Consider the following 114,422-nt stretch of genomic DNA (forward strand, 5'->3'; position numbering starts at 1 on the left):
GTCATTCTGATGCAACGCTGGTTCGTGCGCGGCCTTATCTCCACCGAGAAATAAAGGATACTCTCTTGGCACCGATCTCCATTCGCGGCGTAAAGAAGAGCTACGGCAAAAACGCAGTCGTTCACGGCGTCGACCTCGAAATCAAATCCGGAGAATTCATCGTTATTCTCGGGCCGTCAGGGTGCGGAAAATCCACGCTTCTGCGCATGGTCGCCGGGCTGGAAGAAATTACCGGCGGTGAAATCGCGATTGACGGCACGGTCGTCAATCAGATGGAGCCCCGCGCACGCGGTTGCGCCATGGTTTTTCAGAACTACGCCCTCTACCCCCACATGACCGTGGCGCAGAACATCGGCTATGCGCTCAAGGTTTCCGGTGTTTCAAAGGCCGAGCGCAATCAGCGTATCGCCGATGTGGCAAAGACCCTTGGACTGGAAGCCTTTCTGGACCGGCGGCCTGCCGCTTTGTCAGGCGGACAACGCCAGCGTGTTGCCATGGGCCGCGCCATGATCCGCGAACCCAAGGTCTTCCTGTTCGACGAACCGCTCTCCAATCTTGACGCGAAACTGCGTATCGCGATGCGTTCCGAAATTCGCAGGCTGCACCGGAAGCTCGGTGCGACGTCGATTTTCGTGACACATGATCAGCATGAAGCCATGACGCTTGCCGACAGGATCATCGTCATGAATGCCGGCAAGGTAGAACAGGTGGGCACGCCTGCCGAGGTCTATCATCGGCCAGCAAGTCGCTTTGTGGCCAATTTCGTCGGCACGCCGTCAATGAATCTGCTGGAAGGCAAAGTTGGCGAGAACGGCGTACTCGTTCTCAATGGCGGACAGTCGGTTGCCGTACCACCTGCGAAAGTGAATATGCTGGCAGGACAACGCGTGGTGCTTGGAATTCGTGCCGAATCGACACGCCTCGTCTCGCCCGAAAAACCGGGTGCATTGATAGCCACCACCGACTTTGTCGAAGAACTGGGTGCGAGCCGCGTGGTCCATGCCGATCTCGACGGGACGCTCTTTGCCATCGCACTGACCGAAGCAGCCGATCTCAAAACCGGTGAACGGGTGGGTATCGAGATTGATCCGCAGGCGATCCACCTCTATTCGGCTGAAACCGGCGCAATGATCGACACCGCCGCCAACAGCTCTGCCGTAGCCAAGACCACCACATTTGCGTGAGAACAGCGATGAACCATCAATCTCCATTCACGGAACCGCTTTTTCCGACCCGCGCGGGCGATAATCGGTCCATCGTGACACAACCCGTTGAAGCGCTTGAGGTGCCGACATCCTCCTTTTGGGACGATGCGCGACAGGCAGCGCCGACGATGGAAGAACATGACCGGCTGATCGCTCAGCTTCCCTCATTGTCATCCGTTGAGATCCGCCTGCATGACGCCACAGCGCCAACAGACAAGACCGCCTCGCTCTCCATCGCGGCATGGAATGCCGAGCGCCTCAAATACCACACCGGTTCCGTTGCACTTCTTGCCGCGCACCAGCCCGATATCGTGTTGCTAACGGAAGCCGATATCGGCATGGCCCGTTCCGGCAACCGTCATACGGTGGCCGATCTCGCCCGTGATCTTGGCATGTCCTACGCCTATGGCGTCGAGTTTGTGGAAATGGGCCTCGGCGATCCGCGCGAACGCGTGTGGCACAAACACGAGACGAACTCCATCGGCTTTCACGGCAATGCGGTGCTGAGCCGCCTGCCTTTGCTCGACGCCGCACTCATTCGTCTGGACGATGGTGGGGTCTGGTGGACCGATGAAACCGACGGCCAGGGTCGCTTCGGCAGCCGTATGGCTATTGCCACGCGTATACAGACCGCGAACGGACCAATTATTGCCGTCGCGGCGCATCTCGAAAGCAAGAGCGACGCGGAAGACCGTGCACGTCAGACTATCCGTCTGCTTGATGCGATCGACACGCTGGCGGGAGATCTGCCGGTCGTAATCGGCGGCGATTTCAACACCAATGCCCTGCCGGACGGAACCCGCGACCCGGGCCGGTTCGAACCGTTGTTCGATGCGCTCGCGCAAAAGGGATATGACTGGGAAGCGGCCAACGATTTTGCGCAGACGCAGCGCATCCGCCCGGATGGAACGCCACAACCGCCTTTCGCCCGGCTGGACTGGATTTTCACGCGTGGTTTCACGGCACAAGAACCGCAAACCATCGCGGCCATCGACAAGGACGGCGCAGCGATTTCCGATCATGAACTGATCGTCACGACGCTCAACGCCTGAATAGCTGATAAAGCGCCGCCTTCTGGCGGCGTTTACCCCTTGGAAAGCGCAATCACCGGATCGAGCTGTGAAGCGTTTCGCGCCGGGAGATAGCCGAACACGACACCGATCAGCGTCGAACACAGGAAGGCCGCGACAATCGACGTAGTCGAATAGATCAGGCTGAAATTCGAGCTGATCAGGCTGAACAGCAAACCGAAGCCAAGCGCAGTCAGAATACCCAGAACACCGCCGATCAGGCAGACGAGCACGGCCTCGATCAGAAACTGCTGCAAAATATCGCTCTGTCGACCGCCGACCGCCATGCGCACTCCGATTTCCGAAACACGCTCGGAGACGGTGACGAGCATAATATTCATCACCCCGATGCCGCCGACAATCAGCGAGATAATGGCAATTGCCGCCACCAGAAGCGTCAGTGTCTGGGTCGTGCTGGTGATCGTCTTGCGAATGTCGTCTGTGTTCAGGATATAGAAATCCTTGGTTCCATGACGCTGTAGCAGAAACTCGGTAACCGACTGTTCGGCCAGTGCCGTATCAATCCCGTCCTTGACCTGCAAGGTGATGCTGCGCAGTGAATTACTGCCCAGAAACCGTGCCTGAACGGTCGTATATGGCAGATAAAGCGACAGGTTCTGGTTCGAGCCAAACCCGCCCTGCTGCGGCTCCATCACGCCGACAATGCGTGCCGGAACATTGCCGATCAGCAGCACCTGCCCGACCGGATTGATATCGGCAAACAGAGCGTTCTTGGTGTTCTGGTCGATCACAACATCCGGTGCCGTGGTCCGCACGCTCTCGCGGTCGAAGAATTGCCCATCGGCAATCTTGCTGCCCTTGGCGACAAAATACTGCTCGCTGACGCCGTTTACCAGCGCATTGGACTCCTGCGAGCCGAAACGCACAGTGCTGCTCGTCGAGACGGTTGGCGTTGCGGCGGCAACATAGGGTTGTTTGGATAGTTCTATCGCGTCGGAAACCACCAGCGTGGTGATTTTACCTGATCGCACATCACCGAAATCCTTACCCGCGAAAATCTCCAGCGTGTTGGTGCCAAGACTGGAAATATTGGCCAGCACTCGCTCCTGCGAGCCGCGCCCAAGCGCCACCACGCTGACGACCGAAGCGATGCCGATGATGATGCCAAGCATGGTCAGGAAAGTGCGCAGCTTGTGCGCCCGCATTGAAAGCAAGGCCATCAGAAAGGCTTCGCGGATAGACCCCATCAACCCGTAGAGTGACAATGTACGCTTGCGGGCTGACACTGCGTCGTCGGTATTGACGGTGCTTTCGACAATCTCTGTCTTTTCTACCGGACGGTCGGCGATGATCTCGCCATCGCTGATCTCGATGATGCGCTCTGCCTTGCTGGCAATCGACATATCGTGGGTGACGATGATGACCGTGCGCCCCTCGGCATGCAACTCGCCCAGAATGCGCAGCACCTCTTCACCGCTGTGCTTGTCGAGAGCGCCTGTCGGCTCATCGGCCAGAATGAGGTTGGCATCGTTCATCAGCGCCCGCGCAATCGATACACGCTGCTGCTGCCCGCCGGAAAGCTGGCCCGGACGGTGATGCAGCCGGTCGCCCATGCCAAGTCGCGTGAGCAAGGATGCAGCGCGCTTGTAACGCGTCGACGGATCAATCCCGGCATAGATTGCCGGAATCTCGACATTGCCGACTGCCGTCAACTCGGGCAGCAGATGATAACGCTGGAAAATGAAGCCGAAATGCTCGCGCCTCAACGCGGCCAGCTCATCCACATCCATGGATGAGGTTTCCCGCCCGTTGATTTCGTAGCTGCCGGAAGTGGGACGGTCCAGACAGCCGAGAATATTCATCAGCGTGGACTTGCCCGACCCCGACGCACCGACAATCGCCACCATCTCGCCAGCTTCGATGGTGAGGTCGATGTCTTTGAGGACCGCGATAGAGCTGTCACCCGACGGATATTCCCGCCGGACTTTTCTGAGACGGATCAACGGTTCCGTCATGTTCAGAAACCCATCGGCGGGCCGCGACGACCGCCCGAACCGGAGCCCGCTGCGGAACCTGCCGCCAATTCGCCACTGATGACGCGATCACCTTCATCTAGACCGGATTTCACCTGAACCATCACCTTGTTGTTCAAGCCGATCTCAATCTTTTTGCGTGTAATCTCGCCCTTGTCATCCACCACCCGCACCGTGTAGCGGCCATCCGCATCGGGCGCGCCCAACGCAGATGATGGAATGGTCAGGGCGTTCTTTTCCTGACCAAGAACGATATGGACTTCCGCCGTCATATAGGTGCGCAGATGCCCGTCGTCATTCGGAACAGTGAAAAGGCCGTTGTAATAGATCGCTTCCGACGAGGTGCTGCCCGATGATGAAGACGACGTCGAGCTTGAAGAACTGAAACTGCTGTCGCTCTTGATCGATTCCGGCGCCGGTTCCACCGATTCCAGCTTCGCCTCATAGCGACGATCCTGATCGCCAAGCACCGTGAAATAAAGCGGCAGGCCCGGCTTGACCCGGACGATATCGGCTTCGGAAATTTCCGTATAAACCGTCATGCGGTCGAGCTGGCCGAGAATGACGATGGTCGGCGCGGATTGTGTTGCGTTGACCGTCTGGCCTTCCTGGCTGACGATGGAAAGAACGGTTCCCTCAATCGGCGCGGTGATCTGCGTATAGCCGAGATTGGCTCTGGCAGTCTCGACTGCGACTTCGGCTTCCTTGATCTGGGCCTTGATCGATTCAATCTGCGCCTGTGTGACATTCAGATCGGCGGCAGCTGTATCGTAATCGGCCTGCGATACGGCATGTTTGGCCAGCATGGATTTCTGGCGTGTCAGAGTCTGCTGGTTCAATACCAGCGTCGCCTGCTTTTCCTTGAGCTGTGCCTGCATGTTGGCAAGCGACGCCTCGGACGTCCGCAGATCATTTTTCTGCGTCGTGGAGTCGATCTCGGCAATGAGATCATTCGTCTTGACGGTCTGTCCGAGCTTGACTTTCACCGACGTGATGCGACCCGATGCCTGCGCACCGACAGCAACCAGACGGACCGGCTTGACGGTTCCCGTGGCCAGCACCGTGACCTCAATGTCGCTACGCGCCGCAGCAACCGTCATGATCGACTGCGATTGTGATCCTGATTGGCTGCGCCAGTAAAAATATCCGCATACGGCCACAGCGATAATGGCTGCGATCGTGACGACGAGACGTTTAAAGCGCATTCAGGGAACCTTGCATCTGCTCGTGGATTGAACGTGACCTCAAAAACCGGCCAGAGAGGCCCGTATGATCAAGCGTCGGATTCGAAAAATCCACTAAAAATCTGTAATTGCCAGCAATCTTTTCAACTCCGGCATCTGCTTAGGCTCAGTTGTGAGGCTGAAAGCAGATGCCGGAATAAGATCGCCAATCCGGGTGAAGGGGCCGGATGACCGGATTTACGTTTAGTTGTTGGCGGCTGCTGCCACCGCTTTTCTCTTCGGAAGACGCGGACCCGTATTCACATCCACTACTTCCGGTTTGGAGACTTCGATAGCACCGCTCCAGCCGCCGCCAAGCGCCTTATTGAGCGCGATATAATCGGTCGTGATCAGAACCTGGCTGGCAATCAGCGAATCCTCTGCCGAATAGAGCGAACGCTGCGCTTCCAGAAGATCGAGGAAGCTCTGCGTTCCCGACTGATAGAGTGAACGTCCCAGCGACGCCGCTTCGCGATAATGGCCAGCAGAGGTTGCAAGCTTTGAAGACTTGATGCGCTCCTGCGCCAGCGACACGATGGCGTTTTCGACTTCTTCCAGCCCGGTCAGGATCGAAGAGCGGTAGGCGATGAAATACTGGTCGCGCTGCGCTTCCGCCAGCTCCACGGCTGCCTTCAGCTGACCGCCATTGAAGATCGGCACCGAGAGGGTTGGGCCGAATGACCAGCTGATCGACGAGCTTTTTCCGAGATCGCCGATCTTGGTGGCCGATGTTGCAATGTCACCGGTGAGGCTGAGGCCCGGATAACGGGCAGCTTCCGCCTGACCGACCTTGGCTGTGTATTGAGCGTATTGACGTTCGGCCAACCGCACATCCGGGCGGGACAGCAGAATATCTGCCGGAATGCCGGTGGGCATGGGCAGCTTCGGCTTGGGGATCGCCTTGACCTTCTTCATGCGTTCGGCAAGCGCCGCGGGCGCACGACCGGTCAGCACGGACAGGCGATGCACGGAAGCTGCATAGGCGGCTTCAAGATCGGGAATATTCGCTTCCGTCGACGCGGCCTGACCCGACGCATTGGAGAGATCGACCGCCGACGAAGCGCCCGCCTCAAACTTGTTGCGCGTCAGCGTTGCCGTCTCACGCTGCGAGGCGGCGGTGCGCCGGGCCAACGCAATACGGGCCTGATAGCCGCGTGCTTCGACATAGTTCGTCGTTACATCGCCGATCAGCGTAACGAGCGTGTTGCGCAGGTCTTCCTCGGAGGCGTCCATGCCGTATTTGGCGGCCTCCACCGACCGGTGGTTGGCGCCGAACAGATCGATTTCCCAGCTTGCATCCAACCCGCCCTGGAACTGGTTGCTGGTGCTGGCAGTGCCGCTCACGGACGAGCCGGTCCGGCTGCGGGTCGCCGAAGCAGAACCGTCGAGCGATGGCAGCAATGTACCGACCGACTGGCGATAGGTTGCACGCGCTTCACGCACACGCGCCTTGGCCGTCGCAACGTCCAGATTGCCCGCAACCGCTTCTTCCACAAAAGCATCAAGCAATGGATCGTTGAGCCGCTTCCACCATTCGGCCAGCTCCGCCGGTTTTGCCGGCTTTTGCTGTTTCTTGTTGCCCCAGCTGGAAGGCATGTTGATCAAGGGCGACTGATAATCCGGCCCGACCACACAACCACTGACGGTGGCGACGAGGCACAAGGTTCCCAATACCTTCAGATAGCGGCGGACACGCTGATCCTGTCTGGTGCAGGGCTTATGGTCAAAAGTCGCTGCAACGCGGGTAAGATCACTTGTCGACATGGTTTGTTTCCGTCTGCGTCTGCGGCGACACCGATTGAGTTTGACTGGATTTGCCCTTGAACACGCGTCGAACGGTCACGAAGAGCAGCGGAACAAGGAAGACACCTATCACGGTTGCAGCGATCATCCCACCCATAACGCCGATACCAATTGCGTTCTGCGCACCGGACCCGGCGCCACTTGCAATGGCCAGTGGCGTGACCCCCAGAATGAAGGCGAAGGATGTCATCAGGATTGGTCGCAGGCGCTGTTTTGAGGCTTCCAATGTCGCCTCAACCAGCCCCATACCGGCCGCTTGCCGCTCTATCGCAAATTCAACGATCAGAATGGCGTTTTTGGCGGCAAGCCCGATGGTCGTCAGAAGGCCGACCTTGAAATAAACGTCGTTGCTTTGGCCGAATAGCGTCGCCCCAAGCAAAGCGCCGAAGATGCCGATTGGCACTGACAGCATGACCGCAAACGGGATCGACCAGCTTTCATAGAGCGCCACGAGGCACAGGAAGACCACCAGAACCGAGATTGCATAGAGCGAGGCGGCCTGATTGCCGGACAACTGTTCCTGATAGGAAAGCCCGGTCCATTCATGCGCAAAGCCTGAAGGCAATTGCTTCATCAGATTGTCGATTTCATCCATGGCGACGCCAGAGCTGACACCTTCAGCGGCAGCACCCTGAATTTCCACAGCGGACGAACCGTTATAGCGCTCCAGTCGGGGCGAACCGTATTTCCAGTAACCAGTCGCGAAGGCCGAGAACGGCACCATGGTTCCAGCCGAATTGCGAACCTGCCACTTGGCCAGATCTTCCGGCTGCATGCGGAACGCGCTGTCACCCTGGATATAGACCGGCTTGATGCGTCCCCGGTCGATGAAATCGTTGACATAGGCGCTACCCCAGGCGGTGGAGAGCGTGCTGTTGATATCGGCCAGCGAAACACCGAGCGCACTCGCTTTTTCCTGATCGATATTGATGCCGAATTCCGGTGAATCTTCCTGCCCGTTCGGTCGGGTGCCAGACAGTAGACTGCTCTTGCCGGCAAGCCCCAGCAACTGATTGCGTGCCTCGATCAGCTTGGCATGGCCTGCGCCATTGACGTCCTGAAGGAAGAAATCGAAACCGCTCGAATTGCCCATACCCTGGATGGCTGGTGGCGCAAGCGCAAAGACCTTGCCGTCGCGGATTGTCGAGAAGTATTTCATGGCGCGTGCGGCAACGGCGCTTGCCGAGAGATCGGCGGTCTTGCGCGTTTCGAAATCTTTCAGGCGCACAAAGGCAAGACCGACATTCTGTCCCTGCCCGCCATAGCCGAAGCCGATGACGCTCATGACGCCTTCGACGGCATCCTTCTCCTGATTGAGATAGAAATCCGTCACCTGCTTCATGACGCGCTCGGTACGGTCCTGTGTCGCGCCCACGGGGAGCTGAACGCTGGTCATGAGCGTGCCCTGATCTTCTTCCGGCAGGAACGAGCTTGGCAACCGGTTGAACAGCCAGCCCATAGCGATGACGATCAAAACGAAGATCACCAGGAAGCGCGCCGAACGTGAGAGAATGCCACTGACGCCGCTGCGATAGGCGTTCGTCGTGCGGTCGAAACCACGATTGAACCAGCCCGAAATTCCGCGCTGTTTCGCATGACCATGAACCGGCTTCAAAAGCGTGGCGCATAGTGCCGGTGTCAGGATCAGCGCGACCACCACCGACAGGATCATCGCCGATACGATGGTTACCGAAAACTGGCGATAGATTACGCCGACCGAGCCTCCGAAGAAGGCCATCGGGATAAACACGGCAGAGAGAACCGTCGCGATACCGATCAGTGCGCCGGTGATCTCGCCCATGGATTTGATCGTGGCTTCTCTTGGTGGAAGCCCCTCCTCCTCCATCACGCGCTCGACGTTTTCCACAACGACAATCGCGTCATCCACCAGAAGGCCGATGGCCAGCACCATGGCGAACATGGTCAGCGTATTGACGGAATAGCCGAAGATCGCCAGCACCCCGAAAGTGCCAAGCAGAACCACCGGAACGGCCAGTGTCGGGATAAGCGTCGCGCGGATGTTCTGGAGGAACACCAGCATCACGACGAAGACGAGAACAATTGCTTCAACGAGCGTCTTGATCACTTCCTCGATGGACAGACGCACGAATGGCGTCGTGTCATAAGGATAAACGACCTCCACACCCGCCGGGAGCGTCTCTTGCAGATTGCCGATGGCCGCCTGCACACCTTCGGCGGTGCTGATCGCATTGGCGCCGGTGGCAAGATAAATGCCGATGGCGCCCGAAGGCATGCCGTTATAGCTGGATTTACTCGTATAGCTTTCCGAACCCAGTTCCACGCGGGCCACATCGTTCAGCCGCACCAGAGAGCCATCGGTGGTGCTCTTCAGAATGATATTGCGGAACTGTTCCGGCGTCTGAAGGCGGCTCTGGGCTGTCACAGTCGCATTAAGCTGCTGGCCTTGTTGAGCGGGTATCGCACCGAGCTGACCTGCCGAAACCTGCGTGTTCTGCGCTTCGATGGCTGCGGTAACATCACTCGGCATGAGCGCGTATTTCGTGAGCTTGTCGGGATCCAACCAGATACGCATGGCGTAACCGGCACCGAAAATGCGGGTATCGCCAACGCCTTCAACGCGCTTCAGCGTATCGTTGAGCGTGCTGTCAATATAATCAGCGAGATCGTTCGCCGTCAGCTTCTCATCGGTCGAAACAAAGCCGATGACCATCAAAAAGCTATCGGACGACTTGCTGACCGTGATCCCGGTGCTCTGCACGATTTCCGGCAGCTGTGACTGGACGAGCTGCAGCTTGTTCTGAACCTGCATCTGCGCCACGTCGGGATCGGCGGCGCTGGTGAAGGTCAGCGTGATTGTTGCCGAGCCGGTCGAGGTCGAGTTGGCCGTCATATAGTCCAGATTATCGATGCCGGTCATGCCTTGCTCGATCACCTTGGTGACCGAATTTTCGACCGTTTCGGCATCCGCACCCGCATAGGTGGCGCTGATGCGCACCGTCGTCGGCGCAATCTGCGGATATTGCGAGATGGACAGGGAATTGAGGGCCAGCAAACCGCCAAGCATGATGACGATCGCGATAACCCAAGCGAAATTGGGCCGGTTGATGAAGAAATTCGACATGGTCTATTCCTTCACCGACGCGTTGCTTGCCTGACCCTGAGCAAGCTGGGTGGCGGAATCTTCCGTCGCCTGAGCCTGCTTGCGCTCGCGCACTTCGCCCGTCGTATCGTCGACGGTCACATCCACCGGCTCGACATCCTGACCGGCGCGAACGAGCTGCGAGCCTTCGACAATAACCCGGTCGCCAGCGGCAACGCCGCTGATGACCAGCCAATTGTTGCCGACGCTCTGGCTGACTTCCAGAACACGTTCCTCAACCTTGTTTTCCGCATTGACGAACAGACCGGTCGGCTCGCCCTTGGCGTTGCGAGACACCCCGCGCTGCGGCACGAGGAAACTGTCGGGCGCGACGCCTTCTTCAACCAGTGCACGAACAAACATGCCCGGCAACAGCAGGCGATCAGGATTGGGGAATGTTGCGCGCAGTGTGAAGGTGCCCGTCGTTTCACTCACGGCGGATTCAGCAAATTCCAGCTTGCCCGACAGCGGATAGATCGCGCCGGTTTCGAGTTTCAGGCGAACAGAAACATTTTCGCCGCTGATCTTGATGCGACCGTCCTGAATGGCCTGACGCAGATTGAGAAGATTGGTGCTTGATTGCGTCACATCGACATTGATCGGATCGAGCGTGCGGATCGTGGTCAGCGCCGTGTCCTGGCTGGCTGTCACCAGCGCGCCCGGCGTCAGGGTCGACCGGTCGATGCGTCCCCCGATGGGCGCCTTGATCGACGTATAATCAAGATTGATCCGCGCTGTATCGAGCGCCGCCTTGGCAGCCGCGACATCCGCATTGGCTTGCGCGAGCGACGCGATCGCATTGTCGAGATCCTGCTTGCTGACGGCGTTCTGCTTGATCAAGCCCTGATAGCGCGTCACCATGGATTGTGCGCTTGGCACGGTGGCTTCCGCTTTCTGGAGAGCAGCCGCAGCACTGTCATAGGCAGCCTGATAGCTGGCGGGATCGATCTGATAGAGCGCGTCGCCCTCCTTGACCTCGCCACCTTCCGTAAACAGTCTTTTCTGAATGATGCCGCCAACCTGCGGCCTGACTTCCGCCACCAGCGAGGCCGTCGTACGTCCCGGCATTTCCGCATTGATTGATACCGATTGCGGCTGCAGGGTTACAACACTGACCTGCGGCTTGGGTGCCGCGCCGGCGGCGGTATTCTGGGATTGCTCTTGCGAACAGGCCGACACCAGCAGAAGCGAGGCGGCTGCCAGCGCCATTCCGAAAGACCGCACACCTGGGAGGGGGCGTCGGGACTTGGGATGGGAATTCAGCGGCTGAACCATACTATAGACCTTGTTTATAGAGCGATTTGTTTGCCATCGGTAACGTCACCGTTTGTGTGATACCGTTCGGCGTTTTGTTGGCGATATCGATGCACCCTCCCATGCGCTCGATAATCTCCTTTGCGATAGCCAGTCCAAGCCCGGCCCCGGGATGCATTTTACGGCGTCCCGCATCCACCCGGAAAAACGGCTCGAAGATGCGTCCCATCATCTCCTCGGGAATGCCCGGACCGTTGTCTTCTATAAAAACGATTGCCTTGCCGTTCTTCTCAAAACTCGACACAACCGCGTGATGACCATGGGTTGCAGCATTGATCATCAGGTTGCGTAGCGCCCGTGTCAGCGCAATCGGGTTCGCCTGCACCATGAGCGGCTGCGTGTTCTTTGCTGTCTGCAACTCTGCCGAATAGCCAATAGCGCGCAGTTCCTTGACCAGCTCGCTCACGAGGCGATCCAGCTGCAAAATCTCCGTCGCGCCATTGCTGTCCACTTCTTCGCGCACGAGGCGGATCGCGCTATCAGCAATGGAATCGAGTTCTTCCAGATCGGCCAGCCATTTTTGGCGTTCGGTCTCATCCGTGACGAACTCGGCGCGAAGCCGCATGCGCGTCATCGGTGTCCGCAGATCGTGACCGGCGGCGGCCACCAGCCGCATACGGCTTTCCATCGCGGCTTTAAGCCTTGTCGAAAGCTGGTTGATGGCCTTTGCGGTGGCTCGCACCTCGCCCGATCCCGTCTCGGGGATCAGCGGCAGCACACCATCCGGCCCGATACGCGTGACCGCGCCTTCCAGCAGGCGCAGGGGTTTGGTAATCTTGTCGGCGGCAAATAATGAAATGGCCGCGCTGCCCAGAACGATCAGACAGATCCACAGTGCCAGCACCCGGGCCGCTCCATCCGGTGGGCCCATTTGCGGGATTTGCAGGATCAACCATTGCTCTTCACCAAGCTTGACAGAAACATTCTCCGTTCTCGGTGTATCTGCGTGACTGACGATTATCGGCCAGTTTTTACCATTCGCCGCCAATGCGCGTGAAATGAAACTTGTGCCTCTTTCATCGACGTCATTATCGACCGGCTGCTTTTGAAGCCTGAAACCGAGCTTCTCCGCCTCCTCGGGGTTCTTATCGAACAACGAAACGAGCAGGATGATCTGGCGCGCCAGCGGATCAGATGTCAGTTCGCGCGACGGCGGGCTGAGCACACGGTCTGCCGCAAAAGTCGCAAGCCCCACAACGGCGACAATGGCGCAGATCAACAACAACGCGATGCGATTACGCAATGTGTTCATCGTGTCACGACCGATGTCTTGACCGGGATCGTCAGCTGATAGCCGCCATTGCGAACAGTTTTGAACACATCTCCGGCCTGACTGTCATCCAGTTTACGGCGCAACCGGCTCATAAGCACGTCAATCGAGCGATCCAGCGGCCCGCGACCGCGCCCCTGGGTAAAATCGAGCAATTGATCGCGTGACAGCAAACGACCCGGTCGTTCCACGAACACTTTCAGCAGGTCGAACTCGGCCGCCGTCAGTTCAAGCTGGACGCCGTCTTCCCTGGTGACGGCACGCAATTGGGGATCGAGCGTGAAAACACCGAAATGGAAGATCGTCACATCATCGTTCGGGGATAGCACCACATGCTGGCTACGGCGCAATACGGCCTTGATACGCGCCGTCAGCTCGCGCGGATTGAACGGCTTGCCGAGATAATCATCCGCGCCGATTTCCAGACCGATGATGCGGTCCACATCTTCCTTCAAAGCAGTCAGCAGAATGACCGGAATGCTGGGCTCCCGATCCCGCAGCCGCCTGCAAATGTCGAGGCCGGAACCATCCGGCAACATGACATCGAGAACGATCAGGTTGGGGTTCGTCTCCGCAAGACGCTTTTCACATTCGCGTCTATCACCGGCCACCGAAACACGAAACCCCTGCTCGCTGATATAGCGAGACAGAAGAGATCGAATTTCCGGGTCATCATCGACAATCAGTATATGCGGAGGAACACTCATTCAGACTCGTGTCGTTTAACAGTCAGCTATTATTGGCAGACAATATAACTGTTTCACGACGAGTATTTCCTGTTTTTTTGTAACCGAATATTTCCACACAAAAGTCAGCAACATTCAGCAACAAATCAGCCGGAAAAAGCCTCCGCAGCAACACTGCGGCGGGAAGGAACCACAACACGTCAACGTGAACCAAAGCCACAGACCGTCGCGCGACGTCCGATAGTAATCAGGCTCTTTCGCTGATCACACGCCGCAAAAGAGTGTTGGCCGTATCGATATCCGTACTCTCAAATTCCCTGAACAATTTCTGATGCACGCCATCAAGGAGCTTTTGCATGATGGAAACGACACGGCGCCCCTCTTCAGTCAACCTGATCCGGTTCGCCCGCCTGTTGTTTTCATCCACCTCGCGACGCGCGAGCTGAAGCGCCTCGAGTGAATCGATCATCCGCACCAGCGATGCCGCCGTGAGTCCCATTTCTGTTGCGATATCAATCTGCTTGGCGCCGTCCCCAACATGCGCGATCCAGAACAGGCAAGCCGCGATCCCCGAATCAAGCCCCAGATCCAGCAAGGCCTCGTTTGCGAGTGACCGCCATATTTTTGCGGAAACAAGTATATTTGCCATCAAATCCCGCAACAAAGTCAATTTTTCTGCGTCAATTGTCATTGATAATACTTCTTTTCTAAACACTAGCCCCTCAAGGCACGATTAAAACCTCTCATTCTGAAATGAATGATTATACCATCAGTCAAACTCTAAAAATCGCAACTTTTTGAAAAATAATGAGAATTTTATAATTAGCCTACCAATTATTATCTGGATGAAATTTTCTGAAGCAAATACGGTTGATATAACAATAAAGTATAAATTATTATACATTATATAAATTGGTATCTTTACTGCAACATTATAGCAATTAGTTTCTGTATTACTTTTGAATTTGTTGAGAATGAGAAGTTGCCGCTGTATAAATGGCCTCACAAAATTCACGCTGAATCGAGGCAACTCTTATGAAAATGAAGACCGTTCTGATCTCTACGGCTGCGACGATGATCTCCTTTTCATCCTATGCTGCCGACGCAATCATCTCGCCAGAGCCGGAAGGCGTTGAGTATGTGCGTGTTTGCGATGCCTATGGCGCGGGCTATTTCTATATCCCAGGCACCGAAACGTGCCTGCGCATCCACGGTTATGTCCGTTATGACATTATGGGCGGTGACGATGTCTACTCTGGCATTGATCGCGAAGGCTGGGACAAAACTGCCCGTTTTGCGCTTCGCACTTCGACCGGTTCGGAAACCGAATTCGGCACCTTGAAGACTTTTACTGAAACCCGCTTCAACTATTGGGCAAACAGTTCCGGCATCAGCGATGTATATGGTGATGCGGATTCGGATGTTGTCCTGCGATATGCCTTTATCGAACTCGGCGGACTGAGGGTCGGTATCGACGACTCGGAATTCCACACCTTCACCGGCTATCTCGGCGATATCATCAATGATGACGTGGTTTCACCCGGCGCTTATCGCACCGGCAAGATCTCATACACATTTGGAGGCAGCAGCGGCTTTTCCGCAGTCATTGCCCTCGAACAGGGTGGCGACAATGATGGCGGCTATATCAACCCTGACGGTCACGATTATACCATTGACGGCTATGTGCCGCATGTCGTCGGCGGATTGAAATATGCGGGCGGCTGGGGGACAATCGCTGGTGTTGTGGCCTATGACTCAGTCATTGAAGCGTGGGCTGCCAAGGTCCGCGGCGACGTCAATCTGACCGACCGTTTCTCGCTCTGGCTGCAGGGCGCATATTCTTCGGAAGACGATCCGGATCAGATGTATGGCCAGTGGGGCGGCGACTGGGCTGTGTGGGGCGGCTTGAAATTCAGGGCTACCGATAAGGTGGCATTCAATCTGCAAGGCGCACATGATGATTGGGGCAAGACGGCCGCTGCGGCCAACATCGCCTATCAGATCGTTCCCGGTTTCACCATCACGCCGGAAATCAACTACACCAAATTCGGCGGCGAGTGGAAACGCTACGAAGCCGATGTGCGAGACAATACGGTTAACGATGCATGGGGCGGCACAGTTCGCTTTCAGCGGTCGTTTTAATGATCAATACTTGAAACAGGTCGAGCATAATCCGACATCCATTGTGATGATCTGACCTCCAGTCGAGATAACATCACAAAAGGGCAGCGACAGACTCCTGTCTGTCGCTGCTTTCCATATAGCAAGCAATGATCAGTTTTTTGCTTTACGCTGACAGCCTTCCATAGCTGGCCAGCACTTCGCGCAGCTTATCGTGATCGATAGCCTGAACCCGCAGGCGATCATAGGAAGTCCCGCCCATGTCTTCTGCGGTCAGCATCGCATTGACCACCGCTTCCTCCACGCTGTCGACCGCAGCGAGATAGAAAGGATCGAGCGGTTCGTCATTGACGACTTCCATCTGGAGGAAAGGCTCGGAGCGATGCTGCATCGGGCGCTGATTGGCCGTCGAGAAGGCCAGGAAAATATCGCCTGAATTATTGCCGCCCGGTGTACCGTTGCGACCGATACCAAGCGCTGCGCGGCGCGCCAGCCGCTGCAGTTGATGCGGCATCAGCGGCAAGTCGGTTGCCAACACCACGATGATGGAACCGCGCTCCTGCAACTGGCTTTGCGGGGTGCCGTCGCGCATGTGCTGGCCAACCGGAACACCGGCAATCGTCAGCCAGTCGCGCTGACCATGATTGGCCTGCACCAGCGCACCAATGGTGAAGCTGCGACCGCCGAACTCCACGACGCGCGAGGCCGTGCCCGTACCGCCCTTGAAGCCATAGGTGATCATGCCCGTACCGCCGCCGCAATTGCCTTCCTGCACCGGGCCGGGGGCAACGCTGTCGAGCGCCTTGCGCACGTCGGCTTCCGTCACCGGGAAGCAGTTAATGTCGTTCAGCACGCCGTCATAGGTCTCGGCAATAACTGGCATGATCCAGAGAAAATCATCGGTCTGGTAGGTCGAGGCATAGCGGTCGACCATCCAGCGCGTGGTGGCGTGATGAGCCATGCCGATGCCGTGCGTATTGGTGATGACGACGGGGCCAAGGAAGTAACCGCCATCTGCGATCCAGTGCGTGCCGGTCATTTCGCCATTGCCATTGAAGCGATGAACACCGGCATAGACAGGAACCGGCGTTTCAGACTGCATATGCGGCAGAATGGCGGTCACGCCGGTGCGCACCGGACGCTTGCGGCCCGGGCGTGGCTCGTTCTCAATGATCGTCTGGAAGCCGACGCCGATGCCATCGACATCGGTGATTGCATTATTTGGGCCGGTGCGCCCGTTGAAAGGAATGCCGAGATCGCGGCCACGCGGTTTACGGATAGGTGTCTGTGAAGTCATATTATTTCTGCCGAGAACGAAGATAGAGACCGAGCGAAGCCACGACGAATGAGAAGGTCAGCATCATGACGGCGATCGCGTTGATTTCCGGTTTGATGCCGCGCCGCAGCATGGCGAAGATAAACATCGGCAGGGTCGTAACATCAACACCAGCGATGAAATAGGTGATGACGAGGTCATCCATGGAAATAATGAAGGCAAGCAGCGCGCCGCCGAGAATGCCGGGCATGAGTTGAGGCATCACGACCTTGCGGAACGTCGTCCATTCATTGGCGCCGAGATCAGCCGATGCATGTTCCAGCGTACGGTCCATACCGGCCAGCCGGGCCGAAACCACAATGAACACATAAGAGATCAGAAACGTGCATTGTCCGATGACGATCGTGGTCAAGCCCAGATGAATACCTGCATTGACGAAGAAGATCAGCAGCGCAATGCCCAGCACGATATCCGGCATCAACATCGGCATGAAAAGCGTCACCTGATAGAAGCGCTTTCCCAGAAAATTGTAGCGATGCATAGCCAGCGCCAGCGCTGTTCCGAGAACGGTCGAGATGAGCGTCGTTGAAATCGCAATTTTCAGACTGTTGAACACGGCCGCCACAAGCTGGTCGGTCGATTCAATATAGAGCGCGCTTTCGGAAACCCCTGTCTTGAAACCAAGCACCTGTGCATACCAGTCGGTGGTAAAGCCGCTCCACACCATCATGTTCACCGGATTCGCGTTGAACGAATAGACGATGATGAGCGCAAGCGGGATATAGATGAAGGCGAAGAACAGGGCGACGTAGAGCAGCAATCCGCCATTGAAGAGAGTACGGGCGATTTTCATGAATATCTCCCCTTACCGCGACAGCGCTTCGGCGGCATTACGCCGGTTGGTCAAAAGCACATAGAACAAGAGCAGCACCAGCATGACGGCCATCACCATCATGGCGAGCGCCGATCCGAACGGCCAATTGCGCGCCGACAGGAACTGCCCTTCAATGAGATTGCCCAGCATCATCACCTTGGCACCACCAAGCACGGCAGGCACGACGAAATTTCCAAGCGACGGAATGAAGACAATCACCGAACCGGCGGCAATACCGGGTGCGGTCAGCGGCAGCACAATGCGGAAAAATGTCCGCACCGGACCCGCACCCAGATCAAGCGACGCCTGCACCAGACGCCAGTCCAGCTTTTCAATGCTGGCATAGACCGGCATGAACATGAATGGCAGAAACACATAGACCATACCCAGCACGATGGCCCCGTCGGTATAGATCATGTCGAGCGGGCGCGAAATGATACCGAGCGACATCAGCGTTTCATTGATGAGGCCTGTCGGGCGCAGGATCATCACCCAGACGAACAACCGCACGATCAAGCTGGCGAAGAACGGCAGGGTAATGAGGAAAATGCAGAAATTCTTCCAACGGTCGGGAAGCCTGCTGATGTAGAACGCGGCAGGATAAGCGACCAGCAAGGCGGCGATGACCGTCACGATTGCGATCCGGACCGAGCGAAAGAAAATCGACAGATAGATAGGGTCGTATTCCTCGAATGCCGGGTCGGCAAAACCCAGAATGCGCCCGAAATTATGCGGGTAGAACTCCCATTCGACACCGCCATAAAGGCCGGGTGCGAGGAAGCTCGTCACCACCATAATCCCGAGTGGAATGGCGAAGAAGACCATCAGGAACAATGTGGCCGGTCCAAGAAGAACCGACAGTTGCAAGCGCCGCAGGGCAGCGAGATTCATTGCGCGCCCTCCCCTTCACAAAGAAGGTGGACCGTAGCCGGATCGTAATACCAGCGCGCAGCCTGCCCCGGCTGCAGATCATTGACCGTGTTTCTGTCCACAGCCGGAATCTGCGCCATCAGCCTGCGCCCGGAAGCGAGCCGCCCAAGCAGTTCGAATGACGAGCCGACAAAGACAATCTGGTCGAGCGTGACATCAAGCGCGCCATGTCTTTCATTGCGCGCGACAAGCGAAAAATTTTCAGGCCGCAGAAGTGCGGTGCCCTTGCCCTTGGCTTTGCCGTCACCGTCGTGATGCAACACCGTCCCATCCCCCAATACAAAACCGTTGGCGTCGGCTTGTCCTTCCAGCAGATTGCTGGCCCCAACGAAATTGGCGACGAAGGCATTGACCGGGCGGTCATACACAATCCGCGGCGCATCCAATTGCTGGATGCGCCCGTTGGAAAGTACCGCCACGCGATCCGACATGGTCAGCGCTTCCTGCTGGTCGTGGGTGACGAAGATGAAGGTAATACCCAATTCGTGCTGCAAGGTTTTTAGTTCGAGCTGCATCGCCTCGCGTAGATTCTTGTCGAGCGCAGATAGCGGCTCATCCAGCAGCAGGACCTTTGGCCGCGCCACAATGGCCCGGGCCAAAGCAACGCGCTGCTGCTGGCCGCCTGAGAGCTGTCGCGGCAAGCGTGCTTCCATACCGGCCAGTCCCACCATCTGCAAAACAGCCCTGACGCGCTCCGTGCGCTCGACCTTCCCGACACCCGCGACTTCGAGAGCATATCCGGCGTTCTGCCCGACGCTCATATGCGGAAACAGCGCATAGTTCTGAAAGACCGTATTGACCGGGCGGCGATAAGGTGGACGGTCCGTCATGTCGACGCCGTCGATCTCGATCCGCCCGCTATCCAGTGCGGCAAATCCGCTGATTGCCTGTAGCAACGTCGTTTTGCCGCAACCCGACGGGCCCAGCAATGTGATGAATTCATTCCGACCGATATCCAGATCGATACCGTCCAGTGCCCTAACCTCGCCGCCCTCCGGACTGGCAAAGGTCTTGGCGGCTGACACCAGCCGCACAATCGCATCGCGCATTTTTCGTTCCCCGAAATGTTATTGAACTAACTCTTGCGTGATTTGGTTATGTTGATACCATATTCCGGTACAAGTCAACGCCTCGAAGACCCATCCTTTCCGTCACCAGCGTTAGGCCGGAAATGCTGGGACCTTTGAGAAAAATGTGACAAACGACAAGGGGAACTACTATGATGACCTTCAAGGGTGCCGTTCAGCGCCTTGGGCTGATTGCGCTTACGGTTATGGGCATGTCTACCGGCAAGAGCTTGGCGGACGAGCTGAACATCTATAACTGGGGCGAATATATCAATCCCGCTGTTCTTCAGAAGTTCGAGGAAGAGACCAAGATCAAGGTCAACCTTTCCACCTATTCCTCCAATGAAGAAATGCTGGCCAAGATTCAGGGCGGCGCCAGCGGCTACGACATCGTGTTTCCGTCCGTGCATATGCAGGACATTATGGCCAAGCTCGATCTGCTGGCAAAGACCGATATCAATACCTATGAGGGCTTCAAGAACATTGATCCGAAGTTCCTTCGCGCCAAGAGCGATCCGAAGGGTGAATATTGCCTGCCCTATGCCTTTGGAACGGTCGGCATTCTCTATAACCGGCGCGTCCTCGGCAAAGACGTCACCGGCTGGAAAGACCTGCTGGCGACGGTCAAGGAAAAGGGGCTCAAGATCACCCTTCTCGACGATATGCGCGAAGTGCTGAGTGTTGGCCTCATCCTCAACGGCAATTCCGTGAATTCGACCGACCCGGCGCAACTCCAGAAAGCCGCCGATACCGTGATCGAGATGAAGCCTTATGTGGCCGCTTTCACTTATGACTCCCGACCGATGGTTGGCGCGGGCGATGTTGCCGCCGCACATTTCTTCGTCGGCAGCATGATAGACGTCTTCGGCAATCCGAAGGACTTGGGTTACGTGATCCCTGAAGAGGGTGGCACCATGTATCAGGAAGATATGTGTGTTCTCAAAACGCCGCCAAACAAGGACAATGCCGTCAAGTTCATGCAGTTCTATACACGGCCTGAAATTGCGGCACTCAATGTTGCACAGCAGACCAACGGCACCCCCAATGTGCCAGCCCGCCAGCTGACGCCAGACAACATTAAAAACAGCAAGGAAATCAACCCGACCGACGATACGATGAAGCGACTTCAGATTTTCGAGGATCTGGGCTCCGGCGTCCGCCAGCTCGACCGGGTATGGACAAAGGTGAAAACGGCACAATAAGCTGTTGCATCGCCTCCAGTCGCCATCGGCGCGACTGGAGAACATCCCGAAAATTGTGAGACAGTTTCTGGACAAGATACGCTCAAAAACAAATAGATAGAGCGGCTCTGGCGATTCAGTTCCAGAGGAAACCGCTCTGGAGTTTACGGGAGGGGGTAAGGTTTGGCTAAAGACATTCTCGTACGCCTGCAAAGCGCAGAGCTACGCAAATCCAAGGCCGACAAGCTGATTGCCAGCTATATCGAGCGCAACATCGCCGACCTTCCATTCGAGACGGCCAAGTCCATTGCCGAACGGCTTGGTATTTCCCAGATGACGGTGGGTCGCTACCTGCGGCGGCTGGGCTTCGACGGCCTGGAGGAAATGAAAACCGCACTCAGGCGCGGGCGTTCCAATCCGGCATGGCAGGTGAAAGGGCCAGTCGCCCGGCTTCAGCAGGATTTTCGCGAAGGCAAATTGCTAGCAGGTCTGGTGCAACAGCAGATCGAGAACCTCGGCACAGTCTACGAATTGACCACTCGGCCGGAATGGCAGCAGACCATCGATGCTCTGATCGAAGCACGCGAAGTCTATGTTGCCGCCTATCAAAATGTGCGCGGCATCGCGCAATATTTTTCGTCGCAACTTTCCTATTCGCGCCCCGGCGTCTCCTTCATGGACGGACTGAACGGCACCTATGCGGAACTTCTGGATGGGTCCGTCGCAAACCGTGTGCTGTTTCTGCACGATGTGCGCCGTTTCGCCTCCAAGGCGCGCCCGCTGGCGGTCGAAGCGCGCCGCGTCGGCGTGAAGGTCATCCTGTTGACCGACGAATTCTGCCCATGGGCAAGCGAAGTTGCCGACATTGCGCTCATCGTCCCCGGTTCTCACGGTCCGCTGTGGGACGGCGCGGCGACGATGACGGCAATCATGGATCTTATGTTATCGCATATCATCATTCTGCTCGGCAGTGCAGTCGATGAACGGGTGCAGCAACTGACCCGCTTGCAGGATATTTTCGGCGACTTCGAGAGCTAGGTTTTCACCTGCTCCACGAATTCGGCTATGGATACGGTTCTGTTTTCAGCCCCTGCTGTCTGTATGGCCAGCACGGTTGCGAGTGTCATCATGCCATCGCGTGCAGACACCAGCGGCTCCACCTCACGACGGATAACCGATAAAAAATGGTCGAGCTGATTGACATAGGCACGCGACCCATCCAGCGAAACATGCTGGCGCAGAAGCGGGTCCTGCCAGTTGCCATCCGGGTTTTCGTGACGCCACAAATCCATGCCAGGCGCAGTCAGGCAACCTTTCGTACCGCCGAAATAATAGGTGTTCTCCGGCTGATGCGGGAAGTAAAGCGCTTGCCCCGCAGCCGTATCCCAGTTGAAAGGCGAGACCACCGTATCGCTCATCAGGAAACTGCCGAGCGCACCGTTTTCAAACCGGAGTGCGATACTGGCCGTGTCTTCCACTTCAAACGCACGGACGGCATTGGATGTGAATGCCTGTACGGAATGGATATCGCCGCAAATATATCGCAGGCAATCAATGTCGTGGATCAGATTGATCAATAGCGGTCCGCCACCTGCCCGGCGACGCCAATCCACGTTGAAATAGTGCTCCGGCTTGTCGGTAAGCCACATGCCGTGCACGGCAACCAGTCGACCGATTGTTCCTTCGGCAAGCAATTGCCTGCTTTTCTGAATATCGGGGCTGTGCCGGCGCTGATGCCCAACCAGCACCGGCACGCCCGAACTTTCGCTGGCCTGCACCAGTGCAATGGCGGATTCGAGCGTATCGGAAATCGGCTTTTCAACGAGACAGGCAATATTGCGCTCAACGCAGGCAAGCGCCGCCTTAACATGCAATGCATTTGGCGATGCGATGATAACACCATCGGGTTTCACATCGTCCAGCATCGCTTCGAAATCAAGAAAATGACGAATGCCAATGGCAGAAGCATAATGCACGCTTTCGTCCGACACATCGGAGATCGCAACCAGTTCCGCATTCGGATTTGCCGCTATCAACGTGACATGTTCACGGCCAATCAAGCCTGCGCCAATCAGCGCGATACGATGCGGCGCCATCAGCACACGTCCTTTCGGCCAGGCAGAAGTGTGATCTTCAAAGCGCGCAATTTATCAAATGATCTGTCCGTCATTTTTCCTCCCCAGAATATCTTCAGCAGCTCCCACGATCAGGGACGATCAACAGATCATCCGAGAAAGTCTCAAACCTTGCCGCAAGACAGGATATCACATTGTAACCGGAACGCGAGACATGTATGATAAAGTGTCAAATATCTGAGATATCCTCTAATGCGTTACGAATCCTCCAATGAGTCCATTGCTGAAAGCTGCTATCGCCGCATTCGGACCGATATTATCTTCGGGCGTCTGGCGCCCGCGCAACGGTTGCGGCTGGAAAGCCTGAAGGATTCCTACGACACCAGCGTCAGCACGCTGCGTGAAATTCTCAACAGGCTGTCGTCGGAAGGCTTTGTCGTCGCAGAGGGGCAGCGCGGCTTTGAAGTCGCCCCCATGTCGGATGCCGATCTCAAGGAAATCGCAGCCCTGCGCCTGTTGCTGGAAACCCATGCGCTCGAACAATCCTTCGCTTTCGGCGGCATGGACTGGGAAGCGCAACTGGTCTCCTCGCACTATAAGCTGGCGCGGATGGAACAGATCATGGCGTCAGGTGACGCCAGCCGGGCAGAAGAATGGAAGCGCTATGACTGGGAGTTTCATCAGGCATTGATCTCGGCCTGCGGTTCCCGGTTGCTGATGGAAACCCATGCCACCGTCTTCGACAAATATCTGCGCTATCAGATGGTTGCACTGTCCTATCGCGGCGACGTCGCCGAAAAGGAACACAAGCAGTTGCTGGACGCTGCGCTGGCGCGCAATGCGACTGAAGCAAAAGCCATTCTTATCAAACATATAGATGGCGGCGTCCAACATGCGCTGGCCGGGGGCACGCTGCCCTGATCGGCTGCCCTTCCCGCTATCGTTATTGAACGTGACCGCCACGCAAAAGGAAACACCATGCTGCGGGAAGACAGTACATCCACCGAAACCGTCAGCGATGTGGTTTTCCGGCAGATCCGCAAGGACATCATCTCGGGAACGTTACCGCCACGAGCCAAGATCAAGCTTGAACAGGCGAAAGAGCGCTATTCGATCAGCGTTTCGTCGCTGCGCGAAATCCTCAACCGGCTGACCACGGAAAATCTCGTAGTGGCCGAGGGGCAGCGCGGCTTTGAAGTCAGCCCCGCCTCCCGTAAGGAACTGGAGGAACTGGCCGATCTGCGCGGAGTTCTCGAAACCCATGCCATCGCGCTTTCCTTTGCAGCTGGTGACCTTGAATGGGAAGGCCGTATCGTTGCGGCCCACCACAAGCTCGCGGCGGCCGAAAGAGTTCTGCTTGCAGGCGATGCATCGCGCACCATCGACTGGGTTCGTTACGACTGGGAATTTCATCAAGCCATCGTGTCGGCATGCGATTCAGAAACGCTGCTGACGGCACTATCCTCGGTGTTTGACCGCTTTCTGCGCTATCACATGCTGGCGCAGACATTCCGCGGACGCCCTGTCGTGGACGACCACAAATTGCTGTTTGAACTGGCTGTTGCACGCGATGTCGAAGGTGCGCAAGCGGTTATACGCCGCCATATACAAAGCGGCGTAGACCACATCCTCAAAAGCGGACGTATCGCCTGATCCACCATCCGCCCAATCACACCGGGTGTGGCGCCGATCAGGAAAAATCGTTTTATGTAAAATTCAAAATCTCATATGATTTCGATAAACTCGGTTGATTTGCCAAGCATCATCTGCCAAACATATAATCATACGGCCATCTGATCCACGGGAGAGGATCGATAGAGCGCCAGTTTTTGGGAGGAGGAACAAATGTTTAAGTCCATGCTGACACGTCGTCACATGATGCTGGGCGCGGCAGCGCTGGTTGCAGCCGTTGGGCTCGCCAAGCCTGCATCAGCCATTACGCCAGAAGAAATCAAGGCGCGCGGCAAGCTCATCGTTGGCATTCAGGGCGACAATCCGCCATGGGGTTTTGTGACGAGCGCAGGCCAGCAGGATGGCCTCGACGCCGATATCGCCACTTTGTTCGGCAAGGAACTCGGCGTTCCGGTCGAATTCGTTCCGCTTGAAGTCAACAACCGCATTCCCGCCCTGACCACCGGCCGCGTTGACGTGCTGTTCGCAACCATGGCCATGCTGCCGGAACGCGCCAAGGCTGTGCAGTTCAGCAAGCCCTATGTGGCCAATGCCATTGTGCTGATCGGCCCGAAATCCATGTCGATCAAGACCAATGACGACATGGCCAATCTCACCATTGGCGTTGCCAAAGGCGCTGCACAGGACACGCAGGTTACCAAAAACGCGCCATCCAGCGCCACCATCCGTCGTTATGACGGCGATGCGCCAAGCGTACAGGCTCTGGCGTCCGGTCAGGTGCAGGCGCTTGGCGGAAACATCTTCTATATGGATCGCGTCGAAAAGGCTCGTCCGGGTGAGTTCGAAAACAAGCTGGAATTCCAGAAGCTCTATAACGGCGCTTGCACGCGTCTGGGCGAAAAGGAACTCAACGCTTCGATCAACACCTTCATCGACAAGATCAAGGACAATGGCGAGCTGAAGAAAATCTACGACAAGTGGATGAAAGTGCCTGTTCCGGAATTCCCGGAAAAGCTTGAAGGCGTTTCCTTCACGGCGAACTGATAATTCAGCGCTCCTGATTGCAGACGCTGGCTGACAGCATTTTCGGCAAAAGCGCGAAGCCGCTTTGCGTTAAAATGCATAAAAACGAGAATTGGTGAGGCTCCGGGGGGGCGCTTCTCCGATTAACAAACGCCAGCGTCTGCAACCGTTTCCTCATGTCGTAAGACGGCCTGCCCGCCGTTTCGGGAAGCACCATGTCCAGAACCATCTTTATCTTGAACGGCCCCAATCTCAATCTGCTCGGTGAGCGCGAGCCGACAGTCTATGGCACCACGACTCTTGCCGATATTCGCGACCGCGCAACACAAGTGGCCGAGGCGCTTGGTTATACGGTCGATTTTCGCCAGACCAATTTTGAGGGCGAGCTGGTGGAAAGCGTGCATCAGGCCCGGAAGGAAGCTTGCGGCATCATCGTCAATCCGGCGGGATATACATTCACATCGGTCGCCTTGCTTGACGCCTTGAAGATGTTCGACGGCCCGAAGATCGAGCTGCATATTTCGAACGTCCATGCCCGTGAGAGCATCTACCACAATTCCCTCATTTCACGGGTCGCGACCGGCATCCTGATCGGGTTCGGCGCAAACGGTTACGAGCTGGCCGTGCAAGCCATGGCAAAGATGGTCGACAAAGACTGACCGACAGACATCTGGCCGCACCGGCCAATTGGAGCAAAGAGAACAACGGCGACCAGAAAGACGACCCGTCGCCCAAGGCTCAGGGCCTGTTGTTCAAAAGCAAACAGACAGAGCGAACGATGAATTATACTCTGGATTTCACGCCGGTCATCGATGGCCTCCCCAACCTGCTGCTCGCCTGTTTGGGAACCTTTACCATGGCTATATTCGGCATGTTGCTGGCAATCGTCATCGGCATTGGCGGCGTCCTGCTGCGCGGCTCACGCTACTGGTTTCTGCGCTGGCTGGTCATCGGCTTTGTCGAACTCATCCGCAACACGCCATTTCTCGTCCAGATCTTCTTCATCTATTTCGCATTGCCGCTTGCCGGTGTCCGGCTCGATCCGACGCCAACCGCCATCATCGCGCTAGGCATCAATGGCGGGGCCTATGCCATCGAGATCATTCGCGGCGGGGTTCAATCCATTCCAAAGGGCCAGATCGAGGCTGGTATCGCGCTTGGTCTGCACAAGGCGCAGGTTTTCCGGTTGATTGTGCTTAAACCGGCGTTGCGGGCGATTTTTCCGTCGCTGACAAGCCAGTTTATCCTGTTGACGCTGACAACCAGCATTGCCTCGGCAATCTCGGCCTATGAACTGACTTCCGTTGCCCAGCGCATCGAATCCGACAGCTTCCGCAGCTTCGAGGTCTATTTTACCGTCACGGCGTTCTATCTGGTGATTTCCTGGGTCATGATGCGCCTCTTCTCCTTCATCTCGGCGCGCTATTTCGCCTATCCGGTCAAGTAGGAGTTTCCCCATGGGTCACGATGAATTCGTCTTCCTGCTGATCGGATTGAAGTGGACCGTTGCGCTTTCGGCCGTTGGTTTTGTCTGCGGCTGCACGGCAGGTCTCGGCATTGCCTTGCTGCGTACTTCGGGCATTCCAGCACTGGAACGGATGACGGCAACCTATATCGCGGTGTTTCAGGGAACACCGCTTTTGATGCAGCTCTTTGTGGTCTATTACGGCCTTGCGCTCATCGGGCTGAAACTCGATGCATGGCTTGCCGTTGCCATCGGCCTGACGCTGCATGCCAGCGCCTATCTGGGCGAAATATGGCGCGGCTCCATTGAAGCGGTTCCCAGGGGCCAGACGGAAGCCGCGAAAGCGCTCAGCCTTCGCTATTTCTGGCGCATGAAGGACGTGATCCTGCCACAGGCGATCCGCATTTCGCTGCCTGCCACCATTGGCTTTCTGGTGCAGCTGATCAAGGGAACATCGCTTGCCTCCATCGTCGGCTTTACCGAGCTGACGCGGGCCGGAAACATTATTTCCAACCAGATTTTCGAACCGCTCACCGTCTTCGGCATTGTTGGCGCACTCTATTTCCTGATGTGCTGCCCGCTGACGATTTTCGGCGCGCATCTTGAACGCAAATTTGCCGCGTCGAGCCGCTGACCACCACGACACCGCCCGGAGTGACCCGATGATCCACCAGCCCTCTGCCGAGACTTCCGATGCGATGATCCGCTTGCAGAATGTCGAGAAATGGTACGGCAATTTTCAAGCCTTGCACGACATCAATCTGGCTGTGGGCAAGGGAGAAAAGATCGTTCTTTGCGGACCGTCCGGCAGCGGAAAATCGACGCTCATTCGCTGCATCAACCATCTGGAAACCTACCAGAAGGGCGAAATCCACGTCGGCGGTATTCTGCTTGGTCATGCGGGCAAATCCATTGATGCTGTACGCCGCGAGGTGGGCATGGTGTTCCAGCAGTTCAATCTCTTCCCGCATCTCACCGTGCTGCAAAACTGCATGCTGGCGCCGATGCGCTCGCTTAAGGCCAGCAAGGCAGATGCGGAAAAGAGCGCCAAGGCGCTTTTGAACCGCGTGAAAATTCTGGAGCAGGCCGACAAATTCCCGTCGCAACTTTCAGGCGGTCAGCAGCAGCGCGTCGCCATCGCCCGGGCGTTGTGCATGAAGCCGAAGGTCATGCTCTTCGACGAACCGACCTCCGCGCTCGACCCGGAGATGGTCAAGGAAGTGCTCGACACCATGGTCAGCCTTGCGGATGAAGGCATGACGATGATCTGCGTCACCCATGAAATGGGCTTTGCCCGGCAGGTGGCCGACCGCGTGATCTTCATGGCCGAAGGCGCAATTATCGAACAGGCTTCTCCGGACGAATTCTTCGCCAATCCGAAGCAGGAACGCACGCGCAAGTTTCTGGGCGAGCTATTGCATCACTGACCGTATCAAAGCGTCGTTCCGCCTGCGCCGGGCATGGCGCGAAATAGTGAAGCGCCGGAAACATCGCGCAATATCTGGATCAGCATTTGCAGCGATCCCGAACTGACCGTGTCCGTCCGCATTGTCAGGCCCACCGGGCCAACAGTTTCGCTGGTATCGATCGGCAACATGACCAGCTTGCCTTCTGCCACATCGCGCGCGACAACACCTTCGGAAATGATCCAGATCGCGTCGCTGTCGCGAACAAAAGCGCGCCCGAAAGCATCCGATACGGTTTCAACCTGAATGGGCAGCGCGCCGATGCCGTTGGCGATCAGCAGCCGTTCCACAAAGGGGCGGATGATCGAATTTTGCGTCGGCATCAGCACTGGATAATCCGCCAGATGATCGAAGACCGGTCGCCCGTCAGTGAGCGGATGCCCTGCCCGGACCAGAAACCGCACCTGCTCGGAATAAAGATGTTCGAAGGAAAAGCCGGTCATCTTTTCTGGCGCGGCCAGACGCCCGACAACAAGATCGAGATCGCCAACGCGCAATTGCTCCAGCAGAACCGCGTTCTCGCCCGTAACGATCTTCACACGACTGCCCGCCTTTTCCGCCAGAAACAGGCTCATGGCCTTGGGCATGATACGGGTGGAAACTGTCGGCAAGGCACCGATACGGATCGGCGGGCCGGAACCGTCCAGCTCATGCGAGACGGAATCGAGCCCCTGCCGCAAGGCCGTCAACGCCGTCCCTGCATGGCGCAAAAACACCTCGCCGAAGCGTGTGAGGCGGATACCACGACCGTCACGCTCCAGAACCGGAACACCCAGCACATCCTCCAGCTCGCGGATTGTCTTGGTGACGGCGGGCTGGCTGATATTCAAAATCTCAGACGCCTTGACCACGCTCTTCTGCCGCGCCACTTCAACGAAGGTGTGCAGATGGCGAAACTTGATCCTGTTCCCGATCACGTGATTAGATAACCTATAAGTTATGATTTCGACTGATAATATCATTTTACTTAACCAATTGGAAAGCGCAACAGTGCTGCTCAAGAGGAGAAAGCCGTGCAATTCGCCAATGTAAATGACGTCGTCCTTCACTATGCTTTGCAGTGGAGCGGGGATGAAAAGCCTGTTCTGGTTTTCATCAATTCGCTGGGAACCGACTTGCGCATCTGGGATGATGTTCGGGCAAGGCTCGGCAACGATATCCCGACGCTGGTTTACGACAAGCGCGGACACGGCCTTTCCGATACCGGTAGCACCCCTTACACAATCGCGCTTCTGGCGCAGGACCTGATCGCGCTTCTCGAAAAGCTGTCGATCCGCCGCGTGGTTCTGTGCGGCCTTTCGGTTGGCGGTCTGATTGCGCAGGGCGTTTATGCCGCCCGACCCGATCTCGTCGCGGGCATGATCCTGTCCAACACTGCCCACAAGATCGGCACTGCGGACATGTGGAACGCCCGCATCGACGCTATTTTGCAGAACGGTCTGGCTAGCATTCTGGACGGCACCATGCCGCGCTGGTTCACCGACGATTTCCGCAAGCCGGACAATGATGCCTTCCGCGCTTATTGCAACATGTTCGTCCGTCAGCCGCTTGATGGCTATGCGGCCACCTGCGCGGCCTTGCGTGATGCCGATTTCACGGAAGCGGCGAAGGCGATTTCCGTGCCTGTGCTTTGTGTCGTCGGCGATCAGGATGGCGCAACGCCGCCTGCACTCGTCAAGGAACTGGCAGGCCTCGTGCCCGGTGCGACTTTCGCTGAAATTGCGCAGAGTGGCCACATACCCTGCGTGGAACAACCGGACGCCTATGTCTCGCTGTTGCGCGATTTTCTTTCAACCCGCCTTTCAAATTAAGCTTCCAGGGAGAATAACCATGGGTGACACTGCCGAGCGCTCCGAGCGTTACAAGCTTGGAATGAGCGTCCGTCGCTCGGTTCTTGGCGATGCGCATGTGGACCGGGCATCGAATGGTGCGACGGGTCTTGATGCGCCGTTCCAGGAGCTTATTACCGAAACGGCATGGGGAACGGTCTGGTCGCGTCCGCAATGGACCAAGCGCGAACGTTCCATGGTAACGATTGCGCTTCTGGCCGCACTTGGCCAGGACGATGAAGTTGCAATGCATATCCGCGCCACGAAGAATACCGGCGCGACCAAGGAAGACATCTGCGAAGCTCTGCTGCATGTTGCGATTTATGCGGGCGTGCCTGCATCGAACCACGCGTTCAAGATCGCCAAACAGACCTACGCACAGATGGAAGCGGAGGAAGCTGAGAAATGAAAAACACACCGCCGGAAACGAGCCCCTTTTTCGCTCGCGATCTGACCATGCATCCACCGGCCTATACGCCGTGGTACAAGACATCCGTTCTGCGTTCGCCCACCCGCGCGCTGCTGTCGCTGGAAGGCACCAAGAGCGAGATCACCGGCCCGGTTTTCGGGCATGGGATGCTGAACGAACTCGATAACGACCTGATCCGCAATTATGCACGCCCCGGCGAAATGCCGGTCGGCCCGCGCATTCTGGTGCATGGTCGCGTGCTTGATGAAAGCAATCGCCCGGTGCCGGGTGCGCTGCTCGAATTCTGGCAGGCCAATGCCGGCGGTCGCTACCGCCACAAGAAAGAAACCTATCTCGCTGCAATCGATCCGAATTTCGGCGGTGTTGGCCGCACCATCACCGACGAGAACGGCTATTACTGGCTCAAGACGATCCAGCCCGGCGCCTATCCCTGGCCGAATGGTGTCAATGACTGGCGCCCGGCCCATATCCATTTCTCGATCTTCGGGCATGGCTTCGCACAGCGTCTGATTACCCAGATGTATTTCGAAGGCGACCCTCTGATCTGGCGCTGCCCGATCGTGAAGACGGTTCCCGACCGAGGCGCGGTTGAACGCCTCATCGCGCCGCTCGACATGAATGCGAGCCTGCCGATGGACATGCTGGCCTACAAATTTGACATTGTGTTGCGCGGACGCCGCTCGACCTTCTTTGAAAACCGTCCGGAGGGCAACTGATATGGTACAGCCACTGGGTTATCTCAAGGAAAGCGCATCGCAGACCGCAGGTCCTTACGTCCATATCGGACTGACGCCGAATTTCGTCGGGATCAATGGCGTCTTCGCGGAAGATCTCGGATCGACCCCGCTAACCAACGACAAGACGCTGGGCGAGCGTGTAACCATCAAAGGTCGCGTTCTGGACGGCATAGGCGCGCCGCTGCGCGATGCGCTGTTGGAAATCTGGCAGGCCGACGCCGCCGGGCTTTATAACAGCCCTTCGGAAACCGGCGGCAAAGCCGATCCCAATTTCCGGGGATGGGGCCGCTGTCCAACCCATATGGAAACCGGCGAATTCACCTTCGATACGATCAAGCCCGGTCGTGTTCCTTTCCGGGACGGACGCCTGATGGCTCCGCATATCACGTTCTGGATCGTCGCACGCGGCATCAATCTCGGCTTGCACACACGGATGTATTTCTCCGACGAAGCCGACGCCAATGCGGAAGATCCGGTCCTCGCACGGGTCGAGCACCGCCCACGCGTCCAGACCTTGATCGGCCAGCGTGAAGGTGACATCTATACTTTCGACATCCACTTGCAGGGCGAAAAAGAAACAGTCTTTTTCGATATTTGACGCATGAGCATTTCGGTATTCGAACATCCGTTTCTGGCGGGACTTTTTGGCGATGACGAAGAGATTTTAAGTCTCTTCACCGCGGCCGCGGATATTGCCGGAATGGTCCGCTTCGAAGTGGCCCTGTCGGATGCCCAGGCTTCGCTGGGGATCATCCCTGTCGAGGCCGCCAATGCGATCAGGCTTGCAGCCGAGACTTTTGAACCAGACCTGTCCGTTCTTGAAAGCGGAACCGCGCGGGATGGCGTGATCATCCCGGCACTCGTCAAGGAACTGCGTCAGGCGACCGGTCCGGAATTTGCCGCACAACTCCACTTCGGCGCGACCAGCCAGGACGTCATCGATACGAGCCTGATGCTTCGGCTACAGGAAGTAAACGCCATTTTACTCTGTCGGCTGCGACACCTGACCGCCCGTTTCCAGTGGCTTGACGAGACCTTCGGCAAGAATGGCCTCACCGCCTATACCCGCATGCAGGCTGCCATTCCGATCACGGTTTCCGACCGAATCGCAAGCTGGCAGGGTCCGCTGGGCGATTATGAGCAGAAGCTTGCCGCCCTCGCCCTCCCGCTGCAATTCGGGGGAGCTGCCGGAACGCTGGAAAAATTTGGCAACAAAGGCCCTGCGCTGCGCGCGCTTCTGGCGCAAAAGCTTGACCTGCATGACCGCCCGCAATGGCAAAGCCAGCGCGCATTCATTGCCGAGTTTGGCAGCCTTCTGTCGCTGATCACCGGGACGCTCGGCAAATTCGGGCAGGACATCGCGCTGATGGCAGAGCTTGGCACAGAGCTTTCCCTGTCGGGCGGCGGGGCCTCATCCGCCATGCCGCACAAGCAAAACCCGGTCGGGGCCGAAGTGCTGGTCGCCCTTGCCCGTTTCAACGCGGTGCAAATTTCCGGCCTCCACCAGTCCATGGTGCATGAGCAGGAACGCTCAGGCGCGGCATGGATGCTGGAATGGATGATCCTGCCGCAGATCGTGACTGCTACCGGCAGCGCGCTCAATCTGGCCTCTTCACTCGTGGACAAGATCGTTCGTATCGGCACCGCGTAAACCGCTCCCTTCATCGCATCAAATATTGGCCTGACCGCCGCCTGAATACGGAACCATTTGTGTTTTCAGGCGTTTAGATGCGTTGTTCCATACGGAGGGTTGCACATGAACATCTTGAAAAAGGCATGCGCGGGGACCTTGGCGCTGGTCTTTGGTATCACATCCATTGTTCCGAGCATGGCTGCGCCGATGAACCTCGAGCGTCCTGCTCTCAATCAGAATGTCGAACAGGTTCGCGATGATCGCCGTCCGCCGCGGGGTCATCATGCCCAGCGTCACAGACGTCCGCCGAGCAATGCGCACAGGCCAGGTCGCCCGCCGCATCACGCCAACAGGCCGGGCCGTCCGCCACACAGCAGTCACCGGCCTTCGAACCGTCCCGGCTACTGGCACGGTCATCATGGCTCGCGCTACTATCGTAATGGTTATCGCCGCCACAGCGACGGCTGGTGGTATCCTCTGGCAGCCTTCACCGCAGGTGCGATTGTCGGCGGTGCTCTGAACCAGCCCCGAGTTGTGCACAGCAACAACCACGTGCGGTGGTGCCAAAACCGTTATCGTACCTATCGCGTTTCGGATAACACCTTCCAGCCGAACAGCGGCCCACGCAGACAGTGCGTATCGCCCTATCGGTAAGCGAACGATCAACGAACAGAAAGCGCCCTGCGGGGCGCTTTTTTATTGCCTGTCGATATGCTGAAGGCGTTGTGGCAACAGTGATCGCAAAGCAACCTGTCGGCACATCTTTCTTCTGGACGCTGTGTTCAAACAGGAATAAGCAATCTCGACGTCCGTCCTGCCCACAATTGAGAATTTCTACAATTCGATTGCTTTGCGACATGACAGACGGTTTTGGAACATGCGTAGCAGAAAAAATGTGCTGAATTCGCTCTGCAACGCCGGTTCATCTTTCGCATGTCGGACCTCATCGCGTGCCCGCAGCATCCATCATGCAGGCGGCTTTAGGCGTTCGACACAAGACCGAGTTTGACCCCGAGTTTGACATGTCGCAGACGACCGCCCCAGAGAGCCCCGTAACGAGCCCAACCCCTTCCAACGCCCAATCCTTTGGTCAGCGCTGGGCCATGCCAATTCTGGTGGCGGGTGGTTTTGCCATCGCCAGCTCGCCGATTTTCGTTCGCCTCTCCGAAGTTGGGCCGCTTGCCACCGGATTCTGGCGCGTGGCGCTGGCGGTCATCCCGCTCATGCTGATGAGCGGACGTGAGCGCGGTGACATCAAGGATAATGCCCGCCTCACCCTCACGGACTGTCTGCTGCTTGCTGTGCCTGGCCTGTTCATCGCTGCCGATCTCGGCGCGTGGCATTTGTCGCTGCATTACACATCGGTCGCCAATGCGACGCTTCTCGCCAATATGGCCCCGATCTTCGTAACGCTTGCGGCATGGCTGCTCTATAAGGCACATGTCAGCCAGTCTTTCATCATCGGGCTGGTTGTTGCCGTCCTCGGTGTGGTCGTGCTGAAGGGCGGCCCCGGCGAACTTCTGCATTCGCAATCGTCCGGCGATGCGCTCGCGCTGCTCGCGGCTGTCTTCTATGCCGGATATATTCTGTCGGTCGGTCGCCTGCGCAACCGGTTTTCGACCATGCGCATCATGCTCTGGAGCAGCGCCATTGCAGCGATCGTGTCGCTGCCGGTCGCCTATTTTGCGGAAGGGCAGATCATGCCCACCACGCTCTATGGCTGGCTCGTTCTGGCGGGGCTTGCATGGCTCACCCATGCCGCTGGGCAAAGCATGATCGCCTATGCGCTGGCGTTTCTGCCCGCGTCCTTCTCGTCACTCACCTTGCTGCTACAGCCGGTTGTGGCGGCATTCCTCGCCTGGACCATACTGTCCGAGCCGCTCGGCATGATGCAGGGGCTTGGCGGCGCGATTGTCATTGCCGGTATTCTGATCGCCCGCAGGGGATAAAAAAAGCCCCGCATGAGCGGGGCTTTTCCATATCCAGGCTACCGATTTACTCGGCAAGCCATTCCTTGATGCGGTCCGGATGGTCGGCGATATATTTATCGACGGCCTTCTCGTAAGACGTCTGCTGTGCGTCGAACATTGCCGATTCAAGTTCGTTGATCGGAATGTCGATCTTGGTCAGCAGCGATGCGACCTTCGGGTTCTCTTCCTTGAAACCCTTGCGGACGATAGCGTCCACATGCTCTGCACCGCCCAGCGCGCCTTCAGGATCGGCGATATAGCGCAGCTTGTACTTGCCGAACATCCAGTGCGGGCTCCACGACGTTGCCACGAACCAGCCGTCCGAACGGGTTGCGCGATCAACCGTCGTCAACATGGCCGCTTCACTCGAAATGTTGAGCTTGTAATCGAGCCCGTATTTCTTGATCGCTTCCTGCGACAGACGTGTCAGACCGGCGCCCGGATCGATGCCCTGAATTTCGCCTTTCAGCTTTTCCTTCACCTCCGGCTTCTTCAGATCGGCAATAGAGCTGATCTCGCTTTCCGGGATGTAATCGGGAACGATCCAGCCAAGCTTTGCGCCTTCATAGAGCGGTCCGAGATTTTCGACCTTGCCCTCGATGCGCTTGTAATAATCAGCGTGGGTTTCCGGCAACCAGGCCATTAGCATGGCATCGATATCGCCACGGCTCACGCCCTGATAAAGCGGTGCAACATCGGTCTGCACCAGCTCGACCTTCTGGCCGAGATTGTCTTCGATCAGCTTCTTGGTCAGCTTGGTGACGAACTCGGCATCGGACCACGGGGCCCAGCCGATCTTTACCGTCTTACCGTCCTGCGCAAAGGCCGCGCCCATTGTCATGGTACCCGCCACCACTGCAGCCAGACCGAAACCTGCAAGTTTCTTCAACATGCCTACTCCTTTTCGATTGGATTCAGTTCCCGTTTTATTATTCTTTGGAGCGCATTTTTGCCCGAAAACCGGTTCCCACTTTTCGGAATGCGCTGCCGTTATTTTATTGTTCTGTTTCATGCTTCCTGCTTGCGAAAGGATGAGGCAGACTGTGTGTCTGCCGCCTTTCTCATTGATGCCAGCCTCTTGAAGAAGCCGGTGCCATTTCCCTTGCCGAAGCTCTGGGTGATGCGGTCGAGAATGACCGCCAGAATGACCACGGCCAGACCGCCTTCGAAACCAAGGCCCACATTGAGGCGCTGGATACCGGTCAGGACCGTATTGCCAAGACCACCTGCGCCGATCATCGACGCGATGACCACCATCGACAGGGACAGCATGATTGTCTGGTTCACACCGGCCATGATCGACGGCATGGCGTTCGGCAGCTGCACCTTGAACAGGAGCTGTCGCGACGTGCAGCCGAAGGCCAGACCCGCTTCAACAAATTCCGCGTGAACCTGACGAATGCCAAGATTGGTCAGGCGCACCACTGGCGGCATGGCAAAGATCACCGTTGCAATCGTGCCGGGCACGGCGCCAAGGCCGAAGAACATCGCCGCCGGGATAAGATAGACAAAGGCTGGCATCGTCTGCATCAGGTCGAGCACCGGGCGCACAATCGACGCCACCATGTCGCTGCGCGCCATAGCGATACCCAGCGGGATGCCGATGACCATCGCGATGACGGTCGATGCCAGCACCAGCGACAGGCTTTCCATTGTGCCACTCCACAATTCCATGTGGATGATGAGCGCCAATGCGAGAATAGTGAAGATCGCGAACTTCCAGCCGACGCGCCACAGCGCGAGCAAGGTGAGGATGGCCACACCGGCGACAGGTGGAATTGCGATGAGAGCGTTTTGAATACCATCGGTCACAAAACCAATGGCCGCTGCGATTATGTCGAGTGCAGGCGTGAAATGGTCGAGAATGTAATTGACCACCACATCAGCCGCACCACCAACACTGAAATTCAAATCCATGTTTTACCGTCCATTTCCGTATTTCTGGACTGGGTGAGAAGCATTTCCAGCAAAAGCGGGAACCGGTCTGACTGGAAATGCATCACACAAAGCGTGCGAGAAACGATTGGAGCGGGCAATCAGCCCGCACGACCCAAAGTTTCAAGCAATGCCGACTTGCTGATAGCGCCAACATACCGGTTCTGCCGGTCGGTGACGGGCATCGGCCAGGGGCTGGTTGCAACCTGCGTCAACAGACCCGACAATGGTGCTTCCGCCTCGATGGCGGCCACGTCGTCAAGTCGCGTTCCGGCTTCGGCGACAGCGCCTTTGGCGAGCGCATCTCGGCTGACAAGGCCACGATAGGTGCGGTCGGCATCAACCAGCACGCCAAACAGCTTGCCGCTGGCGTCAAAACGCTCCAGCGCAGTTGCTAGCTGGTCCGGTTCGAACACGATCAGTTCATCCTCGCGGGCGACGTCAGCGGCCTTGAAGACACGCGACACATCCACATTGCGGAAGAAGGACCGGACATAATCGTTGGCAGGCTCCGAGACGATCTCGTTCGGTGTGCCGACCTGTACGACCTTGCCGTGCTGCATGATGCAGATACGGTCGCCAATGCGCATCGCTTCATCAAGGTCATGGCTGACGAAGATGATGGTGCGGCTGTGCTGGGCCTGAAGACGCTTCAACTCGTCCTGCATTTCCGTGCGGATCAACGGATCGAGCGCAGAAAACGCTTCATCCATCAGCAGAATGGTCGGTTCGCTGGCCAAGGCCCGCGCCAGACCGACGCGCTGCTTCATGCCGCCGGAAAGCTGGTCCGGCATGCTGTTGGCATAAGGTTCAAGACCAACGGCTGCGAGCGCGCTCAGCGCCTTTGCGTGACGCTCGGCTTCGCCCATTCCGGCCACTTCAAGGCCGAAGGCGGCGTTGTTCAGCACCGAACGGTTGGGCAACAGCGCGAATGACTGGAAAACCATGCTCATGTCGCGGCGGCGAAGGTCGATCAGCTCGCGCTTCGTCATTTTGACGATATCGCGGCCTTCCACTTCGATGGAACCGGCGGTCGGTTCGATGAGACGATTGAGCAGGCGCAGGAGAGTCGACTTGCCCGAGCCGGACAGACCCATGATGACGAATACTTCGCCTTCATAAATATCGAAACTAGCATCGTCGACGCCGATAGTGGCCCCGAGATCGCTGTAAATCTGCGCTTTTGACTTGCCTGCGCGCAATGCTTCCATTGCACGCTCCGGGTCGTCGCCGAAGACTTTAAACACGCCATTCAAGCTTATCTTTGTCTTAGCCGGCGACTTCATACTTTCATCCTTGTATAAAATACCATGCATTAAGTTTAACCCCGCTGTGCTGGCGGACTTAATCTCCTTTTCAAGATTGATAAAACTTCATTCCAGCGCAAATTGCGCACACACGATCTGCGTTCCGCGAACGGAACGCATGGAATGATTAGCGAAAGATTGCCTGATTCTATATAGGTCATTTCCCGACATGTCCACCCACAGCCGTGAATTCATCCAAGCGCACCCATCCCCTTTAGTGATTTCTTGAAAGGTTGCGCGACGAAATATGCAGGCTGGCCGGGGCATTTTTTAAGTAGGTCGAAGTCGGCCAGCATGAGGACAATAGTAGTCCTCCGCCACTCAATTGCACGAACGGCGTGCGACAAATATGCCGTCAGCTGCGACATCAGCCCGATGACTATAGATTGAAGACGAAATAGCTATAATTAGAGAAAAACAGTGTGATTATACTTCTGATCGACATGTATTCGTCTATACATGAAAATGGGCGCAAACCTGCCTCTTTTGCGCCCAAAAACACCTGAATCCGCTATTTTTAGCGATATCTCATATACCCGACGAAGCCGGTAATTTTCCAACGCGCGCCATCGCGACGGCAGAAATAAAGCGTCTGCCAGTTGAGGCGATCAACCGAGCCATCTTTTTTCGCGATGGTGCCGTAAAATTTCTTCCGCGCAACTGCGACATCGCCCGTAGTGTCGATAACGCTGAGATCGGTCGCGCGGAAAATGCCGTCTGAGAGAGATTCGGCAAATTCCGTCGCAGCGCTTTCCGCCGCCTGCCGAAGCCACTCCTCTCGATAGGCCGCCAATGTCGGAAATCCGGCATTCCATTTATCGGGATCGGCTTCATGATGCGCGTGAATGCCGAGAAAGCGCATTTCATCGAAATCGTCGGCCACCAATGCCCAGTCCTGATTGACGAAAGCCTCGATGTCACGCCGCACCAGCATGTCCCAGATCTGTGCGCGATCCTGATCGCCTTCGAACGGATTGATCGTTCCCGTCATCTTCATCCCCTTGCTTGTCGCAACGCTCTCTATGCCGCGACTATGTGCATTACAATAATCTCAGTCGCCCAGCGGCAGACGCGGATCGTCGATTTTAAGCGTATTCAGGCTGTGTTTGATCCGGCGCAGGTTTTCCAGCACTTTCGGCCCGCGCGCCTCGGCCGTCGCTGTGGCGATCATGTCGAGAATGGCGAGCAGCGCAAAGCGTGACGAGGTCGGCTTGTAGATATTCCCGTCCTCATCCGCCTGAAACGGAATGATCCTGTCCGCCGCCCGCGCAAGATCGGAATCAGCCGCTGTAATGGCAATCGTCACCGCCCCATATTGCTTTGCCACCAGCACCGCCTCAACCACGGAGCGCGCAAAGCCCGAAACGGAAAAGGCGATCACCGTCGTTTCAGGCGTGGTGACCGCGGCATACATGGGCTGCAACTGGCCATCCACCTGTGCGCTGACCGGAATGCCAAGACGAAACAGCCGGTTCTGCATTTCAGTCGCCAGCATGGAGGAGATACCGCCCGATCCCAGACACAGAACAGGGCCGCCAACGGCCAATCGCTCGGCTGTTTTCATGACCACGGCCATATCCAGCCCATCGCTGGCGCGCTGGATCGCGGCAATCGCCGCATCCGTCACCGCTGTGGCGATGCGGTTCTCGCCTATCTCGCGAGCGGGAGGTTCGGCTGTCAGATACTGGCCGCCAATGGCCAGCGCCTGCGCCAGAAAAAACTTGAACTCACGCACCCCATTGCAACCGAGCGCACGACAAAAGCGCGTCACTGTCGGTTCACTCACGCTAGCCCGCGCGGCAATGTCGGAGATCGCGGCTTTTGACGCATAATCCGGATCGGCCAGCACCAGCGCGGCCAGTTTCCGGTCGGATTTTGACCCGTCCTGCGCCACGACATGCAGCCGCGTTATGATGTCGGCAACCTTGCTCATGGCAATCAGCGCGGCAAGCCGCTGCCCTTTCCCATCGGTCTAGTTCCCTCCGAGAATATCGTCGATGAAAGGCCTGCTGCCAGCGGTCAACCCGGCGTCGACCGGCAGGATCGCGCCTGTAATCCCCGATGCGCGATCAGAGGCCAGAAAGGCGACCGCCTCCGCCACCTCACGCGTATCAACGATACGCCCCAGCGGATAAAGGCGCTTCAAGCGCTCCAGCACGGCAGGGTTCTGCGCAATGCGATGATCCCAGGCCGGAGTGCGGATCGATCCCGGACACACGACATTGGCGCGCACGCCCTTTTGTCCAAATTCGACAGCAATGGCCTTGGCGAAAGCGTTGATCCCGGCCTTTGCGGCGGCATAGGCCGGGTTGCCGAAATGCAGGACGGCATTGACGGAAGAGATAAACACGAAGACACCCCGCCCCCGTGCGGCCATAGCTTGCGCCATGACGTTGGAAAAGCCAGCCACGGCGGTGAGATTGAGGTCGATTTCCGCTTCGATCTTGCTCTGGACAAGACCGTCGAATGTTTCCGCGCGTGTCCAGCCCGCATTATTGATGACGATATCCGGCAGACCGTCCGCAGCAATGATTTTCTCTGCCGCCGGTTCAAGCGCGCTGCGGTCCAGCAGATCAAAGGCGTGGCGGCTATGAAGCTCTTCTGCCGTCAAATGGTCCAGCGCTGTATCGCAGCCGATGACGCGCGCGCCCTGCGCTGCAAACAGCTTCACAAGCGCACTGCCAACACCGCCGCCCGCACCGGTGATCAGAACCGATTTTCCCGCAAATTCGCCCGCATGCGTCATGCCATTCCCCGTCGTGATGACGGCTTTTAACTGGTTTGCCGCCTTGTTGTTTGCAGCAGCGTAAGAGCCGGAATGTAAGTTTGCAACAGAGATTTTTGCTCGCAAGAACCGATAATGTAATAAAATGACAGAGCAGCCATCAGCGTGTCGGCACGGATTGATGCTAAGCGCCAAACAAAAAAGGGGAGCCAAACCGGCTCCCCTTTTCTCGATAACGCGGCTTATTAAGCCCGCTCGATCACGATTTTCAGCACATTGCGGTCGCCGTCCCAATAGGGGAGCGCCTGTTCGGCTTCGTCGAATGGAAACACTTTCGAGATGAGCTTGTCGGCATCGGTGCCAAGCTTTTCCAGATGTGCGACAACGGCCTCGAAATCGGTCAGCGTCGCATTGCGCGACCCCATAATGTCCAGTTCCTTCAGGTTGAAGAACTGGGTCTGGTAGGTCACTGGCGATTTCGAATAGCCGACATAAACCACACGTCCCGCGAAGCAGGCAAGGTCAACCGCCTGCGTGAAGGTGATTGGCAAGCCAACCGCTTCGAAAGCGACATCCACGCCGTCGTCTCCGGTCAGTTCCATCACCTTTTGCACGACATCTTCGCCACTCGCCAGAACATGCGTTGCGCCGAATTGCAGCGCCAGCTCGCGCTTTTCGGCGCTCGGATCGATGGCGATAACCTTGGCGCCACGCGCTACCGCGCCAATCAGCACACCCATGCCGATCATGCCGCAGCCAAGCACAGCCACCGTATCACCCGCCTCGACGCGACCGCGCGCCACGGCATGAAAGCCCACCGACAGCGGCTCGACCAGCGCCAGATGGCGTGGCTCGAGCGTATCGTTCAGGATCAGCTTTTCGGCAGGCAGCACGATCTGGTCGGCCAGACCGCCATTCTGCTGCACGCCGAGCGTCTTGTTATAGCGACAGGCATTGAGCCGCCCCTTGCGGCAGGACGAGCACTCGCCGCAATTGGTATAGGGCAGCACGATGACCCGCTTGCCCGCAGCATAAGCCGCATCGACGCCCGCACCGGCCTCGATGATTTCGCCGCCGATTTCATGCCCCGGAATACGCGGCAGCTGCACCAGCGGATTGAGACCCTTGAAGGTGTTCAGATCGCTGCCGCACAGGCCGACATGGCGCACCTTGACGCGCACATGACCGGGCAGCAGCGGCGCTTCATCGATCTCGGCGAAGCGGGTTACGTTTTCACTCTCGATACGCAGAGCTTTGACCATCGGATATTCCTGTCGATTACATATTGAAAGATGTAGATCAGGTGACGGCGCCGACCTGCCATGGCACGAATTCATTGTCGCCATAGTCGTAGATTTCGCTCAGCGTCTTTTCACCGGAGGCGGCCGCGATAATATATTCGAAGATGCGCGTGCCGGACTCTTCAATGGTTTCCGCACCGGTGACGATGCCGCCGCAATTGATATCCATGTCTTCCTTCATGTGCTCGTACATTTCGGAATTCGTGGCGATCTTGATGCAAGGCGAAGGCTTGAAGCCGGAAACCGAACCACGGCCCGTTGTGAAGCAGATGACATTGCAGCCGCCCGCCACCTGACCGGTCACGGCCACAGGATCATAGCCCGGCGTATCCATGAAGACGAAGCCCGGCTCGGTGACGGTTTCGGCAAATTCATAGACGGCCTTGAGCGGCATGGAGCCGCCCTTGGCAACCGCACCGAGCGACTTTTCCAGAATGGTGGTCAGGCCGCCAAGCTTGTTGCCATGCGATGGATTGTTGTTGAGTTCATCGCCGTTGCGTGCGGTATAATCGCGCCACCAGTCAATGCGCTGCAACAGCTTTTCGGCCACTGCTGGCGTCACGGCGCGGCGCGTCAGCAAATGTTCTGCGCCATAGATTTCCGGCGTTTCCGCCAGAACGGTCGTGCCGCCATTGCGCACGATAAGGTCTGACGCATAGCCCAGCGCCGGATTGGCCGAAATGCCGGAATAGCCGTCCGAGCCGCCGCATTCCAGCGCCACTTTCAGCTTCGACAGCGGCTGCTTGGTGCGCACCGCAGAATTGACCAGCGGCAGCATTTCCTTGATCTCGGAAATCGCATGATCGATGGTCTTGCGCGTGCCGCCATGCTGCTGGATCGTCATGGTGCGCAGGCGCGTGCCTTCTTCCATGCGGTAATGTTCGAGGATCGGCGCGATCTGGTTGGTTTCACAGCCAAGACCGATCAGCAGGATACCGCCGAAGTTCGGATGCTTGGCATAACCCTGAATGGTGCGGATCAACAGGCGATAGCCTTCCGACTTGGTGTTGATCGCGCAGCCACTGCCGTGCGTCAGCGCGACGACGCCATCGACATTGTCGAAACCATCAAGACCGCCCATGCGGTTGAAATAGTCGGCGATATAACGCGACACGGTGGCCGAGCAGTTCACCGACGAGATGACGCCGATGTAATTGCGTGTGCCGACACCGCCAGCACCGCGATCAAAGCCCATGAAATGGCGGCGTTCGGCTTCCGGCAGCATGCCGCGTTCTTCGATATCGATGGAGAACTGGTGCTCGTGCTCGGAAGGCAGCATGGCGAGGTTTTGCAGATGCACATGCTCGCCAGCCTCGATGTCCTTGGTGGCGACGCCGATGACCTGTCCGTATTTCAGAACTTCCTTGCCTTCTGGAATGGCGCGAATGGCAACCTTGTGGCCACGACCGATCAGCTCGCGGGCATTGATGCCTTCCAGCCCGATGGGGTCGCCAGCGCGAACGGAAATGCGCGCAACCGCGACGTCGTCGGATGGATGCAGCAGGATGACCGGCGTTGCAGCCGGGGAAACGGAAATATTCATGTGTCTGACCTCACTCCCAATTCATGTCGCCGCGAATGACCTGTCACGCGGCTCGTTATCCATCCAACGCTGTTTGGATTGCTCCAAATGCGTTCGCATGGCTGCCTGCGCCTGAAGCGGATCCCTCGCCTCCAGCGCCGCATAGATGATTTCGTGTTCTGCCAAAGCCAGTACCCACGTATCGTTATTCTCAAACCGCGTCCTGATCTGCGACGTCAGCGGGCTGTGCCGCTCGTCGAAGAGGTCGCGGATGATCCGCACCACCACCGAATTGCCCGCCTGTTCGGCCAGCAACAGGTGAAACTGCCGGTCAAGCTCCATCGCCCGGCGGTCGACATGCACATTGGCCCGCATCTCGTCGAGCGTTGCGCGCAATGCGGCAAGCGGCTCCGGCGTCATGCGCGCACAGGCCATCACCACCACGCTGCCTTCAATCAGCTCGCGTGCCTGCATGATTTCCAGCGGGCTTTCGCCAATGGAAACACCTTGCGTAACAACACGCTTTTCCGGATCGGCATTGACATAGATGCCGGAACCCATCCGGATTTCGACATTGCCGGCAATCTCGAGAGCGATCAGCGCCTCACGCAGCGACGGGCGCGACACGCCGAGTTGCTGGGCAAGCTCGCGCTCAGCCGGAAGCCTGCTTCCCGCCGGAAACTGTCCGTCCTGAATCAGATTTCTGACCCGGTCGGCAATCTGCTGGTAAAGCCTGCGAGGTTCCGCTGTGGCCGCAAAGTCGCTCATCATCACTCCCAAATTGGCCTTACCATAATTCCAGCCAACGGGAAGCGCAATATGCCTGAATCGGTGCGAAAATGCGGCAAATCGCGCAGCGCTCCAGAAAAGTTCAGCTCTATTTCTGCGGCTTGAGCCTATTGGCTTGACCAATTTAGCGCGGATCGCGTAGCACTACGGTTACAAATTCGGGAGCAAGCCATGCAAAACAAGCCAGCGATTCTTCAATTCGGCACCAGCCGTTTTCTGCTCGCCCATGCCGATTTCTTCGTCGCCGAAGCGCTGGCGACAGGTGATGCAATCGGCACGATTGCTGTGGTGCAGACAACGTCCAATCCGCAGAGCGCGCAACGCATCGCCGCGCTGAATGAAGGCAAGACCTATCCCGTGGTGATCCGCGGTCTGGTCGATGGCAAGCCGTCGGAAACGGAGCACAACGCCAAGGGCGTGACCGCCGCTTATTCCGCACATACCGACTGGGCCGAGATTCTTGATCTCGGCGCGACTGTCCAGGTGATCCTCTCGAACACCGGCGACAAGGGCTATGAGCTGGACGCGAGCGACGACGCTTCACTGCTCGCCAATCCACAGACCCTGCCGAAGAGCTTTCCCGCAAAGCTGCTCGTGCTACTGCACCATCGCTGGCAGAACAACCCGGACGCGCCGCTCTCGATTTTCCCCTGCGAGCTGATTTCCCGCAACGGCGACAAACTGCGCACCATCCTGACCGGGCTGGCGCAGGAATGGAAGCTGCCGAACGGTTTTGTCGAATGGCTGGAAACGCGCTGCATCTTTGCCAATAGTCTGGTGGACCGCATTGTGTCCGAAGCGATTGAGCCGGTCGGCACCATTGCCGAACCCTATGCGATCTGGGCTATCGAACAGGCGCAGGGCCTGACGCTGCCATGCCGCCACAAGGACATTGTCGTCACCGACGATCTGGCGCGCTATGAGCGGCTGAAGCTTTATCTGCTCAATCTCGGCCATAGCTTCATTGCCGAACGGTGGCTGAAGGACAATCGCCCCAAAGACGAAATCGTGCTGGAAGCCATGCATGATGAAACCATCCGCAGCGAGCTGGAAGCCCTGTGGCGCGAAGAAGTGCTGCCGGTATTCGCAGCCGATGGACTTGGCGATGCGGCGGAAGCTTATGTGGTTTCCGTTCGCGAGCGTTTTCTCAACCCGTTCCTGAAGCACCGCATTGCCGACATTGCTTCCAATCACGAGGAAAAGAAGCAGCGCCGCTTTGCTCCGATCATTGCCCGCGCGGAAGAATTGGGGCTCGGACTGGAGCAGCGCCGCTTGAAAGCCGCTTTAAACTAGCACTACAGTTGCAAATTCGTCAGGCCGCGGCGAAACGAGTGATTTTTGAGCACCGGAGCGGAGCGTACTTAAGGGTACGTGAGCACCGGAGCGCAGGAAATTGCTCGTTGCAGACCGGCATCACGAAGAATGCAACTGTAGTGCTAAGCTGTACGCAGTTGCAGCACCGGCGCTTCATGCACATGCCCCGGTGCGCAATAGCGGATATGACAACCGCTGGCACCCATATGCTCGACCTCCACATCGACACCAAACACGGAACGGATACGCTCCGCCGTTAACACGTCTCGCGGTGCGCCGAGCGCCACCAACCGTCCCTTGTCCATCACCGCAATGCGGTCGCAGAACATGGCGGCATGGTTGAGATCGTGCAGCGCTGCCACCACGGTCAGCCCGTTGGTCTGGCTTTGCCGACGGACGAGATCGAGAAGCCCGATCTGGTGCCCAATATCGAGGTGATTGGTCGGCTCGTCCAGCAGCAAGATGCGCGGCTGCTGCGCCAGAGCGCGAGCAATATGCAGGCGCTGGCGTTCCCCGCCCGACAGCGTATGCCAGTTGCGTTTGGCCAGATGCGTCATATCCACATGCGCCAGCGCATGATCGACGATGGCGTCATCTTCAGCAGACCACGGCGAAAGTGCGCCGAGATAGGGCGTGCGGCCAAGCTCCACCGCCTGTCGCGCCGTGATGCGCTCGGTCGTTTCCGCCTGTTGCTCGACCAGCGCCAACATGCGCGCAATCTCGCGGCGGTTGAAACGCTCAATCGGCGCTTCACCGAGTTGCACCGCACCGCTACGCGGACGCTTCAGCCCCGAAAGCAGTGACAGAAGTGTCGTCTTGCCGGAGCCGTTCGGTCCGATAATGCCGAGAAACTCGCCTTCAATCACCTCAAGCGAGACGCCGCTCAGGATTTCCGCGCCGCCCGCCATCCAGGAAACATTTTGCGCCGACAGCATCATGCGCGCGCCCTCCTCTGTCCGAGCAGCAGCGCAAAGGCCGGAGCGCCAACCAGCGCTGTCACAACCCCGATGGGCAGCACCTGTCCCGGCACGATAATGCGCGACACGATATCGGCGGCGATCATGAAAATTGCGCCGATCAACGCACTGACCGGCAATAGTGCGCCATGTCGCACGCCGACAATCATCCGCGCCGCGTGGGGAATGACAAGGCCGATAAAGCCGATGGACCCGACGATGGAGACCATCACCGCCGTCATCATGGCGCTAGCGCCAATCAGCACCGCATAGACGCGCCGCACCGGAATGCCGAGCGAAGCGGCGGATTCTGCGCCAAAGGTGAAAGCATCGAGCGCGCGGGCATGCCAGAGGCAGATGATCAGGCCGATCAGGCAGGCAGGCAGCGCCAGCGTCACATCGGGCCAGCGCACGCCGGAAAGATTGCCGAGCAGCCAGAACATGATGCCCCGCGCCTGTTCGGCATTGGCGGCCTTTGTCACGATGAACGAGGTCAGCGCGTTGAAAAGCTGCGAGCCGGCTATACCAGCCAGAATGATGGCGCTGTTGCCGCGCCCGGCTTTCAGCGCCAGCAGTGAAACCAGAACGAAGGCGAGTATCGCCCCGATGAATGCGCCCAGCGAAAGCGTGAGAACGCCAGCGCCAATGCCAAGAATGGCAACGCTGACAGCCCCGGTCGATGCCCCGGCGGAAATGCCCAGAATATACGGATCGGCAAGCGAATTGCGCAGCAGCGATTGCAGCACAACGCCGGAAAGCGCCAGCGCCGCGCCGCAGCATGCCGCCACCACGGCGCGGCTGAGACGATAGCTCCACACGATCCCCTCATCGATGGGATCGAGCACATAGCCTGCATGCCACAGCCGGTTGGCGACGGTCTTCGCCACCACATCCAGCGGTATGGCGGTTTCACCAATCGCCGCGCCCAGCCACAGGGCGGCAAGCAACAGAATGAGCGCCAGAACCCCGGCGCTCACCTTGTTGCTGAAAGGAAGCCTTCCTATGGCCACCAATGCCGTCATTTGTTGAGGTCCGAGGCAGCGATGGCCGCCGCCAGCGTTTCAATGCCTTCAATCACCCGCAATGACGTGCTCATTGACTGCGCATCCATGTCGAAGACATGACCGCCCTTTACGGCAGGCATCAGGCTCGTCACCGGATCGCTTTCGAGGAACTTGTGCTTCACGGCAATATCGTCCGCCGGATAGCGGCGGCGATCCAGCTTGGCAGCAACGATCATCGACGGGTTGGACTTTGCAATCGTCTCCCAGCCGACCGTCGGCCACTCTTCTTCGCTGTCGACCACATTCTTGATGCCAAGCGCTGACAGAATATAGGCCGGAGCGCCGAACTTTCCGGCGATATAGGGGTCGGCGTCGATCTGCGTGCTGGAGAACCAGACAGCCGCCGACAGCTTGCCGCCGCTGGCGCCAATCTTGCTGCGCGCCGCTTCTTCACGCCCTTTCAGTTCGGCAATGAGCTTTTCACCACGATCCTGCACATTGAAGATCGCGGCCAGCTCACCGATTTCCTGATAGACGACATCCATCGTGAAGGCTGCCGTGCGCACGCCATCGCCACCGCCGGAATTATCCTTGCCGACGCAATCCGAAGGCGACGTATAGGCTGGTATGCCCAGTTCCTCGAACTGTTCCGGCTTGGCGACGATGCCGTTCGGTCCGACATGCCACTGGAAATCCGCCGTCACGATATCAGGTTTCTGCGCCAGAACGCTTTCAAAGCTCGGATCGTTATCGGCCAGCCGCTTGACCTTGGCATTGACCTCTTCAAAGCCCTTGAGCACCGGGCCAAACCACACTGCCGTGCCGACCACCTTATCGCCGAGACCGAGGCTGTACAGAATTTCCGTGCTGCTTTGGCCAACAGCCACCGCGCGCGTCGGGGCCTGTTTGAAAGTAACGTCGCGTCCGCAGTTCTTCAGCGTCAGCGGATATTGCGTTTCTGCAGCCTGAAGTGCCGGCACGCCTGCGAACAATGAAAGAGCGCATAGCGCTGCGCGGAACGACGTCTTGCCGTGGAATGTCATGAGAATCCCCGAAATAATGAAAGATGTGGCCACGTCAGCGGGCGGCAGCGATAAGGCACCGTGAGCAAACGGAGATATCCGGGGATATGAATGACGATGTAAAAAGGCGCTTTGCAGCGCGATGTGCTGTCATAACCTGCTCCTGCTCCGGGCATCCCCGCCCGTGACAATGGATGATGGTGGGCTCAAGGCCCTATGACGGCAGGTCTCCTGGCTTGCGGATAGTCGCTTCCATCTGCCTTCCCGCGCCTTTCGTGCTTCGCACGATCAAGCTCAGTGGCATGACGCCTGTTGGCGTCACGAGGATGGACAGCAATCCGCTTACAGTTGCGGGGGCAGCCACGGTCTTGGTCCCTTTTCGGGTCGTCCTCACCGTGTTCCCTATTAATCCCCTTCACTCTCGGTCGGGGAACCGTCGTAACACTATTACGTTCCGATGCCGGACCGGTCAAGTGTTTCCATCCTGATCGAACAGGTTTCGACACACATAAAGCCATGGTTAACAAAGCGTTAATATCACATTGATTTTATTTAATGTTTCAAAATGCTGCCATTCATCTTCCGTTCACTCGTCTCCCAATATTGTCCACCCCACAGCAAAGGAGAACATGATGTTCAAAAAAGTCATTCTTGCAGCCGTAGCCCTTTCCTTCATCGGCGCGCCGCTGGCAGCACAGGCGCAGGATTATCAGCGCAAGCCGGGTCCGCACCGCATGGAGCAGAAGCCACGCCCGTCGCATGGCAAGGAATTCGGCCGCAATGATCGTCGTGATCATGGCCGTCAGCATTGGTCCAAGGGCCAGCGTTACAATGACTGGCGTCGTCATCCGGAAGTGCGCGACTACAATCGCTACGGCCTCCGCCGTCCGGGTCCGGGCCAGCGCTGGGTGAAAGTCGACAACCAGTTCCTGCTTGTCACCACCGCAACCGGTATCATTGCAGGCATTCTCGCTGGCCGTTAAGCCCAGCCAGATTTGACCTCCAGTATTTACAAACAAAGGCCAGAGCTCAGCTCTGGCCTTTGTTGTTTTCCTGGAAAACTGCAACCGGAATTGGCTTACCAAACGTACATACGCCGATAAAACTCACTCGTGGCGGTCGGGTAAAGCGGCCTATCGATTGCGGGCTTTCATCAATATCCATATAAGAATGACCATCACAACAAGCCCGATGGCAAGGCCGACAAGCCCGCCATAAACAGCATCGGTGCTGCCGCCGATCAATGCACCAATGCCAGCCCCCAAAATCAGCAGGATAAGCGGCGGCATGCATCCGATCATTGCGAGGTCCTTGAATATAGCCTTCAAAGCCGAGAATGTAGCCAAGTTTGCCGCAAGCGACAACGGCGTCACGGCGAGATTGTCCAATCCCGCAGTAAACTCAATGTGTTAGTGAAATGGCCTGAGAGAGAAATGGTACGGTCGGTTGGAGTTGAACCAACGACCTCAGGAGCCACAATCCTGCGCTCTAACCAACTGAGCTACGACCGCGTACCTTTGCCGGATCAAGCGCCTCAGCGCCGCCGACAGGGGGTCACATACGGAGAATCGATCCATATTGCAAGCGATTATAGCGCTCTTTTTTCAGAAATTCCCAATTGTCTGATTCAATGTCGAATTCCACCCATATTCTACAGAGACTGGTAACCATTGCAGGTGGCTGGCTGTGAACAACCGAAATATCGGGCACAACCTGTAAAATTGCCATTCCGGCATTAACTAATGAAATAGAAAATCGGGCTCATACCGTATGGAAATATGGACCCGCGGCCTCAGTGAGCTTATTAACAGGCGGTTAATGGCTACGACGGGGCGGTCGAAAGAACAGATAAGGACCGGTATGTCTGGATCATACCCATTCATCGATATTGCCGCGCTGGATGCTATCCGCGAAGGCTTTGCCAAAGGCGATGCGCAGATCGTGCTGACACGCGATCTGTCGGCTGTGCTTTGGGTAAACGGCGCCGGAGCCAGACTGTTCGGCTTCGACCGTATCGAGGATATGATCGGCAGCGCAATCGATCTGCCTGTCGCCGCACGCCGTCAGATCGCAGCCGCCAGCGACGATAACAGCGCAGAACCCCGCGCTGTATCGGTGCGCCTTGGCGGCGGCCTGCGTTCGGAACTGACGCGCCTTTGGATTTCCCACATTGTTCTGCCCGATGGGATAGCCGGTCTCGTGATTACCACCAGCGGCGCATCGAGCAATGCGGAAGACATCATCGCCGGTCTGAGCGATGACGACACGCATGTCGCGCTGATCGATGCCGACTGCAAGGTCATCGCGGCAAGCAAGCGCTTCGCCGCGCTCGATATTTCCGCTGCAACGCTTGAAGATCTGGTCGTGGAAGCGGCCGATACGCCTGACCGCATCGTCAAGCGCCGCATCCGTGCGGGACGCCAGTCCGTACCGGGCGCAATCGCCCGGCTGATCGACGCACCCGCGCTGCATCTTCTGTGCATCGTCGCCGAAGCCCCGGCACAGGTCGCGGCGAAACCCGTTGTCCAGTCGCCTGAAGGCGCGGAAGAAATTCTTGAAGAGATGCTTCCTGAACAAGAAGCAACCGTTCAGGAAGAGACGGTCGCTGCGCCAATGGCTGAAGCCGTCAACGAGTCCGCAGCCGAAACGCCAAAGCCGCAGGGCTTCCAGTTCGACCGCGATGCACCACCTGCCCGCTTCATCTGGAAGACCAGTGCCGACGGCGTTTTCAGCGAAATTTCGCCGGAGTTCGGCATTACCGTCGGCCCCAATTCCGCTGATGTAACCGGACGCCGTTTCAGCGACGTCGCCAATGTGTTCGGCTTCGATCACGATGGCAGCATTGCATCGCTGCTGAGCAAGCGCGACACATGGTCGGGCAAACGCCTGATGTGGCCGGTCGAAGGCACCAATCTGCGCGTGCCGGTGGAACTGGCCGCGCTACCGGTCTATTCCCGCGATCGCGTGTTCATCGGTTTCCGCGGCTTTGGTCTGGTGCGCCCTGACGAAGCAGTGGAAGACCCGGAAGAGATCGGCCTCGCGCTGGCTGGCGGGATTCCGCAAAAGCGCAAGCCTGAAATTCAGGATGCCGTCAACAGCGATAGCTCTGACGACGATGTGCTGGCGCTGACCGAAGAAATCGCCAATGACGATCATCCCGGCGATACGCTGCCGAAGCCACCGCTCAACATCGCGCCAACAGCCGGACGCCGCGATTCAGACAAGGTGATCAACCTGCTGAATACGGCTGCACAGGAAAAGGTCGCGGCTGATCAGGCGAAACTCCTGAAAGTCAGAGAGCGCGAACAGCGTCCGGAAGGTGGACTGACCAAAACCGAGCGCAATGCGTTCCGCGAAATCGCTGACCGCCTGCGCAAGCAGGGTCTTTCCAGCTCGCAGGCTGACGCGACTTCCAATGTGCCTGCTGACACTCCTGTCGTGGCACAGGAAGAGGTCGCCGCTGAATCAGTCCCGGCGGCACCAATTATCGAACCTGCCGCTCCGATTGCAGAAATTCCCGTTGAGCAGTCCACGGTTTCGCAGCGCGAAGAGCAGCAGGTCGAAAGCCCTGCCGACAACGATGCTCATGAACCGGCTGCCATCGATGAGACGGCCCTGTTGGCCAATCTGCCGGTTCCCGTAATCATTCATTCCGGCGACGAAGTGCATTACGTCAATCAGGCGCTGCTTGATCTCACCGGCTATGATGCCATTGAAGACATCCGCCATGCGGGCGGTGTGGAAGCGCTGTTCAACAGTGAAAGCGACGACCATGCGCCGCGTCAGGGCATGGTGTTGCGTCATGCCGATGGCAGCGAACAGCCGGTCGATGCGCATCTGAATGCTATTGCATGGCAGGGCGGTCGCGCCTTGTTGCTGAGCCTCATGCCTGTTGCCGAGACGCCAGCCGCAATTGCGCCTGTCGAAGCAACCGTTCCGCAATCCGTCACCGATGATGAGGAAAAGCAGGCGCTGGAAGCCCATGTGGATGAGCTGAAAACCATCCTCGATACGGCGACCGATGGCGTCGTGCTGATCGACCCGGAAGGGCGCATCCGTTCGATGAACCATTCTGCTTCCGCTCTCTTCGGCTATGACCGTGACGAGACGGAAGGCAAGTTCTTCTCCATGCTGTTCGCCATCGAAAGCCAGCGCGCGGCAATGGATTATCTGAGCGGACTGTCCGGCAATGGCGTGCTGAGCGTGCTCAATGATGGACGCGAAGTAATTGGCCGTGAAGCCAAGGGCGGCTTTATCCCGCTTTTCATGACCATCGGCAAGCTGCCGCAGAAGCGTGGTTTCTGCGCCGTGCTGCGCGACATTACGCAGTGGAAGCGCACGGAAGAAGAGCTGACCAATGCGCGCAAGGAGGCCGAGCGCGCCTCCAACCAGAAAACCGATTTTCTGGCGCGCATCAGCCATGAAATCCGCACGCCGCTGAATGCCATTATCGGCTTTTCCGAGCTGATGGCCGACGAGAAATTCGGCCCCATCGGCAATGATCGCTATCGTGATTATCTGCGGGATATCAACCGCTCCGGCAATCATGTGCTGGCGCTCGTCAATGACCTGCTGGATATCTCCAAGATCGAAGCTGGCGCTCTTGAAATGCAGTTTGAAGCGGTGTCGCTCAACGATGCAATTGCCGAAGCTATTGCGCTGATGCAGCCGCAGGCAAATCGCGAGCGCATCATCATCCGCTCCAGCTTCCAGTCCAATCTGCCGGATATCGTCGCGGATGCGCGTTCGATCAAGCAGGTGGCGCTCAATCTCCTGTCCAATGCCGTGCGGTTTACCGCGCCCGGCGGTCAGGTCATCGTCTCGACCAGCTATGAGATGAATGGCGACGTGGCGATGCGGGTGCGCGATACGGGCATCGGCATGACCAAGTCGGAAGTCGAGCAGGCGCTGAAGCCGTTCCGTCAGGTCAACGCTTCGCAGCGCCGTCAAAGTGAACCGGCCCGTGATTGGCGCAATGAAGGCACCGGCCTCGGATTGCCGCTCACCAAGGCGATGGTCGAAGCCAACCGCGCCCAGTTCGCAATCGACTCGACGCCCGGTCGCGGCACTGTTGTGGAAATTCTTTTCCCGCCGACACGGGTTCTGGCTGACTGATCAGCTCCATCCCTATTTCAAAAAAAAGCGCCGGGCAAAGCCGGCGCTACGAGAATCTCAGAGACAAAGACACAAAAGCAACTTGCAAGACGATGCCGGAAACGGCGGCTCGATCATCACCCGTTGTGTTAACGCTTTTTCACACGACGCCAGTTAATGCGACCTTAATTTCGTCGTTCAGAATTTACACATTCGTAGCGACTGTAAAATCAGGGTTAAATTTCAGACAGTAATTGATTAACCATAGAGCGTTGCCAGCAAAATTGTGACACGGTTTTGCGTCAGGAACGACGCGAAAGCAATTTCAGCGATTCCATTAAAGGAAGAACCGTTCTAAACCGAATCTGCGAAGGCGGCTTTGCTTTGTGGTGCTGCTCGTTTAAACCGGATTAAGAGGGATTAGGGATCGGATGGTTGATGCGCTGGCCTAAGTTCGCACGCCTTGTCATCGCGCTCGTCATTCTTTGTGCCGCGGCTGCAGCGACCTTGCTGGCCGTGGTGCCTTTCATCGTCTCGACCGATGCAATCCGCGTGCGCGTGGCGCAGGAAATCAGCGCCTGGACCGGCTATAGCGTCGAGCTGCGTGAAGCCCCTCGCCTGAAAGTCTTCCCCGTGCTGCGCGCCTCGCTGAACGGCGTCACCTTGAGCAAGATGACCGAACAGGGCCAGAAGCCCTTCATGAGTGCGGCCCGCATCGACGTTGAACTGTCGCCGCTTGATGCGATCATGGGGCATATTTCCTTCTCGGAAACGCAGATCGTGCGCCCGCATGTCAATCTCGACGGACCGGTTTCCAATTTCCCTGCGCTGCTCGACGCCATTGCCAATTCCAACGGCCGTCTCGGCACCGCGATCCGTGCACAGCGCGCCTTGCAGCAGCGCGGCACGAACAACAACACGCAGGCAGCCGAACAGGCATCGCAGCCTTTTGGTCGTGTGGTGGTCCGCGATGGAACGGTTTCATTTCCACGCCCTGAAAATGGCGGTGGGAACGGCGGCGACCCCGCCAAGGATGAACAGCTAACCAATGTGAACATGACGCTGGAATGGCCCCAGACGTCGAGCGCGGCGACGCTGCGCGGCAGCGGTAAATGGCGCAATGAAGCCTCGCAGTTCAGCATCACCGCGGCACAGGCGCTGCCGCTTCTGGCCGGCGGCACCTCGGATGTGACGGCGAGCTTTACCGCCAATCCGCTGAGCCTGACCTTTCAGGGCAAGGCAAATATTTCGGAAGACCGCTTCTTCGAAGGTGATCTGAGCGCCAAGACGCCGTCTTTGAGCGGTGCGGTGCGCTGGCTGAGCCTGCCACCTATCGCTGGCAGCTCACAGGTTGGTGCGTTTTCGCTCGATTCCACCATCACCGCCACGCCGAAACGCTGGAAATTTGCCGATGTGGAGATGAACGCTGGCGACAGTCCTGCCAAGGGCGTGATTGAAATCGGCCTCGAGCAGGACCAGCCGGCCGTCACCGGCACGCTTGCCTTCGACAAGCTGGACCTTCGCAGCCTGTTCGCAGCTTTTGTGCCCCTGCCGGACACCACCGCACGCGCGCCCAATGATCGCGGCAATACGGACGCCATCGACACGAGCTTCTTCGACCGTTCGGAGTTTGACCTTCGTCTTTCCGCCCAGAACGCCACGGCAGGCCCCGTCACGCTGACGGGCGTTGCAGCCGCGATCCAGATTCGCGGCGGTCGCGCGATTTTCGATATTGGCGACGCCAAGGGGTTCAACGGCACCTTACAGGCCAATGTACAGATCGTGCGCGATCTCAAGAGCGCCACGGGTGAGCTGCGTTTCAACGCCAGCGACATCGAAAGCACGCAGTTCCTGACGGCGCTTGGTTTCGACAAGCCGTTTATCAGCGGCAAAGGCAATGTCTCGCTATTCATGAAAGGACCGGTCAATCGCTGGTCCGGCCTGCTTTCCAGCGCACAGGGCAATGTGTCGGTGCAACTGAACAACGGCCAGATGCAAGGCTTTGCCGTTCAGGATTTTCTGACCAAGGCGCAGAGCGAGCGGTTCTTCGCACTGGAGCGGAAAGACAATGTTGCGCTGGCTTTCAACCGGCTTGACCTCAAAGCCAATCTTTCCGACGGCGTGGCATCGCTGGAAAGCGCCCGCCTCGACACTTCGGACGGGACGCTCAATCTCGCTGGCATCGTGCCTTTCGTGGATCGCAGTCTTGCGCTGAGCGGAGAAGTCATCTTCCCCAACAGCCAGCCTGAAACACCGGAACAGCAGCCGCAGGCCGAAGCGGAAGGCCAGCCAGCGCCCGCGCCCGCCGAGAATGCAACACCCGCCAAGCCGCCATTGCATTTCTTCGTTGGCGGCTCCTGGGATCGCCCCTTCATCTCGCCATCGACAACCGGATTGGGGCAGTAAAGCCCCAATCAAAGCCAAGCATTTCCAGCAAAAGTGCGAAGCGGTTTTGCGTAGGATAATGCGTCAAAACAAATAGATAGAGCGGTTCCAAGATTCCGTTTTAACCGGAACCGCTCTAACCCATACGGAATGCTGCCTGCTCATCGCGACGGCGCTGCACTTCGCGGCGCTTGTTGACGATAGATGCGATGATGACACCTGTGGTTACCAGCGCAATCAGTATCGTGCAGACCGCATTGATTTCCGGCGTCACGCCAAGGCGCACCTGACTGTAGATTTTCATCGGCAGCGTGGTGGCGCCCGGTCCGGAGGTGAAGCTTGCAATCACCAGATCGTCGAGCGACAGGGTAAAGGCCAGCATCCAGCCGGAAACCACCGCAGGCAGGATCACCGGCAGTGTGATCTTCATGAAGGTGGTGACCGGCGGCGCGCCGAGATCCATCGCTGCTTCCTCCAGCGAGCGATCAAAGCTGACCAGACGCGACTGCACCACGACCGCCACGAAACACATTGCGAATGTGATATGCGCCAGCGTGACCGTCCAGAAACCACGGTCGAAATTCATCGCCACGAAAAGCAGCAGCAGCGACAGACCGGTGATCACATCCGGCATGACCAGCGGTGCGTAGACCATACCTGAAAACAGGATGCGACCGCGAAAGCGGGTATAGCGCGTCAGCGCCAGCGCCGCGAGCGTGCCCAGCACGGTTGCAATCGTAGCCGACAGGAAGGCGACACGGATCGTCACCCACGCCGCATCCATCAGCGCCTGATTGCGGAACAACTCAACATACCATTTGGTCGAGAACCCCGCCCAGACCGTCACCAACCGGGATTCATTGAATGAATAGATGACCAGCAACACGATGGGTAAATAGAGGAAGGCGAAGCCGACAACCACCGATGCGATATTGAAACGGGACCAGTTGTTGTTCATCGCTTATTTCCCCTTTTCCTGCGCGCGTGCCTGCACCTGCTGGAAGATCACAATCGGCACGATCAGCAGGATCAGCAGCACCACCGCAACAGCGGACGATACCGGCCAGTCGCGGTTGGAGAAGAACTCGCTCCAGATCGTCTTGCCGATCATCAATGTCTGCGATCCACCAAGAAGATCGGGGATCACGAATTCACCGACAGCCGGAATGAAGACCAGGAAGCAGCCTGCCAGAACACCGGCCAGTGACAGCGGAAACGTGATTTTCCAGAATGCGGCAAACGGCGTGCAGCCCAGATCCTGCGCCGCTTCGATCAGCGAATAATCCATCTTTTCAAGCGACGAATAGATCGGCAGCACCATGAAAGGCAGATAGGAATAGACGATACCGATGAAGACCGCCGTATCCGTATTCAGAATGTTGAGCGGCGTATCGATGACATTGAGCCACATCAGAAACTGGTTCAGCAGCCCTTCCGGCTTCAGAATACCGATCCACGCATAGACGCGGATCAGGAACGAGGTCCAGAACGGCAGGATCACCAGCATCAGCAGCGTTGGGCGGATTGTCGTCGGCGCGCGCGCAATGCCATAAGCCATCGGATAGGCCACCAGCAGCGTCAGGAATGTCGAAATGGCCGCAATACGGACGCTCGACAGATAGGCCTTGTAGTAAAGCGGATCATCCAGCAGCCATAGATAATTGGCGAATGAAAGCTGCTTGATCTTCTCCCAGTTGGACGCAAGGCCCTGAGCCAGATCGAATGTCGGCATATAGGCCGGGATCGCCATCGCGACTTCCGACAGGGAAATCTTGAAGACGATGAAGAACGGGACGAGGAAGAATACCAGCAGCCAGAAATAGGGTATCGCGATGACGAGGCGGCTGGCGATGGAAGCAATCAGCTTCTGCATGGGGCAATCCTCACGCTGTGAGCACCAGACCGGCGTCGGTATCGAAGGAAACCCAGACGCGCTCGTCATAGGTCAGCGGATTTTCGGTCTTGCGCACCGCGTTGAGGCTGGCAGCCTTGATGGTCCGGCCATTGTCGAGGCGCACGTGGAAAACCGTCATATCGCCGAAATAGGCGATATCCCACAACTCGCCTTCCACCGCGTTGACTGACGCTTCTTCCGGCTTGGTGCGCGAAATGCGGGTCTTTTCCGGGCGCACTGCATACCAGACCTTCTGGCCCGGACTGAGCTGTTCGCGCGTTTCGGTCTGGATGTGGAAGCCGAATTTTTCGGTGGCGATTTCCGCCTCGCCATTGGCGGACTTCACCACTTCGCCTTCGATGATATTCACATTGCCGATGAAGTCGGCCACGAATTTGGAGCGCGGCGCTTCATAGACTTCGGCTGGTGTCGCCACCTGCTTGATGCGGCCCTTGTCCATGACCGCGATACGGTCGGACATGGTCATGGCTTCTTCCTGATCGTGGGTAACGACCATGAAGGTCATGCCAAGCTTGACCTGCAAATCCATCAGTTCGAACTGGGTTTCTTCGCGCAACTTCTTGTCGAGCGCGCCAAGCGGCTCATCCAGCAGCAGCACCTTGGGGCGCTTGGCGACAGAGCGGGCAAGCGCCACGCGCTGACGCTGGCCGCCAGACAGCTGATGCGGCTTGCGCTTGCCATATTGCTCCAGCTTCACGAGCTTGAGCATTTCAGCGACGCGCGCATCGATTTCCGATTTCGCCATACCGTCCTGCTTGAGGCCGAAGGCGATATTGCTCTCAACCGTCATATGGGGAAACAGCGCATAGGACTGGAACATCATGTTGACCGGGCGTTTATAGGGCGGGATGCCGCGCATATCCTGACCGTCCAGCGTGATACGGCCCGATGTCGGCTCCTCGAAGCCTGCCAGCATGCGCATCAGCGTGGTCTTGCCACAGCCGGACGCACCGAGCAGCGCAAAGAACTCGCGGTTGAAAACATTCAGCGACAGATCATCGACAGCGGTGAAATCGCCGAAGATTTTCGTCACATTCTCGAAAGAAATGTAGGGCTTGGCCGCCGCGTCATTCCAAGGCGCAAATTTGCGGCGAAAGCTGCCAAAAGATTCCATACCGTTCCCCTATCCGATCTACCCGGAACCAAAAGCCACCTCAAAACGAGACTGCTTTCGATGATTATGCAGCATTTACAAGACGTAGAGCGGCCCTCTGTCCAACAGTGAGCCGCTCTTCACAATGTCATATGCGGGTCATACCCCGGCATAGAGCGGTTCCAATTAAAACGGAATCGTAGAACCGCTCTATCTATTTGTTTTTCGCATTATCCGACGCAAAACCGCTACGCACTTTTGCTGGAAATGCTCTAGCGTTCGATTATTACTGGCCTGTGACGATCTTGGTCCAGGCACGGGTCACCACGCGCTGGGTCTTGGTGTCATAAGGCGTCGGCACGAACAGCTTCTTCATGACGTCTGCGGTCGGGTAGATCGCCGGATCATCAAGGATGTCCTTGTTGATGAATTCCTGCGAAGCCTTGTTGCCATTGGCATAGAACACATAATCCGAAGCCTTGGCCGCCACTTCCGGACGCATGATATAATTCATGAATTCCAGCGCTTCCGGCACGTGCTTGGCATCAGCCGGAATTGCCATCTGGTCAAACCACATCAAAGCGCCTTCCTTCGGGATCGAATAGCCGATCTCGACGCCCTGCTTGGCCTTCTCGGCGCGATCACGTGCCTGGAAAATGTCACCCGAATAGCCGATGGCCATGCAGATATCGCCATTGGCCAGTGCATTGATATATTCCGACGAGTGGAACTTGCGAATATTCGGGCGGATCTTGAGATAGAGATCCTGCGCCTTCTGCAAATCATCCGGCGACGGAGAATTCGGATCAAGGCCGAGATAGTTCAAAGCCGGACGCAGCATTTCGCTGGCGGAATCCAGAAGATAGATGCCGCAATCCTTCAGCTTGGCCGACTTTTCCGGGTCGAACAGCACGTCCCACGAATCGATGGTGTCGGTGCCGAGCGCTTCCTTGATCTTGGCCTTGTTATAGCCAATGCCCGTCGTGCCCCACATATAATTGACCGAGTATTCGTTGCCCGGATCGTAGGTTGCGGCGCGGCTTGAAATCTCGTCCCACATGTTCTTGAGGTTCGGCAGCTTGTCCTTGTCGAGCTTCAGGAACACGCCAGCTGGAATCTGGCGACCGAGGAATTCGCCCGACGGAACAACGAGATCATAGCCGCTGCCGCCGGCCAGAAGCTTGGTTTCGAGGATTTCGTTGGAATCATAGACGTCATAGACGACCTTGATGCCGGTTTCCTTGGTGAAATCCTTCAGGATGGAGTCGTCGATGTAATCCGACCAGTTGTAGATATTGACCACCCGCTCCTGTGCGCTGGCGGAGAATGTGGCGGCGGCAACAACGCTCGTCACGACGGTGGTGGCCAGAAGGAAGGATTTGATCCCCATTATTTGCTCCATTCTACACGCTCATTTCCGGTGCAGGTACAGGTTGGATATACTATTCCTTGATTGCACTTTTTTAGATTGCACCGGTTTCGTCAACCGCCTGCGGCCATCACGAACATAAAAAATTGCAACCTGAACGCTGCTAGGGATGATGAGATTTTGGCTGTGCTGAGCCGAAATATCGCACCTCTACTGGAAATCGAAGGCCGATAGCCCCGCCACCATCTCGTCCAGCCCCAGAGGGCGGGTCAAAGGCGGCTCGGCGCGGGTGACACAGCCTTGCCGCTCGCATAGACGACAAGCGGGACCAATCTCGGTATTGCCCGCCTTTGCGATCGCTGCGCCGTAAACGGTTTCCTCCCCCGCTTCCAGCGCACACCCCAACAGGATCGCGGTGCGGCGCGGACGCTCGTTGAATGCGCCTTGTGGCCCCTCCAAAGTGCGCGCGATGGTGAGAAATGCGGTGCCATCCGGCAGTTCCGTTGGTTCGACCAGCACCTGACCCGCCTGCGCGAAAGCCGCATAGACCGGCAGCTTCGGGCACTGCCCGCCAAACCGCGTCGGAAAACCCTCGGCGCCTGCAACGCGCAACCGGTTACCGGCATGGTCGATTTCCATCACAAAGAACGGCAGAGCACTCGCCCCCTGCCGCTGCAAGGTGGTGAGACGGCTGGCCGCCTGCTGGAACGAGACGCCGAACCGCGAGCGCAATGCATCGACATCATAGTGCATCCGCACCGCGGCATCACGAAACTGGCGATAGGGCATCATCAGCGCCTGAGCAGCATAGCGCGCCAGCTCGAACCGGGCGATGCGCTTTGCTTCACCGGACGATAGTTTCAGCCCTTCCGTCTCCGCGCCGATCACCACCTGCATACGGATGAGCGCCGCTTCCATGGCGATCTCCTGCAACTGATCAAAAGGCGACAGACGTTCCGAAATGAACAGGCGTTGCGAATGGCGATCATAGCGCCTGCGCCAGTTGGGCATGGTCGCGACCGGCAATGTGCGCACCGTGATACCATGCTCGCGCCGCAGCCATTCTTTCAAGGCTGCCGACAGATCGCCATCCGGTTTCAACAGCGCGAAAAAGCTCTCCGCCTCTTCTTCGATACGTGGATAGTGATTGGGACGTCGCGCCATGACATCGCGCACTTCATCCAGCGGCAGGCGTGTGGCGGAAAGCTGCGCCGCACTTCCCTCATGCGACAGCAATTGCGACAGGTCAGACAGGCGCTGCTGCTGCTCACGATAGGCCCGGTAGAGCTTGATGATGCCAACTGCGGCGTTGGGCGCGGCTTCGCCGATTTCCACCAGCTCCTGATCGCCCGGCAATTCGCCGGTCAAAAGCGGATCGGAAAATACTTCCTTCAATCCGGTGATCGTCGCGCCGCTTTCGGCCTGCAAACTATCCAGATCAAGCTTGTAAACACTGGCGAGCCGCAACAACAGCTGCACCGTCAAGGGCCGCTGGTTGCGCTCGATCAGATTGAGATAGGACGGCGAAATGCCAAGCGCTTCGGCCATGGCCGTCTGCGTCAGGGACCGCTCGTTGCGAATGCGCCTGATGCGCGGCCCGGCAAAAATCTTGCGTTCGCTCAACTCCGTCCTCCCAAACCCGCAATGGCGAGTTTTACAATTCATGACAAAATAGCCGCAAAACTAGATTTTGACAATCTTTACAAATTTACAGAGCGCTCCCGTCAAATACCCGACAGCTTAACTTCAATTTTTGAGCACTTTTGCTGCTTTTTCTGGCTCACCACTCAATGTGAATGTAAATTCAGTCACAGAAAGAGCGGCGACGAACCGCTCTTCGAGAACCAGTGACAAGTGTGAGGAGACACCGAAATGACAGATTTTTACAGCCTTATTCCTTCGGCGCCCAAGGGTCGTTTCGACGGTATCGAACGTGCGCATACGGCCGAAGATGTAAAGAGGCTGCGCGGTTCGGTGGAGATCAAGTATTCGCTGGCTGAAATGGGCGCGAACCGCCTCTGGAAGCTGATCCACGAGGAAGATTTCGTCAACGCGTTGGGCGCACTTTCCGGCAATCAAGCCATGCAGATGGTTCGCGCCGGTTTGAAGGCGATCTACCTCTCCGGCTGGCAGGTTGCAGCAGATGCCAACACGGCATCGGCCATGTATCCGGACCAGTCGCTTTATCCGGCCAATGCGGCCCCCGAACTGGCCAAGCGCATCAACAAGACCTTGCAGCGCGCCGACCAGATCGAAACCGCTGAAGGCAAGGGACTTTCGGTCGACACCTGGTTTGCCCCGATCGTTGCCGATGCTGAAGCAGGCTTCGGCGGTCCGCTGAACGCCTTTGAAATCATGAAAGCCTTCATCGAGGCCGGTGCGGCTGGCGTGCATTATGAAGACCAGCTCGCTTCGGAAAAGAAGTGCGGCCATCTTGGCGGCAAGGTTCTGATCCCGACAGCAGCGCATATCCGCAACCTCAACGCGGCGCGCCTTGCGGCAGACGTGATGGGAACGGCCACGCTGGTCATCGCCCGCACGGATGCGGAAGCTGCCAAGCTTCTGACCTCGGATATCGACGAGCGCGATCGGCCCTTCGTTGATTACGATGCGGGCCGCACGGCGGAAGGCTTCTATCAGGTGAAGAACGGCATCGAGCCATGTATCGCCCGTGCAATTGCCTATGCGCCTTATTGCGATCTGATCTGGATGGAAACATCCAAGCCCGATCTCGAACAGGCTCGCCGCTTCGCGGAAGCCGTGCACAAGGCGCATCCGGGCAAGAAGCTCGCCTATAACTGCTCGCCGTCGTTCAACTGGAAGAAGAACCTCGACGACGCCACGATTGCCAAGTTCCAGCGTGAGCTGGGCGCGATGGGCTACAAGTTCCAGTTCATCACGCTGGCCGGTTTCCACCAGCTCAACTTCGGCATGTTCGAACTGGCACGCGGCTACAAGGACCGGCAGATGGCGGCCTATTCCGAACTGCAACAGGCGGAATTTGCAGCCGAAGCCAATGGCTACACCGCGACCAAGCATCAGCGCGAAGTCGGCACCGGCTATTTCGATGCCGTATCGCTCGCAATCACCGGCGGCCAGTCTTCGACCACCGCCATGAAGGAATCGACTGAAACAGCACAGTTCAGACCGGCTGCCGAGTAGCAGTCAGCAATCAAACAGGAGGAACAGTTCCATGAATTCGCCAGCACGCGTCAAGGAAAGAGCAGAAGAACAATCGTCAAGCATGTCCACGGATCAGCAGACCGTTATCCGCATGCTCGCCAACGATCTGCATCGCCTCAACTACACCGTCATGAAGGCGGTCGAGGCAGGCGTTTCGGTAGAACTGGTCCGCTCCGCCCGTCATCATGGTGGAGACGGCAACTGGGGTGATCTCCTGATCCCCGTTATCGTCACCCACGACAAATGATGACGATCCTGACAATTGCCGTCGCCACCATGCTTATTCATCTTGCCGGTGGCGACGGCAGAAAACCCATCCCGGTCATTGCTTTCAAAAGGCTTTGACCACCTTCCCTCTATGCCTTCTTCGTCTTCACTCCGTGCCCCGGCTGCCCCTTCAGCCGGGGATTTTTTTGCACAAAACATCCGTTTCAGAAATCGTTGAATTTTCCAAAATTGCAATAATTGTGAATATAAATTTAATACAGAATTGTATATCGAAGTACGATTTAATTCATGCTTTTAATATAAATGTACAAAACATGAAACGGAGAAAACAATGAAGAATAATATTCTATTTATTTATATTATATCGAGCGCGATTATTACAATCCCCAATCATTCAATGGCCAAAGAAGCTGCAACAAAAGCATATCAAGATCAGGCGACGCGAGGCATCGTCGATGACATCGAGTGCATTTACAAGAAGGGCTTCTTCGACCCCGAATGCTGGAAATCATAAGCCTCAACGACCGGGAAAGCCCCTTGGATGGGGCTTTTCTGTTTCAGCAGCTTGTGGAGCATCCAAACACACCGAACAAAACTCAAGGATAGCCATTTGAACGCCCTGCTCGTATTTCTTACAATAGTGCTCATACCCTTAGCATTCGGCTCAGAATTTTCTGTTGTTCAAAACGCTGCTGCGGGCCAAGCGGGGATGCGGCAAGCATCTGCTCCAGACACCGTCGATTTGAAACTTCCAATCTGCATCACTGATCGGGAACTATGCGCTCCACGCATTTTGCTGCGATGACGAAACAAGGCTGAACCAAATCAGTCACTCGACTTCCCACAATGCACAAGCCTCCGACTGCGGGCGGCGCTTGTATTTCCCACGACAGCCTCCCGCAGATGTATTTCATTAGATTCACTGGTTGTGCTGCACGATGCTGAAATCCGTGCCAAGCCCGCTTGCGATTGCCAGCGTATTTTTCTGGAAAGACGCACCAATTTTAATAGATTCTAATGAATATAAAATATCTTACAAAAAAATAATTCGATATTGGACTATATAAATCGAATATTATCGTGCTTATCTGTAAATGCATCGATGCATATTTACTTTGAAAATTAATACTAGGATTTATATTATGAAGAAGTATTTAGTATATACCACTCTTGCACTTGCAACAATGGCTGCAACTGCTGGGCAATCTTATGCAAATTCCTTTCCGATTGACCAAAGCCATGTCTCCGCAGACGCTCCTGTCAAGAGCATTGTTTGCGTCAAAGTATTAATCTGGGAATACTGCCCATTCTGATAAGAATATAAATCGAGCTTGGGCATCAGTCCAAGCTTTTCACATCAGCAGATAATCGACAGGCTGCGGGAGGCCCGGCAAATTGGCCTCCCCCAGGGCTTCCCGCAGGTTGATTTCAATCGTATCGGCAATTGACTCTATCGGCAGATCATTTGGCAAGACACCGAAGGGCTCTTCCAGTTCATCGCCCAGCGCATCGAGGCCGAAGAAAGTATAAGCCACCAGCGTCGTCGCAAAAGGTGTGCCCCAGCCCAGCATGTCGGCAAAGCCGAACGGAATGAAGAAACAGAACAGATAAGCCGTGCGGTGCAAAAGCAGCGTATAGCCGAAGGGCACAGGCGTGAAGCGCAACCGCTCGCATGCCGCCTGTATCTCCGCCAGCGCACTGACCGAATTGTCGAGGGTCTGGAAATCGATCGGCTGGATATCGCCTTTTGCCCGCAGACCGGCCAGCACACCACCGAGCTTGCGCAGGATGAAGTCAGGCCCGTTGCGGCTCGCGGCCATGGCGGCATGTTCATCCGCTGACAGCCATTTGTCCCGCTTTGCGGTACTGTTACCCGGACGAAGATGGACAACCATCGCCTGAGAAAACCCTATGGCGTAATGCAGCAATCTGGCGCGCGCGCCTTCTGCACCCGGCACGACATCCAGAAACATCGTCTGGCGTGCGAGATTGCGCGTCGTATAGACCAGCTTGCCCCAGATTTTGCGCGCTTCCCACCAGCGGTCGTAACAAGCATTATTGCGAAAGCCGAGAAAGATCGACAGCGCAATGCCCAGCAAGGCGAAAGGCGTACCGTTATTGAATGCTGGCACCCAACCCGGAAAAGCATGATGCCCCGCCACGACCAGCATCGACAGCAAAAACACTGCGCATATCTGCGGCAGTATGCGCACCACAATGGAGCCTTTGACGATAAAGAAGAGTTGCCACAAGGGCGGGCGCGGGCGAACAATCATAGTATTTCAGTCCGGAAGCAAAGCGATCCGCAAATAAAGCGGGAATAAACAGGCTATACACCCTTCTGCCAGCCAATAGCGAGCAGGAAGACCATCACGATCCTGTATTTTCTGCCCGTAGAATGCTGCACCGATCCCTATCATCTTGTGCGTTCAACACAGCCATCATCGCGCAGGATAAAATGTCGGTTCAGTCTTTCATTGATAGTGTCGCTTCGAAGACCGGCATCGACCCTGCGGTCGCCGAACGCGTTGCAGGGATCATGTTTTCCGTCGTTCAGCACGAAAGACCAGATCTTGGCGCACGCCTGTTCGCCAAAATTCCGGGCGCTGAAGAACTGGCTAACGCCAATGACGTCATGGCCAAAAACGTCGAGGGCGGCTTGCTGAGCTGGGTTGCCAATGCCGCCAGCAATTTGGCGGGCGAGAGAATCGGCGCCTTGTTGAAAGGTCTCGCGGCGCTGAAGGCGAGCGGCCTGACGATGGAGCAGATCAAGCAGGTCGGCTTGCAGGCGCTCAGCCATGTTCGGGAACTGGACAGCCTTCTCGCTGACGAGCTTAAAGCCCATTTTCGCAATGTGAAAGCACGGTTCGGCCTTTAAAAAGCAGAGCCCTGTTGCCCAAATAGCGGCAGTTTTCCGATATCCAAAAAAGCCTGCTGCCCCCATTTGTCAACCACAGCCGACGCAGCTATCATGCACATATCGAAATCATTTTCTGGTGATGGATGTCTGCTGATACGACGGAAAAGAAGGTTACGCGTGCGCCGCGTCGCCGTACGCCTGCCTATGTCAAATCCCTGCGCGGGGTGAAGAACTGGAAGCAGGCAACCGAATGGCTAGCCTGGCGGGATATCGAAGACATCGAATGCATCACCCCCGATCAAGCGGGGGTTGCGCGCGGCAAGATGATGCCGTCCAAGAAATTCACGTCCAATACATCGCTGGCGCTGCCGTCCGCTGTCTTCATGACGACGATTTCCGGCGATTATCCCGAAGACGGCTACGGCTTCCACTATCCGGAAGATGATGGCGATTTGAGACTTCTGCCCGACCTTTCCACCCTGTCGGCGGTTCCGTGGGAAAGCGATCCGACGGCACAGGTCATCTGCGATCTGGTCTATCAGGACGGGCGCGCCGTTGAATTCACCCCGCGCAACGTGCTGCGCAATGTCGTTGCAGCTTACAACAAGCGCGGCCTGAAGCCGGTCGTGGCGCCCGAAATCGAATTCTATCTGGTACGCAAGAACCCCGACCCGGATTATCCGCTGACTCCGCCGGTCGGCCGCTCGGGCCGCGCCATCGGCGGTGGACAAGGCTATTCGATTGCGGGCGTCAACGAATTTGACGAACTCATTGACGATATCTACCACTTCTCCGAAGGTCAGGGTCTGGAGATCGACACGCTGATCCACGAAGAAGGCGCCGGTCAGCTGGAAATCAACCTGCGCCATGGCGATCCTGTCGAACTGGCCGATCAGGTTTTCCTGTTCAAGCGCACGATCCGCGAGGCGGCGCTCAAACACGACATGTATGCCACCTTCATGGCCAAGCCCATTCAGGGTCAGCCGGGTTCGGCGATGCATATCCACCAGTCGATCATCGACAAGAAGACGGGCCGCAATATTTTCACCAATGAAGACGGCAGCGAAAGCGAGGCTTTCCGCCACTTTATCGGCGGCATGCAGCGCCATGTGCCGAATGCTCTGGTGATGTTTGCGCCCTATGTGAATTCCTATCGTCGCCTGACGCCGGATGCCTCCGCGCCGGTGAACGTCAAATGGGGCTACGACAACCGTACCACCGCCTTCCGCGTGCCGCGCTCCGACCCCAATGCGCGCCGCGTGGAAAACCGCATCCCCTCCTCCGACGCCAATCCTTATCTGGCGCTGGCGGCTTCGCTGGCCTGCGGCCTGATCGGTCTCGTCAACAAGATCGAGGCGGAACAACCTGCAACGACAAGCGTCAACACCAAGGAAGTTGAACTGCCCCGCGGCCTGATCGATGCTGTGGAATTGTTCGAAAAGGACGACGAACTGCGCAATCTGATCGGCAGCTCCTTCGTCACGACCTATGCGGCCATCAAGCGCGCCGAGTTCGAAACCTTCATGGAAGTCATTAGCCCATGGGAACGCGAGTTCCTGCTGCTGAATGTGTAGGTTAGGGGAGTAGGGGAGTAGGGGAGTAGGGGAGTAGGGGAGTAAAATATGCGGGGGCATATATATGACAATCAATTCATATCGCGATATTCTTGCATGGCAGCAAGCAATGGAGTTGGTAACGGCAGTCTATAAATCTACGGAGATATGGCCGAAAGAAGAGATCTATGGACTGACAAGTCAGGTGCGTCGCGCTGCAGTATCAGTTCCGGCGAATATAGCGGAAGGTTACGGGCGGGATACACGTGGCGCTTATCAGCAGTTTTTGCGCATTGCGCAAGGTTCGTTGAAAGAAGTGGAAACCCACATACTGATTGCTGAGAGATTGGGATTTATCAAACAAGATACCATCGATCCAATTATGGCGAAGAGTGAAAGTATTGGAAAATTGCTTAGACTTCTCATTCGCAAACTATCGGACGGCTAACATACTCCCCTACTCCCTTATTCCCTTACTCCCTTAAAGCACGCGGAATCGCCGATGCCCTACCAGTCCCCAATCTCCCCCGGCCTCTCGTGGTATGAAGCGAGTGTGCCGGAGCGGCCTGAATATTCAGAGCTTGACGGTTCGCGGCAGGCCGATGTCGTCATCATCGGCGGCGGGTATACCGGGCTTTCCGCTGCCTACCATCTGGCGAAACAGGGCGCGGATGTGGTTCTGATCGAAGCCGAACGTTTCGGCGACGGCGCATCGGGACGCAATGGCGGCCAGTTCGGCACCGGCCAGCGCACATGGGCAGAAGAGCTTGAAGCCGAATATGGCTTTGAGCGCGCCAAGGCTTTGTTCGACGTTGCCGAAGAGGCGAAAGCCTATCTGCTGGCCTTCGCGCGCGAGCACCAGATCGACATGGACTATGTGCCCGGGCAAATCTCCGTCGTGCACAAGCCGCGTTATCTCAAGCAATATGAGCGCCACGCGGAACTGATGCAAAGCCGCTTCAACTATCCGCATTTGCGTTTCATCGGACGCGATGAAACGGCAGCCTTGCTGGGGTCCAGCCGCTATCACGGCGGTGTCTATGATGACGGAACCGGCCACATACACCCGCTGAAGCTGCTCATCGGCACCGCCAAGGTGGCAAAGGCGGCTGGCGCGAAGCTCTATGAGAATACCAGAGCAACCGGGATAACCACGACCAGCGGGTGCGTGGAAGTCGCGACAACACGCGGCACGATTGTCGCGAAAAACGCCTTCATCGCCGTCAATGCCTATGGCGGCACGCTGGAGCCGACCAGCGCATCGCATGTCATGCCGATCCGCTCTTTCATCGGCGCGACAGTGCCGCTCGGCAACGACAGCCCGGTCATACCGGGCGGCGAGTCGATCGACGATTCCCGCTTTGTGGTCCGCTACTTCCGGCGCACGAAAGACGGACGCCTGCTGTTTGGCGGGCGCGAAGCCTATACGGCAGACAATCCGCGTGAGATCAGCACGCATATCCGCCGCCAGATTGCGGAAATCTATCCCGCACTTGCCAATGTCGAGATCACCCATGCCTGGGGCGGCTCGGTCGGCATAACCATGCCGCGCCAGCCTTTTGTCCGCGAAGTCATGCCAGGCGTCATTTCGGCAGGCGGCTATTCCGGCCATGGCGTGATGCTGGCGAATTTCATGGGCAAGCTTTATGCGGACAGCATTTCCGGTAAGCGTGAGAAGCTCAAACTGTTTGAAGAACTGCGTATTCCAGCCTTCCCCGGCGGACGCACATTCCGCGCGCCGCTCCTCTTCCTTGCGCTGTCATGGTACGCGCTGATGGATCGCGTATAAGATTAGGATTTCTTTTTAAGTTTTATAAATTGCTTAGCCGAGCGTTCCAAAGCACTCTCCCAGACCTGAAGTGCAAGAAGATTTGTGTCGGGCAGCGTACCCATAATGCCTTTGGCTGCAGCTTCAGCTTGTCGGCAGAGATATCTCGTGCACCGTAGTGGCCAGCCGTTTGCGTCTCGAAAATCCAGACCTAGTTTCAGAAGAATTTCGACCGTTTCATCCTCTGACGCATTAGCGGTTTGAAACCGACTTTCATGGACTTCATACTGCTTGTCGATATCCCAAAAATCCATACTGTCTTCTGATAATTTCCAGTACCTATCTGGAAAACGGAAAAGTGTATTTTCAATATTCACCCCAAACAACGCGATAGACAGCTCAGCCAAATCGCCTTCAACAGAAGGGTCCACCTGTCCATTTTCACGACCATAAATTATAAAGTTATCTTCTATTTGCAGAACAATCGGAAAATTTCTCATAATTATTTCTTTTTTTTCAACTTTATGGGAGATTATGCTTAACTTTCGCCAATCTTCATACCGTTTCTTCATAAAATAAATCCCGAATCAGCGCCGTATACTAACTATACAACTTTTACGATCAAGAACAAAATAGCAACATACGCGTCCACAGAAAATTGACACTGTTTTAGAGAAACCAGCACTCAAAATTATAGAGGCGAGGCGCCATTGGGCGCCTCGCCTTTCTTCGACCTGCATTCTTGCAGGCCGCTCCCCTAAGAGCACATCCCGAAAAGTGTGAAACGATTTCGGGAAAGATATGCGTTAAAGCGCCCTAAGCAGCGCGCTCTCCGGCCCTCAACGCCAGACGCTGATAGGTCTCTTCCACCACATCACGCATCGGCAACATGCCGCTGAGACACAACAAAGCGCGCATATGTTCACGTCCGCCCTCGTAACCCATGATCGGCGCGAAGGGCTGCATGACAATGTTTGGCTCGTCTGCATAGAGCTGCTGATACTCGGCAAAATTCATGAAGCTCTTATAGCTGTCGCCAAGCTGCAGATAGGTTTCAACCGCAGCCCCTTCGGCAAATATCGCCTCATGGCTGTCGAGGAGAACATTGTAGTAATCGATGGATTGATCCATCGCCACACGGGTAATCGATCGTCCATTCACCAGATCCTTGGCGCGGATCAAAACGCCGTCGATGAAAAGCGCATGATTGGGTGATAGATAAAGATCGCGACGCGGTGTCATGCGGTCGAGCGCATGGCTAGCGATGCGGATCGGCATCACGTCTTCACCCCATTCGGCACCGCCCTTTCGGTAGCGTTGCCAGCCAACCCATTTCACCGGCACGACCTTGCAATCGGCGGTTACGATAAGGTCGCCAATGGCGAGGTTTTCCACGGCAACCGGTCCGCTCATGGTTTCAACCAGTGTCCCTTTCAGCAGGCAATTGGTGCCGCCGCTACCGCCGTCGCTGCCTCCATCCTCCCACCATTTGGTTCCCAAGGCGCGGGCTGGCGTTGTGAGCGACGACGCGAGAGCGCCAATCGCGGCGGCCCTTGCAGCGGCAGCTCCCGCCACGCCCAGAAAATGGCGTCGCGCCCGGTTGCGCGGTGAATGCCTGTTTTGTTGTTCTGTCGACATAAATCCCTCCGCTCCATTTGTCTGTCACGACGCATCGTCAGCATGAAGCGCCGCGCGCTTTTGCCGGAAATGCGGTTGAACATCGGCCTGAAAACCAGTGTGGAGTTTTGCAAAGCACGATGCGCAGATTGAAAACCCGAAACGACGCTCGCCATTGCGTGGAAATTCGTCGTTTCGATCGCTTTGCCCCAAGACTACGACTCTGATCTTAGCTGATCATTCCCCGCTGAATATTCCGGCAAAACGGCGGAAATCCTCGGCAAACAGGCGTAGAGCCTACCGCTAAAGGCGCAGGTTTTTGGTGGTTTTCCGGAGAACCCAAAGCTGCGAGGCTTAATCAGGATTAATGCGAGCGGCCTTCAGCCCGTCAGTTTCGCCGCGCGCGAAGTGTTCTAAAGCGGCATTGCCGAGGTCTGCTTGACCGTCTGGCTGGGCACATCTGTCTTGAGGTTCTGCACCCCCTTGATCCGGCTCAGATATTCCGACTGAAACCGTCGGTATTCTTCAATATCAGCCGCCACAACGCGGATCATCGCATCGTAATCGCCCAGCATGAAATAGCATTCGAGCACCTGCGGTAGCTTCGATATTTCGCGTGCAAACTCCTGAAGCGTCTCCTCGTCCTGCCTGTCCAGCCGGATGCGGGTGAAGAAGGTGAGCCCCTTACCGATCTTGGCCGGATTAAGCACCGCGACATAGCGGTCGATTACGCCCGCTTCTTCCAGAAGTTTCACACGCCTGAGACAGGGCGACGGCGACAGCCCAACCTCGCGCGCCAGATCATTATTGGCGATGCGCCCGTCGCGTTGCAGCACCCGCAGAATCCGCTTGTCGATCTCGTCGAGTTTCATTGGCCACCGATTTCAATTGTGCCCACACTATTGGCATTTTCTGCCAAACATTAATGCCATACACTAGGCGCTACACGCCAATTGCTCAAGATATTGATCACATTACCGAATGCTTCCATGCAAACGCGCTGAAGCGCGCAGATTTTCAGTAAAGGCGCGAGGCATCTTGTCTGCCGCGCGCCTAGCAAAAGCACAGAGAACAAGGGTTCCAGCAACGTCGTTTGAACTGGAGCCCATCTGATAAGAGGTGGCCGCGAGGCCGCCAGCGGGATTTTTTATGGATACTTCACCGATCTATGCATCTCAAAAAGGCAGATTCGGCAGTAGTCCAGATCGGAGTTCAGAGTTCCGTCGCGGCGCGCTCGCCGTGCTGCCGGTTCTGCTCGGTGCTATTCCCTTTGCCATGGTTCTGGGTGCGCAATCCGTCCAGAAAGGCCTCAGCCTGTCGGCAGTTATGTTGATGACGGGACTTAATTTCGCGGGCGGATCTGAGTTCGCAGCTGTCCGGCTCTGGACGTCACCGCCGCATATCCTGCTCATTGCGGCGATCACATTTCTGGTCAACAGCCGCCATCTGCTGATGGGTGCAGCCCTTGCGCCCTTTATTCGCCACCTGCCCAACCGCAAGGCTCTTATCAGCCTTTTTCTCATGTGTGATGAAAGCTGGGCGGTCGGTCTGGCCGATGCGAAACATCGCCATTCGAAGAACATCCACCCCGCACTGAGCCTCAAATTCTACGCGGGCGTCGCCATACCGTTCTATGTGGCGTGGATATCATCCGCCACAGTTGGCGCTGCCTTTGGCCCGATGATGGGCGATTTGCACCCTTACGGTTTCGACATGGCGTTTCCGGCAGTCTTTCTGGTGTTGCTGGCAGGCATGTGGAAGGGCTTTGCCGCAGCGCTTCCGTGGCTGGCCAGCCTCGTCGTCGCCGCCCTTGCCTATCTCGCTATTCCCGGCGGATGGTACGTCGCCGCTGGCGCGGTTTCCGGTCTCGTTGCCGCCTATCTTTTAACAGGTGAGAAATGATTGACCCCTTGGTCGTGCTCACCATCGTTGCGATGGCTGGCGTCACCTATTTGACTCGCATCGGCGGCTATATGCTGCTGCGCAATCGCACGCTCAGCAAACGGGCCACGGCTGTGATGGAAGCCGCGCCTGGCTGCGTGCTGATATCCGTCATCGCACCTGATTTCGTCTCCGAAAAGCCTGCCGATCTGGTAGCGCTGGCGATCACCGTTCTTGCCGCCGCGCGGTTTTCGATGCTGCCGACTGTGCTGATCGGCATTGGAGCCGCCGGTGTTGGTCGTTACCTGATCGGATAACCCCGCTCGGGCAATCACGCCGCCGCTTCGCGAAGCGCATTGACCTGACCGAATTTCATTGGCCACCAATTCCATTTATGCCCATATTGTTGGCATTAACTGCCAAATATTGCTGCAATTGACCAATCTTTGCAACCCGATTGCTCAAGACATTGGCTATATTGCCGTTCGCTCTCAGGCAAAAATGCTCAAGCATTTCCAGCAAAAGTGCGAAGCGGTTTTGCGTCGGATAATGCGTGAAAAAATGGACAGAGCGGTTCCGTAAAAACGGGAACCGCTCTGGAGTAACAGACAAGGGGCAGCCGCGAGGCCCGCCAACGGGAATTTTATGGATATTTCGCAGGCCTATGCGCCTCAACAAAGCAAATCCGGACGCAGATCTGAATTCTGGCGGGGTGCAGCCGCCGGACTGCCGGTTTTGCTTGGCATTATTCCCTATGCTCTGGTTCTGGGCGCGCAGGCTGCACAGAAGGGTCTCAGCGTCGTTGAAGTGCCGTTGATGACTGGCCTGAATTTCGCAGGCGGTTCGGAATTTGCAGCCATCCAGCTCTGGACCTCGCCGCCGCACGTCCTGCTCATCGCCGCGATCACGCTTCTGGTCAACAGCCGCCATCTGCTGATGGGCGCAGCGCTTGCACCCTTCATCCGGCATCTGCCGAAGCGCAAGGCTTTCGCCAGCCTGTTTCTGATGTGCGATGAAAGCTGGGCGCTCGGCCTCGCCGATGCGAAGCGCCGTCAGGCGAAGGGTGTCAATCCGGCGCTGAGTCTTAAATTTTATGCGGGCGTCGCCATCCCGTTCTACATCGCGTGGGTGCTTTTCACCACGCTCGGCGCGGCCTTTGGCCCGATGATGGGCGATTTGCGCCCCTACGGTTTCGACATGGCATTTCCGGCAGTGTTTCTGGTGCTGCTGGCAGGCATGTGGAAGGGCTTTGCCGCAGCGCGCCCGTGGCTGGTCAGCCTTGTCGTCGCCGCCGTTACCTATCTCACCATTCCCGGCGCATGGTATGTCGCCGCTGGCGCACTGTCCGGCCTCGTTGCCGCCTATCTTCTGGCAGGTGAAGAATGATCGATCCCTTAGCCGTTCTTACCATCGTTTTGATGGCCAGCGTCACCTATCTCACCCGCATCGGCGGTTATGTGCTGCTGCGCAATCGCACGCTCAGCAAACGGGCCACGGCTGTGATGGAAGCCGCACCCGGCTGCGTGCTGATATCAGTCATCGCGCCGGATTTTGTCTCCGACAAGCCCGCCGATCTTCTGGCGCTGGCGATCACCATTCTTGCCGCCACGCGCTTTTCCATGCTGCCGACCGTGATCATCGGCATCAGCGCTGCCGGTCTTTGCCGCTACCTGATCGGCTAGCGGCAAAGCACTTCAATGCAGGTGCTGTAACTTGTCGGGATTGCGGACGACATAGATCGCCGCAATCTTTCCGTCTTCGATATCGAGCGCGGTGGTCTGGATCTGGCCATCCGATTCAAGCGAGATGAAGCCCGGCAGACCATTGATAAAGGTGGTGCGCAAAAGCTTCGAACCGTTGGCGCTGAAATAGCCGGCAAGCTTCACGTGAATTTCCATCACATCGGTAAATCCGAAAATCGGCTTCGGGAAGGCCGGGCGTTTTCCGCCGCCATCCGCATGCATATGCACATCGGCGGCGAGCATGGTGCCAAGCGCGTTCATATCGCCGCTGCGTGAAGCCGTGAAGAAAGCCTGCGCCAGTTCAAGACCGCGTTGCTTGTCGACCTGAAATCGCGGGCGTTCCTCGCGAACATGTTTGCGCGCGCGGGCCGCGAGTTGTCGGCAGGCCGCCGCATCGCGCTGGATTGTTTTCGAGATTTCATCGAAGTCGAGGCCGAAGACATCGTGCAGCAGAAAGGCGGCGCGTTCCAGCGGTGAAAGCCGTTCCAGCGCCAGCATCAGCGGCAAGGTGACATCGTCGTCTTCCTCTTCCTCCTCGATCACCGGGTCTGGAATCCACGGGCCGAGATAGGTTTCGCGCTGCCGCTGGCCGGATTTAAGCCGGTCGAGACAAAGCCGCGTCACCGTGCGCCGCATAAAGGCTTCCGGCTCGCGCACTTCGCTGCGGTCGGCGTTCATCCAGCGGATGAACGCCTCCTGCACCATATCCTCCGCATCGGCCACCGAGCCGAGCATGCGATAGGCAACGCGGATCAGTTTCGGACGCAGCGGATCGAAAATCTCCGCTGCGTCGTCATGAGCCTGCTCGCCCGCCATCAGGCGACCGCCTCGGCGGCGGCCTTCTGGGCGGTGGCTTTAGCAGCCGCCGGATCAAACCAGAGGCCGAAGCCAACGGCCATACGGTTCCAACCATTGATAATGTTGATCATCAGCGTGAGATTCACCTGTTCCCCCTCCGTAAACTGCGCCTGCAAGGCCTTGCGCGCTTCGGCGAGATCGTGCCCCTGCGAAAGGCGTGTCAGCGCGTCCACCCAGCCAAGCGCAGCGCGCTCGCGGTCAGAATAGCACGGCGCTTCCTGCCAGGCCGAGAGCAAATAAATGCGCTGTTCTGTTTCACCCAGCGAACGAGCCTCAATCGTATGCATGTTGATGCAGTTTGCGCAGGCATTGATCTGCGACGAGCGGATTTTGACCAGTTCGATGAGGCTTCCTTCCAGACTGGAGGCGACGGCCTGCGAGGTGTTCATCCAGGACTTCATCAGGGCAGGAGCAACATTGAATGGGTTCAGCGTAGCAGTCATGGTCTCGTTCCTTTCGGGTTTAATTTGGTGGTTCGAAAGACATGACGAGCAAGCAACGCTGAATGTGACATGCGGGCAAAAAAATTTTGCCCGTAGCCGTTATTTTCCAAGTTCTCCCAATATCCATTCCCGAAAAGCCCGGATTTTCGGCATGTTGCGGCGGGATTCCGGATAGACCAGCCAATAGGAACGCCCATCGTCGTGCAAAAGATCAAATGGCTGGAGCAACAGTCCGGCCCCTATTTCCACGGTGTGAAAAGCGGGCGTCAAGATGCCCACGCCAAGTCCGGCTATGGCCGCCCGCCCTTCCAGAAGCTGGGTGCCCAGGCGGTTCTGCGCATGGCCCTGCAATTGCGGATCGGGAACGCCAGCGGCTTCGAACCATTGTCTCCACCACGGATCGCCCGCATCAATGAGGGGCAGGCGCAACAGGTCGGCCGGTTCGCGCACCCCGCCAATGCTCGCCGCAAGCTTCGGGCTCAACATGGGTGTGAATTGCGCCTTGATCAGCTCATGACTGACCAGTCCCGGCCAGTCGCCAGTGCCGGTGCGGACGGCCAGATCAACCTCGCTCTGGGTGAAATCGACCAGTCTGTCGTTGGAATCGAGCCGCACCGCCAGAAGCGGATGCTCCATCTGGAACGAGCCAAGGCGCTGAACCAGCCAGTTGGCTGCGAAAGTGGCCACGACGCTGATCGAAAGAACACCTTCCGTATCCTCCCGCAAGGTCGCGAAAGCCGTGCGCATTGTTTCAAAAGCTTCGGTAACGGACGGCGCCAGTCGCTCGCCAAGCTCGGTCAGTTTCACCTGCCTCGGCATGCGCAGAAAGAGGGGCGCTTCAACCCGCTCCTCCAGCATCTTGATCTGATAGCTGACAGCGGCCTGCGTCATGCCAAGCTCTTCCGCAGCCTTGGTAAAGCTCGCATGCCGGGATGCGGATTCAAAGACGCGAATGGCGGATAAAGGGGGAAGCGACGACACCATGATACATAAGTTCTCCTTATGTAGGATAATCGACGTTCAATTGGAAAACAACAGCTTTTCCGGCCATATCTATAGGCAGAGTTTAACTGAGCTACCTCCCACAGCTCACAAAAGCAAAGCCGGAACCATGCAAAACATCGAGATAAATGCGCCAGCCCTTGCAGGGGTCTGCACTGCGTCTGGCCCTGCCGATAAAGCCGCCACTGGCTGGCACCACCTTTTCACGCGCCTGTTTCAGCGCAAACCAGCGCCCTATGTCGTCAGCGAACATTCGCCCGATTACCTGCTGCGCGACCTTGGCCTCATGGAAGGGCGCACTTCCCGTCTCTCGCGCGGCGGACACAGGCTTCCAGACTGGCGCTAACTCAAGCGCTGATGACCGCAAAGCCGCGCGCCTTCAGGCCGCGACGATCTTCGTGCAAACTGTTGACGAGACGGTCGCGGCTGCCGCCCAGATGGGCGCTTAACAGCCTTGCCGCCTCGTCCGCATCGCCATTGCGCACTGCATCAAGGATTGCGTGATGCTCGCGCCAGGCGCGGGCAAGTGCCGCTTCGTCACGCACTTCCAGCCAGCGCGCCCGCGACAGGCGCTGCATTGCATCGCGCACGCCGCGGCTTAGAAACTCATTGCCTGACAGCCGCGCCAGTTCGATATGAAAATCCATGCCGACCCTATGCCATTCCTCACGCGAGGTTTCGGCATCGCAACTGTCCAGCATGGCGCCAATCGGCTCCACGCCGCTGCGGTCGTCAAGCGCAGCGGTGAGCCGGATCGCCGCCACCTCCAGCGCCTCGCGATAGACGCCAATCTGTTCGATCTCGTTGAGATTGATCGGCGAAACCGTCCAGCCGCGCCCTTCCCGACAGACAAGCCCTTCCGCTTCCAGCCGCAGCAGCGCTGCACGGATCGGCGTGCGGGAAGCGGCAAACTGCGCCTCGACCCAGCGCTCTGTCAGGCGTTCGCCCGGCCCAAGCTCAAGCCCGAGTATCATGTCGCGGAGTTGCGTTTCCACTTCTTGCATCTGTGACATTGCCGTCTGGTCTCCTTATTCACCACGCCGCGAATGCCTTGTTCCTGACGGGAGTTGACAAGGCGAAGCAACAGGCGCATGCATGTATTCCGTTTTGGTATCCCAAAATGGAATACAAGACAATCCCATTCCCGCATCGTCCATTCACACATTCAGATGCAATCGCAGGACATGACATGAGTACGACCCAAGCTGCCGCCAGGGACGCCGTCGCTTTAGACGGCTCCGCTGGCCCTATGGCTGGCCCGAAACAGGCTGAGGAAAACCACGAGCGCTACTGGAAACAGAACCTGCTCATTTGCCTCCTCGGTTCGTTCACCACGCTGATCGCCATGTCGCTCCTGCTTCCTTTCTTGCCGCTTTATGTGGAGCAGCTTGGCGTGTCCGATCATGCAGCCATCGTGCAGTGGTCCGGTATCGCCTATGGCGCCACTTTTCTCGCCGCCGCCTTCGTCGCGCCGGTCTGGGGCAAGCTTGGCGACCGCTATGGCCGCAAGCTGATGCTGATCCGCGCCAGTCTCGGCATGGCCATCGCCATGTCGCTGATCGGCATGGTAACGAGCGTCTGGCAGTTGGTCGCGTTGCGCCTGTTCGTCGGCATTGCGGGCGGCTACTCCTCCGGCTCGATGATCCTCGTCGCGACACAGACTCCGAAAGACAAGACCGGCTGGGCGCTGGGGGCGCTTTCGGCGGGCATCATGGCGGGCAATCTGGCCGGACCGCTGCTCGGCGGCGCATTGCCGCCATTGATCGGCATCCGCGCCACATTCTGGCTGGCAGGCGGCGTGATCTTCCTGACCTTCCTCGCCACGACTTTCCTGATCCGCGAAGAGCGCAAGCCGCCAAAACCGACCAAGGAGCAGAAGGCGGAATCCATCTGGGCTGCCATCCCCGACAGAAAGCCGGTTCTGGCCATGCTGGTGACGGGCATGCTGCTGCTGTTCGCCAATATGTCGATCGAGCCGATCATCACTGTCTATGTCATGCAGCTGATGGACGACCAGACCAAGATCACGTTGATTTCCGGCGTTGTAATGGCTGCGGCTGCACTGGGCAGCATCCTGTCCTCGTCGCGCCTCGGGCGTCTGGCCGACCGCGTCGGACACAGATATGTCATCATCGGTGCGCTGGCGGTTTCCGCGCTGCTGCTGATCCCGCAGGCTTTCGTCACGCAAGCCTGGCAACTGATCGGCCTGCGCTTCCTGATGGGGCTGGCGCTGGGCGGCCTCCTGCCCTGCATCACCAGCGTCATCCGGCACAATGTGCCCGACCGTGTCGCCGGCGGTATCCTCGGCTATTCGGTCTCGGCGCAATATGTCGGACAGGTCGCGGGCCCGGTGGCAGGCGGCTTCGTCGGCGGCCACTTCGGCATGCGCGCCGTGTTTCTCGGCACCTGCCTGATGATGGCATTTGGTGCGCTTTATAACTGGATAGTGCTGCGCCGCGCTTCACAGAACTGACGCAACCAAGGGATACTGGCTGTCACTCCATCACTTCCATGATTCTTTGAGACATTGAATGACAGACCATATCTTCGCGCCCTTCGAAACGCTTGCCGCTGAACTTCTGCCGCATGCATTGGAACATGGTGAGGACGGATCGCACGATCTGTCCCACCTTGCCCGCGTCTGGAAGAATGCCTCGGCCATTCACAGTACCGAAGGCGGCGACGCCGAAATTCTCTGCGCGGCGGCAATTCTGCATGATTGCGTGAGCGTGGAGAAAAATTCACCCGACCGGCACAAGGCCTCGCGTCTTGCTGCCGACAAGGCTTCCGCACTGCTGCGCAACCTCGGCTGGGACGAAGAGCGCATTGCCCACGTCGCCCATGCGGTTGAGGCGCACAGTTTTTCCGCCAATATCGAGCCCGTGACCATCGAGGCGCAAACCTTGCAGGATGCCGACAGGCTCGACGCAATTGGCGTGATCGGTGCAGCGCGCTGCTTCTATATAGCAGGCCGTATGGGAAGCGCCCTTTATGACTGGCGTGACCCGCGCGCTGATGACCGTGCGCTTGACGACAAAGCCTATGCGCTCGACCACTTCCGCACAAAGCTGTTCAAGCTTGCTTCCGGTTTCAGGACGGAAACCGGAAGGTGCATGGCCGCCGAACGCCACAAGCGGCTGGAAGCCATTTATGATGACTTCCTCGCTGAAGCAGGTTGCTAAATGGAATAGCCGCCGTCGACACTGAGCGCCGTCCCCGTCACCATCGAGGCGGAGTCGGATGCGAGCCAAAGGGCGGCTTCGGCCACATCTTCCGGCGTCGAAAACCGATCAAGCGGGATCGTCGCCTTCAGGGTCTGACGCGCTTCCGGTGTATCGTCTTCCAGAAACAGCTTCAGCGCTTCGCTGTCGCTTTCCGCCGGGCAGATGCAATTGACGCGAATGTTCTTTTCGGCCAGCTCCAGCGCCATCGCCTTGGTGGCGCTGATAATCCAGCCCTTGGATGCGCTATACCAGACCAGCCCCTTGCGCGGACGCAACGCGGTGGCCGAAGCGGTGTTGATGATGACGCCCCCGCCCTGATGCTCCATGATCGGCACAACGATCTGCGTCGAATAATAAAGCGCCTTCATATTGACGGCATTGATGAGATCGAAATTGTGTTCATCCACCTCGGTCAACGGCATGTTGCGATGGGTGAAACCGGCATTATTGACCATGATGTCGATGCGCCCGAAAGCCTCGAAGGCTGCACGCGCCACGCGCTCGACATCGTCCTTGCGTGATACATCCGCCTGAACCGACAGCGCATTCTTGCCGATATGCGCCAGTTCGTCTTCCACGCGCTTCACATTCACGTCAGCCAGCACGACTTTCGCGCCTTCGGCTGCAAATCGGTGCGCCATGCCTGAACCGAAACCCGATCCGGCGCCGGTGATGATTGCGACCTTATCCTGCAGCCTCTTCATGTCATTCTCCTTTGACAAAGCCGTTTCAGACTTTGTGTGCAAATCACTTGAAACACGATTCTTATTCAAATCCATGCCTGGGCCAAGGAAATAATGCCAATCTTATCAATGCGCGCAGACCACGCTCGGAACCGGGATAGATATTAGGAAAATCTCGAAACTAAAATTTCAATTCTCAATAAGTTGCTATTTATAAGCTGTGATACCAAAATATTTATTTATATATACTGTGTAATTATTAACAATAAAGGTGGTATATTTTATGAAGAATATTCTTTTAATGCTATTCGTCACATCTCTCTCGACGCCTGCCTTTGCGGCACCCTCCTTTTTTATATGTCCGCAACACTTAGATGACTTGGGCGAAGTATGCAGCAACGCGGCGTTGCACGATAAGTCTTGCGATATGGAGAAAACACCGACCTTAAGGGCAAAATGCCAAGCGAGCGTATATAAAGCGTGCGTCGCGCAATGCGACCGCCATCGTTAATTCGACTTAGTCAAATAGCAATATCCTATACACTCACCTACTCTTCTATCATGGGGGGCCAGAAGAAATTCTGGTCTCCTTTGTTGGTCACGCCAATTCCCTCACGAAGGCAAAATTGTCCAACATCTTCTGTTGAGTACGCTTCCAAAGATGTGAAACATTTCGTTATGCATATATTTTGCCGCGCCTGACGCTCAACGCCCCAAATTGGCTCGATCACAATATCGAAATCGCCCCAATGTTTTATCGATATCCAGCAACACAGCCATTGAATTTAAATCGATTAAATTATAAACAGGGTCCGCGCATATGGCACCCTTGTCATAGTAAGCTGTGATCGTTTGGTGGATCCAAGGCTGCCGTCATCTGAATGAACTTTGCGTTCAATGACACAACGCCTGGAAACCCGACGAGAGTTTATTAAGTCTCTGGTGTCCTTTCGCTTCTGGAATTCGTCACGTAGGCTGCTTCCCAAGCCGTATGAATTTCAGAATCGAAGCATCAGACTGATTTGCGCGAACGAAAGAAGAGAGCGACAGATGACCAGCCAGACTATTCCGGTAGAGCCTTTCGACTGCATCGTTTTTGGCGGCTCGGGCGACCTAGCCGAACGCAAACTGATCCCGGCATTGTATCAGCGGCAGCGTGCAGGCCAGCTCTCCGACCCGACGCGCATTATCGGCGCTTCGCGCAGCCCCATGACCGATGACGAGTATCGCAAATTTGCACGCGATGCCATTCATGAGCACGTCAAGCCTGCAGAAGTCGATGAAAAGCAGGTGGAAGAATTTCTGACCCGCCTCAGCTACGTTGCCGTCGATGCCAAGTCCGAAGAGGGCTGGGATGCGCTCAAGACGCTGATTGGCAAGAAGCCGGAAAAGATTCGCGCCTTTTACCTCGCAGTCAGCCCGACCCTGTTCGGCGACATTGCCACACGCCTGAAGAGCCATGGCCTCATCACCCGCGACACCCGCATCATCGTTGAAAAGCCGATTGGTCGCGATCTGGATTCGGCAATGGCGCTCAACGACACGCTGGGCAGCGTGTTCCGCGAAGACCAGATTTTCCGTATCGACCACTATCTGGGCAAGGAAACAGTGCAGAACCTGATGGCGCTGCGCTTTGCCAATGCGCTTTATGAGCCGCTTTGGAACTCCGCCCATATCGACCATGTCCAGATCACCGTTGCCGAAGCGGTCGGCCTTGAAGGCCGCGCCGGTTATTACAACACGGCGGGCGCACTGCGCGACATGGTGCAGAACCATATCCTCCAGCTGCTCTGCCTTGTTGCCATGGAACCCCCATCGTCGATTGAAGCGGATGCCGTACATGACGAAAAGGTCAAGGTGCTGCGTTCGCTGAAGCCCATCACCAATGCCAATGTCGAAGATGTAACGGTTCGCGGCCAGTATCGCGCTGGCGCATCTGCCGGCGGCCCGGTTCGCGGTTACCTTGAAGACCTCGAAAACGACAACAGCAACACGGAAACCTTCGTGGCGCTGAAAGCCGAAATCGCCAACTGGCGTTGGGCGGGCGTGCCGTTCTACCTGCGCACAGGCAAGCGTCTGGCAACCCGTGTTTCGGAAATCGTCGTGACCTTCAAGCCGATCCCGCATTCGATCTTCGGTGAAAGTGCTGGCAAGGTCATTGCCAATCAGCTCGTCATCCGCCTGCAGCCCGATGAGGGCGTCAAGCAGTGGCTGATGATCAAGGATCCGGGCCCGGGCGGCATGCGCCTGCGTCATGTTCCGCTCGACATGAGCTTTGCCGAATCCTTCAGCGAACGCAATCCGGATGCCTATGAACGGCTGATCATGGACGTTGTTCGCGGCAATCAGACCCTGTTCATGCGTCGCGACGAAGTCGAGGCCGCATGGCGCTGGGTCGATCCGATCCTCCAGGGATGGGAGTTGAACAGTCAGCCGGTCCAGGGTTACACCGCAGGGACGTGGGGGCCATCGTCGTCCATCGCATTGATTGAACGCGACGGTCGCACTTGGCACGAAACGTTGTAAGGACCCTGAAAGGAACGGCATGAACATCGAACGTCACGACTTCACCAGCGGAACGGAACTGGCGCAATCGCTTTCTGAGGCGATTGCAATCAAGCTGGCAGCCGCAATCGCTGAGCGGGGACAGGCCACACTGGCCGTCTCCGGCGGCACCACGCCGCTGAAACTGTTCGAGGTGCTGTCGCGCAAGATGATCGACTGGAACCTCGTCACGATTACCCTCGTTGACGAGCGTTTCGTGGCCGTCGACAGTGATCGTTCCAACGAAAAGCTGGTCCGCGACCATCTTTTGCGCGATCATGCGGGCGTGGCTCGGTTCATCGGCCTCTATAATCCGGCGGCGACGGCCGAAACGGCGGCGCTTGCCGCCGCCAGCCGCATCGACGCATTGCGCCGTCCTTTCGACGTGGTGGTACTTGGCATGGGTAATGACGGTCATACCGCATCATTTTTCCCGAATGCCGACCGGCTCGATCAGGCGATCGACCCGACAACGCGGGCGCTCGTCCTGCCAATCCATGCCGAAGGTGCGGGCGAAAAGCGCCTGACACTGACCTTGCCGCTCATCGCCGAGGCCGACATGCTCGTGCTTCACATCGAAGGCGCGGCCAAGCAGGCAACGCTTGAAAAGGCGCTGTCCGGCGACGATGAACTTGAAATGCCGGTACGGGCCGTCTTCCACCATGCCCGCACCCCCATCCAGCTTTACTGGACCAGTTAAATTCCATTCAGGCCAGATTGGCACAGGTGATACCCATGCCCATGCAGTCCGCTCACAAACGCATTCAGGAAATCACCGAGCGCATCCGTGAACGCTCCAAACCAACCCGCGAGGCCTATATTGGCCGCGTGCGCGAGGCAGCCCTGAAAAAGCCGAACCGCACGGTTCTGGCCTGCGCCAATCTCGCCCATGGTTTTGCGGCCTGCGGGCCGCATGACAAGGCTGCCCTGACCGGCGACGAAGTGCTGAATCTGGGCATCATCACCGCCTATAACGACATGCTGTCGGCGCATCAGCCGTTCGAGACCTTTCCGCAGCTCATCAAGCAGGCAGCCCGCGATGCGGGCGGCGTTGCACAGGTGGCGGGCGGCGTGCCAGCGATGTGCGATGGCGTCACCCAAGGTTTCGCCGGGATGGAACTTTCGCTGTTCTCGCGTGAAGTCATTGCCATGGCTGCTGCTGTCGGCCTGTCGCATGACATGTTCGATGCCGCGGTTTACCTCGGCGTCTGCGACAAGATCGTGCCGGGCCTGATCATTGGTGCGCTGACCTTCGGTCACCTGCCTGCAATCTTTGTGCCTGCCGGTCCGATGACCAGCGGCCTGCCGAATGACGAGAAGGCCAAGACACGCCAGCTTTATGCAGAAGGCAAGGTCGGGCGTGACGAACTGCTGATCTCGGAATCCAAGTCCTATCACGGTCCCGGCACCTGTACCTTCTACGGTACTGCCAATTCCAACCAGATGCTGATGGAAATCATGGGCCTGCATTTGCCGGGCGCGTCCTTTATCAATCCGGGCACGCCGCTGCGCGATGCACTGACGCGCGAAGCCGCCAAGCGGGCGCTGGCGATCACGGCCTGCGGCAATGAATATACGCCAGTCGGCGAAATGCTGGACGAACGGTCTTTCGTCAATGGCATCATCGGCCTCAATGCCACTGGTGGTTCGACCAACCATACAATCCATCTGATCGCGATGGCAGCGGCGGCTGGTATCAAGCTGACCTGGCACGATATTTCCGAGATTTCGGACGTGGTGCCCCTGCTCGCCCGCGTCTATCCGAACGGTCTTGCCGATGTGAACCATTTCCATGCCGCAGGCGGCATGGGCTTCCTCATCCGCGAGCTTCTCGACGGCGGCATTCTTCATGAAGATGTGCGCACCGTCTGGGGCGAAGGGCTGCGCCCTTACGCCATCGAGCCAAAGCTTGGCGCTGACGGCACCGTCATACGCGAGCCGGTTCCGGACAAGAGCGGCGACGACAAGGTATTGGCCAAGATTCATTCGCCGTTCCAGCCGAGCGGCGGCCTCAAGGTGCTGACGGGCAATATTGGCAATGCGATCATCAAGGTTTCCGCCGTGAAGCCGGAGCGTCAGGTGATCGAAGCACCCGCCAAGGTGTTCAACGATCAGGCCGAATTGCAGGCTGCCTTCAAGGCAGGCGATCTGACCGGTGATTTCGTCGCGGTGGTTCGCTATCAGGGGCCGAAAGCCAATGGCATGCCGGAACTGCACAAGCTGATGACCGTTCTCGGCATCCTGCAGGATCGCGGCCAGCGCGTGGCCCTCGTCACCGATGGTCGTTTGTCGGGCGCATCGGGCAAGGTTCCTTCCGCAATCCATGTCACGCCGGAAGCGCTTGATGGCGGCGCCATCGGAAAAATCCGCAATGGCGATGTTATCCGCGTGGATGCGGTCAATGGTACGCTGGAAGTTTTGATCAATCAGGCGACACTCGACGCCCGACTTCAGGAGCGCCCCGATCTTTCTGCCAACGAACACGGCATGGGTCGCGAATTGTTCCGCGCCTTCCGGCAGATCGCGGGGCGGGCGGATGAGGGCGCTTCGGTCTTCTAGCACTACAGTTGCATTCTTCGCCATGCCGGGCTGCAACGCGCAATTTCCTGCGCGCCGGTGCTCGAAAATCACTCGTTTCGCCACGGCCTGACGAATTTGCAACTGTAGTGCTAAGAGGCGACGCCAACAAAATAAGGCAAAGCGGATTTTGCACCGCTTTGCCTCTCAAATCGCACTAGATTGCGTGAAGAGGCGCGAAAAGCGCCTCTCAATTGTGTCAGAAAGCGGGCTTTTTTACGCCCACACTGCGGCAAGCCGCTGTCAGCGTATTGGCCATCAGCATAGCGATGGTCATCGGGCCGACACCGCCCGGAACTGGCGTGATTGCGCCCGCAACCTTTTCCGCATCCGCAAAATCAACATCGCCAACGAGGCGGGTTTTGCCCTCGCCCTTTTCCGGTGCCGGAATGCGGTTGATACCGACATCGATAACCGTCGCGCCGGGCTTGACCCAATCGCCCTTGACCATCTGTGGACGACCAACGGCTGCGACCAGAATATCCGCCGTACGTGCAATTGCCGGCAGATCCTTGGTGCGGCTATGGGCAACCGTAACCGTTGCATTGGCGGCGAGCAGCAGATTGAACATCGGCTTGCCGACAATGTTGGAACGCCCGATAACCACAGCGTTGAGACCGGAAAGATCGCGGCCATGAACACGCTCGATCATGATCATCGCACCGGCTGGCGTGCAGGGAACGAAAGCAGTATCGACCTCACCAGTGCCCAGCTTGCCGACATTGATGAAGTGGAAGCCGTCCACGTCCTTGTCCGGTGAAATCGTCTGGATGACGCGGCCTGAATCGATATGCTTCGGCAGCGGCAGCTGCACCAGGATGCCGTGAATGGCCGGATCGTTGTTGAGGCTCTCAATCAAATCGAGAAGCTCATGCTCCGAAGCCGTGTCCGGCAGATCATGCTGAACAGAATGGAAGCCGCATTCCTTGGCCTTGCGGCCCTTGGAGGCGACATATACCTGGCTCGCCGGGTCTTCGCCCACGATCACCACGGCAATACCGGGAACAACGCCGGTCGCTGCAACGAGCTTTTCGGTTTCGGTCTTCACCGTGGAAACCACATCCTCGGCGAGCTTCTTGCCATCGATCAACTGGGCCATAGCGAGCGCTTCTTTCTGTTCGAAATATCGGCTTTGCGAGATAAACGGGCTGCAATGTCTGGGAAATACATCACATCCGTCGGGCATACATGCCAATAAGCGTCATGGCGCGCGATGACAATTGGCGAAAGCGCGACAAAGTGAAAATGGGGACAGGATTTTCAGAAGTTTCAGGAATGATATCAGAACCGGGTGCCGCGGTTCGCGCGTACATCGTCGATGGTGCGCTGCAACTCGTCCGCCTCTCCGGCTGTATCAACCCGGTTGTTCTCGACTTCCCAGCGCTCGTTCGCTTCGCGAATAACGGCGGCAAGCCGCGTTTCGCCATAGGTTTCGAGCACGTCATCGGCCTCGGCTTCGTCAGCCCCCTGCCCTTCTCCCGAAGGTGCTACCCTGCTTCCAAACAGGCACGAGAACAGACCGAGCCACAGCCCCCCGAGCAATCCGGCCAGAACCGCATTCTGCAAAGAAACGCCGCGCCAGCCAAAAGAATCCCTAGCAGGCGCAACAAAGCGCACAGCAGCACCTGTTCCGGACAATGTGTCTGTTTCGCCTCGCGTTGCCCGCATCAGGCCATCGTCATAAAGTGCCTGTCGCGCGGCCAGATCGCGCTCCATCGCCTGTAGGCGATTGCGATCTTCATCTGTCGCCGGGGGCGCGTTCAACCCGGTTAATGCGGATGCTGCTTTCTGCTCGTTCTGGACGGCTTTCCGCAGGTCGGCTTGAATCAGGCTGCGTTGATTGGCAATTTCAGCATCGATTGAAGACACAACTCTCTCACCCACTTCTTGATAAAGTTCAATGAGTTGAGGTAACGGACCCGACCGCATATCTTCCGGTACGCCAGAATTTGCCAGGCTTTCTGCCGTCATGGTACTTAATCGATTGGCTTCCGCACCGATCCGCGCCGTTTCAGCCTTGGCCTCGGCAAAAGCATTCTCAAGGGCGGATTTATCCTCATCGCCAAAATTCCGACTGGCGCGGAACGCTTCAAATGCAGCTTTCGCTGTTGTCACATCAGCTTCCAGCGCTTGCAATCGTTGGGGCAGAATGGGATCATTACGCATCGCACCGGTGATACCGGTCAACTGGCTGCGAAACGCTTCAGCCACCGCATTGATTAGTGAAATCGCCTTTTCTGATCTGGGTGCCCTCGCCTCGACTGTGACGATGCCACTATCGAGCGCCTGCGAAAATTCCAGATGCGGACGCACAATGTCTGCACCCGTTAGTCCCGCGGGTGTAGAGGGCCCGGCCTCGCCTTCCGCTGTAGTGAATCGATCAAGCGCGTGGCGTAGCTGGTCAAGAAGCGGCGGAGGCCCGAAATCTCGTGGCGACTGGATGCGCGCCAGTTGTGCAGCACGGTTCAGCACCGCTTCAGATGCAATCTCGCTGCGGCGTTCGGAAGGAAACACCTGCAAGGAAGTTGAGGCACTATAATGCTGCGGATTAAGGGCTGCATAACCAAGTCCCAGCAAGCCACCCAATACGGTGAAACCGAGAATGCGACCCCAACGCAGGCGCCAGCGCCCGCGGGGCTTGGCAGCCTGCGCCACAGCGGCTGGAGCGACAGCCGCGCGTTCCGGTTCAACCCGCCTTTGCAGGTCCGGTGCAGGGATCGCGGTTTGCGGGACTGTTTCCGGCTCAAGCCGGGACTGTAATTCGGCGCGTATGGCGCTCATGCGCTGGCGCATATCGGCAGCAGGATCATGAGCTGTTAAAGGTGCTGCCGGTTCGCCATCCAGCATTTCCTGCTTGCGGCGCAAAAGTTCATCGCGACGCCTGCGATGCTCGCGCTCGGCCAGCAATTCCTCGGCCAACTCGGCGGTCGTCTTCGTCGGGCTGAGATCAGGCGTGACACCCTGAGACCGGACCAAAAACTCGGGAGCATAAGCTAATAAGGGGCGTACAACAGCAGCTTGTCCCTTGTTCTTTTGCTCAACCATCGCTTTTTCCCGATGCCTATCCAAGCCCATCTACCGGTCCGAATGCCCGGACCATCCACCCGTGATTATGCCCATATCACAGACCATGAGAATTATGGCATCCACCATGGCAAACAAATCGTTAAAATTGTAATTTTCCATAGTGATTCATACCGATGCGCGACTGGAGGAGGCAACGATGCAAACCAAAATGGAACATCCGGTCGATATGGATCGCCTCGAAGGCATTGTTCAGTTCCTTCAGGCAGCAGAACGCCTGAAAAGCACATTACGTTCCGGCCATACCGCCGAAGGCCGCCCGGAAAGTACCGCCGAACACAGCTGGCGGCTCTGTCTTTTGGTCACGCTTTTCGACAAGGAGCTTGGAGATTGCGACCGCCTGCGCCTTCTCAAAATGTGCCTTGTGCATGATCTGGGCGAGGCGATTTCCGGCGATGTTCCGGCCATTCACCAAAGCGCCGACGATGGCCGCGCCGAGCGTGAAAAGGCCGATCTCATAAAACTATGCGCGCCGCTTCCCGACGATCTGCGTGCGGAAATTCTCGACCTTTGGGCCGATTATAATCGCGGCGCCTCCCCGGAAGCGATCTTCGCCAAGGGTTTCGACAAGATCGAAACCATGCTGCAGCATAATATCGGGTTGAACCCTCCCGATTTCGATTATGCGTTCAACCTCGACTACGGCCTCAAGCAGACCGAACGCCACCCTCTGTTGCGCCAGTTTCGCACCCTTGTGGATGCGCAAACGGCGCGCAATGCGGATAGGCAGAAGCGATCAGTTTAGCGTCGCGAAGTGCCGCAGCGTGAAGACGATCTGGTATAGCAAGGCAAGCGTGGCGAACACCGCATGATAACGCCGGTTATCCCAGAACATGGCGATGACGCTGAACACGATGAAACACACGGTCTGGATCGGATATTCGATACCATAGAGGTGATAGTGATCGACGCCTTTCAACAAGGTGTCGAGGACATCCACGATATGGATCAGCGCCAGAATGCCGAAGAACCATTTGCGCCGCGACAGGAAATAATCGCGATAGCCGGTATATTCCTCCATGCTGTCGGGAAAGAGCAGCGTGCATTGCAGGAAGTAAAGCCCGGCATAGAAAATAACGAAAAGATATTTTTCGAATGTCCACTGGGGAATTATTCTGAGGCCGAATTCGAACCACCAGAAATGCACCACCGACAGCAGCACGAAGGCGACCCAGGCCATATGCACCGGATAGATTCTCTGTTTGCCGGGATGCTGGATGAAACGCGCAAAGCCGGTGAGCAGGCGCGAAACACACAAGCCCAGAATCATGCCGATGATGATGCGGACGTGGCCGAATGCTTCTGCTGGCGGAATACCAGTAGTCAAAGACGGATCCATTGGCCCCTCATTCCAACAGCGCAGATAAACTTAAAAATCCGCGATTTCCATGTGACTTTCTCAAGACATACTGGTAGATAATTTATGAGGCATCAATAATTCACGGGCAAGAAAACTATAGTTTCCGCAGTTTTATGTTTTACCCGGCTGTAATGAGCAAATATGGCACAGCCGCCTTGCGGATCGCGAAGGCGCAGGTTTATACCCTCTGCAAACAACCTTGGCGCTCGAGCGCCGAAACACTCAGACAGGCGGAACAATCAATATGCAGGATACGGTCATTCTCGTCGGTTGCGGCAATATGGGCTTTGCCATGCTCAAAGGCTGGCTCGACAACGGCATTTTGAAAGCAGGCGATGTTCATGTCGTCGAGCCGACGGATGCGCTGCGCGAGCGCGCTGTGGGTGCTGGCGTGCATGGCTATTCCAGCGCGGATGCGCTGCCTGCCGACCTCAAGCCGCGCATGATCCTGGTTGCCGTCAAGCCGCAGGTCATGAACGCCGTTCTGCCTGCCTATAAGCACTTTGCACCTGCCGCCACCTTTGTCAGCGTTGCAGCAGGCATTCCGGTCGCGCTGTTCGAGACCCATCTGGGCAAGGATGCAGCCATCCTGCGCTGCATGCCGAATACACCTGCCGCCATCGGCAAGGGCATGATGGTGACCTTCAAGAACGCCAATGTGACCGCTGACAATGAAGCTTTCGTCGCGCGCCTGCTCGCGACCTCGGGCAAGGTCGCCAGCGTTGATGACGAAGCACTGATGGATGCCGTCACGGCGGTTTCGGGCTCCGGCCCGGCCTATGTGTTCCACTTCATCGAAGCCTTGACCGATGCCGGTGTCACCGCTGGCCTGCCGCGCGAAACGGCAGGGCTTCTTGCCATGCAGACCGTGATGGGTGCAGGCGCGCTTGCCGATGCCAGCACCGACACTCCGTCGAAACTGCGCGAGCAGGTGACGAGCCCGAACGGCACCACGGCGGCTGCGCTGGAAGTGCTTATGGGCGGCGACCGTCTCAAGACGCTTGTTGCCGAAGCGGTTGAAGCAGCGCGCAAGCGTTCCGTGGAACTCGGCAAGGCCTAATTCACCAGCCTCGGCACCGCATCAATCAGCGCTCTGGTGACAGGCGCTTGCGGTGTCAGGATCAGCTCCCGCGTCGGGCGGTTTTCAACGATTCGCCCGCGCTCCATCACCGCAATGCGATCCGCCATAAGTGCTGCAACCGCGAGATCGTGGGTGATGAAGAGATAGGCCGTCTGTTCGGCCCTTTGTATTTCCCGCAACAGGTCGAGAATTGCGCCACGTACCGTCACATCGAGCGCCGATACCGCTTCGTCCAGTACGATCAGCGAGGGGGATGTCGCAAGTGCACGGGCAATCGCCACGCGCTGCCGCTGGCCCCCGGAAATCTCGTGCACCCCACGCCGCGCAAGCGCCGGATCAAGCCCGACCTTTTCCAAAAGTTCCGCAATATCGCGCTTGATGCCGTGAATGCGCAGTGGCTCCCGAAGAAGATCGCCGACACTGGCGCGAGGGTTGAAAGCGGATAAAGGGTCCTGAAACACCATCTGCATGCGCGCGCGGCGCTTTCGCAGCGCAGCGCCTTGCCATGCCAGCCAATCCTCGCCCTCGAAACGGATCGTTCCGCTTTCCAGCGGATGCAGCCGCAGCAAAGCACGCGCAAGCGTGGACTTGCCGCTGCCCGATGGACCGACCAGCGCCAGCGTTTCACCCTTGGCGATCTCAAGGCCGACATGATCGAGCGCCAATGCCGCGCCATAGCGCACCACCAGCCTGTCAGCCTGCAACAAAGCCTCAGCCATGGGACGTCAGCTCCAGTGCAGGAACAGCGGTAATCAGCGCGCGCGTATAGTCCGTCTGCGGAGTGTCGATGATCGCGCGCGTATCGCCGCTTTCCACAAGCGCACCCCGGCGGAAGACTGCGATATGATCCGCAAGCCCGGAAGCGAGTGCAATATCATGTGTGATGAAGATCAGCGTCATGCCGTCTTCGCGCACCAGTTTGCGCAACAGCGCTACGATTTCGTTTTGAACAATGGTGTCGAGCGCGCTTGTCGGCTCGTCGGCGATCAGCACACGCGGATTTGCTGCAATGGCGAGCGCTATGGCGATACGCTGCTTTTGCCCGCCGGAAAACTGATGCGGATAGCGATAAAAACTCTGCTCCGCTTCGGGGATATGCACGCGCTCAAGCAGGGCGAGCGAGCGCACCTTGGCGGCTTGTCTATCCAGTTTAGCGTGCGCGCAAATGGTTTCGACCAATTGCGCGCCGATGCTCATCAGTGGGTCGAAGCTCGATGCCGGGTCCTGAAAGACAAAGCCGATATCGCGACCGGGCTTCATCGGCCCCTCCGCCCAAGCGATGCGCCCTGAAGCCTGCGCATTGGCAGGCAGAAGCCCGGCAAGCGCCAGCGCCAGCGAGCTTTTGCCGGAGCCGCTCTCGCCGATAATGGCAAGCGTTTTACCCGCCTCGATATCAAGCTGGACATTGCCCAGCGCCGTTTCACGCCCATAGGTGACGGAGAGATTTTCCAGATGCACGAGCAGGCTCATGATTGCACCTCGCGCGTTGCCGCGGCGGCAGTTACGCCCTCGCCCGCCAGATAAACGCCAACGACAGTCAAGCCCAATGCCAGTCCCGGCACGATGGAAAGCCAAGGCGCGGAGCGCAGCACCGTCCGGCCTTCCGCAATCATCCCGCCCCATGTGACCCGGTTTGGATCGCCCAGCCCCAGAAAGGACAGCGCCGCCTCGATCAATATGGCGGAAGCGACGATCACCGGCACCAGCGCCAGAACCGGCGGCAAGGCATTGGGTAATATCTGCCTAAAGGCGATCTCCAGCGGATGCATCCCGATGGTGCGAGCCGATGCTACATAGTCGCGTTCGCGGATGGATAGCACCTGCCCGCGTGTCAGCCGTGCTGCCTGCGTCCAGCTTGAAAGCACGATTGCCGCCACCAAAACCGGCAATGACGGCCCGGCAAGACTGACCAGCGCCAGCGCCAGGAGAAAGCCGGGCACGGTTTGAAACGCCTCGGTGATCCGCATCAGGATTTCATCGACAATCCCGCCTGCAAAGCCTGCCAGCACGCCGACCGCGCTGCCGACAAGGATGGAGGCCAAAGCCGCCGCAAGCCCGACAATCAGCGAGGTACGCCCGCCATGGAAAAGTTCGGCCAGCACATCGCGACCCAGCCTGTCTGTACCGAGCGGAAAGGCGCTATTTTCGAACGGTGACAGCAAGGGGGCGGCGACAATTCGCAGCGGATCACCGGGGAAAAGAAGCGGCGCCAGCAGCGCGGCTGCGACGAGGATCGTCAGGATGATCGAACCCGCCAGACCCTCGCCAGTCCTGAGACTGCGCAGAAACACCTTCATGCGCTGGCCTTTCCTGCCGTCCGCTGGGCAATGCGCGGATCGAGCCAGACATAGAGAAGGTCGACAAGGAAATTGACCACGATCACCATGATCGCGCTTGTGAGAATGACGCCCAGAAGCAAGGGCGTATCGCGGCTTGCAACAGCTTCCTGCGCCAATCGTCCCAGGCCCGGGACCGCAAAGACGCTTTCGATCACCACGCTGCCGCCCAACATGCTGGCCGCCTGCAATCCAAGCAGGGTGACCAGCGGCAACAACGCATTGCGCGCCACATGGCGCAACACGATGCGCGGTCGCGAAATGCCGCGCGCGCGTAAAGCCCGCACAAAATCCATCCGCCATATGTCAGCCATCGCAGCGCGCATGACACGCAGATAGAGCGCCAGATAAATCAGCGCCAGCGACACAACTGGCAGCACCAGATGACGCGCTATATCGCCTGCCCGCTCCAGACCCTGCTTGCCCGATGCAATCGTTTCGATGCCGCTCGACGGCAACCAGCGCAACCTAATCGAAAACAGGATAACCAGCACCAGCGCCAGCCAGAAGCCCGGAATGGCATAGAGCACGAGAGAGGTGATAGACAGAAACCGATCCCGGAAACTGCCGGGCCTCGCGCCTGCGACAATGCCGAGCAGAGTGCCGACCGCGAAGGACAGCGCCGTCGCCGCGCCCATGAGCAGAAGCGTATTGGGCAGCCGCTCCAGAATGACGTCGAGAATGGGCCGGTTGAAACTGACAGACCAGCCGAGATTGCCCTGCACGAGAGAGGCGAGATAGGCGGCAAGCCGATGCCAGACCGACTGATCCAGTCCCCAGCGGGCGCGCATGTCCGCAATCTGCGCAGCATCGCCACCAAAACTCACGGCATAGGCGTCAACCGCATCGCCGGGCGCAAGTTCCAGCATCAGAAAACACCCGACAACGACAATCAGCAGCACAAGAATGCTGCCGATCAAACGTTTCCGGAGAAGGGTTAGAATCTGCGCCACGCCGCGACGATACAATCAACGCGCTGTTTCGTCACCGTTCTATCGCGGTTCCGGTTAAAACGGAATCGTGGAACCGCTCTATCTATTTTTTACGCATTATCCCACGTATCGAAGCGGGATCAGAAATCAGTCCAGTGAACTGATTTCCCCGCGTAGGCGCTACGCACTTTTGCTGGAAATGCTCTATCGCGGTTCAACCCAGGTATCGGCCCAGTTGGAAACAGCCCAGCGCGGATTGTTGGAAACATTCTTCACCCGCTCATTGGCAACAGTGATGAAACCCCATTCGGCAACATTGATAAGCGGTAGATCCGCTTCCACTTTTTGCTGGAACTGATGGTAAAGCGCCGTGCGTTTCTTCTCATCGATTTCGCGCGCTGCAGCGGCAATCAGGGTATCCAGTTCTGCATTGGCATAGCCGCCCTGATTGGAGAATGGCACACCCGCCGGAATGCCGCTTTCAACCAGAATGGTGGTGGAGATGGCCGGATCGCCACGATAGACAGCAGGCGCAATGGCGAGGTCGAAGTCGTGGTCGGTATAGACCGCCTTCTGATGCGCCGCCGCGTCATTATTGACGATGCGCGCATCGATGCCAATCGCGGCCAGAGCCTGTCGCAGATAATCACCGAACTGCCTGGTCTCGTTGAAATAGGGCGCGGGCAGAAGCTTGAGCGCAAAGCGCGTTCCGCCATCGCCCCGCTTGTAGCCCGCCTCGTCCAGAAGCGCATTCGCCTTGGCCACATCAAACGGATAGGACGGCACATCGTCCGTATAGAACTGACTGTCATAACGTGGCACCGGGCCGGTCGAGGTCTTGGCATAGCCGAGGAATATGGTCTTGACCACGAAATCGCGGTCGATCGCATGGGCAATCGCCTGACGAACCTTCAGATCGGCCAGTTCCTTGCGGCGATGATTGATTTCCACCACCAGCTGATAGGTCAGCGCCTCATAGCCCTTGGAAACAACCGTCAGCGCCGGCACTTTCGAAATGCGGTCAAGGTCGGCCAGCGGCACGGCGGAGAACGCAGCCAGATCAATCTCTTCCGCCTCCAGCGCTCCGGCTGCGGCAGCCCGGTCGGGCAAAACACGATAGACGATCTCGTCGAGGTAAGGCTCGCTTTCGCCCCAATAGGCATCGTTCCGGACCAGGCGGTAATATTCGCCGGTCTTGTGCTCCGCATATTTGAACGGCCCTGTGCCGATCAGCTTTTCATTGGCCGGATTGGCCGCAATATCGGTTCCCGCGAAAACATGTTTCGGCAGAACAGCAGTCAGCGCTGGCAGAGCGTTGCGCACGAGCTGGAACGGTGTTGGCTCCGAGAAATGAAAGACAGCGGTATGGTCGTCCGGCGTTTCCACCTTTTCCAGCGCCTTGAACACAACGCGACCGAGGTTTTGCAGCGGCTTCCAGACTTCCAGCGCGGAAAAGGCCACATCTGCCGCCGTAAACGGCGTGCCGTCATGCCATTTGACGCCTTCACGCAGGCGGAATGTTACCGTCAGCCCGTCAGCCGAGCCTTCCCAACCCCTGGCCAGACGCGGGCTCAAGCCGTTTTCGCCCTCGAAAGAGGCTTCGGCCAGCGGCTCGACAATCTTGCTTGCAACAAAAAACACGCCATTGGAGGCGACGATGGCCGGGTTGAGATTACGTGGTTCGGAGTCCGCCGCCACCACAAGCCGCCCGCCCTTTTGCACGCCGCCCTCTGCCCGCGCCCATTTCGGCCATGCGATTGACGCAGCCAGAAAGGTCGAGCCGACCAGAAAAGCTCTTCGCGACGTGGTGAATTGAGACATGACCCCTCCGGCCCCGCATTTTTCTTACCGTCCGCATATTTCTATCGCAGCCCCAGTCAAATGACAGGGTCAAAACCTGTCACCGCGACAATAAATATTGAAAATCATTTCCTTTTTTGAATATTTTGACCAATAGATAAACGCAGTATAATCCAATTATATGCTCGCTGATTGTTCAGTATTTTTCTGAATATTGCTGAATTAATTTTTCACTTAACGCCTATCTTAAGAAATTCTCCCCTTGCCAAACAGGCGCCTTTGCATAGATCATGGTTAATTATGTGTTGTCGCATTTCGTGAGGAGAGGCGGCAAGCACATGACAACAGGAGGATACCCCCGCTCCTGTTCCACCCACTTGCAGGCCCGATAGAAATCCGGCTGCAGGTCTTTGAAGCTGAACCACATTGGAAGAGAGGAAACAGAAATGTCTAGTTTGCTGCCCCCGCTTCATGACGGTCACGCACCGATCTATCTTCATCACGCATTTCAGGATGCAGTTGACGCTTATGAAGATTGGACTTTTGAATCGGCCGAGCCGGTTGTTCAGGTCAATGGCAAGATTACGCGTATCAGCGTTGTCTTCCGCCGCCTGTGGAACTGCACCGACATGGTGCCGCGCCACACGCTGGAAGCATTGAGGGATATCGTTCCGTCCACATTAATTCATGCGGAACGCTGGAAAGAAAACGCAACTTTTTCAGAAGCCGCTCATGTCATGCGCGCAGCTTTTGAACGACGTAAGGCACGACGGCTCCCTGTCGTGTGCTGATATTTTGAAAACATGCAGGCGGGCGGGTTCATTCCCGCCCGCTTTTTTGTGCACGAAAGGTCGAACACGGTCAGCATGATCTTTTTCAGCCGGAACGATCCCTTTATGAGCAATCATTAAACCTCCCAAGTCCCATACAAATTATCTCAGGAGTTCCGATGCGTAAGCTGCTTACCGCCGCCCTCATTCTCGCTTTCTGCACAGCCGGATCGGCGATGGCAAAAACCATACGCGTCGGCGTCACGCCCGGCCCACACGCCCAGATCATGGAAAAGGTCAAGGAAGTGGCCGCCGCCAAGGGTCTGGAAATCGATATTCAGGAATTTTCCGATTACGTCATTCCGAACATGGCGCTGGCCGATGGCGCGCTGGAAGCCAATTCCTTCCAGCATCAACCCTATCTCGACAATCAGGTTGCTGACCGCAAGTTCGACATTGTGAGCGTGGCGCAGTCCGTTAACTTCCCGATGGGCATGTACTCCAAGAAACTGAAGACCATCTCGGAACTCGCCGATGGTGCGACGGTTGCGATCCCCAACGACCCGACCAATGGCGCACGCGCCCTTCTGGTTCTGGCCGATAACGGCCTGATCAAGATCGACCCGGCCAAGGGCCTGCGCGCCAGCGTCATCGACGTGACAGAAAACCCGAAGAACCTCAAATTCGTCGAGCTTGATGCGGCACAGCTGCCGCGCTCGCTGGAAGATGTCGACGCCGCCGTCATCAACACCAACTACGCCATGGAAGCTGGCCTCAACCCGGCCAAGGACCCGTTGATCCGCGAAGGCGAAAAGGCCCCCTATTTCAACATCATTGCCGTGCGCACCGCCGACAAGGACGCCGACTGGGTCAAGGAACTTGTCAGCGCCTATCACAGCCCCGAAGTGAAGACCTTCATCGAAGAAACCTTCAAGGGCTCGGTTCAGCCGTCTTGGTAAGCGGCTTCACCCGAACTTGCCAAAAGTGAAAACGCCGGCCCGAGTGATCGGACCGGCGTTTCTCATGGGCTGACTGAATAGGTTCAGAGCTTGCGGAAACGCACCCGCGCGCTGCGCTCGATGGCGGCAACGGTCAGTTCATCCAGCGTCCAGCGGTCGCGCAACATCTGGAGAAACTCCAGCTCTTCCTGCTCGACATGCAGATCGGCGGCGGCCACTTCTACCGCCAGCGCATAGGCCGTGTCGTAGAGCTTTTCCGGCAATGCGTCATGGGCAAGATCGAGGATCTTTTCCAGACCGTCTTCATCGGCCAGCAGCGCATAGCACTCATTGGCAAGGCGCGGCAGCTCGACCGTATCGAACCCACGGAACACCGGAAGGCGCGTCACCACATTGCCGATGGACTCCAGTTCGGCATCGGACATCGTCGTGTCGGCGGCCGACGTCGTGATCATGATGTAGACGAGCGCATCCTGCGGCGAGATTTTCTTCATCGGGTACTCCTCAGCAACACTAGAGCATTTCCAGCAAAAGTGCGTAGCGGTTTTGCGTAAGAACAAACAGATAGAGCGGCTCTACGATTCCGTTTTAACCGAAACCGCTCCAGGATCGGAATCAGCGTTTCCGGTTACAATTTGCCGGAAAGTTAGGAAGCCTCCTGCGGTTACGCAAGGAAATTCCGCACCAGCCGTTGACGACACGGGGTTGGCGCGCCATAGAGCATAAGCACGGATTTGTGCACCGTTTTTCAAAAATCATGCCCTTCACAGGATATCAGGATAAAACCATGACCTCGCATCGTCTGCCCGAAATCACGCTGACCCCGGAACTGACCGCGGCGGCTGCAGACGTGAAAGCATGGCCCTTTGAAGAGGCGAAGAAAATCCTCAAGCGCTATGCCAAGACCGGCCTGCCGGACACGGTGATCTTCGAAACCGGCTATGGCCCCTCGGGTCTGCCGCATATCGGCACCTTTGGCGAAGTGGCCCGCACCTCGATGGTGCGCCATGCCTTCCGCATTCTCACGGAAGACAAGGTGAAGACGCGCCTGATCTGCTTCTCGGACGATCTCGACGGCATGCGCAAGATTCCGGACAATGTGCCGGACAAGGCCGCCCTTGAGCCTTATCTGCAAATGCCGCTTTCGTCGGTGCCGAACCCGTTTGGCGGCGAGTACAAGAGCTTTGCCGAGCATAACAATGCCATGCTCTGCCGCTTCCTCGACACTTTCGGCTTCGAGTATGAATTTGCAAGCGCGACGGAATATTACAAGTCCGGCAAATTCGATGCCGTGCTGCTCAAAGCCGTCGAGCGCTATGACGACATCATGAAGGTCATGCTGCCGACGCTCGGCGAAGAACGTCAGGCGACCTACAGCCCGTTCCTGCCGATCTCGCCCAAGTCGGGTCGCGTGCTCTACGTGCCGATGAAGAAGGTGGACGCCAAGGCTGGCACGATCACTTTCGACGATGACGGCGTTGAAACAACCCTTCCCGTCACGGGCGGCAATGTGAAGCTGCAGTGGAAGCCGGATTTCGGCATGCGCTGGGCAGCACTCGGCGTCGACTTCGAAATGTTCGGCAAGGACCACCAGACCAATTCGGAAATCTACGACCGTATCTGCGTTATCCTCGGCGGACGCGCGCCGGAGCATTTCGTCTATGAACTGTTCCTCGACCAGATCGGCCAGAAGATTTCCAAGTCCAAGGGCAACGGCATCTCGATCGACGAATGGCTTTCCTATGCGCCGACCGAAAGCCTTGCGCTGTACAATTACCAGAAGCCGAAGACGGCAAAGCGTCTCTATTTCGATGTCATCCCGAAAGCGGTGGACGAGTATTTCACCTATCTTTCGGCTTATGACCGTCAGGAATGGAAAGACCGCCTGAACAATCCGGTCTGGCATATCCATTACGGCAACCCGCCCAAGGTCAACCTGCCGGTTACCTTTGCCCTGATGCTCAATCTCGTCAGCGCGTCGAATGCAGAAAGCCCGTCGGTTCTGTGGGGTTTCATCTCGCGTCACGCACCGGGCGTCACGCCGGAAAACAATCCGGAGCTGGATGCGCTCGTCGGTTACGCGATCCGTTACTTCAACGATTTCGTCAAGCCGACCAAGCAGTTCCGCGCACCCGACGATGTGGAGCGTGCAGCACTGGAAGCGCTGGACGCCAAGCTCGCAACCCTGCCTGCCGGGACCGATGGCAACGACATCCAGAACGCCATTCTGGACGTGGCCCGCGCCATCGAGCGCTATCAGGATCACACCAAGAAGAGCCCGGAAGGCGGCCCCGGCGTGTCGGTTTCCTTCTTCCAGATGCTCTATGAAGTGCTGATCGGTCAGGAACGCGGTCCCCGCTTTGGCTCTTTCGTCGCGCTTTACGGCATCGACGAAACCCGCGCCCTGATCAAAAAGGCGCTGGCTGGCGAACTGGTCTAAGCCGCTCAATAGCCAAACCAAGTAAAAAGCCCCGCGCCACCCGGCGCGGGGCTTTTTTGTGTCTGAAATCACCGCCGAGGCTTGCCTCGATTGACTCCGCCCCTCACAGTAGGTAGTACGGTCTACCTACTGTGAGGAAGCCCGCGATGACGACCGTTCAAACTCCATTTCCAGCTTCGACGGAAAGCGCACGCGAAAAGCTGCTCAACGCCGCTGCGGTGCTTTTCTACAATCATGGGATTGGCGGAACCGGAATCGACGCAATCGTTGAAAAAGCAGGCGTTGCCAAGAAGAGCCTCTATAACAATTTTGCTTCCAAAGCCGATCTGGTGAACCAGTATCTCGAAGTGCGCCATGCCGAATGGCTGGGGCTTTACGATGTGCGCGTGCAACAGGCTGTTACGCCGCAGGAAAAGGTTCTCGCGGTTTTCGACGCCTATCAGGACCACGCTGAATTTGCCTATGAGCACGGCTTTCGCGGCTGCGGATTGTTGAACGCCGCCGCCGAACTGACCGTTGGCGATATCGGACGTCAGGCCGTGAAAAATCACAAGCGTGAAGTTGAAGCCTTGCTGGCAGGCCATCTGGCGGAACTGCTGCCCGGCTCTCCTGAGAGAGCGACGGCATTGGCCCGGCAACTGTCTTTTCTGCTGGAAGGGGCAATGTCGCGCGCCGGACTTGAGGGGACCAGCGCCTGCATTCAGGAAGCGCGGGCAATGGCATCGGACATGCTGGGGGCATTATGAGCACTTCATCCCGCAATTATGCAATTGGCGTCGCCGCAATTCTGTTTTCCTCCGTCGTCTGGGGCACGACCGGAACTGCCGCTACCTTCGCTCCTGAAGTGGGTGCTGCCGCTATAGGCGCTGCTGCCATGGGTGTGGGCGGACTGATGCAGGCGGCCCTTGCCGGGCGCGGCATCATGCGCGCATTGCCGCAACTGGGCCAGCACTGGCGCAATCTCGTTCTGGGCGGAGTGGCCGTGGCCATTTATCCGCTCGCATTCTACGCCTCGATGCGCATGGCTGGCGTGACCATTGGAACCGTGGTGACCATTGGCTCGGCACCGCTGCTGGCCGCCCTGATCGAATATATGTTCGGCGGCTCCCGCCCGACCAAACAATGGCTATGTGGGGCGTTGATCGGTTTGACGGGTATGATCCTGATATCGATTGTCGAAGGCTCGGCGCATAGCAACGTTCAGGCGGGCAACTCGGTACTGATCGGCATCGGCCTTGGCCTTATCGGGGGTTTCACCTACGCGCTCTATTCATGGACCGCACGCGGACTGATCCTGAGCGGCATACATTCATCCGTCGCGATGGGTGCGACCTTCGGCATTGGCGGCCTGCTGTTGATGCCGGTCCTGCTGATAACCGGTGCGCCCTTTCTCGCCTCATGGAACAATGCCGCTGTCGGCATTTACATGGCGGCGGTGCCGATGTTCCTCGGCTATGTCTGCTTCGGCATCGGCCTTGCGCGTGTTCCCGTCAGCATGGCAACGACGATCACACTGGTCGAACCGGTAATCGCTGCGCTGCTGGCTGTGGTTATCGTCGGGGAACGTCTCCCAGCCATAGGCTGGCTGGGAGTGGTACTGGTAATCGCGTGCCTGATTGTCATCACCGTTCCGCTGAAAACAGTGTCACGCAAGAGCCCGAAGGCAATAGCGGAAGCCTAGTTTGCCGGTGCAGGTGTTGGCGCCGCCGGTGCTGGCGGGAACTCGCCCTGCTGCGGAGAAGGCGTCGAGGGCTGTGGCTCCGTTTCTGGTGCTAGCGGCGACGGATTGTTCAAACCATTGCCCGGGTCTGGCTCAAGGCTCTGCAAGGAAGCATCCGGCTTGTCTCCAAAGATACCGAGACGTGCATCTTCCGCCTTGCGGCCCGCATCGGCATAGGCGCCGTCTGACGTGGCCTTGGCCCAGCCATTTGTCACCAACCATGCGGCGGCATCATCATTGCCCAGCTTGCAAGCAGTGGCGATTGCGGCACCATTATCGTTCTGCGGCAGGCGGCACATAATGGCGCGCGAACGCAGCCATTGCCGGAAAGCCGTCCGCGCCTGCATGCCGCAGGGCCAGCTTTCCCCCGCTGCCGTCTGGCAACTCTGTTCGACCGGCACAACCTCGATACCCTGCAAATCAATCAGGCGACCCTGGCTTTCAAGCCGTCCAGCCGCCACCGCGACGGGGCGTTGCAGAAGCTGCATGTCCTCGTTCTCGCCAACTTGCGTCAATGGCTGGGTGTTGGTCTCAGTCGGCGCGACGGGTTCCGGCGGTTTCGGCGAGGCGGCCAATCCCAGATCGCTGAGCGGCGGGCGCGGCGCTTCGCGCTGAAGCCCGTTGGCCTCATCGCTGGAACTGCCGGATGGCGCATTCTGCTGTTCACCGGCAGGCGGGGTTTGTGTTTTGGCGTCAGCATTGGTGTCCGGTTCGCTATAATCGAACTGCTCGACAACGATGCCGTTGCCGGAGCCGCCATTCGGCTTTGCGGCATCGCCGTCACTGGTGATCACCTGAACCGGCCCCTCAAGCGCGCCGTAAAAAGGGGCAATGAAAGCTGCGGCCAGCAGCGCGCCGGTCAATGCGGCGAGACTGCCATAAACGATGCGCGAATGGCTTCTCGCGTTTTTCGTCTGCGACTGTGCCATTACTGGCTAGCCCATAGAATTCTGGCGATCCATTCCACATCCTTGGTTTCAAAGTTGCGGTTTGAATGCTCTGGATTGAGCGAATGCAATTCGATTGTACGTGGTGTCTGGCGATAGAGTATTTTGGCCATGACTTCTCCGTCCTTGGTTCGCACCACCACGCGGTCGCCGCGACGCACCGGCGCATTGGGCGCGACAATCAACGTATCGCCGTCACGGTAAAGGGGCAACATGCTGTCGCCCGAAACTTCCAGCGCATACACACCTTCACTGGTGCCCACCGGAAATTCCACAATGTCCCAACCCTGCCCGGCAGGAAAACCGGCATCGTCGAAATAACCGCCTGTACCGGCCTCCGCCATGCCAAGAAGCGGGATCGGCTGCGGATCCTGCATATAATCGCCGAATCCCTGGTTCGCAGTACCGCCGCCGCCAATCAGGCGCGTGAGTTCTTCAAAACTTGCGCCGGTGGCTTCCATCACCTTGGCCAGAGATTCCGTCGAAGGCCAGCGTGCGCGCCCATCGGCTGCGTAACGCTTCGACTTGTTAAAGGTCGTGGGGTCCAAACCGGCGCGGCGCGCAAGCCCCGACGCGCTCAAGGAATGACGCTCGGCCAACGCGTCTATCGCAGCCCAGATGCTGTCGTGAGAAAACATGGTATGATCCGTCAATTCAGGCAGGTTTCTTCCCACGACAAACTCGGACCATGGGGGACGCGCCGTTTAGGATTTTAAACCTATAATTTGTGCCGACTTTTGCCAGAACCTACCGAAAATTGGGGTTTTGCGCAAGATGCACGAATTGACAGGGAAAATTTTCTTAATTAGCGGTCGCCGAAAAGTGGGAGCAATAAAAAAGCGCGGTGTTTTCACACCGCGCTTTTCAGATTTTTCAGGGATTAGGGATCAAGCCGCCTTCTTGGCTTCGCCCTTATAGGGATTGAACCGCTGGTAGAAGCTTTCGCCGTTCTCGGCCATGTCGAGAAGCAGCTTCGGAGCCTTGAACTGCTGGCCGTATTTCTTCTGCAACTCCTTGGCAAGCTTGACGAATTTCTTCGCCCCCATGCCATCGATATAGGACAGCGTACCGCCCGTATAAGGTGCAAAGCCGAAAGCCAGGATCGAGCCAACATCCGCTTCGCGCGGATCGGTCACAATGCCTTCTTCCATCACGCGGGAAGCTTCCAGAGCGATGGTGACGAGGAAGCGTTCCTTCAGCTCTTTCACGTCGATCTTATCGGGGTCCTGCTGCGGATAAAGATCCTTCAATCCAGCCCAGAGATGCTTTTTGGCAGGTTTGGCCGGGTATTCATAGAATCCCTTGCCATTCTTGCGGCCCTTGCGGTCAAACTCGTTGACGAGCCTGTCCACCAGTTCGACATGACGCGGATCGACAGCCTTCTCGCCGAGATCGGCAAGCGTTGCCTTGAGGATCTTCTGCGACAGATCGATGGCGGTTTCGTCGTTGAGCGCCAGCGGACCAACCGGCATACCGGCCATGCGGGCGGCATTTTCGATCATGGCGGCTGGAACACCTTCAACCAGCATGTTGTAAGCTTCCGACATATAGCGCAGCACGCAGCGATTGACGTAGAAACCGCGCGTGTCGTTGACGACAATCGGCGTCTTCTTGATCGCACGGACGTAATCAAGTGCGACGGCCAGCGCCTTGTCCGAGGTCTTCTTGCCGAGAATGACTTCCACCAGCATCATCTTGTCGACCGGCGAGAAGAAGTGGATGCCGATGAAGTTCTTCGGACGCTTCGAGACCTTGGCAAGACCGCTGATCGGCAGGGTCGAGGTGTTCGACGCGAAAATTGCCGAAGACTTCAACACTTCCTCAGCCTTCTCGGTCGCAACGCGCTTGACTTCGCGGTCTTCGAACACGGCTTCGATCACCAGATCGGCACCGTCGAGCTCAGCATAATCAGGCGTTGCCGTGATGAGCGACAGGAGCTTTTCCTTATCGGCCTCAGTAGCGCGGCCCTTCTGCATTTCCTTGGTGATAAGGTCAGCAGTGTGCGCCTTGCCCTTGTCCGCGGATTCCTGATCGCGGTCGATCAGCACCACCGGAATGCCCGCCTTGGCGGTGACATAGGCAATGCCTGCACCCATGAAACCAGCGCCGATGACGCCGATTTTCTTGAGCTTGGTCGGCTTTTCATCCGCCGGGCGGCGTGCGCCCTTGTTCAGCTCCTGCAACGACACGAACAACGAACGGATCATCATGCCCGCTTCGGTCGTCTGGAGGATTTCGGTGAAATAGCGCTGCTCAATCTTGAGACCGGTATCGAATGGCACCAGAAGGCCTTCGTAAACCGACTTCAGAATGGCGAGCGCCGCCGGGTAATTGCCCGATGTTTCACGGCGCAAAATGGCGGTTGCAGCAGGCCAGAGATTGGCGCCTGCGGCCGAATAGATCGCGCCGCCGGGCAGTTTGAAGCCCTTTTCATCCCATGGCTGAACCGGCTTGAGGCCACCCTTGATGAGCTTCTTCGCGGTTTCGACCAGCTTCTTTGCCGGGGCAACTTCGGTAACGAGACCCATTGCCTTGGCGCGCTGCGCCGTCAGGCTGGAGCCTGTCGTCATCATCTGCAGCGCATCCTGCTGGTTGGCAAGACGCGGAACGCGCTGCGTACCACCAGCGCCCGGGAACAGGCCGACCTTCACTTCCGGCAGCGCCAGCTTTACGCCCGGCGCATCCGACACCACCCGCGCATGACAGGAAAGCGACATTTCAAACGCGCCACCCATGCAGGTGCCGTTAATGGCCGAAACCCACGGCTTGCCGCTGGTTTCCAGCTTGCGGAACAAGCCGCTCATCTTGCCGACATTGTCGAACAGAGACTGGACCGCGCCCTGCGGGTCCTTGGCCTTCTGCTTCTGGAACTCCTTGAACATGCCTTCCAGCATGGTCAGGTCGGCACCGCCGGAGAAGCTTTCCTTGCCGGACGTGATGACCACGCCCTTGATCTTGTCGTCCGCGACCACCGCATCGATGATAGCGTTCAATTCCTGCATCACCTCGACGGTGAACACATTCATCGACTTTTCAGGCATGTCCCAGGTGGCGAGGGCAATGCCGTCGGCGTCGGTCTCAACTTTGAAATTCGTGTAAGCCATTCGTAAAAACCTCCCTCGCTTTATACGCGCTCGATGATCGTCGCCGTGCCCATGCCGGCACCGATGCACAGGGTCACCAGCGCGGTGTTGAGATCGCGACGTTCCAGCTCATCCAGCACCGTACCGAGGATCATCGCGCCGGTTGCACCGAGCGGATGGCCCATGGCAATCGCACCGCCATTGACGTTGATCTTGTCGTGCGGAATATCGAAGGCCTGCATGTAGCGCAGGACCACAGCGGCGAAGGCTTCGTTGAGTTCGAACAGGTCGATATCCGAAATCTTCAGCTTGGCCTGCTTGAGCAGTTTTTCCGTTACATCGACGGGGCCGGTCAGCATCAGCGCCGGGTCGGAGCCGATATTGGCGAAAGCGCGGATGCGGGCACGCGGCTTGATGTCGAACGCCTTGCCAGCCTTCTTGGAGCCGACCAGAACGCCTGCTGCGCCATCGACGATGCCCGACGAATTACCGGCATGGTGGACGTGGTTGACCGTTTCGATTTCCGGATGAGCCTGAATGCCGACGGCATTGAAGCCGCCCATTTCTCCCGGCATCACAAAGGACGGGTTCAACTGGCCCAGCGCCTGCATATCGGTCGTCGGGCGCATATGCTCGTCATGGTCGAGAATGGTCAGACCGTTCTGATCCTTGATCGAAATGACCGAATTTTTGAAATAGCCCTTTTCCCACGACTTGGCGGCGCGTTTCTGGCTTTCGACAGCATAGGCATCGACATCGTCGCGGCTGAAACCGTATTTCGTGGCGATCAGATCGGCGGACACGCCCTGCGGCATGAAATAGCCGGGGAAGCCGACCGATGGGTCCATGTACCAGGCACCGCCCGACATGCCCATGCCGACGCGCGACATGCTTTCAACGCCGCCAGCAACCACCAGTTCGTCGGCACCGAAGGCAACCTTTGCGGCAGCCAGATTGATGGCATCGAGACCGGAAGCGCAGAAGCGCGAAATCTGGATGCCCGGGGCTTTGAAGTCGTAACCGGCTTCGAAAGCGGCGGAGCGTGGAATGACAGCGCCAGCTTCGCCGACCGGATCGACACAGCCGAAAATAATGTCATCGACCTTTGCGGTATCGATGCCGTTGCGGTCGCGCAGGGATTCCAGAACCTTCGCGCCCAGACGCACGGCAGGCACTTCATGCAAGGACCCGTCCTTCTTGCCGCGCCCGCGCGGCGTCCGCACATGATCGTAAATATAAGCCTCAGCCATTTTTTCTCCTTCCCGCCGGGTCCGAAGAACCCGGCCTAACCTTTAAAATGTCAGCAGAAAATCAGAACGCGTCCGCAGGCAGCGCCATCATGCTATCCGCACCCGACTGGATGCGTGCGAGATGGGCGGCACTTTCCGGCATGATACGCTCGAAATAGTACCGTGCGGTGACGAGTTTCGCTTCAAGATAAGCCTTGTTGCCTTCGCCTGCCGCCAGCTTGTCTTCCGCGACCTTGGCCATGCGGCCCCACATCAGCCCCAGCGCGACCAGTCCGAACAGATGCATATAATCATTGGACGCGGCACCGGCATTGTCGGGCTTCGCCATTGCATTTTGCATCAGCCACATGGTGGCGGCCTGAAGATCATTGAGGCCCTTCTTCAGATGTTTGGTAAAGAAGGACAGCTTTTCATTGTCGCGATTGGCTTCGCAGAATTCGCCCACTTCCTTGAAGAAGGCCGTAACGGCGCGCCCGCCATTCAGCGCCAGCTTGCGCCCGACCAGATCGAGCGCCTGAATGCCGTTGGCGCCTTCATAGATCATCGCAATACGTGCATCGCGCACATACTGGCTCATGCCGTGTTCTTCAATATAGCCGTGGCCACCGAAGACCTGCTGCGCCATGACGGCATGTTCAAAACCCTTGTCGGTCAGAACGCCTTTCAGCACCGGCGTGAGCAAGCCGACCAGATCGTCGGCAGCCTGACGTTCGGCCTCGTCGCCGGAGCCGTGCGCGATATCGGCATTGAGCGCGGTCCACAACAGAAACGCACGGCCTGCCTCATTGAAAGCGCGGATCGTCATCAGGTTGCGACGGATATCCGGATGCACGATGATCGGATCGGCCTTCTTTTCCGGCTCTTTCGCGCCGGAAAGGGCGCGGCCCTGAATGCGCTCACGAGCATAGATGGCGGCATTCTGATAGGCGGTTTCGGCAATCGAAAGTCCCTGCAAGGCAACGCCCAGACGCGCTTCATTCATCATGGTGAACATGGCGCGCAGACCCTTATGCGCCTCACCGATCAGGAAGCCGGTCGCCTCGTCGTAATTCATGACGCAGGTGGCATTGCCGTGAATGCCCATCTTTTCTTCGATGGAACCGCAGGAGACGCCATTGCGCGTGCCCGGATTGCCATTTTCATCCAGAATGAACTTCGGCACGATGAAGAGCGAAATGCCCTTCACGCCTTCCGGCGCACCGTCGATACGGGCGAGCACCAGATGGATGATGTTGTCCGACATGTCATGTTCGCCAGCCGAGATGAAAATCTTCTGACCGGAAATCTTGTAGGAGCCGTCGCCCTGCGGCGCGGCACTGGTGCGCAGAAGACCCAGATCCGTGCCGCAATGCGGCTCGGTCAGGTTCATCGTGCCGGTCCAGGTGCCTTCCACCATCTTCGGCAGATAAGCGTTCTTCTGCTTGTCCGTGCCGTGGATCAGGATCGCGGCAATCGCGCCCTGCGTCAGGCCCGGATACATGGTGAGCGCCATATTGGCCGACGACATATATTCAGCCACTGCCGTGTGCAGCAGATAAGGCAGACCCTGGCCGCCATATTGCTCCGGCACGGCGAGGCCGAGCCAGCCGCCTTCGCGGTACAGATCGAAGGCTTCCTTGAAACCTTTTGGCGTGGTGACGCTGCCATCGGAGGCGCGCTTGCAGCCTTCGCGGTCGCCGCTGTGATTAACCGGGAACAGGGTGCCTTCAGCGAGCTTTGCACCTTCCGACAGGATTGCCTCGACCACGTCGGGCGACGCGTCGGCAAAGCCCGGCAGATTGTTGTAACGCTGATAGTTCAGAACGTCGTTGAGCACGAAATTCGTATCTTCAACGGGCGCGCGATAGCTCGGCATCAAAATCCTCCAAATTCATCACCTGAGCCAGCCCGCGAAAGACGGATACCGGCTCCAAACCGCGTTTCATGCCTACTGTCTGTTTAATTAGCAAAACGCTGTGACAGCCTGCATGTTGCAACAAAAAGGACCGTTCTCACTCGAAAACCTGCCATTTTTGCAGCATTCTGGCCAGCCAAAACCCAATCTCAGGTCGAGCCGGACCAGTTCGGACTCAAAACTAGCGCAGTTTGACGTTTCCGTAAACGTCAAAATTTAGCGAGCTGTGAGGCGATGTGTGCGCAACCGTTTTGTAAACGCCGCCTTGGTTTGTCCCCCTGCGCCTTGGTATGGGCATTTCGTTGCATTTGATTTGTCCAGTTCGGGAAAATCATCGAATTAATCGGAAGCAGACCGTTTGCATTCAACAGTTCCACTTCACGATCTACGGGCGTGTCGGTGAAGATCGATATTGCGATTGCACTCGAAAACTCATGTCCAAATTATACCGGCGACCATAACCTCGGCATCGTTTTCATTAATGGACGGTAAGCCGCACCCTTGTTAGCCTATAGATAACGGGGGGTGATTCTAATGTCGTCTGCGCCAAAGGCATGTCTTCACATGCGAGCTAATTGGCTCGGCCCTGTCGGTACTTTAGATGCTGACCTAAGTAAGTATGCTCAAAACCTAGTTTATGCCCGAAACGGTACGGGGAAATCATTTCTTACTCGTGCACTTAGGTACCTTGACCTTCACGGGGATGGCGAAGATATCCAAGACGCGCTGATTAATCTCCTTGCCGACGAATCCACGAACGGGGATGGTTTTTTCGAGCTTTCACAGGGCGGCGTCAATATCTGCAAACTCACATTGAGCTCAATCACATCGCGGGTCACTCCCGACGTCAGCGACCGCATTTTCCATGTATTCTCCGATGATTTCGTTCACGCCGAACTTCGACAATCAAATTTTGTCGTCAACGGCAATATCGAGAGCAAAATAAACCTGGACCAGTCGATAATCAGCACCAAGGATGCAGAGGAGACTCTGGCGCGGGCGGAAGCGCATTTGAAAGAAATAAGAGAACGGCTAGAACAGCGAACGCTACAGCTCAAAGACCAGCAACTCGCTTCGAAGGCTAGCGTAAATAAGCGCCTCAGAGAATACGGCGACATAGAGTTAGAGGTGGTTCGGTTTGTCTGAACAGTTTCGAGCGTTTCGTTAAGTGGATTTCCGCCTCGATTATGCCGCCACCATCATTGGCGTCAGCGCGTTGAAGTAGACCTGATCCGGTGTCTGCCGGTCAAGGGATGAATGTAGGCGTCGAGTATTGTAAAAGGTCAGATATCGACCGATGCCGACGCGGGCCTCAGACACGGTCTTGTAGGCGTGGAGATAAACCTCCTCATATTTGATCGACCGCCAGAGCCGCTCGACGAAGACATTGTCCCGCCACGCGCCCTTGCCGTCCATCGAGATGGCGATTTCGGCCTTCTTCAGCACCGCGGTGAAGTCAATGGACGTGAACTGCGATCCCTGATCTGTGTTGAAGATATCGGGCTTGCCATAACGGGCCAGTGCCTCCTCAACCGCTTCGATGCAGAAGGCCGCCTCCATCGTGATCGACAGTCGCCACGATAGAACCCGGCGGCTGAACCAGTCGACGACGGCGCAGAGATAGACAAAACCACGCGCCATGGGGATGTAGGTCAGATCCATTGCCCACACCTGATTGGGTCTGAGAACCGTCAGGTTGCGCAGCAGATAGGGATAGATTTTGTGCCCGGGTGCTGGCTTAGAGGTACTCGGGCGGCGATAGATTGCCTCAATGCCCATCTTTTTCATCAGCGTTGCGACGTGCAACCGTCCGGTTTGTAGCCCTTCTGCCTTCAAAAGCCCTTGCAACATTCGGCTTCCCGCAAACGGATAGTCGAGATGCAGTTCGTCGATCCGGCGCATCAATGCCAGATCGCTTTCCGACACTGGGCGCGGAGAATAATAGACGCTACTGCGGCTAAAGCCGAGAAGCTTGGCCTGGCGTGCGACCGATAGTTTGTGTGCGCGGTCAATCATTTCTTTCCGCTCAGCAAGCCCGCCTTGCTGAGCGCTCCGGCTAAAAAATCGTTTTCCAGCGTCAACTCTCCGATCTTGGCATGAAGCGTTTTGACGTCGACGGTTGGAACTGCCGATTCAGCATTGTTCTCATCACCGAAGACGCCAGTCGCCCCCTCAAGAAGCTGGTCTTTCCACTGCTTGATCTGGTTCGCATGCACGTCGAATTGCTGCGATAATTCCACCAGTGTCTGCTCGCCCCTGATCGCAGCAAGCGCCACCTTCGCCTTGAAAGCCGGGCTGTGGTTCCGGCGCGGTCGTCTCGTCATGGTATCTCCTGTTCCCGGCATCTAAGCCGAAATCAGGCAGAATTTCCACTTATCCCCGCTGTTCAGATTTCCCGAACCACCTCTATAGGACGGCAAACGGACCAGCCCTTGTCGATCAAGCGCCACAGTTCCCCAAGCGTCAGGAAATAGTAGAATTCATCCTGTCGGCCAGTTCCCACGATCTGGGCACACGTAGTAGAATTTTCAAGCAGATCTCTTATCACCTTGAAGACAGTCTTGACGAAAGCGGGAGTGACAACGACACCCCGAATAATTGCTCTCGGTTGTTCTCCATGTTTGGTCGTCTTGTCATCGAATACGGAGGGATCATCTCCACGATTGATCGCATCCCTAATAATTACCCACCAGTCCATTCGCCCTGTCAGTGATTCCATGTGATCTGCGAGATGCGAGCGGAGTGCATTTTCGACAGCGAAAATAAGCGGATAGACAGCCGAGAACTCTTTGATCCTGCGGTTATACACTTTATGAACGAAGGCGCGCTGATTCGTGTAGTCAATCCGATTGCCGTCGTTAATTGCGATACATTCGGTAATGGCATCCCGCAAAACGACCGGGTTCAACGTCTTCATATCCGCTTCGAATGCACGAATATCTCGAGAATTCGGAGTGAATGTGAAATATTTGGCCATTAGATTCCAAGTTGGTTTATGGCGGTCGGAAATTTTAAACATTATGGCCTTGTCGAGATCGAGACATCACTCTATAGTTAAATCACTCGCTGGGTGGCAGCACAATGGTGTTGCGATATCATGGGTTGCCATGGCTCTCGGAGAGTATAAACAAATGTGGCAAAGCGTGGCTCTAAAGGCTGCGCTTTTGTCGTTTTTGCTCCTTTGATTTTCATCAATTTTATTAGATATCGATTATCGTGGGATTTCTAGATCGAGTTCTTTGTATGCTGTATCGATTGTGAGATGACAATCTGCGCTCTTTCTGATCAAGGTTCTGCGAAGGAGACGATTGTTGGGACCAGCACCAGGCTGTATGGGCGAAATGGCAACTATCCCCCGAATCGCAAACTCATATGTGTTTTGCTGTAAACCTATTGAAGATTTTGACCTATCTCCCGATAACAAGCGTCTACGGCCCCGACGTCGTAACGGTTTAATGGCTTCCAAGCCCGTCCCTT

The 114,422-nt window shown here is 57.2% G+C and carries 108 protein-coding genes, 1 tRNA gene and 1 riboswitch (2 of these 110 cut by a window edge); of the genes, 50 read left to right on the forward strand and 59 right to left on the reverse strand.

The window, feature by feature from the left end; translation table 11 throughout:
- The 3 genes in view from QBD01_RS13065 to QBD01_RS13075 are tightly spaced (at most 11 nt apart) and all read left to right on the forward strand, a layout consistent with a single transcriptional unit that may run on beyond the window.
- Nucleotides 1–54, forward strand: partial view of an ABC transporter permease subunit gene (locus QBD01_RS13065; protein ID WP_182520733.1) — the final stretch only. The gene continues 861 nt to the left of window position 1, outside the view; only the last 54 of its 915 coding nucleotides appear in the window; its start codon lies beyond the left edge, outside the window; it ends in the stop codon at nt 52–54.
- Between the two features lie 11 nt (nt 55–65).
- On the forward strand, nt 66–1,184 hold the full coding sequence (gene ugpC, locus QBD01_RS13070) for a sn-glycerol-3-phosphate ABC transporter ATP-binding protein UgpC (RefSeq protein ID WP_280993157.1): 1,119 nt from the start codon (nt 66–68) through the stop codon (nt 1,182–1,184).
- An 8-nt stretch (nt 1,185–1,192) separates the two neighbouring features.
- Nucleotides 1,193–2,257, forward strand: a complete 1,065-nt coding sequence (locus QBD01_RS13075; protein WP_280993158.1) for an endonuclease/exonuclease/phosphatase family protein — start codon at nt 1,193–1,195, stop codon at nt 2,255–2,257.
- Between the two features lie 32 nt (nt 2,258–2,289).
- Here the strand turns inward: QBD01_RS13075 and QBD01_RS13080 are convergent, their stop codons facing one another.
- The 8 genes from QBD01_RS13080 to QBD01_RS13115 form a co-directional block, all read right to left on the reverse strand.
- Entirely contained in the window at nt 2,290–4,251 is a 1,962-nt protein-coding gene (locus tag QBD01_RS13080) for a MacB family efflux pump subunit (RefSeq protein ID WP_280993159.1), read from the reverse strand.
- Nucleotides 4,252–4,253: 2 nt separating this feature from the next.
- Nucleotides 4,254–5,474, reverse strand: coding sequence for an efflux RND transporter periplasmic adaptor subunit (locus QBD01_RS13085; protein WP_280993160.1), 1,221 nt, complete (start codon nt 5,472–5,474; stop codon nt 4,254–4,256).
- 222 nt (nt 5,475–5,696) lie between these two features.
- Nucleotides 5,697–7,256: an efflux transporter outer membrane subunit gene (locus tag QBD01_RS13090; protein ID WP_280993161.1), complete on the reverse strand. Its 1,560-nt coding sequence runs from the start codon at nt 7,254–7,256 to the stop codon at nt 5,697–5,699.
- Nucleotides 7,243–10,398, reverse strand: coding sequence for an efflux RND transporter permease subunit (locus QBD01_RS13095; protein ID WP_280993162.1), 3,156 nt, complete (start codon nt 10,396–10,398; stop codon nt 7,243–7,245). Before QBD01_RS13095 ends, QBD01_RS13090 begins: the two co-directional genes overlap by 14 nt.
- Before the next feature lie 3 nt (nt 10,399–10,401).
- Nucleotides 10,402–11,625, reverse strand: a complete 1,224-nt coding sequence (locus QBD01_RS13100; RefSeq protein ID WP_280993163.1) for an efflux RND transporter periplasmic adaptor subunit — start codon at nt 11,623–11,625, stop codon at nt 10,402–10,404.
- A gap of 67 nt (nt 11,626–11,692) precedes the next feature.
- Nucleotides 11,693–12,982, reverse strand: a complete 1,290-nt coding sequence (locus tag QBD01_RS13105) for an ATP-binding protein (RefSeq protein ID WP_280993164.1) — start codon at nt 12,980–12,982, stop codon at nt 11,693–11,695.
- Nucleotides 12,979–13,707 carry a response regulator gene (locus tag QBD01_RS13110; protein WP_280993165.1) on the reverse strand — a complete coding sequence of 243 codons (729 nt, stop codon included), beginning with the start codon at nt 13,705–13,707 and terminating at the stop codon, nt 12,979–12,981. Before QBD01_RS13110 ends, QBD01_RS13105 begins: the two co-directional genes overlap by 4 nt.
- Before the next feature lie 226 nt (nt 13,708–13,933).
- Nucleotides 13,934–14,377, reverse strand: a complete 444-nt coding sequence (locus QBD01_RS13115) for a MarR family transcriptional regulator (protein WP_280993166.1) — start codon at nt 14,375–14,377, stop codon at nt 13,934–13,936.
- A gap of 344 nt (nt 14,378–14,721) precedes the next feature.
- Here QBD01_RS13115 and QBD01_RS13120 point away from each other — a divergent pair, with 344 nt between their 5' ends.
- Nucleotides 14,722–15,828: a porin gene (locus QBD01_RS13120; protein ID WP_280993167.1), complete on the forward strand. Its 1,107-nt coding sequence runs from the start codon at nt 14,722–14,724 to the stop codon at nt 15,826–15,828.
- A gap of 145 nt (nt 15,829–15,973) precedes the next feature.
- Here QBD01_RS13120 and QBD01_RS13125 read toward each other — a convergent pair whose 3' ends face one another.
- The 4 genes from QBD01_RS13125 to QBD01_RS13140 are packed head-to-tail and all read right to left on the reverse strand — an operon-like array spanning nt 15,974 to nt 19,936.
- Complete coding sequence (locus tag QBD01_RS13125; protein ID WP_280993168.1) at nt 15,974–17,104, reverse strand: P1 family peptidase; 1,131 nt, start codon at nt 17,102–17,104, stop codon at nt 15,974–15,976.
- A gap of 1 nt (nt 17,105) precedes the next feature.
- Nucleotides 17,106–17,936, reverse strand: a complete 831-nt coding sequence (locus QBD01_RS13130; protein WP_280993169.1) for an ABC transporter permease — start codon at nt 17,934–17,936, stop codon at nt 17,106–17,108.
- 12 nt (nt 17,937–17,948) lie between these two features.
- Entirely contained in the window at nt 17,949–18,848 is a 900-nt protein-coding gene (locus QBD01_RS13135; RefSeq protein WP_280993170.1) for an ABC transporter permease, read from the reverse strand.
- Nucleotides 18,845–19,936, reverse strand: a complete 1,092-nt coding sequence (locus QBD01_RS13140) for an ABC transporter ATP-binding protein (RefSeq protein WP_280993171.1) — start codon at nt 19,934–19,936, stop codon at nt 18,845–18,847. The genes QBD01_RS13135 and QBD01_RS13140 overlap by 4 nt, the downstream gene beginning before the upstream one ends.
- A 170-nt stretch (nt 19,937–20,106) precedes the next feature.
- On the opposite strand from QBD01_RS13140, the gene QBD01_RS13145 reads away from it, so the two are divergent.
- Entirely contained in the window at nt 20,107–21,156 is a 1,050-nt protein-coding gene (locus QBD01_RS13145; RefSeq protein WP_280993172.1) for a spermidine/putrescine ABC transporter substrate-binding protein, read from the forward strand.
- A 162-nt stretch (nt 21,157–21,318) separates the two neighbouring features.
- The gene (locus tag QBD01_RS13150; RefSeq protein WP_280993173.1) at nt 21,319–22,173 is read left to right on the forward strand and encodes a MurR/RpiR family transcriptional regulator; all 855 of its coding nucleotides are present in this window, start codon (nt 21,319–21,321) and stop codon (nt 22,171–22,173) included.
- On the opposite strand, the gene QBD01_RS13155 is transcribed toward QBD01_RS13150, so the two are convergent.
- On the reverse strand, nt 22,170–23,231 hold the full coding sequence (locus tag QBD01_RS13155) for a Gfo/Idh/MocA family oxidoreductase (protein WP_280993174.1): 1,062 nt from the start codon (nt 23,229–23,231) through the stop codon (nt 22,170–22,172). The genes QBD01_RS13150 and QBD01_RS13155 overlap by 4 nt on opposite strands.
- A 231-nt stretch (nt 23,232–23,462) precedes the next feature.
- Between QBD01_RS13155 and QBD01_RS13160 the strand changes: the two genes are divergently transcribed.
- From QBD01_RS13160 to QBD01_RS13190, 7 genes are all read left to right on the forward strand, one after another.
- Nucleotides 23,463–24,131: a GntR family transcriptional regulator gene (locus tag QBD01_RS13160; protein ID WP_078336742.1), complete on the forward strand. Its 669-nt coding sequence runs from the start codon at nt 23,463–23,465 to the stop codon at nt 24,129–24,131.
- A gap of 57 nt (nt 24,132–24,188) precedes the next feature.
- Entirely contained in the window at nt 24,189–24,863 is a 675-nt protein-coding gene (locus QBD01_RS13165; RefSeq protein WP_280993175.1) for a GntR family transcriptional regulator, read from the forward strand.
- Between the two features lie 192 nt (nt 24,864–25,055).
- Nucleotides 25,056–25,886: a transporter substrate-binding domain-containing protein gene (locus QBD01_RS13170; protein WP_182520753.1), complete on the forward strand. Its 831-nt coding sequence runs from the start codon at nt 25,056–25,058 to the stop codon at nt 25,884–25,886.
- Nucleotides 25,887–26,080: 194 nt separating this feature from the next.
- Complete coding sequence (aroQ, locus tag QBD01_RS13175) at nt 26,081–26,524, forward strand: type II 3-dehydroquinate dehydratase (RefSeq protein ID WP_280993176.1); 444 nt, start codon at nt 26,081–26,083, stop codon at nt 26,522–26,524.
- Between the two features lie 119 nt (nt 26,525–26,643).
- The gene (locus QBD01_RS13180; RefSeq protein ID WP_182520755.1) at nt 26,644–27,312 is read left to right on the forward strand and encodes an amino acid ABC transporter permease; all 669 of its coding nucleotides are present in this window, start codon (nt 26,644–26,646) and stop codon (nt 27,310–27,312) included.
- Between the two features lie 10 nt (nt 27,313–27,322).
- On the forward strand, nt 27,323–27,964 hold the full coding sequence (locus QBD01_RS13185; RefSeq protein WP_280993177.1) for an amino acid ABC transporter permease: 642 nt from the start codon (nt 27,323–27,325) through the stop codon (nt 27,962–27,964).
- A 64-nt stretch (nt 27,965–28,028) separates the two neighbouring features.
- Entirely contained in the window at nt 28,029–28,757 is a 729-nt protein-coding gene (locus tag QBD01_RS13190; RefSeq protein WP_280993298.1) for an amino acid ABC transporter ATP-binding protein, read from the forward strand.
- 5 nt (nt 28,758–28,762) lie between these two features.
- Here QBD01_RS13190 and pcaQ read toward each other — a convergent pair whose 3' ends face one another.
- Nucleotides 28,763–29,713 (reverse strand): pca operon transcription factor PcaQ, encoded by a 951-nt coding sequence (pcaQ, locus tag QBD01_RS13195; protein ID WP_182520756.1) that lies wholly within the window; start codon nt 29,711–29,713, stop codon nt 28,763–28,765.
- Nucleotides 29,714–29,809: 96 nt separating this feature from the next.
- On the opposite strand from pcaQ, the gene pcaD reads away from it, so the two are divergent.
- From pcaD to QBD01_RS13230, 7 genes are all read left to right on the forward strand, one after another.
- The gene (gene pcaD / locus QBD01_RS13200) at nt 29,810–30,607 is read left to right on the forward strand and encodes a 3-oxoadipate enol-lactonase (protein ID WP_280993178.1); all 798 of its coding nucleotides are present in this window, start codon (nt 29,810–29,812) and stop codon (nt 30,605–30,607) included.
- Between the two features lie 19 nt (nt 30,608–30,626).
- Nucleotides 30,627–31,034: a 4-carboxymuconolactone decarboxylase gene (gene pcaC / locus QBD01_RS13205; RefSeq protein ID WP_113533406.1), complete on the forward strand. Its 408-nt coding sequence runs from the start codon at nt 30,627–30,629 to the stop codon at nt 31,032–31,034.
- The gene (gene pcaH / locus QBD01_RS13210) at nt 31,031–31,771 is read left to right on the forward strand and encodes a protocatechuate 3,4-dioxygenase subunit beta (protein ID WP_280993179.1); all 741 of its coding nucleotides are present in this window, start codon (nt 31,031–31,033) and stop codon (nt 31,769–31,771) included. The genes pcaC and pcaH overlap by 4 nt, the downstream gene beginning before the upstream one ends.
- A 1-nt stretch (nt 31,772) precedes the next feature.
- Nucleotides 31,773–32,390: a protocatechuate 3,4-dioxygenase subunit alpha gene (gene pcaG, locus QBD01_RS13215; RefSeq protein ID WP_280993180.1), complete on the forward strand. Its 618-nt coding sequence runs from the start codon at nt 31,773–31,775 to the stop codon at nt 32,388–32,390.
- 3 nt (nt 32,391–32,393) lie between these two features.
- Nucleotides 32,394–33,443, forward strand: coding sequence for a 3-carboxy-cis,cis-muconate cycloisomerase (locus tag QBD01_RS13220; RefSeq protein ID WP_280993181.1), 1,050 nt, complete (start codon nt 32,394–32,396; stop codon nt 33,441–33,443).
- Between the two features lie 105 nt (nt 33,444–33,548).
- Nucleotides 33,549–34,079 (forward strand): BA14K family protein, encoded by a 531-nt coding sequence (locus QBD01_RS13225; protein ID WP_280993182.1) that lies wholly within the window; start codon nt 33,549–33,551, stop codon nt 34,077–34,079.
- Nucleotides 34,080–34,447: 368 nt separating this feature from the next.
- Nucleotides 34,448–35,374, forward strand: a complete 927-nt coding sequence (locus tag QBD01_RS13230) for a DMT family transporter (protein WP_280993183.1) — start codon at nt 34,448–34,450, stop codon at nt 35,372–35,374.
- Between the two features lie 46 nt (nt 35,375–35,420).
- On the opposite strand, the gene QBD01_RS13235 is transcribed toward QBD01_RS13230, so the two are convergent.
- The 9 genes from QBD01_RS13235 to QBD01_RS13275 all read right to left on the reverse strand — a co-directional run bounded on the left by QBD01_RS13235 (nt 35,421) and on the right by QBD01_RS13275 (nt 44,953).
- Entirely contained in the window at nt 35,421–36,287 is an 867-nt protein-coding gene (locus QBD01_RS13235) for a glycine betaine ABC transporter substrate-binding protein (RefSeq protein ID WP_182520762.1), read from the reverse strand.
- A 116-nt stretch (nt 36,288–36,403) separates the two neighbouring features.
- Nucleotides 36,404–37,312 carry a proline/glycine betaine ABC transporter permease gene (locus tag QBD01_RS13240; RefSeq protein WP_078336728.1) on the reverse strand — a complete coding sequence of 303 codons (909 nt, stop codon included), beginning with the start codon at nt 37,310–37,312 and terminating at the stop codon, nt 36,404–36,406.
- Between the two features lie 119 nt (nt 37,313–37,431).
- Nucleotides 37,432–38,616 carry a glycine betaine/L-proline ABC transporter ATP-binding protein ProV gene (gene proV, locus QBD01_RS13245; protein ID WP_182520763.1) on the reverse strand — a complete coding sequence of 395 codons (1,185 nt, stop codon included), beginning with the start codon at nt 38,614–38,616 and terminating at the stop codon, nt 37,432–37,434.
- Between the two features lie 538 nt (nt 38,617–39,154).
- Complete coding sequence (locus QBD01_RS13250) at nt 39,155–39,628, reverse strand: hypothetical protein (RefSeq protein ID WP_280993184.1); 474 nt, start codon at nt 39,626–39,628, stop codon at nt 39,155–39,157.
- A gap of 60 nt (nt 39,629–39,688) precedes the next feature.
- Complete coding sequence (locus QBD01_RS13255; protein WP_280993185.1) at nt 39,689–40,570, reverse strand: MurR/RpiR family transcriptional regulator; 882 nt, start codon at nt 40,568–40,570, stop codon at nt 39,689–39,691.
- Between the two features lie 39 nt (nt 40,571–40,609).
- Nucleotides 40,610–41,383 carry an SDR family oxidoreductase gene (locus tag QBD01_RS13260; RefSeq protein WP_280993186.1) on the reverse strand — a complete coding sequence of 258 codons (774 nt, stop codon included), beginning with the start codon at nt 41,381–41,383 and terminating at the stop codon, nt 40,610–40,612.
- Nucleotides 41,384–41,607: 224 nt separating this feature from the next.
- The gene (locus QBD01_RS13265) at nt 41,608–42,624 is read right to left on the reverse strand and encodes a zinc-binding alcohol dehydrogenase family protein (RefSeq protein WP_280993187.1); all 1,017 of its coding nucleotides are present in this window, start codon (nt 42,622–42,624) and stop codon (nt 41,608–41,610) included.
- A 37-nt stretch (nt 42,625–42,661) separates the two neighbouring features.
- Nucleotides 42,662–44,206: an altronate dehydratase family protein gene (locus QBD01_RS13270; protein WP_280993188.1), complete on the reverse strand. Its 1,545-nt coding sequence runs from the start codon at nt 44,204–44,206 to the stop codon at nt 42,662–42,664.
- Nucleotides 44,207–44,227: 21 nt separating this feature from the next.
- Complete coding sequence (locus QBD01_RS13275) at nt 44,228–44,953, reverse strand: FadR/GntR family transcriptional regulator (RefSeq protein ID WP_078336723.1); 726 nt, start codon at nt 44,951–44,953, stop codon at nt 44,228–44,230.
- A gap of 192 nt (nt 44,954–45,145) precedes the next feature.
- On the opposite strand from QBD01_RS13275, the gene QBD01_RS13280 reads away from it, so the two are divergent.
- The gene (locus QBD01_RS13280) at nt 45,146–46,267 is read left to right on the forward strand and encodes a mannitol dehydrogenase family protein (protein ID WP_280993189.1); all 1,122 of its coding nucleotides are present in this window, start codon (nt 45,146–45,148) and stop codon (nt 46,265–46,267) included.
- Between the two features lie 143 nt (nt 46,268–46,410).
- Here the strand turns inward: QBD01_RS13280 and QBD01_RS13285 are convergent, their stop codons facing one another.
- The 3 genes from QBD01_RS13285 to QBD01_RS13295 are packed head-to-tail and all read right to left on the reverse strand — an operon-like array spanning nt 46,411 to nt 49,291.
- Entirely contained in the window at nt 46,411–47,226 is an 816-nt protein-coding gene (locus QBD01_RS13285; RefSeq protein WP_280993190.1) for an ABC transporter ATP-binding protein, read from the reverse strand.
- Entirely contained in the window at nt 47,223–48,266 is a 1,044-nt protein-coding gene (locus QBD01_RS13290; RefSeq protein WP_151592055.1) for an iron ABC transporter permease, read from the reverse strand. The genes QBD01_RS13285 and QBD01_RS13290 overlap by 4 nt, the downstream gene beginning before the upstream one ends.
- The gene (locus QBD01_RS13295; protein WP_182520773.1) at nt 48,263–49,291 is read right to left on the reverse strand and encodes an ABC transporter substrate-binding protein; all 1,029 of its coding nucleotides are present in this window, start codon (nt 49,289–49,291) and stop codon (nt 48,263–48,265) included. The genes QBD01_RS13290 and QBD01_RS13295 overlap by 4 nt, the downstream gene beginning before the upstream one ends.
- 182 nt (nt 49,292–49,473) lie before the next feature.
- Nucleotides 49,474–49,723: riboswitch (cobalamin riboswitch) on the reverse strand.
- A gap of 179 nt (nt 49,724–49,902) precedes the next feature.
- On the opposite strand from QBD01_RS13295, the gene QBD01_RS13300 reads away from it, so the two are divergent.
- Nucleotides 49,903–50,253 (forward strand): RcnB family protein, encoded by a 351-nt coding sequence (locus QBD01_RS13300; protein ID WP_182520857.1) that lies wholly within the window; start codon nt 49,903–49,905, stop codon nt 50,251–50,253.
- 150 nt (nt 50,254–50,403) lie between these two features.
- Here QBD01_RS13300 and QBD01_RS13305 read toward each other — a convergent pair whose 3' ends face one another.
- A complete protein-coding gene (locus QBD01_RS13305; RefSeq protein WP_280993191.1) occupies nt 50,404–50,571 on the reverse strand; it encodes a hypothetical protein in 168 nt (55 codons plus the stop codon).
- 133 nt (nt 50,572–50,704) lie between these two features.
- A tRNA-His gene (locus QBD01_RS13310) sits at nt 50,705–50,781 on the reverse strand.
- Nucleotides 50,782–51,130: 349 nt separating this feature from the next.
- Here QBD01_RS13310 and pdhS point away from each other — a divergent pair.
- Both pdhS and QBD01_RS13320 read left to right on the forward strand, forming a co-directional pair.
- Nucleotides 51,131–54,385, forward strand: coding sequence for a cell-division control histidine kinase PdhS (gene pdhS / locus QBD01_RS13315; protein ID WP_280993192.1), 3,255 nt, complete (start codon nt 51,131–51,133; stop codon nt 54,383–54,385).
- Between the two features lie 417 nt (nt 54,386–54,802).
- Nucleotides 54,803–56,770, forward strand: a complete 1,968-nt coding sequence (locus QBD01_RS13320; RefSeq protein WP_280993193.1) for an AsmA family protein — start codon at nt 54,803–54,805, stop codon at nt 56,768–56,770.
- A 115-nt stretch (nt 56,771–56,885) separates the two neighbouring features.
- On the opposite strand, the gene QBD01_RS13325 is transcribed toward QBD01_RS13320, so the two are convergent.
- From QBD01_RS13325 to QBD01_RS13345, 5 genes are all read right to left on the reverse strand, one after another.
- Nucleotides 56,886–57,707: an ABC transporter permease gene (locus tag QBD01_RS13325; protein WP_078339788.1), complete on the reverse strand. Its 822-nt coding sequence runs from the start codon at nt 57,705–57,707 to the stop codon at nt 56,886–56,888.
- A 3-nt stretch (nt 57,708–57,710) separates the two neighbouring features.
- On the reverse strand, nt 57,711–58,622 hold the full coding sequence (locus tag QBD01_RS13330) for an ABC transporter permease subunit (protein ID WP_280993194.1): 912 nt from the start codon (nt 58,620–58,622) through the stop codon (nt 57,711–57,713).
- Between the two features lie 10 nt (nt 58,623–58,632).
- Nucleotides 58,633–59,778 (reverse strand): ABC transporter ATP-binding protein, encoded by a 1,146-nt coding sequence (locus QBD01_RS13335; RefSeq protein ID WP_280993195.1) that lies wholly within the window; start codon nt 59,776–59,778, stop codon nt 58,633–58,635.
- 265 nt (nt 59,779–60,043) lie between these two features.
- Entirely contained in the window at nt 60,044–61,147 is a 1,104-nt protein-coding gene (locus QBD01_RS13340; protein WP_280993196.1) for a polyamine ABC transporter substrate-binding protein, read from the reverse strand.
- 189 nt (nt 61,148–61,336) lie between these two features.
- Nucleotides 61,337–62,749, reverse strand: coding sequence for a short-chain fatty acyl-CoA regulator family protein (locus tag QBD01_RS13345; RefSeq protein WP_280993197.1), 1,413 nt, complete (start codon nt 62,747–62,749; stop codon nt 61,337–61,339).
- 249 nt (nt 62,750–62,998) lie between these two features.
- Here QBD01_RS13345 and aceA point away from each other — a divergent pair, with 249 nt between their 5' ends.
- From aceA to QBD01_RS13360, 3 genes are all read left to right on the forward strand, one after another.
- Nucleotides 62,999–64,288 (forward strand): isocitrate lyase, encoded by a 1,290-nt coding sequence (aceA, locus tag QBD01_RS13350; RefSeq protein WP_140023954.1) that lies wholly within the window; start codon nt 62,999–63,001, stop codon nt 64,286–64,288.
- Between the two features lie 31 nt (nt 64,289–64,319).
- Nucleotides 64,320–64,556: a hypothetical protein gene (locus tag QBD01_RS13355; protein ID WP_078339793.1), complete on the forward strand. Its 237-nt coding sequence runs from the start codon at nt 64,320–64,322 to the stop codon at nt 64,554–64,556.
- Nucleotides 64,557–64,868: 312 nt separating this feature from the next.
- Nucleotides 64,869–65,051, forward strand: coding sequence for a hypothetical protein (locus QBD01_RS13360; RefSeq protein ID WP_280993198.1), 183 nt, complete (start codon nt 64,869–64,871; stop codon nt 65,049–65,051).
- 838 nt (nt 65,052–65,889) lie between these two features.
- Here QBD01_RS13360 and QBD01_RS13365 read toward each other — a convergent pair.
- Nucleotides 65,890–66,813 (reverse strand): bestrophin family protein, encoded by a 924-nt coding sequence (locus tag QBD01_RS13365; protein WP_280993199.1) that lies wholly within the window; start codon nt 66,811–66,813, stop codon nt 65,890–65,892.
- A gap of 182 nt (nt 66,814–66,995) precedes the next feature.
- Between QBD01_RS13365 and QBD01_RS13370 the strand changes: the two genes are divergently transcribed.
- The 4 genes from QBD01_RS13370 (at nt 66,996) to QBD01_RS13385 (ending at nt 70,739) form a co-directional block, all read left to right on the forward strand.
- The gene (locus QBD01_RS13370; RefSeq protein WP_280993200.1) at nt 66,996–67,415 is read left to right on the forward strand and encodes a DUF2267 domain-containing protein; all 420 of its coding nucleotides are present in this window, start codon (nt 66,996–66,998) and stop codon (nt 67,413–67,415) included.
- A gap of 125 nt (nt 67,416–67,540) precedes the next feature.
- Nucleotides 67,541–68,971 carry a glutamine synthetase family protein gene (locus QBD01_RS13375; RefSeq protein ID WP_280993201.1) on the forward strand — a complete coding sequence of 477 codons (1,431 nt, stop codon included), beginning with the start codon at nt 67,541–67,543 and terminating at the stop codon, nt 68,969–68,971.
- A 64-nt stretch (nt 68,972–69,035) separates the two neighbouring features.
- Nucleotides 69,036–69,398, forward strand: coding sequence for a four helix bundle protein (locus QBD01_RS13380; protein ID WP_151591800.1), 363 nt, complete (start codon nt 69,036–69,038; stop codon nt 69,396–69,398).
- A 54-nt stretch (nt 69,399–69,452) separates the two neighbouring features.
- Nucleotides 69,453–70,739 (forward strand): FAD-binding oxidoreductase, encoded by a 1,287-nt coding sequence (locus QBD01_RS13385; protein ID WP_280993202.1) that lies wholly within the window; start codon nt 69,453–69,455, stop codon nt 70,737–70,739.
- A gap of 2 nt (nt 70,740–70,741) precedes the next feature.
- Here the strand turns inward: QBD01_RS13385 and QBD01_RS13390 are convergent, their stop codons facing one another.
- The 3 genes from QBD01_RS13390 to QBD01_RS13400 all read right to left on the reverse strand — a co-directional run bounded on the left by QBD01_RS13390 (nt 70,742) and on the right by QBD01_RS13400 (nt 73,207).
- Nucleotides 70,742–71,290, reverse strand: coding sequence for a hypothetical protein (locus QBD01_RS13390; RefSeq protein WP_280993203.1), 549 nt, complete (start codon nt 71,288–71,290; stop codon nt 70,742–70,744).
- A gap of 244 nt (nt 71,291–71,534) precedes the next feature.
- Complete coding sequence (locus QBD01_RS13395; RefSeq protein WP_280993204.1) at nt 71,535–72,356, reverse strand: Hint domain-containing protein; 822 nt, start codon at nt 72,354–72,356, stop codon at nt 71,535–71,537.
- A 392-nt stretch (nt 72,357–72,748) separates the two neighbouring features.
- A complete protein-coding gene (locus QBD01_RS13400) occupies nt 72,749–73,207 on the reverse strand; it encodes an Lrp/AsnC family transcriptional regulator (RefSeq protein ID WP_280993205.1) in 459 nt (152 codons plus the stop codon).
- A 277-nt stretch (nt 73,208–73,484) separates the two neighbouring features.
- Between QBD01_RS13400 and QBD01_RS13405 the strand changes: the two genes are divergently transcribed.
- The 5 genes from QBD01_RS13405 to QBD01_RS13425 all read left to right on the forward strand — a co-directional run bounded on the left by QBD01_RS13405 (nt 73,485) and on the right by QBD01_RS13425 (nt 75,898).
- Nucleotides 73,485–74,237, forward strand: a complete 753-nt coding sequence (locus QBD01_RS13405) for an AzlC family ABC transporter permease (RefSeq protein ID WP_280993206.1) — start codon at nt 73,485–73,487, stop codon at nt 74,235–74,237.
- Entirely contained in the window at nt 74,234–74,533 is a 300-nt protein-coding gene (locus tag QBD01_RS13410; protein ID WP_280993207.1) for an AzlD family protein, read from the forward strand. The genes QBD01_RS13405 and QBD01_RS13410 overlap by 4 nt, the downstream gene beginning before the upstream one ends.
- Before the next feature lie 58 nt (nt 74,534–74,591).
- A complete protein-coding gene (locus tag QBD01_RS13415; protein WP_280993208.1) occupies nt 74,592–74,798 on the forward strand; it encodes a hypothetical protein in 207 nt (68 codons plus the stop codon).
- A gap of 63 nt (nt 74,799–74,861) precedes the next feature.
- The gene (locus tag QBD01_RS13420; RefSeq protein ID WP_280993209.1) at nt 74,862–75,602 is read left to right on the forward strand and encodes an AzlC family ABC transporter permease; all 741 of its coding nucleotides are present in this window, start codon (nt 74,862–74,864) and stop codon (nt 75,600–75,602) included.
- A complete protein-coding gene (locus tag QBD01_RS13425; protein WP_078339808.1) occupies nt 75,599–75,898 on the forward strand; it encodes an AzlD family protein in 300 nt (99 codons plus the stop codon). The genes QBD01_RS13420 and QBD01_RS13425 overlap by 4 nt, the downstream gene beginning before the upstream one ends.
- Before the next feature lie 12 nt (nt 75,899–75,910).
- Here the strand turns inward: QBD01_RS13425 and QBD01_RS13430 are convergent, their stop codons facing one another.
- From QBD01_RS13430 to QBD01_RS13440, 3 genes are all read right to left on the reverse strand, one after another.
- The gene (locus QBD01_RS13430) at nt 75,911–76,774 is read right to left on the reverse strand and encodes a sigma-70 family RNA polymerase sigma factor (protein WP_280993210.1); all 864 of its coding nucleotides are present in this window, start codon (nt 76,772–76,774) and stop codon (nt 75,911–75,913) included.
- Nucleotides 76,774–77,259, reverse strand: a complete 486-nt coding sequence (locus QBD01_RS13435) for a carboxymuconolactone decarboxylase family protein (protein WP_280993211.1) — start codon at nt 77,257–77,259, stop codon at nt 76,774–76,776. The genes QBD01_RS13430 and QBD01_RS13435 overlap by 1 nt, the downstream gene beginning before the upstream one ends.
- A gap of 99 nt (nt 77,260–77,358) precedes the next feature.
- On the reverse strand, nt 77,359–78,243 hold the full coding sequence (locus tag QBD01_RS13440; RefSeq protein WP_280993212.1) for a LysR substrate-binding domain-containing protein: 885 nt from the start codon (nt 78,241–78,243) through the stop codon (nt 77,359–77,361).
- A gap of 127 nt (nt 78,244–78,370) precedes the next feature.
- Here QBD01_RS13440 and QBD01_RS13445 point away from each other — a divergent pair, with 127 nt between their 5' ends.
- The gene (locus tag QBD01_RS13445; RefSeq protein WP_280993213.1) at nt 78,371–78,607 is read left to right on the forward strand and encodes a hypothetical protein; all 237 of its coding nucleotides are present in this window, start codon (nt 78,371–78,373) and stop codon (nt 78,605–78,607) included.
- A gap of 1 nt (nt 78,608) precedes the next feature.
- Here QBD01_RS13445 and QBD01_RS13450 read toward each other — a convergent pair whose 3' ends face one another.
- Nucleotides 78,609–79,274 carry a GntR family transcriptional regulator gene (locus QBD01_RS13450; protein ID WP_280993214.1) on the reverse strand — a complete coding sequence of 222 codons (666 nt, stop codon included), beginning with the start codon at nt 79,272–79,274 and terminating at the stop codon, nt 78,609–78,611.
- Between the two features lie 176 nt (nt 79,275–79,450).
- Between QBD01_RS13450 and QBD01_RS13455 the strand changes: the two genes are divergently transcribed.
- Both QBD01_RS13455 and QBD01_RS13460 read left to right on the forward strand, forming a co-directional pair.
- Nucleotides 79,451–80,734, forward strand: coding sequence for a multidrug efflux MFS transporter (locus QBD01_RS13455; RefSeq protein WP_280993215.1), 1,284 nt, complete (start codon nt 79,451–79,453; stop codon nt 80,732–80,734).
- A gap of 58 nt (nt 80,735–80,792) precedes the next feature.
- A complete protein-coding gene (locus QBD01_RS13460; protein ID WP_280993216.1) occupies nt 80,793–81,443 on the forward strand; it encodes an HD domain-containing protein in 651 nt (216 codons plus the stop codon).
- Here the strand turns inward: QBD01_RS13460 and QBD01_RS13465 are convergent.
- Nucleotides 81,440–82,189: an SDR family oxidoreductase gene (locus tag QBD01_RS13465; RefSeq protein WP_280993217.1), complete on the reverse strand. Its 750-nt coding sequence runs from the start codon at nt 82,187–82,189 to the stop codon at nt 81,440–81,442. The two genes, QBD01_RS13460 and QBD01_RS13465, sit on opposite strands and share 4 nt — an antisense overlap.
- 1,029 nt (nt 82,190–83,218) lie before the next feature.
- On the opposite strand from QBD01_RS13465, the gene zwf reads away from it, so the two are divergent.
- The 3 genes from zwf to edd are packed head-to-tail and all read left to right on the forward strand — an operon-like array spanning nt 83,219 to nt 87,271.
- Nucleotides 83,219–84,694 (forward strand): glucose-6-phosphate dehydrogenase, encoded by a 1,476-nt coding sequence (gene zwf / locus QBD01_RS13470; RefSeq protein ID WP_182520797.1) that lies wholly within the window; start codon nt 83,219–83,221, stop codon nt 84,692–84,694.
- A gap of 19 nt (nt 84,695–84,713) precedes the next feature.
- A complete protein-coding gene (gene pgl, locus QBD01_RS13475; protein ID WP_280993218.1) occupies nt 84,714–85,412 on the forward strand; it encodes a 6-phosphogluconolactonase in 699 nt (232 codons plus the stop codon).
- 35 nt (nt 85,413–85,447) lie between these two features.
- A complete protein-coding gene (edd, locus tag QBD01_RS13480) occupies nt 85,448–87,271 on the forward strand; it encodes a phosphogluconate dehydratase (protein ID WP_280993219.1) in 1,824 nt (607 codons plus the stop codon).
- A gap of 217 nt (nt 87,272–87,488) precedes the next feature.
- Here the strand turns inward: edd and folD are convergent, their stop codons facing one another.
- Nucleotides 87,489–88,388, reverse strand: coding sequence for a bifunctional methylenetetrahydrofolate dehydrogenase/methenyltetrahydrofolate cyclohydrolase FolD (gene folD / locus QBD01_RS13485; protein WP_280993220.1), 900 nt, complete (start codon nt 88,386–88,388; stop codon nt 87,489–87,491).
- A gap of 182 nt (nt 88,389–88,570) precedes the next feature.
- Entirely contained in the window at nt 88,571–90,334 is a 1,764-nt protein-coding gene (locus QBD01_RS13490; protein WP_280993221.1) for a lipopolysaccharide biosynthesis protein, read from the reverse strand.
- A 178-nt stretch (nt 90,335–90,512) separates the two neighbouring features.
- Here QBD01_RS13490 and QBD01_RS13495 point away from each other — a divergent pair, with 178 nt between their 5' ends.
- A complete protein-coding gene (locus QBD01_RS13495; RefSeq protein ID WP_280993222.1) occupies nt 90,513–91,118 on the forward strand; it encodes an HD domain-containing protein in 606 nt (201 codons plus the stop codon).
- Here QBD01_RS13495 and QBD01_RS13500 read toward each other — a convergent pair.
- Nucleotides 91,110–91,712 carry a hypothetical protein gene (locus QBD01_RS13500; protein WP_280993223.1) on the reverse strand — a complete coding sequence of 201 codons (603 nt, stop codon included), beginning with the start codon at nt 91,710–91,712 and terminating at the stop codon, nt 91,110–91,112. The two genes, QBD01_RS13495 and QBD01_RS13500, sit on opposite strands and share 9 nt — an antisense overlap.
- A 265-nt stretch (nt 91,713–91,977) precedes the next feature.
- Between QBD01_RS13500 and proC the strand changes: the two genes are divergently transcribed.
- Nucleotides 91,978–92,793 (forward strand): pyrroline-5-carboxylate reductase, encoded by an 816-nt coding sequence (proC, locus tag QBD01_RS13505; RefSeq protein WP_280993224.1) that lies wholly within the window; start codon nt 91,978–91,980, stop codon nt 92,791–92,793.
- On the opposite strand, the gene QBD01_RS13510 is transcribed toward proC, so the two are convergent.
- From QBD01_RS13510 to QBD01_RS13530, 5 genes are all read right to left on the reverse strand, one after another.
- Nucleotides 92,790–93,533, reverse strand: a complete 744-nt coding sequence (locus tag QBD01_RS13510; RefSeq protein ID WP_280993225.1) for an ABC transporter ATP-binding protein — start codon at nt 93,531–93,533, stop codon at nt 92,790–92,792. The genes proC and QBD01_RS13510 overlap by 4 nt on opposite strands.
- Nucleotides 93,526–94,284 carry an ABC transporter ATP-binding protein gene (locus tag QBD01_RS13515; RefSeq protein WP_280993226.1) on the reverse strand — a complete coding sequence of 253 codons (759 nt, stop codon included), beginning with the start codon at nt 94,282–94,284 and terminating at the stop codon, nt 93,526–93,528. The genes QBD01_RS13510 and QBD01_RS13515 overlap by 8 nt, the downstream gene beginning before the upstream one ends.
- A complete protein-coding gene (locus QBD01_RS13520; protein WP_280993227.1) occupies nt 94,281–95,111 on the reverse strand; it encodes an ABC transporter permease in 831 nt (276 codons plus the stop codon). Before QBD01_RS13520 ends, QBD01_RS13515 begins: the two co-directional genes overlap by 4 nt.
- Nucleotides 95,108–96,103, reverse strand: coding sequence for an ABC transporter permease (locus QBD01_RS13525; RefSeq protein WP_280993228.1), 996 nt, complete (start codon nt 96,101–96,103; stop codon nt 95,108–95,110). Before QBD01_RS13525 ends, QBD01_RS13520 begins: the two co-directional genes overlap by 4 nt.
- Nucleotides 96,104–96,286: 183 nt before the next feature.
- The gene (locus QBD01_RS13530) at nt 96,287–97,903 is read right to left on the reverse strand and encodes an ABC transporter substrate-binding protein (protein WP_280993229.1); all 1,617 of its coding nucleotides are present in this window, start codon (nt 97,901–97,903) and stop codon (nt 96,287–96,289) included.
- 425 nt (nt 97,904–98,328) lie between these two features.
- On the opposite strand from QBD01_RS13530, the gene QBD01_RS13535 reads away from it, so the two are divergent.
- A complete protein-coding gene (locus QBD01_RS13535) occupies nt 98,329–98,673 on the forward strand; it encodes a hypothetical protein (protein WP_182520809.1) in 345 nt (114 codons plus the stop codon).
- 158 nt (nt 98,674–98,831) lie between these two features.
- Nucleotides 98,832–99,611, forward strand: a complete 780-nt coding sequence (locus QBD01_RS13540) for a MetQ/NlpA family ABC transporter substrate-binding protein (RefSeq protein ID WP_280993230.1) — start codon at nt 98,832–98,834, stop codon at nt 99,609–99,611.
- An 83-nt stretch (nt 99,612–99,694) separates the two neighbouring features.
- Here QBD01_RS13540 and QBD01_RS13545 read toward each other — a convergent pair whose 3' ends face one another.
- Nucleotides 99,695–100,105, reverse strand: coding sequence for a tellurite resistance TerB family protein (locus QBD01_RS13545; RefSeq protein WP_182520811.1), 411 nt, complete (start codon nt 100,103–100,105; stop codon nt 99,695–99,697).
- 293 nt (nt 100,106–100,398) lie between these two features.
- Between QBD01_RS13545 and QBD01_RS13550 the strand changes: the two genes are divergently transcribed.
- The 3 genes from QBD01_RS13550 to QBD01_RS13560 all read left to right on the forward strand — a co-directional run bounded on the left by QBD01_RS13550 (nt 100,399) and on the right by QBD01_RS13560 (nt 103,732).
- Nucleotides 100,399–102,051: a lysine--tRNA ligase gene (locus QBD01_RS13550; protein WP_280993231.1), complete on the forward strand. Its 1,653-nt coding sequence runs from the start codon at nt 100,399–100,401 to the stop codon at nt 102,049–102,051.
- A gap of 146 nt (nt 102,052–102,197) precedes the next feature.
- Complete coding sequence (locus QBD01_RS13555; protein WP_280993232.1) at nt 102,198–102,797, forward strand: TetR/AcrR family transcriptional regulator; 600 nt, start codon at nt 102,198–102,200, stop codon at nt 102,795–102,797.
- Complete coding sequence (locus QBD01_RS13560; protein ID WP_280993233.1) at nt 102,794–103,732, forward strand: EamA family transporter; 939 nt, start codon at nt 102,794–102,796, stop codon at nt 103,730–103,732. Before QBD01_RS13555 ends, QBD01_RS13560 begins: the two co-directional genes overlap by 4 nt.
- Here the strand turns inward: QBD01_RS13560 and QBD01_RS13565 are convergent.
- The 5 genes from QBD01_RS13565 to QBD01_RS13585 form a co-directional block, all read right to left on the reverse strand.
- Complete coding sequence (locus QBD01_RS13565) at nt 103,729–104,700, reverse strand: thermonuclease family protein (RefSeq protein WP_280993234.1); 972 nt, start codon at nt 104,698–104,700, stop codon at nt 103,729–103,731. The two genes, QBD01_RS13560 and QBD01_RS13565, sit on opposite strands and share 4 nt — an antisense overlap.
- Nucleotides 104,700–105,356: a helix-turn-helix transcriptional regulator gene (locus tag QBD01_RS13570; protein ID WP_182520816.1), complete on the reverse strand. Its 657-nt coding sequence runs from the start codon at nt 105,354–105,356 to the stop codon at nt 104,700–104,702. The genes QBD01_RS13565 and QBD01_RS13570 overlap by 1 nt, the downstream gene beginning before the upstream one ends.
- Before the next feature lie 249 nt (nt 105,357–105,605).
- Entirely contained in the window at nt 105,606–107,822 is a 2,217-nt protein-coding gene (locus tag QBD01_RS13575; protein WP_280993235.1) for an FAD-dependent oxidoreductase, read from the reverse strand.
- A gap of 20 nt (nt 107,823–107,842) precedes the next feature.
- A complete protein-coding gene (locus QBD01_RS13580) occupies nt 107,843–109,051 on the reverse strand; it encodes an acetyl-CoA C-acetyltransferase (RefSeq protein WP_280993236.1) in 1,209 nt (402 codons plus the stop codon).
- Between the two features lie 61 nt (nt 109,052–109,112).
- Entirely contained in the window at nt 109,113–110,906 is a 1,794-nt protein-coding gene (locus QBD01_RS13585) for an acyl-CoA dehydrogenase C-terminal domain-containing protein (protein WP_280993237.1), read from the reverse strand.
- Nucleotides 110,907–111,479: 573 nt separating this feature from the next.
- Between QBD01_RS13585 and QBD01_RS13590 the strand changes: the two genes are divergently transcribed.
- Nucleotides 111,480–112,091 (forward strand): hypothetical protein, encoded by a 612-nt coding sequence (locus QBD01_RS13590; RefSeq protein ID WP_280993238.1) that lies wholly within the window; start codon nt 111,480–111,482, stop codon nt 112,089–112,091.
- A 39-nt stretch (nt 112,092–112,130) separates the two neighbouring features.
- Here QBD01_RS13590 and QBD01_RS13595 read toward each other — a convergent pair.
- From QBD01_RS13595 to QBD01_RS13605, 3 genes are all read right to left on the reverse strand, one after another.
- Nucleotides 112,131–113,269 (reverse strand): IS3 family transposase gene (locus QBD01_RS13595; protein ID WP_280993239.1). Its coding sequence is split into 2 segments (ribosomal slippage): nt 112,131–113,002 and nt 113,002–113,269, totalling 1,140 coding nucleotides; the frame shifts between segments, so codons are not numbered across the junction.
- A gap of 62 nt (nt 113,270–113,331) precedes the next feature.
- A complete protein-coding gene (locus QBD01_RS13600) occupies nt 113,332–113,922 on the reverse strand; it encodes a hypothetical protein (protein ID WP_280993240.1) in 591 nt (196 codons plus the stop codon).
- Between the two features lie 413 nt (nt 113,923–114,335).
- A protein-coding gene (locus QBD01_RS13605) for a hypothetical protein (RefSeq protein WP_280993241.1) crosses the window boundary here: on the reverse strand, nt 114,336–114,422 show its 3' portion. It continues 1,656 nt past the right edge of the window; only the last 87 of its 1,743 coding nucleotides appear in the window; the start codon falls outside the window, past its right edge — the gene reads right to left on this strand; its stop codon occupies nt 114,336–114,338.

The organism is Ochrobactrum sp. 19YEA23 (assembly GCF_029909865.1).
Classification (GTDB): domain Bacteria; phylum Pseudomonadota; class Alphaproteobacteria; order Rhizobiales; family Rhizobiaceae; genus Brucella; species Brucella gambitense.

Bases quoted from the DNA above. Each gene is read 5' to 3' on its own strand.
- proV (WP_182520763.1), bottom strand. From the start codon at position 38,616: ATGAAGTCGCCGGCTAAGACAAAGATAAGCTTGAATGGCGTGTTTAAA.
- QBD01_RS13190 (WP_280993298.1), top strand. From the start codon at position 28,029: ATGATCCGCTTGCAGAATGTCGAGAAATGGTACGGCAATTTTCAAGCC.
- QBD01_RS13390 (WP_280993203.1), bottom strand. From the start codon at position 71,290: ATGAAGAAACGGTATGAAGATTGGCGAAAGTTAAGCATAATCTCCCAT.
- QBD01_RS13255 (WP_280993185.1), bottom strand. From the start codon at position 40,570: ATGAGCAAGGTTGCCGACATCATAACGCGGCTGCATGTCGTGGCGCAG.
- proC (WP_280993224.1), top strand. From the start codon at position 91,978: ATGCAGGATACGGTCATTCTCGTCGGTTGCGGCAATATGGGCTTTGCC.
- QBD01_RS13440 (WP_280993212.1), bottom strand. From the start codon at position 78,243: ATGGTGTCGTCGCTTCCCCCTTTATCCGCCATTCGCGTCTTTGAATCC.
- QBD01_RS13435 (WP_280993211.1), bottom strand. From the start codon at position 77,259: ATGACTGCTACGCTGAACCCATTCAATGTTGCTCCTGCCCTGATGAAG.
- QBD01_RS13510 (WP_280993225.1), bottom strand. From the start codon at position 93,533: ATGGCTGAGGCTTTGTTGCAGGCTGACAGGCTGGTGGTGCGCTATGGC.
- pdhS (WP_280993192.1), top strand. From the start codon at position 51,131: ATGTCTGGATCATACCCATTCATCGATATTGCCGCGCTGGATGCTATC.
- QBD01_RS13155 (WP_280993174.1), bottom strand. From the start codon at position 23,231: ATGGCGCCGCATCGTATCGCGCTGATTGGCGCAGGCTTGATTGGCCGT.
- QBD01_RS13585 (WP_280993237.1), bottom strand. From the start codon at position 110,906: ATGCCGAGCTATCGCGCGCCCGTTGAAGATACGAATTTCGTGCTCAAC.
- QBD01_RS13520 (WP_280993227.1), bottom strand. From the start codon at position 95,111: ATGAAGGTGTTTCTGCGCAGTCTCAGGACTGGCGAGGGTCTGGCGGGT.
- QBD01_RS13495 (WP_280993222.1), top strand. From the start codon at position 90,513: ATGCAAACCAAAATGGAACATCCGGTCGATATGGATCGCCTCGAAGGC.
- QBD01_RS13515 (WP_280993226.1), bottom strand. From the start codon at position 94,284: ATGAGCCTGCTCGTGCATCTGGAAAATCTCTCCGTCACCTATGGGCGT.
- QBD01_RS13360 (WP_280993198.1), top strand. From the start codon at position 64,869: ATGAAGAATAATATTCTATTTATTTATATTATATCGAGCGCGATTATT.
- QBD01_RS13550 (WP_280993231.1), top strand. From the start codon at position 100,399: ATGACCTCGCATCGTCTGCCCGAAATCACGCTGACCCCGGAACTGACC.
- QBD01_RS13290 (WP_151592055.1), bottom strand. From the start codon at position 48,266: ATGACGGCATTGGTGGCCATAGGAAGGCTTCCTTTCAGCAACAAGGTG.
- QBD01_RS13570 (WP_182520816.1), bottom strand. From the start codon at position 105,356: ATGTTTTCTCACGACAGCATCTGGGCTGCGATAGACGCGTTGGCCGAG.
- QBD01_RS13400 (WP_280993205.1), bottom strand. From the start codon at position 73,207: ATGAAACTCGACGAGATCGACAAGCGGATTCTGCGGGTGCTGCAACGC.
- QBD01_RS13420 (WP_280993209.1), top strand. From the start codon at position 74,862: ATGGATATTTCGCAGGCCTATGCGCCTCAACAAAGCAAATCCGGACGC.
- QBD01_RS13180 (WP_182520755.1), top strand. From the start codon at position 26,644: ATGAATTATACTCTGGATTTCACGCCGGTCATCGATGGCCTCCCCAAC.
- QBD01_RS13600 (WP_280993240.1), bottom strand. From the start codon at position 113,922: ATGGCCAAATATTTCACATTCACTCCGAATTCTCGAGATATTCGTGCA.
- QBD01_RS13125 (WP_280993168.1), bottom strand. From the start codon at position 17,104: ATGACTTCACAGACACCTATCCGTAAACCGCGTGGCCGCGATCTCGGC.
- QBD01_RS13235 (WP_182520762.1), bottom strand. From the start codon at position 36,287: ATGTTGAAGAAACTTGCAGGTTTCGGTCTGGCTGCAGTGGTGGCGGGT.
- QBD01_RS13455 (WP_280993215.1), top strand. From the start codon at position 79,451: ATGAGTACGACCCAAGCTGCCGCCAGGGACGCCGTCGCTTTAGACGGC.
- QBD01_RS13320 (WP_280993193.1), top strand. From the start codon at position 54,803: ATGCGCTGGCCTAAGTTCGCACGCCTTGTCATCGCGCTCGTCATTCTT.
- QBD01_RS13425 (WP_078339808.1), top strand. From the start codon at position 75,599: ATGATCGATCCCTTAGCCGTTCTTACCATCGTTTTGATGGCCAGCGTC.
- QBD01_RS13430 (WP_280993210.1), bottom strand. From the start codon at position 76,774: ATGGCGGGCGAGCAGGCTCATGACGACGCAGCGGAGATTTTCGATCCG.
- pcaG (WP_280993180.1), top strand. From the start codon at position 31,773: ATGGTACAGCCACTGGGTTATCTCAAGGAAAGCGCATCGCAGACCGCA.
- QBD01_RS13110 (WP_280993165.1), bottom strand. From the start codon at position 13,707: ATGAGTGTTCCTCCGCATATACTGATTGTCGATGATGACCCGGAAATT.
- QBD01_RS13140 (WP_280993171.1), bottom strand. From the start codon at position 19,936: ATGCGCGATGCGATTGTGCGGCTGGTGTCAGCCGCCAAGACCTTTGCC.
- QBD01_RS13370 (WP_280993200.1), top strand. From the start codon at position 66,996: ATGTCGGTTCAGTCTTTCATTGATAGTGTCGCTTCGAAGACCGGCATC.
- QBD01_RS13465 (WP_280993217.1), bottom strand. From the start codon at position 82,189: ATGAAGAGGCTGCAGGATAAGGTCGCAATCATCACCGGCGCCGGATCG.
- QBD01_RS13265 (WP_280993187.1), bottom strand. From the start codon at position 42,624: ATGGTCAAAGCTCTGCGTATCGAGAGTGAAAACGTAACCCGCTTCGCC.
- QBD01_RS13540 (WP_280993230.1), top strand. From the start codon at position 98,832: ATGCGTAAGCTGCTTACCGCCGCCCTCATTCTCGCTTTCTGCACAGCC.
- pcaC (WP_113533406.1), top strand. From the start codon at position 30,627: ATGGGTGACACTGCCGAGCGCTCCGAGCGTTACAAGCTTGGAATGAGC.
- QBD01_RS13375 (WP_280993201.1), top strand. From the start codon at position 67,541: ATGTCTGCTGATACGACGGAAAAGAAGGTTACGCGTGCGCCGCGTCGC.
- QBD01_RS13095 (WP_280993162.1), bottom strand. From the start codon at position 10,398: ATGTCGAATTTCTTCATCAACCGGCCCAATTTCGCTTGGGTTATCGCG.
- QBD01_RS13300 (WP_182520857.1), top strand. From the start codon at position 49,903: ATGTTCAAAAAAGTCATTCTTGCAGCCGTAGCCCTTTCCTTCATCGGC.
- QBD01_RS13330 (WP_280993194.1), bottom strand. From the start codon at position 58,622: ATGCAGAAGCTGATTGCTTCCATCGCCAGCCGCCTCGTCATCGCGATA.
- QBD01_RS13365 (WP_280993199.1), bottom strand. From the start codon at position 66,813: ATGATTGTTCGCCCGCGCCCGCCCTTGTGGCAACTCTTCTTTATCGTC.
- QBD01_RS13225 (WP_280993182.1), top strand. From the start codon at position 33,549: ATGAACATCTTGAAAAAGGCATGCGCGGGGACCTTGGCGCTGGTCTTT.
- QBD01_RS13500 (WP_280993223.1), bottom strand. From the start codon at position 91,712: ATGGATCCGTCTTTGACTACTGGTATTCCGCCAGCAGAAGCATTCGGC.
- QBD01_RS13395 (WP_280993204.1), bottom strand. From the start codon at position 72,356: ATGTCGACAGAACAACAAAACAGGCATTCACCGCGCAACCGGGCGCGA.
- QBD01_RS13545 (WP_182520811.1), bottom strand. From the start codon at position 100,105: ATGAAGAAAATCTCGCCGCAGGATGCGCTCGTCTACATCATGATCACG.
- QBD01_RS13335 (WP_280993195.1), bottom strand. From the start codon at position 59,778: ATGGAATCTTTTGGCAGCTTTCGCCGCAAATTTGCGCCTTGGAATGAC.
- pcaH (WP_280993179.1), top strand. From the start codon at position 31,031: ATGAAAAACACACCGCCGGAAACGAGCCCCTTTTTCGCTCGCGATCTG.
- QBD01_RS13565 (WP_280993234.1), bottom strand. From the start codon at position 104,700: ATGGCACAGTCGCAGACGAAAAACGCGAGAAGCCATTCGCGCATCGTT.
- QBD01_RS13285 (WP_280993190.1), bottom strand. From the start codon at position 47,226: ATGATGCTGTCGGCGCAAAATGTTTCCTGGATGGCGGGCGGCGCGGAA.
- QBD01_RS13325 (WP_078339788.1), bottom strand. From the start codon at position 57,707: ATGAACAACAACTGGTCCCGTTTCAATATCGCATCGGTGGTTGTCGGC.
- QBD01_RS13260 (WP_280993186.1), bottom strand. From the start codon at position 41,383: ATGACGCATGCGGGCGAATTTGCGGGAAAATCGGTTCTGATCACCGGT.
- QBD01_RS13445 (WP_280993213.1), top strand. From the start codon at position 78,371: ATGCAAAACATCGAGATAAATGCGCCAGCCCTTGCAGGGGTCTGCACT.
- QBD01_RS13100 (WP_280993163.1), bottom strand. From the start codon at position 11,625: ATGGCGCTGGCAGCCGCCTCGCTTCTGCTGGTGTCGGCCTGTTCGCAA.
- QBD01_RS13280 (WP_280993189.1), top strand. From the start codon at position 45,146: ATGCAAAACAAGCCAGCGATTCTTCAATTCGGCACCAGCCGTTTTCTG.
- QBD01_RS13555 (WP_280993232.1), top strand. From the start codon at position 102,198: ATGACGACCGTTCAAACTCCATTTCCAGCTTCGACGGAAAGCGCACGC.
- QBD01_RS13380 (WP_151591800.1), top strand. From the start codon at position 69,036: ATGACAATCAATTCATATCGCGATATTCTTGCATGGCAGCAAGCAATG.
- QBD01_RS13115 (WP_280993166.1), bottom strand. From the start codon at position 14,377: ATGACAATTGACGCAGAAAAATTGACTTTGTTGCGGGATTTGATGGCA.
- zwf (WP_182520797.1), top strand. From the start codon at position 83,219: ATGACCAGCCAGACTATTCCGGTAGAGCCTTTCGACTGCATCGTTTTT.
- QBD01_RS13230 (WP_280993183.1), top strand. From the start codon at position 34,448: ATGTCGCAGACGACCGCCCCAGAGAGCCCCGTAACGAGCCCAACCCCT.
- QBD01_RS13305 (WP_280993191.1), bottom strand. From the start codon at position 50,571: ATGATCGGATGCATGCCGCCGCTTATCCTGCTGATTTTGGGGGCTGGC.
- QBD01_RS13105 (WP_280993164.1), bottom strand. From the start codon at position 12,982: ATGAACACATTGCGTAATCGCATCGCGTTGTTGTTGATCTGCGCCATT.
- QBD01_RS13295 (WP_182520773.1), bottom strand. From the start codon at position 49,291: ATGACATTCCACGGCAAGACGTCGTTCCGCGCAGCGCTATGCGCTCTT.
- QBD01_RS13405 (WP_280993206.1), top strand. From the start codon at position 73,485: ATGGATACTTCACCGATCTATGCATCTCAAAAAGGCAGATTCGGCAGT.
- QBD01_RS13590 (WP_280993238.1), top strand. From the start codon at position 111,480: ATGTCGTCTGCGCCAAAGGCATGTCTTCACATGCGAGCTAATTGGCTC.
- pgl (WP_280993218.1), top strand. From the start codon at position 84,714: ATGAACATCGAACGTCACGACTTCACCAGCGGAACGGAACTGGCGCAA.
- QBD01_RS13220 (WP_280993181.1), top strand. From the start codon at position 32,394: ATGAGCATTTCGGTATTCGAACATCCGTTTCTGGCGGGACTTTTTGGC.
- QBD01_RS13535 (WP_182520809.1), top strand. From the start codon at position 98,329: ATGTCTAGTTTGCTGCCCCCGCTTCATGACGGTCACGCACCGATCTAT.
- QBD01_RS13275 (WP_078336723.1), bottom strand. From the start codon at position 44,953: ATGAGCGACTTTGCGGCCACAGCGGAACCTCGCAGGCTTTACCAGCAG.
- QBD01_RS13075 (WP_280993158.1), top strand. From the start codon at position 1,193: ATGAACCATCAATCTCCATTCACGGAACCGCTTTTTCCGACCCGCGCG.
- QBD01_RS13080 (WP_280993159.1), bottom strand. From the start codon at position 4,251: ATGACGGAACCGTTGATCCGTCTCAGAAAAGTCCGGCGGGAATATCCG.
- QBD01_RS13560 (WP_280993233.1), top strand. From the start codon at position 102,794: ATGAGCACTTCATCCCGCAATTATGCAATTGGCGTCGCCGCAATTCTG.
- QBD01_RS13340 (WP_280993196.1), bottom strand. From the start codon at position 61,147: ATGGGGATCAAATCCTTCCTTCTGGCCACCACCGTCGTGACGAGCGTT.
- QBD01_RS13460 (WP_280993216.1), top strand. From the start codon at position 80,793: ATGACAGACCATATCTTCGCGCCCTTCGAAACGCTTGCCGCTGAACTT.
- QBD01_RS13355 (WP_078339793.1), top strand. From the start codon at position 64,320: ATGAATTCGCCAGCACGCGTCAAGGAAAGAGCAGAAGAACAATCGTCA.
- QBD01_RS13130 (WP_280993169.1), bottom strand. From the start codon at position 17,936: ATGAAAATCGCCCGTACTCTCTTCAATGGCGGATTGCTGCTCTACGTC.
- aceA (WP_140023954.1), top strand. From the start codon at position 62,999: ATGACAGATTTTTACAGCCTTATTCCTTCGGCGCCCAAGGGTCGTTTC.
- QBD01_RS13490 (WP_280993221.1), bottom strand. From the start codon at position 90,334: ATGGTTGAGCAAAAGAACAAGGGACAAGCTGCTGTTGTACGCCCCTTA.
- QBD01_RS13120 (WP_280993167.1), top strand. From the start codon at position 14,722: ATGAAAATGAAGACCGTTCTGATCTCTACGGCTGCGACGATGATCTCC.
- QBD01_RS13165 (WP_280993175.1), top strand. From the start codon at position 24,189: ATGCTGCGGGAAGACAGTACATCCACCGAAACCGTCAGCGATGTGGTT.
- QBD01_RS13160 (WP_078336742.1), top strand. From the start codon at position 23,463: ATGCGTTACGAATCCTCCAATGAGTCCATTGCTGAAAGCTGCTATCGC.
- QBD01_RS13580 (WP_280993236.1), bottom strand. From the start codon at position 109,051: ATGGCTGAGGCTTATATTTACGATCATGTGCGGACGCCGCGCGGGCGC.
- QBD01_RS13450 (WP_280993214.1), bottom strand. From the start codon at position 79,274: ATGTCACAGATGCAAGAAGTGGAAACGCAACTCCGCGACATGATACTC.
- QBD01_RS13185 (WP_280993177.1), top strand. From the start codon at position 27,323: ATGGGTCACGATGAATTCGTCTTCCTGCTGATCGGATTGAAGTGGACC.
- folD (WP_280993220.1), bottom strand. From the start codon at position 88,388: ATGGCCCAGTTGATCGATGGCAAGAAGCTCGCCGAGGATGTGGTTTCC.
- QBD01_RS13530 (WP_280993229.1), bottom strand. From the start codon at position 97,903: ATGTCTCAATTCACCACGTCGCGAAGAGCTTTTCTGGTCGGCTCGACC.
- QBD01_RS13170 (WP_182520753.1), top strand. From the start codon at position 25,056: ATGTTTAAGTCCATGCTGACACGTCGTCACATGATGCTGGGCGCGGCA.
- QBD01_RS13270 (WP_280993188.1), bottom strand. From the start codon at position 44,206: ATGAATATTTCCGTTTCCCCGGCTGCAACGCCGGTCATCCTGCTGCAT.
- QBD01_RS13135 (WP_280993170.1), bottom strand. From the start codon at position 18,848: ATGAATCTCGCTGCCCTGCGGCGCTTGCAACTGTCGGTTCTTCTTGGA.
- QBD01_RS13240 (WP_078336728.1), bottom strand. From the start codon at position 37,312: ATGGATTTGAATTTCAGTGTTGGTGGTGCGGCTGATGTGGTGGTCAAT.
- QBD01_RS13250 (WP_280993184.1), bottom strand. From the start codon at position 39,628: ATGACGGGAACGATCAATCCGTTCGAAGGCGATCAGGATCGCGCACAG.
- edd (WP_280993219.1), top strand. From the start codon at position 85,448: ATGCCCATGCAGTCCGCTCACAAACGCATTCAGGAAATCACCGAGCGC.
- QBD01_RS13575 (WP_280993235.1), bottom strand. From the start codon at position 107,822: ATGGCTTACACGAATTTCAAAGTTGAGACCGACGCCGACGGCATTGCC.
- QBD01_RS13410 (WP_280993207.1), top strand. From the start codon at position 74,234: ATGATTGACCCCTTGGTCGTGCTCACCATCGTTGCGATGGCTGGCGTC.
- QBD01_RS13145 (WP_280993172.1), top strand. From the start codon at position 20,107: ATGATGACCTTCAAGGGTGCCGTTCAGCGCCTTGGGCTGATTGCGCTT.
- QBD01_RS13085 (WP_280993160.1), bottom strand. From the start codon at position 5,474: ATGCGCTTTAAACGTCTCGTCGTCACGATCGCAGCCATTATCGCTGTG.
- QBD01_RS13385 (WP_280993202.1), top strand. From the start codon at position 69,453: ATGCCCTACCAGTCCCCAATCTCCCCCGGCCTCTCGTGGTATGAAGCG.
- QBD01_RS13090 (WP_280993161.1), bottom strand. From the start codon at position 7,256: ATGTCGACAAGTGATCTTACCCGCGTTGCAGCGACTTTTGACCATAAG.
- aroQ (WP_280993176.1), top strand. From the start codon at position 26,081: ATGTCCAGAACCATCTTTATCTTGAACGGCCCCAATCTCAATCTGCTC.